We start from the raw sequence: 115,343 nt of genomic DNA, 5'->3' as shown, positions 1-115,343 counted from the left end.
CAAGGCTAAGGCGGGCAATGCGCATAGACCAATGAAAAAACCCGTTACCGTGACTTGATTAGCGGTTATTCCAAGCTTATCGGGTAACGCTGATAGGGTTTTAAGAGGCCAGCGAATAATCTTAATAGCGTATTGATCAAGCATTGGTAGCTCCTTGCGTCCAAGGCCAGTTCAATACCACACCGTTGGTTGGAATGTCGGTGTTGTCATGGCTAACCATAACTGCAGGGATGTTACTGTGCTTAATTTGATTAAAGACAAAGGTGCGGAAGGTTTCTCGCAAGGCCTTATCGAGTTTACTGAAGGGCTCATCAAGCAATAAGGCATGTGGTTCCGAAAGAAGCGTACGCATTAAGCTGATACGTGCACGTTGCCCACCTGAAATTTCTGAAGGCATTTTTTCTGCAAGTTCCGTTAATTCTATTTCTGCTAGTGTCGCATAAGCTCTGGCTCTGCGCGCAGGGTGTCTTATCTCTCTTGGTAAGCCAAAAGCGAGGTTTTCCCAGACGTTAAGGTGTGGAAACAATAAATCATCTTGAAAAAGAATACCGACACGACGCTCGTTTGGTTCTAACATCAGAATGCTGTTGCCGTGTAATGTCACTTCGCCAGATAACGAGAAGGCTGGGGTTAAGTGACCCGCAATTGCACTGAGCAGTGTGGACTTTCCACAGCCGCTAGGTCCCATGATGGTCAGAACTTCCCCGTTGTCAACGTTGAAGTTTAGGGCGTCGATTAACACTTGAGGTTCCGTTGATACCGACGTGTTACTTATAGTTAGGTTTACCACAGATAAACTCATCCGTGCTTGTACTCCGTTGCTTGTTTAAGCGTGGTTGAATACCACTATGGTGGCTAGCAATAAGGGCTAGCGAAAAGAAGATGAAAGGCAATAGCCCTTGCAAAATACCGTATATCGCGCTGACACGGCGATCTTGGCCGCTGGCAAGTGCAACGGCTTCCGTGGTGATGGTGGTAACTCGGCCTGCCCCTAGCATTTGAGTGGGCAGGTACTGGGTGAGACTTACGCTCAAACCAATTGCAATCGCAATCCAAATACTAGGTTGAAGCAGTACGCGTTTTACTTTCCACCATGCTTGCCAATGCGTTAAACCAAGGCTACGTGCAGATTGGTATAAGCGAGCATCAAAGCTACGCCATGGGCCATCAAGCGCTAAATACAGATAGGGAAAAACAAAGAGTATATGGCTCCAGCTCACCCACAGCCAATAATGCTGCCCCGAAATGAAGTGCGTAGTGACTTGCAAGCCAAAAAGTAGCGACAGTTGAGGGATCACCATAGGTATCGCGATAAGCCAGAAGGGAATCGCACGCTGATATTTGTCCCTATACTCTAAGCAGCCAATGGTCAGTATAAGGGCGAGAGTAGTGCTGAAAAGTGCCAAGGCGAAGCTGCTGGAGGCTAATTCCCACAGAGTCGGTAATTCTTGTTGCCAGAAGCGCTCACTCAAGCGAGTTGGCACTATGTCAGGAAAGCGCCAACGTTGTGCAAAGGACCAGATCACCAGCAAGGGTATAATACACATTGGCAGAATGACCAGTGGTAAGTAGCCATGCTCTCCCCAGAATTGACGTTTTTTAGCGCCTTGGATTTGCCAACTGCGCCAATAGTTGAGTGTTAACCATTCAAATAGACGCGCTGTTGCTAAGGTTAAAAAGGCTATTAGCAATAAGCACAGGGCGCCAGCAGCAGCCCGTGGCAATAAGCTGAGGTCAGCTTCATTAAACCATTGCCACACTAAGACTGAAAAGGTGGGTGGACGTGTTGGACCTATAATGAGCGCTACATCAACAACCGATAATCCAAATGCTAATACTGCATAAAAGGGTAGGCGCATTTTAGGCAGCCACTGCGGAAGAATAACTTTTAGCCACACATCAGCACGGTTATACCCTAGCCCTGAAGCCGATGCGTAGAGGCGATCGACATGCAGTTGTTTTAAGATCGACGTGCTCATTAAAATCAAAAAAGGCGTCTCTTTGATAGTTAGCGCCATAATAAGGCCAATACCGTAGGGATCTTGAATTAATGAAGCGGTATTGTGGGTAGAAAGCCCTAAGCCCTCCAGTACACGATATATCCAACCTGTAGGAGAGAAAAGAAACGCAAAGCCAATAGCAAACGCAACGTGCGGCATCGCCAGCATTGGTGACAACATGCGTTCGATTTTTTGCCAATGCGGCTTATGCCAGTTAGCTTGAAGGATGAAGAAGGTAAGTGCTAACGCAATAATGCTACTGGTTATCCCAGTGAAAAGAGACAGCAGCATTGATTGAAATACACCAGGCCAGGAAAGTACGTGATGAAACCCACTAAGATTAAAAGCCGTCAATGCTTCAATTTGATGTGTGGTCATTAAAGGAAGCCAAGAAAAGGCGGGGAGTAAAATACCTGCCATGCCCGGAAGTAGGGGCAAAATGCACACGAGAATGGCGCTTATAAACAATAGGTGGATCAACATCAGGTCTAACTGTCCATTACTTGTGGTGCTGCGCTTATGGAGAAAATACTTCCACCATAAGCGCGGTAGTGAGTGTGGTCTTATCGTTATAAATAATCAAAGAAAATCAATGGCCGTAACGTTTTTGCCATTCTTGCTCTAAGGCGATTTGCCAGCTTGGGTGTGGTTCTGAAATAGGTTTAAACAATGCGAAACCACGTTCACCAGCAGGTAATGCAGCTTCTTTGAGTACGGATGGATCGCCCCAAATACGGGTATCAGCTTTGCGCATTTGTGCTTCTGGGCTAAGTAAGAAGTTAATCGCTACTTTTGCGCCAGCTTTAGCCGATGAATTCCATGGGATAGCAAGGAAGTGGATATTAGAGAGCGCGCCTTGATCAAATGAATATGCTTGCGCAGTGTCAGGGAGTTTGCCATTTTCAATGGCGGCATTGGCTGCATTAGGGTTAAACGTAATCGCCATCAACAATTGACGATCGTCTAATAGTTGAATGGTTTGTGGGCTCCCTGATGGGAACTGTTTGCCTTGCTTCCAAGCGACAGGGTGAAGCTGATCTAAGTACGCCCATAAAGGGGCTGTAGTGTTTTGAAATACATCCGCTTGTTTAGTTGTATCTATTGGGGCTGATAAACGTTCTGGGTTATCAGTTAATGCAATCAATGCTGCTTTTAAGAAGCTAGAACCATGGAACTCTGGCGGTTGAGGGTAGCTAAATTGGCCAGGGTAGGCTTTCGCTAGGCTCAACAACTCAGGAAAATTCTTTGGTGGGTTATTTAATTGCTTGGTGTCATGAATATACACCAGTTGACCGACGCCCCAGGGTGCTTCTAGCCCTTCAGTCGGCTCGGTGAAATCTACATCTACGGGTAAGCGTTTATCGACGTACTCCCAGTTTGGCAGTGATGAAACAAAGGGGCCATATAGCAGTTCATTTTGTTTCATAGAGCGGAAGTTTTCGCCATTGATCCAGACTAAATCTACGCTTCCATTTTGATTTTTATCAGCCGTCTTTTCTGCTAATAAGCGTTGCGTAGTTTCTGCAATATCAGCAACTTTAACATGCTTTAGCGTAACGCTATAACGTGATTGAAGTTCGCGAGCAGCCCAACGAAGATATTCGTTGATCTCTTGGCTGCCGCCCCATGCATTAAAGTAGACCGTTTCACCTTTTGCCTGCTCAACAATTTGTAGCCAATCTTGGTTGCTTGGTGCCGAATGTGTTTCGGCGTAAGCCGTGCTCGCTCCTACAGCCATAGCTAGCGCGGCGAGTAATGTTGTTGCGCCTGAAGATAGGCGCTTGAATGATGATGAGCGATGCATTACATATCCTTATTTTCTTTAAGTGGCTCGGCTGCTTGGTTTGTGGATGCCGGTTTAGTCACCGTTTGGTCTACGACAGACTGTTTTTTACCTTGGCGCATCCATGCATGGTACTTTTCAACCCATGTTAACAGCATTTTGGGAGCGTTAGCTTGCTTCCACTGTCCAGCTGCGTATTTTGTGGCTTCGCTCATGGTTGGGTAGGGGTGGACTGTGCCTAATATCTTGTTTAATCCCAAGTTATGGCGCATTGCTAAAGTAAACTCGGCTAACATTTCGCCTGCGTTACTCCCGACGATAGTTGCACCTAAGATGGTATCTTTGCCTTTAGGGGTAATGACTTTGATAAAGCCGTAATCTTCCCCATCAGTAATAGCCCTATCTAAATCATCAATACCGTAAGTAATAACTTGGTATTGAAGACCTTGTGCTTTGGCTTCTTTTTCATTAATCCCCACACGAGCAAGCTCAGGCGATGTGTAGGTGGCAGCAGGCAGTACTGAGTAATCAGCTTTGAATTTTTTAAATTGCCCAAATAACCCATTCACAGCGGCATACCATGCCTGATGCGCAGCAGCGTGAGTTAGTTGAAAAGGCCCTGCAACGTCGCCAACAGCAAAAATATTGCGGTATTTGGTTTGCAGGTAGTCGTTCACTTCTACTGTGCCGCGCTCGTTGGTGGTGATGCCGAGTTCTTCTAAGCCAAAACCCTGTACGTTAGCAACACGTCCTAGTGCAAGCATGACATAGTCAAAGTCAGTGGTAACAGTTTGCCCTTGATGCTCAAGGTAAGCGCGCTGGATACGGGAACCGTCACTTTGTTCGATGGACTCGAAGCGTAGGGCTTTGTGGTTAAGTTTGACCTCAACACCGTCGCTTTGTAATTTGCTATGGACGAGCTCTGCGGCATCAGCATCTTCGCGGATAAGTAGTTGGTCAACCATTTCGACCAAGGTTACGTGACTACCAAGCCGTTGGAAGCTTTGTGCGAGTTCACAGCCAATCGGGCCGCCCCCCAGTACCAGAAGTCTCTTAGGTTGTTCTTTTAGCTGCCAAATAGTGTCAGAGGTCAGGTAGCTAACATCTTGAAGTCCGGGAATATTAGGAACTAGTGGGCGAGCACCTGTCGCAATCACTATGTTGCGGGTAGTCATACGCTCACCGTTTACTTCAACTTCCCATGGCGACAAAATACGCGCTTCACCAGAGACACAATTCACACCTAGCGACGAATATCGCTCAACAGAATCGTGAGGTTCAATTTTATCGATGACTGTATGAACGCGCGCCATGACCTGCTCAAAATTGACGCTTACACCACCAGTGGTAATACCGAATTCCTTCGCTCGGGTAATTTCCGACATGGCATGTGCCGCGCGGATAACAGCCTTAGAGGGCACACAGCCTGTATTTAAGCAATCACCACCCATCTTATGGCGCTCAATTAAGGTCACTTTTGCTTTTACTGCAGCTGCAATATAGGCGCTGACTAAGCCACCTGCACCCGCCCCAATGACGACCATGTTTTGATCGAATTTTTCAGGCGGTGTCCAGTCAGCATATACGCGGCGCTGCTCGATAAGGCCCATGACAAATTTTGCGACCAGTGGAAAAATCCCTAATAGCGCGAGAGAAATAAGCACGGGAGCTGAAATGATGCCACCGAGCGATTCGATTTCACCAAGTTGTGTACCTGCGTTGATATACACAGCAGTACCGGCCAGCATCCCGATTTGGCTGACTAAGTAAAAGAGTTTGGTTGATAGTGGCGTTAACCCCATTAATAGGTTCACCAGAAAGAATGGGAACACTGGGATTAATCTGAGTGTGAATAGATAAAAAGCACCGTCTTTTTTAATGCCAGCATTGATAGGCGCAAGACGATGGCCGAATTTCGCCTGTACCCAGTCGCGAAGAATATAGCGGCTAAATAGGAAAGCGAGTGTTGCACCAATAGTACTTGCGAACGAGACTAGGATTAGACTCCACCAAAAACCAAATAATGCCGCGCCAAGTAGCGTCATAATTGCAGCACCGGGTAAGGAGAGTGCTGTTACAACGATATAAATAGCAAAGTACACTAAACTCGCAAAGAAGGGACGTGCAGCTATCGTGTCTTGCAGCGCGACTTGTTGTGCCTTTGCTTGCTCTAAGGTGAAGTACTGACCCAAGTCGAACAGGAACCAACTTCCAATAAGCGCGGCAATGACGGTAATGAGCAGTAGTTTCTTTCTATCCATGAGATAACTCCTACGATTTACTCTGTGGTGGTTCTTGCTGCTGAGCCGATGAGGTGTCTGGTTCATCGGCAGTAGCGGTGCTTTTAAGTGCTGATGTTGTCGGCACAGAGCAAAACCCTTGTGCAGGTACATCAAGCGCGGTATTAAATTTGGCAGATAGGTTTTGGAAGGCGATCAGGGCAGTAAGTTCTACTAGGCTATCTTCGTTAAACCATTGCTGTAGATCAGATAGCATGTCTTCTGTGACTTTTTGCCCTGTAATGGTCATCGCTTCAACATAATGCAGCACTGCGATTTCTTCGTCAGTGAATAGGGCGCTGTTTTGTTGCCATTGAGAAAGGGCTTTGATCTTTTCAACAGAATCGCAACGCTCGGCTAGACGCATTCCGTTAGCATCGACGCAAAATTCACAATCGTTTAGTTGTGAAACGCGGACACAAACCAAAGATCGTGTAACCGGTGAAAGTGGTGAATGGCGGCGATCTAGGTAGCCAAAAAATCCAGCGACCAACCAAAAGAGTGGCGGGCGGCGTCCCCAAAGTAAAGACGGGTTGAGTTCTGCGCCGAAATTACGTTTTTGTAGCCAAAGTAATGGGCGGACAAAGATTGAATATTTGTTTTTTTTCGCGAGGCGCACTGCGTCGTTTCCTTATGAACACATGATATAGCACCAATGCTATACCAAGGTAATAAAGGAGACCCAACCAAGGGCGCAAATATTTCAATTAATTAGGAAAAAATTGAAAATCGTGATTAATTGCGCGTATTTTGAACGAACGGCTAATTAATGGCGACTTCAACAGCACGGCTACGTTCTTGCTGCACAACGCGGTTATCGGGGATTTCTGAAAAAGCGATATAGGCTGATGCCAGAATTGGTAGGCAAGCCAGTACCAGCGTTTTGCCGATATGGTAATTACGGTACCAATATTTACGTGCCCGGATTTTTAGTAATCCTCCCCAAATGACTAGAATGACATTAAAGCCACCGACTAGGGTAAATATGTCGATAAGCACATCAAGGGGAGCGAGTTGCTGAGAAACAAGTAGCATTACAAAGGCAGGGGGGAGTAGGCTAAGAATAACAAAGGCGCGGAGGAGTTTCGGCCATTTGCAAAATTTATCCTTAAATATGTGGTCTGCTTGCCCAGGAAAAGGCTTTGAACAGAGCATACTGGCCTCACTTTTTAGCAATCTCAAAGACCGCAAGTTAGTTATGGTCGCTATAGTGACGACATATTATTGACGTCGATTTAACTGCAACAGTTACCATAAGTAGTTGAAAACAAAAAATTGACGGTTTTCACACCGCCAGCAGCGGTTATTTTACTTATTTAGGGGGGGATTAAAAGTTAACTGATGCTTTTGTGAACAGTATTTGTGAGTAGAGTCAATCTTTGACGTAATCCTGACATTGGGTGGGCTAAAGCAACAAAAAACGAGGCATCAGCCTCGTTCTTATTGTAGCAAAAGTGTCGTTGTTCACCCGACTCCCTAGGGTAACAAACCTAACAATTCACCACGTCTGGTTTCACTGATTACAGACCAGTGTCTGCCGCTGATCGCGCCTTCTAAAGCCCAAAGCAACTCAATGTTGAGATTATTATCATGCGTATCGAGTAATGCTTTGTATGCGTCGATAGCGCCGACCTCAACAAGCTTCTCGACAGTATCAATACCCACTTTTTTTAGCATGCGCTCATTGGCTAATCGTAAATTTGGCAAATCTTTAATGCGAGATGGGCCAATTTTGCTTTTTGTTTCTTTGTCGTTCTTCGCACCTTCTAGTGAGCCTTGTGCGTATTCAATAATCATTTCTGGTGTATTCCACCAGATATCAGGAATAGCAAAATGTTTAGTTACTACGGGAAAACCGCGTTTCTCGTAAACATAAGGTGATAGATTGGCTTCTTTAAATACTTCAATGTTTTTTGCATTAGCGCGGAGGTGTAATTTGTTTTTTACCACCAGAGCAAACATTGTTTCGCCTGCAAAAATGCCAAAACCGCCAAACATTGATCGTGATTTAACACTGCCAAAACAATCGAATAATTTTAGGGTGTCTTTAAGTATTGGTTTATCCATGCGACTTCTCGGTGAAATAAATCTTGGGAGTCACCTAACATATAAGCGAGGAGTTTAGGTTAGCAAAGCACACTTAATGTATGTCAAAAGCATGTCAAACCCAAAAGCAGGTTTTGCGTTAAATCCATCGGTAACCCCGCTACCTTGAAAGTGTTAATGTTTATCGAATAACACTCTGTTAGGCCGGAAGCTTTGCGTCCCACTTTTTCAAATGGTTTGCCCTGTTCGTGACGTAATAAGCATATCGTAAATAGCAGAAAAGCGTTTACCCTGGGCTGGGTGAAATGTGATATTGCTTCAATTATTACTGTTCTGTGGAGAGAGAATATTCAGGAATGAAATGAATATCTTAGCAAATGAAAGATATTTATTTGAAATTCAAAAGTAATATTATTGTTACATATTAAATATTTATGTAAAAAAGGAAGATTTAACCGCATGTTAACGCAAAAAAAAGCCGACGGTTAGATACCGTCGGCTATTCAATTTTTATGCGTAAAGCGAATAATTAATTCAGTTTATGAACGGATTTACGCACTACTAATTCAGGCGACATTTCGAAAATGCGGTTTTCGTGTTTTTTGTCTTTCACACGCTCCATTAAGATTTCAATCGCAGTTTTGCCTAAACGGCGTTTAGGCTGGTGGATTGTTGTTAATGGAGGCGAGAAGAAAGGCGCGAGTTCGATATTATCGTAACCAATAATCGAGATATCTTCAGGAACACGAATTCCATGTTGAACAAAAGTACTGATCATCGCCATTGCCATAATGTCATTAAAACAGAATATAGCAGTCGGACGTTCTTTCATTGCGATGAACTGTTCTGCGGCTTTAACGGCCGTTTCACATTCGAAGTCACCTTCGATGACCCAATCTTCATTCACTGATAGATTTGCTTCGTCCATGGCCTTTTGGAAGCCTTTTAGACGCTCACGACAGGTTGACTTCTCATTGTGTCCAGATAGGCAACCGATTTTGGTATGGCCATTCTCAATAAAGTGTTTGATAGCAACATAGCCACCAATTGCTGCGTTATCTTGGATTTTATCCGTGTGTGGGCTTTCTGGACCCCAGTCCATCACTACCATAGGTAGATCGTTTTGACGCTCTAGCAAATCTAACAGACGTTGATCGAGGTCTGAACACATCACCATTAAGCCATCAACGCGCTTTTCTGCTAGCATGCGTAGGTAATCGCGCTGCTTAGAAAGGTTACCTTCTGTGTTACACAGAATGAGGGTATAGCCTTCTTTGTAGCAGTATTCTTCAACACCATGTACAACTTCGGCGAAGAAGGGGTTGGTTGATTTAGTCACCAACATACCAATAGTGCGCGTAGTGTTACATTTCAGGCTGCGAGCAACAGCACTTGGGGCGTAGTTAAGTTCATCAACAGCCGTTAACACTTTCTTTTGCGTTGCTTCTGCGACGAAGCGTGTTTTATTTATCACGTGAGAGACTGTTGTTGTTGAAACACCAGCCATACGTGCAACATCTTTAATCGTTGCCATATTTATTCTTCTAATAATTGGAATAAAGAGGATCTTTCTAAGCCAAGCACTGTGCTTACTCTTGCATATTGAGTGCTACGTGCTGCTTGAGACCTTGTATAAACGTTAAAAGCCGCTTCTCAGATGAGCGGCTTTTATGGATTCGGTAGCGTTACATTGTTAATCGCTTGCGTTCACATTTTACTGAGTGTAGCGCACAGTGCAACGTTTCTGTCTCTCAAGATGGCAATACTTGATAAACATCAACATAAACAATGTAAACTGAGTAAAATTTGATGCATCAGTATGCATTTATGTGTGCATTATAGAGATTACATAACCAGACGCTATAGAATTATCGGGTGTTGTAAGCTTGGATGCTCAGTGATGGTTACTGGCCAACCGTAAACACGTTCAATATTTTTAGGCTCAAGTGCCTGCCAAGCATCACCATCAGCTTGTATTTTTCCCTCGTTCACTATCACCAAACGGTCGGCATATTGTGCCGCAAGATTAAGATCATGCAAAACAATGATAACGGCAGCCCCTTCTTTTGCCATGCTTTGCGCAAGCTGCAATGTTTTATGTTGATGCGCTAAATCGAGTGCTGACGTTGGTTCATCGAGCATCAAAATTGCATTTTCCTTGGCTTCGCTAAGCTGGGTAAGTACGCGAGCAAAATGGACCCGTTGCTTCTCGCCACCAGATAGCGAGGGATATAGACGGTTTGATAGGGCCGTCACCTCTGTCTTTTCCATCATACTGGCCGCTGTTTTGCTGGCCTGTGCGCGAGTGAGATCCAGCGGTAAAGCGCCTAATTCAGCCACTTCTTGGGCAGTAAAAGCAAAACTTAAACTACTGTGCTGTGGTAAAACAGCTAAATACTTCGCCAATTCTTTCGCTGACCACTGAGCATGGGTTTTCCCCTGAATGCTAATGTCACCACCTGCATCTAATTCACCACAAAGCACTTTTAGTAACGTACTCTTCCCAGCGCCATTTGGACCAAGTAACGCCGTGACTTCACCATGTTTGATTTCTATATCAAAGTTATCAAGTAAGGTCTTGCCGCCTAGGCCTAAATGCAATCCTTTTGCTGCAATTGCGATCTTATCCTGGGATTGAAATCGAGAAGATGAAAAACCAGCCATCATGACAGGCGTCCTTTTTGTTTAACCAATAACATAATGAAGAATGGCGCACCTAAAATAGCGGTAATGATGCCGACAGGCAGTTCGGCAGGGGCGGCTATAACGCGGGCAATCATATCTGCAACTAATAAAATCAAAGCACCCAATAACGCCGATAGAGGTAGCAATGTTTTATGGTTAGGGCCTGAAAGCATGCGGCCTAAGTGTGGAATGATTAGGCCGACAAATCCAATAACACCAGTGAGGGATACGCAGACACCAACACCTGCAGCACAGAGCAAAATTAAGCTACGCTTGAGCGCCTGCACATTAACACCCATGTGTTTGGCCTCTGCTTCACCAAGTAAAAAGGCATTTAAGGCATTTGCTTGACGATCGAAGACCCACATTAGAATGCCTAAGGTTGTAAAGGCTAAGGCAATGCCTGGCCATGTTGCACCAGCTAATGAGCCCATGGTCCATAACGATAGGTCGCGTAATGCTTGATCATCTGCAAAGTAATTCATTAGGCCTAAAGCGGCGCCTGATAAGGCTCCGATAGCTACACCGGCTAGCAGCATGATGGTCACGGATGTGCCATTTTTGTCTGTGCCAAGTGTATAAACCAGCCAAGTACTTACTGCGCCCCCAAGAAATGCCATGATAGGCACAGTGCCTAACGTGAGCAGAATAGGGAATGAAGCGGCCCATGAGCCGAACAGTACAATAGCAAGTGCCGCGCCTAAGCTTGCACCACCAGACACCCCGATGATGCCAGGGTCTGCGAGCGGGTTACGAAATAAGCCCTGCATAACGGCGCCACATAACGCGAGAATAGCGCCTATTGCTATACACAATAGGGTTCTTGGAAGCCTAATCTGGTGAATAACGATCTGAATATGTGCGGGTAATTCATTTTGCCACGGCGTAAAAGCTTTTAAACTCTGGCTTAGCGTGATGGCCATAGGGCCAACAATTACTGACGTTGCCACCGCCAAGCAGAGCAAGCTCAACCCGACGGGGAAAACGATTTTTAAAGGAAGTCTTTGGATCTGCATAACGGACACGTAACGAATACTCGACGATTAAGGGTAGAAAACACGGTTCAAGCGTTCTGCTTCACTGAGGCTTTTTAGCCCTAAACCACCAATTAAAGCAGTGCCATCAATAACTACCACAGCTTTATTGATACCTGCTGGGGTAGCTGCAAGCAGTGGCAATTCTTTAAATAAACCATCGGCTTTACCTATTGAGTTATAAGTGCGGCTACTTAACATGATGAGGTCTGGTTGCATTTCAAGCATAGATTCAGCTGAAATGGGTTTATAAGATTCGACTTGTTCAGCGGCAGGGTTAATACCGCCCGCTAGGCGAATGACCGTATCTGCAGTGGTATTACGTCCACCAACGGTTGCAGGGCGGCCTTCATGGATCGAAAGAAATAAGACTTTGACGGGCTTTTTATTTGAAGTGCTGGCCTTGTGATTATTGTTTTCAATGTTCGCGACTTGTTGTTTCACTTCTTCTTTCAGCTGATTTGCTTCAGTTTGTTTTCCTGTTATCTCACCAATACTATCGATACGGTGCAGCAGATCATTCACTGTTTCACCTGAATTGAGAATATTGACCTCTACACCGGCTTGCTTCACTAGGTCGAGTGTGGTTTTAGGCCCCATTTCTTCTGAGCCTAATAATCGGGTAGGGGTGAGTGCGATTAAGCTTTCTGCTGACAATGCGCGATGATAGCCCAGCGCTGGCGTGTCTTTACTGACTAAACTGCGGCTGGTGGCATCGACAGCAACAATGCTTTGCTGTGCACCAATAGCATTTAAGAGTTCAGTAATGGCTGAGCCAGCACTGATGATACGCTCATTCGCCAAGCTTGATGTGGCTGTAAAAAGCAGTGTTGTAGCTAGGACTAAGCGTTTCATGATGCTTCCTCTTCCATTAATAATTGTGTCGCTTTGATTTCATGTTGTTGTAACAAGGCTAATAACTTGAGCATGTGCTCAACGGACGCGCCTTTATCTGCTCCAATAACAACGGGTTTTTTAGGGTTAGCGTTGACTTCTTTGAGCAAGCTAACGCTAAAGCTTTGCCAATCATTTGCTTCTTGACCTTGTAGAGCCCAGTAAGGCGCTTTCGCAAGTAGGTTGATCGTTATAGGGTCGGCATGGGTTTCTTGTAAAACCTCTGTGCTGGTTTGTGGCAATTCCACATCTAGCGACTGCAGTTTTACGCTGGCGGTCAGCAGTAAAAACACCATTACAATGAAGATGATATCGAGTAGCGGCGTTAAATCAGGCTTGAGTTCGTCAGTGTCCCACGATGAATTGGAGGCGCGGATCATGATTGCACCTTAGCGCTATTCATTACCGTTGTACTTTTTGCTACGGGTGAATCACATGAGGTTTGAAAGTTGATGCCTTCGATCCACAAGTTACAGTGATTGAGTGAGTGCTCGAGCTTAGACGTGATGCTGTCTGCCCAAACACCCAAAAGTTGTGACCCTGTAATAGCGGGGAGGGCGATGATCAAACCTGCGGCTGTGGTGCGCATGGCAAGGCCAAGCCCATCAGCGAGATCGTTAGGTGTGACAGAACCTGTAGATGCAGCAATACCTTTGAACATATCAATGAGGCCCAGTACTGTACCTAGCAAGCCAAGTAATGGGCTGATCACCCCGATCAGTGCCAGTAAACGCAGTCCTGAACGCAGCTGTTTACGCTTTTGCTGAAGCCAAATGCTGGCCGCATCTTCTCGCAATGCTTTATCAAAATGACGATGTGCAATCAACATAGCGACGCCTTTATACAGCAGAGGCCTTTTTTGCTTTAAATCAGTTGCGAGTTGATCAAGCTGTGGTTGGTTACTACGGTCTTGTTTCGCCAAGATCGTATTGATCTTTGAATGGCCCACGCCTGTGCAGAGTAAAACTTGAATCAAACGTTCCAGCAAAATCATTAAAGTGATAGCGGAACATAAAAAGAGAGGCCAAGCCATTAGGCCAAATTGTTCTTGAAAGCTTGTAATGGTGTTCATGTCTTAATCCAACTTGAAACGAACAGGAATTTGTACACGGTGCGCGATTGCTTGCCCATCGACGATGTGTGAAGAAAACTGCCAACGTTTGATGGCCTCTAAAGCGGCATCGTCGAGGATATTTGCACCTGAAGATTTCACTAATGTTTGTTTAACTTGTTTGCCTGAGCTATCGATCCACACCTCAACAAGGACCTGGCCTTGCAGACCGCGCCGTTTTGCAATTTTGGGGTAACTAACAGGGCTTGGTCGCGTGGCGAAGCTTGGTTTCGTGACTAATTGTGGTGCGTTATTCACCCCAGCTGCTGCCTGCGCTTTTACTTCAGGTTTTGATTGATCTTTCGCGGTGCTGACTACTTTTGTTTCAGGTTTAGCCGCTTTTTTTACTGGCTCTACCACTTCTTTTTTAACAGCAGGCGACTGTTTTTTAGTGGGAGCCTTTTTAGCGACTTTATCAACAGGCTTTTGAGTCACTTTTTCTTCGGTGACCTTGGGCTTTTTGACCAGTTTTTTTTGCTCTGTTTTCACAACTTTTTTAGGCTTTGCTTCAACGGGTTTAGCTGGCACCGGTGGCTGTGTGACCACGTTAGGTTGTGGCGCTTGTTGAGGAACAGAAACTAAATTGAGCGACACGCGCATAGAATCAGTACCCACAGGCATTGCCATCACCATGGTATTGGGAATAGCTGAAAAAATGAGGCTATGAAAAAGAACAGATGCCGTACCTGCAAGTAAATATCGTTTTGTATTCACGGTTTCATCTACCATGCTAAAGAATATTGCCTCGCCTAGACGTACAAATAACAGAATTATCAAAAGTCGTTTTTGGCAAGATTTGAAGTCATTATCCACGAAAGACGAATAATATCAATTATCATTTGCAATATTATTTAACTCTGAATATTATGCTTTCAGAAACAAGGCAGACCGTGAAGCAATTACTTGCTTATATAAATAAAAACAATGATATAGACGTAATTTAGTGCTGTTAGAAACGGCAATGAAGAAGACTAGTCAATTGAGCGGCTGCACCCGGAAAGTATCGTCAAAATGTGCTCATAAGCATCAATTTAGGTTTTGCTTTTAATCTCAACGAAAGTTAAGCCTCAGTATTTGATGATGGGCTAGCTGTCGCTAGCATTGTGTAGTTCAGTGATTGCTCTCGCTGATCGTTGCAAAAGAGGCTGGAAGCTTTCCAGCAAAAGCTATGAAACCAATAAATGAAAACGTCTCCCTTGAAGTTGCTGATCTGCTGACTCCTGAAGTAACAGGCATCTCAACACCAGATCCTTTGCGTTATGCTTTTCAGCAAAAGAAATCAGCGCATGCGGGAGGCCAATCTACAGTTGTAGATAAGAGTCAGCATCAAAGCGTGTCTCAACTTGTGTTGAGCCAAGTACCCGAGCAGTTAGGTAAACGTTGTTTATACGTACATATTCCTTTTTGCCGTGTGCGTTGTACTTATTGTAACTTTTTCCAATATGCGTCTAGCCAGCAGCTTATTGATGATTATTTCGCTGCATTAATGGTTGAGCTTAAAGTGAAAGCGGCAATGCCGTGGACGCAAGCTGCGCCATTCCATGCCGTATATATTGGCGGAGGCACACCAACAGATCTAACACCAGCTCACATTAAAACTTTGGGCGAGATGATTCGACGTCATTTTCCACTCACGACAGATTGTGAGTTAACGCTGGAAGGGCGTATCAATCGCTTTAGTGACGAGCTGTTCGATTCCGCATTAGAAGGTGGCTTCAACAGATTTTCATTTGGGGTACAAAGTTTTAATACTCAAGTACGCCGTAAAGCTAAACGGCTTGATGATCGTGAAGATGTCTTAGAGCGTATTCAGGCATTAAGTGCCTCAGATGCAGCGCCTATTGTGATTGACTTGCTTTATGGCTTGCCGTTCCAAGATGTTGATGTTTGGCAACAAGACCTAGCTGACTTTTTAGAGAGTGGTGCACATGGTGTCGATCTTTATCAGCTGATTGAAATGGGGGGAACCCCAATGAAAGGCATGATAGAGCAAGGCAAACTTCCTCACCCAGCTGATACCGCGACCAAAGCGACCATGTTTGAGCAAGGCAGTGCGTTTATGGATAAACACCATTTACGCCGTCTAAGTGTTAATCACTGGGCTCGTGATAATCGTGAACGTAGCGTGTATAACAGCTTGGCAAAAACCTCAGCGGAAGTATTGCCTCTAGGGGCTGGTGCAGGGGGTAATGTTGGCGGCTATGGCTTTATGCAGCACAGGACATTGGATGCATACATAGACGCAATTAAAAAGGGTGATACCCCTGTCGCCATGATGACGAAAACGCCTGCCAGTGCGGTGATTAACGCGGTTATCAAAGCGAGTTTTGATCGTGGTGTGCTTTCTAGAACCCAGCTACAAGCGGCTGCACAATTCGATGTGTTTGAAGTTTGTTTACCATTGTTTAACGCATGGCAATCAAATGGATTGGTCACCCTTGAAGACGACTACCTATCATTGACTCTGGCAGGGCAATTTTGGGCGGTAACTCTGGCACAAGGCATGATCCAGATTGTCCATCAAACGGCTCATCAGCAAGCCGCATAGCCTATGAAGACTTATTGGGTCCGTTCAGCGTTAGTTCTGAATCGATACAACAAGTTGTAATAATAAGCTGTAATGACAAGAGCTAAGCACGCTTTGCCCTTGGCCTATGAATCCAATAACGATATATAGAGAGAACGCTGTGTACGCATCTTCAACATTTGAAAACGTGAAATCTCAGGTAAGTGAAATTTTAAGCGCTGATCCAAAACTACATGCAGGTGCGATTGCTCAGCAATTGAACCTTACTGAAGGTGAAGTGGTTTTTGCCTTCCCTGATGAATTGGTTGTAAGCATCGCCGGTGAGCATGCTAAAGCCATTTTAGAAGATTTACCATCATGGGGACCAGTAACGAGCATTGTCCATTCCATGGGTTCCATTTTTGAAGTGAAAGCCCCTTTCCCTAAAGGTAAAGAAGCTCGTGGCTACTACAACTTAATGGGCAAAGAAGGCGAACTGCATGGTCACCTTCGTTTAGATCTTGTGACTAATATTGCTTTGGTCAGTAAAGAATTTATGGGCCAAGAAAGTTACTTTATTGGTTTTTTCGCTGAGCAAGGCGAGTGTGTCTTTAAAGTTTACCTAGGTCGAGATAAAAAACGTCAGCTGTTCCCAGAGCAAATAGAAAAATTTAAAGCCTTAAAACAACAATACGTATAACGAAAATGTGAAATAAGTTTTCAGCTTGGTGCTGTGAACTTATTTATCACGTAGTGAATCAAAACCAGCAGTACCTAGCACGATCGCGTAATACCAAAGCCAAATGAATGTTATGGCATTGATATTTAAGTCAGCCGCGATATCGATAAGCACAATAGGGCTGCTGGATCGATAATAATTATTAGGAGAAAAGGATGAATCAAGTAAAACAAGAGCGCTTACAGAATCGTTTAGGCCCAGAAATTAAAGAGTTTCGTGAGGCTTGCCAAACGTTACAGCTTGCAACGGTAGATGCAAACGGCAAACCAAATGTAAGCTATGCACCATTTGCATTATTGGAGGATGGTTATTATGTGCTTATTAGCCAAATCGCTCGCCATGCACGCAATCTACTTGAGAATCCACAAGTATCCTTAATGATGATTGAAGATGAAGCAACGTCAAAAACCTTGTATGCACGTAAGCGTTTAACATTTGAAGCGGATGTATCCGTGGTTGAGCGTCAGAGTGATTCTTGGCTAGCTGCTGTTGCGGGCTTGAAAGCACGGTTTGGCGACATTGTTGATGGTTTAAGTGGTCTTGAAGATTTTACCATGTTCCGTCTTGCACCAACTCAAGGTTTGTTTGTTAAAGGCTTTGGTCAAGCATTTCAGGTCTCAAGTGACGATTTGGTTGATTTTGTACATCTGACTGAAGGCCACCGCCGCATTAAAGATGGCAGTGAAGTGGAAACACCGACAGAAGAGTTGTAATACTTCAGTCCATCGCTTTAAAAGACAAAGTGTGAAAAGAAAAAGCCAGCATATGTAATGCTGGCTTTTTTAGTTATAGGGACTCTATGTTAGTTCAGTATCCAAGTGTTTATTGGGTGCTGCATCTTTAGGTTGGATGACTTCATTGTTAACAGAACTTGCACCGCCTGCTGGTGGATGATTGTTTATGGTGAGCATGTTGTTACTTGTGCGCTGGGGTGATAGGTGTTTGCCCTTATCTCGGCCTAGCATCAATAAGCAAGGTGTTAGAATGAGTGTCAAAACAGTTGCAAAGGCTAATCCACCGGCTATGGCTGTGGCTAACTGAGACCACCATTGGGTACTGGGTGCTCCAAACTCGATTTTGCGATTGATAAGATCAATATTCATTTCGAGCACCATGGGCATTAAGCCTAGAATAGTTGTGATTGTCGTCAGTAGAACTGGACGTAAGCGTTGAGCTCCTGTGTGCATGATAGCGGTAACTTTATCGTAGCCTTTTTTACGCAGCTGGTTATAAGTATCAATTAATACAATATTGTTGTTCACTACAATACCAGCCAATGCAATTACCCCGATGCCTGACATCACGATGCCAAATGGTCGCTGGAAGATCAGTAAGCCAAGGAATACTCCTGCAGTTGAAAACAGCACTGCACTCAAAATTAATAAGGCTTGGTAGAAGCTATTAAATTGGGTGACTAAGATTAACCCCATCACGGCCAGCGCGACTAAGAAAGCCGATTGTAAGAATTTAGATGAGTTATCTTGCTCTTCATTTTGCCCACGGAGTTCAACTTGTACGCTTTTTCCTAGCGGTAAGGCTGCTAATGCAGCTTCGACTTTGGGCAATTCTAGGCTCAAGTTGTAGCCTGTTGCCATGTCGGCTTTCACTTCAAGTACGCGCTTGCCGCCTATGTGATGGATGCTGTTTTGTTTTGGAGAGGGCTTAACTTCAGCAAAGTTAGTCATAGGGATTAAGCCGTACTGAGTTTTGACACGCAATTCATCGAAGCGACCAATATCACGTTCAGTTTTAGGGTAACGCACTAAGATATCTACTTCATCATCGGTATCATCAGGCAGGTACTCACCAATTTTTAAGCCGTTTGTTACGAACTGAACCGTATTACCTACTAGCGTTGCATCTGCTCCAAAGCGTGCCGCATCATCACGGTTGATCTTTATTTCCCAATCGATACCGGGTTTGTTGCCTGTATCCGAAATATTGGTAAATGCAGGCTGAGACTCTAACCATTGACGGACAGCAGTAACGGCTGGTGCCATTTCATCGCTATCACGAGCGGTAATTTCAATGATCAGATCATGCTCGTTAGGGGGACCCGCTTCAGGGAATTTAAACTCTAATTCGACACCTGCAAGATCTTTGGTTTTTTCACGTAGGTTGGTAATGATCTCGCTGATCGGTGGGCGATATTGCCAATCAAGTGGATTAAATTGAATACGACCAATCTCATCATCGCCACCTGTCTTGGTGTAAATACTATTGATGCCCTCCGTATTCATTACGCGGGCTTCAATGTTTTTCATCAGCGCATCTTTTTCATAGATCGACAGATCGCCATGAGATCGCGCTTTCAAAGTGAAATGAGGCGGATCGACTTCTGGAAAAAACACTGCGCCTAAGCCAGCCACGCTGTAGCTGTAGCCAATCACGCCCGCTAAAATAAAGGCTGATAGTAGTATTTTCAACGGATGCTTAATCGCAATGGCAAGGCTATTTAAATACAGCTTGGTGAGACCAACAGCTTGTGAAAAGTCCCCATTTTCCACGGCTATCTTACGTTTTTGGACTGTCGGGCTAGTGTATTGAGGCTTACCAATCACGCTACCGAGCACCGGCACAAAAATCAGTGCCATTACGAGCGAGGCCGTTAAGGTAGCGATGAGAGTGAGGGGGAGATAGCGCATGAATTCGCCAGTGGTATCTGGCCAGAACAGTAGCGGGCCAAATGCGGCCAATGTTGTTGCGGTTGAGGCCGTGATAGGCCATGCCATTCGTCTTGCTGCTTCTCGATAAGCTTGTTTACGTGGGATGTTTTCCTGCATACGCCTTTCAGCATACTCAGTGACCACGATAGCGCCATCAACCAGCATGCCAACAGCCATGATGAGCGAGAAAAGGACGATGATATTCACGGTTAACCCACTAATAGCTAGAACCAATAATCCGGTAAGAAATGAACCTGGAATTGAGATCCCAACAAGCAGGGCAGTACGTGAACCCAGTATGGCGATAATCACCACGACAACTAAGATAATTGCAGAAAGGATATTGTTTTGAAGATCATTCAGCATCATCTGAACATCTTTGGAGCCATCGAGTGTGTATTCGACCAATAAATTATCGGGCCACTCGGGTAATTTCTGCGCTTCAGCGATAACGGCTTTAACAATTTCTACCGTTTCTATAATGTTTTCACCTGCGCGTTTTTTTACATCTAATACTACGGCGGGTTGACCATTAAGCCGAGCAAAACTGCTAGCGTCACGAAAGGCACGACGAACAGTTGCTATATCACCAAAGGTAACAACTTTACTGCCATCGACTTTGATCGGCAGCTCTAGAATATCTTTGAGCGAATCAAAGACTGATGGAACTTTTACAGAAAATCGGCCATAACCGCTGTCGATAAAGCCAGCAGCAACCACACGGTTATTACGAGAGACTAAGTTAAAAACATCATTTTGATCCAAGCCATAGCTTTCCATGAGCAAAGGTTCAACGAGGATCTCAACCACATCTTCACGATCACCGGCGATCTCAACCTCCAGTATCTGGCGGTAGCTTTCCAGTTTGTCTTGCAGCTGGCGCGCTATTTGAATCGAGGTGCGTTCAGGCACTGTGCCGTACAACACCATAGAGAGAACGGGCTCTTCACCTGCCAGTGTTATTTCATTAACCGTCGGTTCATCACTGTCATCAGGTAGCTTTACTTTGGCGATGTCTACAGCTTCACGCACATCAGTGAGTGCGCTTTCCAAATTTGAACCCGCATTAAACTCCAATACGACCGATGCGTGGCCTTCGGAAGCTGTGGCGGTCATCTCCTTTACGCCTTCAATCGATTGCAGTTCTTTCTCTAGCGGGCGAACTAATAGACGCTCAGCATCTTCAGGGCTTATACCTTGGTGTGAAACAGAGACATAAATAATAGGAATAGTAATATCTGGATTTGACTCTTTAGGAATGGCGCGATACATCGCCGCCCCTGCAATCAAGATCAGTACCAACAGCGTAATAACAGTGCGTGAACGGCTAAGCGCCGCTTCAATTATCCCAAACATTATTCACCGCCCGTTTGCTTAGGGTTGACTGGTGTCTTAGTATCAGGCACGTCGTTGGAGGGTGAATTGTTTATAGAGGCGGTTTCTACAGGGATAACAGTGTCACCGTTACGTACAAAACCTTGCCCGACGGTGATGACATTGACTTGTTCACCTAAACCACCAAGCCACACGCCATCTGGTTCGACTTTAACAATCGCAATGGGTGCGAAGGCTACCTTATTATCTGCCACTAATGTTTTGATCCCTAAGTTGCCAATTTCATCCAATGCCAACATGGAAGGAGTGACTTTGATTGCTGATTGGCTATCAAGAATTAAATCTACCTCGGCACTAATACCTGCCGCGAGTGCTGAATCAGGGTTGGATACTTCTAATTCAATAGGGAATGTATTGGTGGTTTCTGATGCAATACTGGCTTTATAGCGTAGTTTTGCATCCAGTGTTAACCCTGTCGATAAGATGACTTGGGCCTTTTGGCCGTGATGAATACTTTGGATATGGCGCTCACTTACATCGGCAGTGATTACCAGAGGATCTAAGTCGACAACATTAGCGACAGGGTCGCCAACACCTAGATAATCACCTTGCTCTACATGAAGAATGTTCACTATGCCATCAAAAGGGGCGGTGATTGTGGTATTACTTAAAGCAAGCTCTAGATTTTTAACCGTAGCCTTGGCTTCGACTAGACTGGCTTGTGCTTTGGTCAGTGCGACTTCACCCTGTAATCCGCGTTCACGCAATGATTTTGCGGCATTGAACTCTTTACTTCGGACTGACAGTAAGGCGAGTGCACGCTGAAGCTGTAATTCACGGTCAGCCTTATTGAGTTGGACTATGGCTTGTCCTTTTTTGACAAACTGACCTTTGCGAATAAGGAGTTGTTCGACGTTCCCTGCCACTTCTGCACCTAACGTTGCCTTTCTGTCGGGAGCTGTTCGTCCATATAAAGCAATTGTACGTGTAATGGGCTGGGCCGTTACTGTGCTAACGGCTACTTTTGCTAGTGGAGCACTTTGCTGACTTGTGCCTTGTGATGCTGTGTGGGCGGGTGGTGTTTCTTGCGGCCCAAACATGCCACTGATTAACCACACACCTATTATGACTAAAATCACAATAGATATTATCCACGGATTACGTGCAAGGTATTGTTTTGTTGAAGCCATTCGTCACTATCCTTGTGAGCTAGAAAGGGTATCTACAGATTCATGGTAACAGTTAACACTAAATGTGTCTGTGCTTGAATTAAATCCTTGAGATATAGCTTATAAATTCTTGAAATCCACAAAAATAGTGTGATAATTATGGGATTCATTGCTGCTTACTTTGGACTAAAAGCATGACGACAGATACGAAAAGACAAGGCGTTTGGTTTGCTTATATTGCAACTTTTCTTACGCCATTTACTCTGATGATTTCAGGCATTGTTGCCATTATTTATTCTGCATATCAAATGAATAAAGGTACTGATGAAGTTACCTACAGCCACTACTACACCATCATCAAAACATTCTTCTTATTCTTTACTTTTTTTGTGGTGTTAGGTGTAACTGCTGCAACAACCAGTGGCATGGTTGCAGGTGCTGAGTATTGGGTACACAGCGATATTTTAGATATGATCCGCCATGCTATTCCTTACATTGGAGCTGGGATTTCTTTGGCTGCTATTTGTTTTTGGTTTATCAAAATCAGCAAAGGTATGCAGCGTTTAAAAGCGAATCAAGCGGTAGAGATTTAATTTATCTTACTTAATTGTGTCTTCTCACCTTAACGATTAGACAAGTAAAAGCCCACATCGAGTAAGGTCGATGTGGGCTTTTTTGTTTTTCAATAACAAGTAGCATTCGAATGAATAACCTATTACTGCATTTGTTTTAGTAGTTGATCTAAGTTACCGAATAATTCTTTGGTTTTAGGATCATGCTTGGTCATGGCGATGTAGGTTGCTTTGCGTAGATCTTCTTCCTTATCCATTAACGCTTCATCGCTCATTATCGTTTCTCGTTGTTTAGCTAAAACGGATTTGGCATGGCTAAATTCTTTTATCAGCTTAGCTTGCTGTTCTTGTGTAGTGCCTGCTGCTCGTAATTCATCTTGAATTTCTTTGGCTTTAGCCATAAAAGCATCGGGGTCGTAGCCCACTTGCTCTGCTTTGGCTTCGAATGCTTTTTCGAACTCTAATTGTTGCTGACGTAACTTAGGGTTTGCTTGCAGAGTTTCTTGCTTAATTGCAGCTAATTCTTGCTGGATAACCCCCACTTTATTCGCTATGCGTTGCTGTTCGGTGTAGGAATCTGTTGATACTGGGCTTGCAGTTGCTTGTAAGCTAATGGCTGAAGCGGCGATAAGTAGGGCAGTACAGATTGATTTTATGAAACGCGCAGTAAAGGTATGAGAGTCAGTCATTGTATTACCTATTATTGTTGTTTGAGTAAGTTTACAGCCTGAACACTTATATAGATGGTGAGTGAGATCTCATCTGTATAGTTCAATGTTCATAGCGAATAATGGCGTGTAGGTAAAATGACGGATTCTGATACAGGCTTTGTCAGTGTAATGTAAGTTTGGCTGACTGCTAACTGAACAATGCTAAAGAGTTGTTTTTGATTGATGAATTGGCAAGAGAGGAAAAGCGGAGCGTTAATTGTTTTAGCTATGGGTGATAGGTTGGCGAAAAAAGCTGGCAATCCGATTGCCAGCAAAGGAGATAGTGTCGCGACATAGCCTTGATAGTTAAAGTCAGTGATTACTACGATCAGTGATTTCACTATCAGCGATTGGTGAAATCGCTTTGTTAGTCGCGAGGACTTATTATTCGGGGTTATTCTTCGCCTTGCAGGAATGCCACATCAAGTTGGCAAAACGCAAGTAACAAGTTAACAGCAGCAGCATAGAAGCCGAATTTGTCACGTGTATTACATTCTTTAACGAATAGCGGTAACCAAGTCATTAAATGCTCATTAATGAAGCTTAGTTGAGTTTGCATTGCTTCTTCGTGTTTTTCTTCATCATCTTGCTGATTAGCCAGAATGATTAAGTTACCAAGAAAGTCTAATTCGATCGCAATGTGATCAGCAGGTTCATTAAACTCTTTACGCTGTGCAATATCGTATTTACCAAATAAGGCATTCATTTCTTGTGCTGGTTTATCATTGAGTAGACCTGATTCACCAATGTACATAGATGCATACGGTAAGGCGCCAGATTTAGGTGTACTAAGGAATAAGCCACAGAAATCAGCAGCAAGCTCTAGTTGTGCATCTTCACGGCCTTGTACGCGCGTAATGGCTTCACGGAAGGCCTCTACAGGTGCTTTAAGCTCATCTGTCATGCCAAGGCCAGACAAGAAGGTGTACATCTCGCCACCGTAATATTGCTCTAAATCTTCGTTCGTTAGTTCGCGTGCCAGTAGTGAAGACATCCACCAGTAAATTTCAGCACGTTGTTCGTTGAAGGCAATCAGTTCTTGCATGGTTACTCCAAGACGGTTTTAAACAAGCTCATAAGAGGAGGGCTTATTTAGGAAAACATATTCACATACAGTATTTGTTGTTAAGGCTTGTGGTAACGCCTTGTATGTGAATAGATTTTCGTTAGAAAAATAAAGGTAGCTCATTCAAGCTACCTTCATCAAGTCTGTGTGGCCCATAAAGAGCCACACGTCACCTGTATTATGCTTTCATAGCAGGGAATAGAGGATCGATATCTGTTACTTCTGTCGGGCCGTGGAAGCCAGTTACAGCAGGAACAACACCAGTGTACTTCTCGATGTTAACGATCGCTGAGTGCGCTGACGTTGCCTGTGCAAGTTTAGAAGAACCAATATCTTGCGTTAGTACGTTTGGATCACCGTATGTACAAATAGTACCTGGCTTACCACCTTCAAGCGGGCTGTACCATGCACCTTCTTCGATACGACAAACACCTTGAGAGTAATCGTCTGTAACAACGGCACCAGCAAGCACTTGGCCACGGTCGTTGAATACACGTACTACGTCACCAGATTTAATACCACGCGCTTCTGCATCTTTAGTATTGATGTAGATAGGCTCGCGATCCGCTACTGCGTAAGTCGCACGTAGTTCTGTTGAAGAACATAGCTGCGAGTGCAGACGGTGGTTCGGGTGACAGCTCTGTAAGTGCAGTGGGAATGCGTCAGAACGAGGACCGCCGTGGCTACGTTCTTTCTTTTCAAACCACATTGGGTGACCTTGACAGTCATCGTAACCCATATCTGCAATAGTCTTACAGTAGATTTCGATCAGACCAGAAGCAGTACCTAGAGGCTCTAGATCCGGTTCTTTACGGAATGATTCGTGACGTACCCACTCGTTACCAGCAGGGAAGTCGATGAAACCTTCACCTTCCCAGAATTTCTTGAAGTTAGGCATACGAACACCTAGGCCACGGCCTTGTAGACGTGCGCCATTGTAGATTTCTTCAATCCATTCCATTTGCGTTTTACCGCCAGTGAATGCTTCTTCACGGTCGTAACGACGACATAGTTCACGGAACATTTCGAAGTCATCTTTCGCTTCAAACATTGGTTCAACCACTTTAGGAAGTGCGATGATACCTGCGTTTGAGTGGTTACCGTATTGCTCGATGTCATCACGCTCATGGGTTGTGGTTGCTGGTAGTACGATATCAGCAAAACGACATGTTGCTGTCCACTGGTGGTCGATAGAGACAACAGTTTCCAGTTTACGCCACGCCTTGATCATCTTGTTACGATCTTGGTGGTGGTGGAACGGGTTGTTACCACAGAAGATAGCCATCTTCATTTCTGGGAACTTAATGTCGTGACCGTTCCATTGGATAGTTTTACCCGGGTTGTCGATACAGTCTACGAAACGTGCAACAGGGATGTACGTTGAGTAGCCGTTGTATGAACCGTTGTGGATTGGGTCAACGCCAGTTACGCCGCTAAAGCCAGACATTAGTGGGCCGTTAGACGTAATAGAACCTGCATCATTGTAGTGCCAGCCGAAACCGAAACCACCACCAGGTAGACCGATTTGACCAAGCATTGCAGCAACAACAACTAGCATCCACGCGTATTGCTCACCGTGTTGCATACGTTGTAGACACCAGCCACCGATGATTTGTGTACGGCCAGAAGCCATTTGACGTGCAAGAGCACGGATGTCATCAGCTTTAATGCCACAGATTTTTTCAGCCCACTCAGGTGTTTTCTCTACACCGTCAGTCTCACCCATTAGGTAAGGTGTGAACTTCTTGAAGCCTGTTGTGTAGTCAGCGATGAACTCTTTGTTGTATAGGTTTTCAGTATACAGAGTGTGCGCAACAGCAAGCATCAACGGAAGGTCAGTTTGTGGGTTAACAGGAACCTGCTCACCACCAACATACTTCATTGTTTCTGAGCGTACTGGGTCAACGTGAATAACTTTAATTTCTTTGTTTTTCACTTTCTCAGCAAGTTGCTGGTAGTACGCGTACGGGCTGTGATCTGGAACTAACCAACCTACTTGTAGGTTTTTAATTGGGTCAGAACCCCAGATAACGATAGTGTCTGAGTGCTCAAGCACTAGCGGCCAAGATGTTTGTTGCTCGTATACTTCCATTGCACCAGCAACGTAAGGAAGGATTACTTGCGCAGCACCTGTTGAGTAGTCACCCATTTTACCTAGGTAAGTACCGTGTAGGCTAACAGCACGGCTCATCATAGTACCTGCAGAGTGCAGTTTACCTACAGACTGCCAACCTGTGTGACCAGCGTACAGTGCGCTAGGGCCGAAGTTGTTCTGAACACGTTCCATTTCGTGGTAGAAGAAATCAAGCGCTTGAGACCATGGCACACGTACAAAGCGGTTGTCACCACGTTGCGTTGTATCAGACTTGTAGCCGTGTTTTAGCCAGTCGATACGTACCATTGGGTATTTAACACGTGCAGGGTTGTAAACCACTTCACGTACGCCATCGATCATGTGAGTAGGGTGGTTGTCCTTTTCGAAAGGAGTAGTACTTACCCAAACACCGTCAACAACTTTAGCGCGGAATGCACCCCAGTGTGAACCAGACAGTACGTCGCCTGTGAATTTAGCTTGTGATTCAGTTGCAGCCATTGCGTTGCGTGGTGCAAGTAGGCTTGTACCTACTACTGATGCCGCACTCGCTGCAACCATTCCCGAAAGGAAACGACGGCGTGAGATGCCTTTGTTTAGAATTTGAGTCGCCATAATTGGAGAATCCTTTAATTATTTTAAATTCTGTGGATGTGGCGGAAGGGATACCTTCCGCCTATCGGGAATTAGTGTGCGCCAGCGCCGCCAGTGTCTTTACCGTGGTTTTGAAGATACTTAAGTAGGGTACGTTCTTCAGTTTTGCTTAGACGGTAGTAAGCGCTCATTGCATTCAGGCCAGAGATCCAACCGTTAGCAGTGAAGTGAGCTGGGTCTGGAGCCGCGTGACATGCGTTACAAGTCGATGCGTACATACCTTCTGCGTAGTTCCAGATTGGCTGAATGTTGTCGATAAGATCAGCGCTTGTTACCCATGCTTGAACAGAAACGTGTTGCCATACGATGTCAGTCGCAGAGTCGGTCTTCTCTTCAATTACTTGCTCAGTTGCTTTAACGTCACCACGGATAGTTGCTTTGAATACACGTTTACCCATGTACTCAGTCATTACACGGCCTTTACCCGCTTTTTCTAACCAACCGTCGATCTGAACTTTAACCATATCGTCTTTACGTTCAAGAACCGTTACTTCAGAAGCAGGAAGTAGTTTACCTTCTGCTTTACCTGATGCATCAGCTGTTGCGTATAGATCTTTTTCACCAAGAGAATACAGTTTCTCAGCAGTTGCACCTTGGCTGTTGGCTGTTGCTTGTAGGGTTTCAAAATCTTTTTGGAAGCCGCCAGCCATGTTTGGTAATTCGTGTGCAATACCTTTGTGACATTCGATACAGTTCATGTTTTCAGCCGCAGCTTTCTTCATTTCCATCGCAGCTTTAGCAGATTGCTTGCTGTGATCCATATCGTCGTACGAGTGGCAGCTCTTACATGTTTTAGATTGTTGGCCGCTCATACGTGCCCAAACAGCTTGCGCCATTTCTAAGCGGTTTTCTTCAAACTTCTCAGGCGTATCGATTTTGCCTGTAACGAAGTGGTGGTATAGATCTTTTGCTGCTTCCAGTTTACGGAATACCTTACCAGGGAAATCTTTTGGCTGGTGACAATCAGTACATACTGCTTGAACACCTGAAGCATTTTTGAAGTGAACAGACTCTTTGTACTCTTCGTAGTTTTGCTCCATGGTGTGGCACGAAGTACAGAACTCGATAGTTGAAGTAACCTCGAAGCCTTTGTGTACCACGAAGGTGCCCGCAAGGGTGATACCGATACCGATCAAAACCAGTGCAAGAATAGAAAGCTTGCTGCTAGGTTTGATCAACTTTTGCCAAAGTTTTTTCATAGTGGATGATTCCATTAAAGAATGATGTCACTGTAAGTAGCAGTGACGTATAAATTTTTATGGTTTAATCTTAAAACCACGATGTGAATAAGGATAAGGGTAGGGATTAACAGTTAAGGCAGATTTATGACAAATTGTTAATAACCGACTGTTGTGCTACCGTATTAAAAACAGCCAAATAATTAGAAAAGAGATAGAAATGAGTCATCACGTACTTGTTGTAGAAGACGAGATTGTGACCCGAACGAAGCTTGTGGGTTACTTTGAAAATGAAGGTTACAAGGTGAGCCAAGCAGAGAGTGGCGCGCAAATGCGTGACATTATGGCTAGCGAAAAAATTGACCTTGTAATGCTTGATATTAACTTGCCGGGTGAAGACGGATTAATGTTAACGCGTGAGCTACGTAGTCGCTCAGAAGTCGGCATTATTCTAGTTACTGGCCGTACCGATAGCATTGATCGAATCGTTGGACTAGAGATGGGTGCTGACGATTATGTAACTAAGCCTTTTGAGTTACGTGAGCTGCTTGTTCGTGTTAAAAACCTGCTGTGGCGCATCTCTCTGGTCGAAAAGGCACGCGATGAAGCTGTTGTCGAATTGCAAGAAGACAGCATTATTCGTTTCGGTGAATGGCAATTTGATATCAATAAACGTGCATTAACCCATAACGGCGTTCCTGTTAAATTAACGAAAGCAGAATATGAATTATTAGTTGCTTTTTCATCTCATCCAAACGTTGTGTTAAGCCGAGATCGTATCTTGAATATGTTGAGTCACCGCGTAGAAGCACCGAATGATCGTACTATTGATGTACTGATTCGTCGCATGCGTTCTAAGATGGAAGCCGATCCGAAAAACCCACAAATCTTTGTGACAGTTCACGGAGAAGGTTACATGTTTGCAGGTGATTAACTGTTGTTTATTTCAGCATGCAAGCTATTGATTTGCTGTTGCTGAAAATGACATAAGTTTTCATATTTGAGCCGTTATACAGTGTATAACGGCTTTTTTGTGCGCGCTTATCAGCACTTTTATTGATAACGATCAATTTATATTACGTGTTATTAACGCGCTTGAAGTGTGATACAGATCTTATTTGTATGTTATTGATGCAAAAGCTGTTTATTTTTGCATCGCGATGAGAGCTTGATCTCATTTGGTTGTGATAGATTTTGATGAAAATGATAGCGATGATTTATCGCTCGTAGTCATTTAATGAGTAAGTGTGAAGGAAAAACGCTGAAAAAATAGCCGAACGATTCAGCGGGTAAATAAATTTTTAAATTTTTTTTAGGTTTGTTCGTATATAAAAGCAGCAAACACCTATCAGTATGCCTGATAGATGCTTGAGAAATACCATAATAGATAGCTTATTTAGTGCGTTTGAGGATCTGCTGAGTCAGAGTATGGATAGCAGGTAAGCTTAATTCACTCTCTTTAGCGAGTTCTCTTTGCTCTTTAAGGACACTCTGGAGTATCTCATGGCTGGTGAGTGGATTAGCAAGAACAACGCGAAATACTGTGGTGATTTTACGTTGCCATTGTTTTGGATGAATACGGGTCCGAGATACGAACGATTTACCTGATTCGCGCTGACGTTTTTGGATAAACTGGGTTAGATCATTCAGAGCTTCGAGTAATGTTTCGCGCTCATCATCAGTGGCTAGTAGTAAAGCTTGCTGCGTTGCTTCTGGGACATAGCGGTAGGTGAGTAAGCATAACTCGGGCTCGGTCACTAATTCGAAATCCGCTTGTTGCTTTATCAAATCAGCAAAGTATTGCGCCTTTTCGATGCTTCCATTGATTAGCAATTCATAGCCTGGTCGACTGATAATATTTAAGCTAGCAAATAACAGCATAGCCATGCCGCTACGTGACCCTTCCAGTGTATGGCTGCCTAAATCTTTTGAGCCTTTACGCAATATGTATTCCGCATGGTGCTCGATAGAGGTCATTGAGGCGGGGTTTTTGAAAATAACCATACCTGCACCCATAGGCACATAGAGTTGTTTGTGGGCATCTATGGTCACAGAGTCTGCACGTTCAATCCCTTTTAATAAATGTCGGTATTTATTCGACATCAGTGTTGCGCCACCCCATGCGGCATCAACGTGGAAATGACATTGATGCGCTTCAGCAATGGCGGCGAGCTCTTCAAGTGGATCAATATTGCCAGTTTCTGTTGTACCCGCTACACCAATAATCGCAATGGGTTTGATGCGCTTTGCCTCAAGCTCAGACAATGTCTGCTTTAGGTCATCAGTACAAATACGGTTGTTTTCATCGGTCTTAATTGGAATAACACAATCTCGACCTATGCCTAGTACATCAGCCGCTTTTTTTAGCGAGTAATGACCGCGTTCTGAAACTAAGATGGCTAAATCTTCATAGCCATAATGCTTCATTGCGCGAAATAGCCCTTCTTGTGCTACACCGCGAAATTCACCATCTGCTTTTAATACGTTATTGCGCGCAACCCAAAGGGCTGTGATGTTTGCAATCGTGCCCCCAGAGCAGAAAGAGCCCAATGAGTGATTAGCACTGTGCATCCATTGCGCATAAAAATCATCGGCCTGATCATAAATTAAGTTATGCATCATACCGAGAACTTGGCGCTCTAAGGGAGTAAAGGCTTTAGAGGTCTCAATTTTCACCAAGTTTTGGTTCAGACCAATCATGATTTTTGATAGTGGCATTAAGAAATAGGGCAATGCCGATGTCATATGGCCAATAAAGCTAGGCGCAGAGGTATGTACTGATTGCGCGACTAGCTTGTCTAATAAAAATTGGGTGTGATCGGAAACAAAACTCGGTGTTTCAGGAATATCAGCGCTTGAGAAATCCTTCTCTATTTCAGCTAAAGGTTTTTCTACTGCCGCTATATGATGACGTAGAAATTCATTGAGGTTTTGAGATATATCTAGCTCAATGGCACCTAGCGTCGAATCGGGTGCTTCAGGCACTGTAAAAATGCGATGCATCGACGCTAACGATGCGTCTGCTTGTCGGTTATCCACTACCATACGCTTTCTAACTAAAAAAATTTCCTTACTTATAACATATTAGCCACAATCTCCCACAAAACTTATTTTCCATTAATAGGCTGTTTGGGGGTAATTGTGGCAAATATGCTTGTTATTTGGTCAAAATTTATAATTTAAACCTACTGTTGCCAATAAACTGTCTTCGTCATAGAAGGTAATATTGGATTGTGATTGGTTATAGCCAATTAGAGAAATTGCAGACCAATTTTGCCATCCAAATGGTTGTCGATACTCGTAGGCTAAAAAGGCTCCCCAACGGTCATCTTTTTGCTCTTGGTTAAACACTGGATTTATAGTATCGAATGTCGCGTGATCATAACTTACAGTGAAGGCAAAACTGGATGAACGGAGCAATTGAATAATACTGGCTTCGCCACCATAGATAGTGTGCGCCATTGCTTCACCTTCACTGTTGATACGCGTGTAATTCAGTGCACCCCGTAGCATCATTCCTCGTCCAACAAACTGACTATAGGAGCCTTGTGCAAACAGTATATTGGCTTCTCGATTGAGCAAGGTTTGCTCTTGGGGAGTGAAGTTGGCAAACCCGCTTTTCTCATCGTCGTAACTTTGATGGCCTACCGCCAGTTCACCAGAAAAGTTTGAGCCCATAATCTTTTCTGCGGTTAGACGCAGTGCGCGGGTTTTAACTTTGGTTTCTTCACGTTCCTCATTCAGGATAAAGGGATCAGCCCATGTTTTTTGCTTCAATAATCCAGGTACAAAGCTGAAACTAAATATGCCTGTGTCTTCAAACTTTTGACGGTAGCCTAATTCAAGATGGAAACGGCCAAGTGCGATATCAGACCGACGAGTACCGAAGAATATTTGCTGGTCTGCTGACTGGAAGGTGTAATCCAGTGTACCGATTGGTGCAATCAGAAAACTATCTTGCGTCGTGGCTTTTTGGTTTGGTGAAGAGAGCGTTTTGTTATCAGTATTAAACTGAGAGGTTGAACGTGTATACCCAGTAACAACGGATATTTCACCGCCAAAACCGGGATCCCAGTCTTGATTAGGTCTTCCAGCATAACTTGATGCCGAGATCACTGCTAGGCAGAGAAGTGAATAGCCTTTCATTACCACATCCTTGTTATCACAATATGAGGGCTTCATGCCCAAATACGTTTGTATCCTCATTGCGCGTAAGAATACAAACGGTATATGACAATTATACGGGGTTGCGAGCTTGTTGGATCAGTTATTTACATTCGATATTTTCAATTTTGGTGATTTTTTCATTATAAGCATTTAATGGCTTTTCAATATCACCAGGGTGTGAAAGTAAATCGGCGAATGCACTGCGTAACTCATAATTTTTAGGGTGGGGCTTACTTTGACGATCATCAAACGCTTGCTTCGCAAACTTACCTAACTCGTCGTCTTGCTGGGAAATAGTTTTAACGTCTTGCTGTGAGAGTTTTAACCATGATTCGACTGATTGTGAGAAATCGAGACGAGACTGATCATTTTTCAAGAACCAATCAAAAGCTTGACGATTTAGTTCAAAGTGATGCTTGCGACCGTCTAAAAACCATTGTCCAACTTCTTTTAGGTTCTCGTCTTTTTTGACGGACAGCGCAACGAGGCTTTCGTACCATGATAGCGATGCATCAATATACTGATGGTATTTGTTGCTAACACAGGTGTCACTGGCAGCCATTGCACTGGTAGGTAGTAAGGCTAAAGAGAGTAGTAGAGCAGGTAACTTCATTGCCAATCCTTGAGAAAGTCATTGTTATTATTAACCAGACATAAGTGATAGGTGCATATGTTTGGCATTTATTGGATTGTAATAGCTTGATTGTCAGAAGGAAAAGGATTCTTTACCAAAATGATACAGGTTTGGCATAACAAGTGTGAATTTCTGCGAGCATTGACTAGCAAGTAGCTACGAAATACTTCCTGAGTTGGATACCAATTAAACTCAGTCTTTGATGCTTTTTATTGATCAACACTATTGAGACTCGCCTTTATTTAGTGAGTATTCGTGTTGCGTAGCAAATAAAAACAGAATCAAAAAGAGGCTCGATATGAGCCTCTTTAATTGATGTGTTTATGCTAACAGCTATCCGTTCTTCTTCATCGCGACAGAGATGCAGTAAGCTGCGCCTCCCCACGTGATCCCAAGGCCAAATAGCATCATGATAATTGCACCTGTAGTCATATTAAGCCTCCTTTTGAATGACGGGTTTAGATGTCACATTGATAACAACGGCGACGATAAACATTGCAGCAACTAGGCCCCAACCAAGCATTAATAGATCTGAGGTCGCGTAACCACCGTAACCATCGGTGAATGTATTCACTAGGTTGGTTGCTAGAATGATCGCAAGCATTGCTGGGCTTAGGAAGCGAAGACAAATCTCAAACCATTTGCCTATGCTGAACTCAGAGATTTTGTTCACATACTCACGTACATCCGAAATCTTAAATAGCCACGCGATAACAATTAGCTCAATCAAGCAACTTGTTAGTAGTGCAACGTTGTTAATAAAGTAGTCGACCAAATCAAGGAGTAATAGCCCGCCGTTGGTTGCAAACGCAAGGGATACCACAAAACCTGTACCGCACACTACCGATGCCGCTTTTTTACGGCTCCAATTTAGTTTGTCGATAATGGCTGATGTAACCGCTTCAATGATTGAAATATGTGAACTTAGGCCTGCAACAACTAATGCAAAGAAGAACAATGGCCCAAGAATATAAGGTGCTGGTAGTAAGTTTATTGCTGCTGGGATTGTCACAAAGGCTAAGCCAACACCAGCCGATACAACTTCCGTAAGGGGTTTGGCTTGCTCTTGTGCCATATAACCAAGAACCCCAAAGATCAGTACACCGGCTGTGATAGAGAAACCACAGTTAATTAATACTGTCATGAAAGCATTATTGTTGATGTCTGATTTTTCAGGTAAGTAGCTAGAGTAAGCAATCATAATTGCAAAGCCGACACTTAGGGTAAAGAAGATCTGGCCGTAAGCGGCAGACCATACTTTAGCATCAAGTATTTTGCTGAAATCTGGTTGGAACAGGTAGTTTAGTCCATCCATGGCACCGGGTAGGAATAATACGCGACCAATCAGACCCACAACCATTAGGAAAAGTAGCGGCATCATGATTTTAGACGCGCGCTCGATACCACCTTTTACGCCAGTAAATATAGCGGCAAATGTAATCCCCCAAGCTAGCACCATAGGAATTGCAATGTGCAGCTGTAGGCTACCTAAGTTACTTGGCGAGTTGTCACCAAGCTGTAGGTATTCGCTAAAGAAGAAGGCATTAGTGTCAGCTCCCCAGCTCTGTGTGAATGAGTAACCTAAGTAGGAAATTGCCCAGCCGATAATAGCGACGTAATAAACTGCAATGATTGCTGCGATAAATACTTGGAACCAACCAAGCCACTCTAATTTTCCACCTAGTCTGGCGAAAGCACGTGGAGCTGCACCACGGAGCTTATGGCCCAGACTAAATTCCATGATCATGAAAGGGATACCGGCAGAAAGCATGGCAAAAAGGTAAGGGATAAAAAATGCGCCACCGCCGTTTTCGTAAGCCATGTATGGGAAACGCCAGATGTTTCCTAAACCTATGGCAGAGCCTACCGCCGCAAGAATGAATCCAGCGCGTGAGCCCCATTGTTCTCGTTTCATAAACAACTCCTTTTGTACTGCTATTCTCTATTCGTTAAATAAAAGCTAGAGAAAAATGCTAAGAATTTCCATTTCGCGACACAGTTTTTGGTTTGTTAAACCGTGTTGATATATCGAGAGTAACGAGAGAAAAAATGTAAAGCAATAGAGTGTAAGTTTGTTAACACCCGTGTGTGTTGGTGTTAACTTTTGCTGTGAGGAGTGAGCGCGGTTAGGCTAACAAGGAGAATTATTTATATTGGTGTATATCACTGCATTTGGCTTCAGCTGTAGTGATATATTTTATTTTCACGATGAGGATTATTGGCTGTAAAACCACCAGAAACCAGTATGAGACTGTATTTTGCTACAAAAAGGGTGATATTTTCAGCCAACTGAAAAATTATTCACTTAAATCAGAATGAAAACTGTAGCCCAAGGTTAGTTTGGAACTGGCTAAATAGTTCTGAATCTATAGAAACGATGCAGGTTTCATTGCCTGATGGAAGCGTGCAGGCTACCGTGGTGTTGCTTTTTACAACATTGCCGAGCCATCTTCCCTCTAGCACGATCTTTGCATTTCTACTCAGTTCATATTCAGCGCCACCAAATAAACCACCAGAGAAAAAGACTTCTTTCTCAGTCCATGACGCATTAGCAAAAGTCCCCCCTAGGCTGGCACCGAAATAGCTTTCTAGTTGTTGGGTTGGCTGAAACCGTAGTGAACTCTGAAAATGGAGGTAGGTAAATTGAGTTTCTCCAGCGAGGTCTTTTGCATCGGTATTTTGGTGGCTAACAAAGATACCAACTCGACCTGGTTCGAGATCTGTCTCAATTGCAATGTTGTAGTTAGCGCTATTGTTGACTGACACCTTATTACCGGAATCGTTATTGATTGAGCCTGAATAGCTGTAGCCAATCGTAGGGGTAACGTAGATATTCTCGGCATGGGCGAAAGAAGGAATGGTTAAGCAAGATAATAAACCAAAAGAAATAAAACGAGAGACGAACCGCATTGATATGCCCTTAATTTAGTATGTGTTTGTAGCGATATTGTGACAGCTATCTGCACTTCTCGCATATAATTCACGCTTAAACTTGATCTGCGCCTAAACTGGGGTTACAAATATGTTAAAACATTGCGCAGTATAGGGGATTAGATATGGATACCGATTTAAAACTAGCACTTTTTGCAGTAGTTGCAGCATTAGGCATGATCATGACATTCTCTTTCATTTCGGTGACTGCTTAGCAAGGATAGCGTAAATAAAATGCCCCAAGTGACTCTGCTTAATAACGAGACATTGATGGTGTCTCGTTCCTTCTTTATTCAACAATTGATGATATATTGCTAACTTAGCCTCTGATAGCACTGTGTGTGTTTGGATATGACAAATCGCTTATCATTTAGTTTGAAACAATCTGATTTACAAGTTGTAAATCAAATCTCTGGTCAACTCGCGGGCATTGAATACAAAAAAATTGCTTTGGTTGTACAGGGCGGTGGACAGCGCGGTATTTTTACTGCTGGTGTATTTGACTCTTTCTTGGAGGCGGGTTTTGACCCTTTTGACCTCTATATTGGAACCTCAGCAGGTGCACTTAATCTTTCATCCTACATCAGTCGGCAACCACGTTTTGGTTACGATTTTATCGTTAACTACACGACTCAGGATGATTTCTTTAACTTGTATAAGTATCTGAGTCAGCAAAAACCGATGGATTTAGATTGGGCGCTTCAATGTGTCTCGCCGTCAGGCTCGTTACCTCTTGATATTCATAAAGCCAAAGCTGTGTTGTCTAATCGTGTCGCGTTAGCCTCTGCTACACGAAAAGATACGTTAGAAGATATCTATTTACCTATGTTTGATGAGGATTGGAAAGATGTATTAAGAGCATCTTGTGCGATTCCAGTCCTTTATAACCAGCCTGTCAACATTAACGATTTAGAGTGGGTAGACGGTGGTGTTAGTGCTGCTGTTCCAGTGCAAGAAGCATGGCGACGAGGTGCGGATTTAGTCATAGTGATACGCACCGAGCCTGTTGAAGAGCATGATGAATGGGATGATTTATTTGATGACTGGCGTGATAAAATTGAACAGTCTATTCCAGGTTACATCGAAAAAATTAACCGAAATCCCTCGATTGGTAAATTACGCGCAGCACATTCAGATTTGTCACAGCGATTCCAACAATGGAAGCAAAGGCTTGATGATGAAGACAGTGTTCAGCAAGATGCTGACTTCTCAGATGCCTTGAGCACTAATGCGCATTTACCCGATAAAGTGAAATTGTTTTTGCAAAACCATAAAGATAAACGGTTAACCAAAACCAATAATGGTAGCTGGAAATGGCTGGCTCATAACAATATGGAGCGTTTCTTAAAGCTTACAGGTAAAGGTAAAAATGCGGATGTGGTAGAGATGCTGACGCAGTATTACCAAAGTTATCGTGAGCAGTGTGATTTTTTGGCAAATGTGCCAGAAGGTCTGCAAGTGATCCAAATTGCACCAGAGAAAGGTTTGAAAAGTCGTGCGTTATTGAGCGATAAAGATGATCTTGAGGTCGATTACCGCGAAGGTAAAGTGGTTGGGCGCGAATTTGTTACCCATTTTGCTGGGTTGATTCAAAACTCAAATACAGCATAGTCATCCCGACGCACACTTGTATTTCGGATGAATTACACCCAAACAAAAAGGAGCACAATGTGCTCCTTTTTAATCTTGTTTTTAAAACAGCTTGCAGATTAAGCAAGTACTGTTTGTAGCCACGGCCAGCCTTGTTTTTTACGGCTTAGCGTGTTTTCCATCATTAGCATGCCATCTTTAGCGTGTGTATCTAAAGTCGCATTCCACTCACCTTTGTAAAGTAGGCGAGTTGTGCTTGTTGTGATGTCTGTAAGCATAAGAGCAGCCATTGCAAGACCTTCTTCGTCGCAACGACGTTGTAGATCAGCGTTTAGCTCTTCGATCATGGCATCAACTTGCTCTAGTGTTGCTAGTTCGATTTGGCCAACAACAACGTTACGCTCGTTGAATGGGTATGCTTTAAGATCTTTTTCTACGAGTTCTGCAGCAGAAAGACCTTGGATGTCAGTTTTAGCGATTAGAAGCTCTTTGATGAATAGGTCAAGATCTTCAACACCCGCTAGTGGTGCGAGTTCAGCTACTGCATCTTTATCTTTTTGAGTACAAGTTGGAGAAGCAAAGCCTACTGTGTCACTTAGAATTGCAGACATCATTAGTGTTGCAAGTTCACGAGTGATTTCAGTTTCTTCCATCTTGAATAGGTTGAACATGATGGTACAAGTACAACCAACAGGCCAGATCCATGCTTCAAGTGGGTTAACTGTCATCACGTCACCTAGGCGGTGGTGATCAACAATACCTACGATTTCAGCATCAGCGATATCGTCTGGTGCTTGTGCTAGGTCAGAGTAATCAACTAACCATACTTTTTCGCCAGCAACGCCAGTACACATTTCTGGTTGATCAACACCAGCAGTTTTTAGGATGTGCTGAGTTTCACGGTTTAATTCGCCTTGACGAACAGCTTTCGCTTCTAGGCCGCGAGCTTTAAGTAGTTCAGCACCAACAAGTGCAGAACAAATGCTATCACTGTCAGGGTTCTTGTGACCAACAACTTGAATCATGATGTTTCCTTTACTGCGTCTGTTACAGCGTCAGTGCTGTAAGACTGAATGGGGCATACTCGTATATTGAGTATTCGCGATGGCGTAATTTTAGAGATTTTCACAAAAATAACAATTGCGAGCAGCAAATTTCGTTTCAGTTGATTAAAAGCCCGTCTTTTTTTGCGTTAATTTAAGGGGTTAGCGCAGCGGCATACTGTTTATATGCGCTGTGTTAAAGTGTTTTCGCGTCTGTATTACGCTTGATATATGATGAGAACATTAAAGAGTAATACGACCATGTTATTTGAATAAAACCACTATAGGTTTTCATTTTCACGGAGGAACACGTGCAAACAACGTTTATCGATGGTGATCTTGTTTATCGCCCGCATTCATTTGAAGTACCACTCAACTACGATCATCCTTCGGATAAGACGATAACTGTCTTTGCGCGAGAGATTGTTGCGAAGCAACACCAAGGCAGTGATTTACCTTGGTTAGTTTATTTACAAGGTGGTCCCGGCTTTCCTTCACCACGCCCTGATAGTAATAGCGGTTGGCTAAAACGTGCTTTACAAGCGTACCGTGTGTTATTGCTTGACCAGCGTGGTACAGGGCAGAGTACTGTTATTTCTCATCAAACATTGGCTGGTCAATCAACCGATCAGCAGGTGGCGTATTTATCGCAGTTTAGAGCCGATAATATTGTACGAGACGCTGAGTTTATCCGTGAGTCACTGAATGTGAAGCAGTGGTCGATATTAGGACAAAGTTTTGGCGGTTTTTGTGCTCTGCATTATTTGTCATATTATCCACAGAGCCTTACTCGTGCTTTTATTACGGGCGGACTTGCTTCGTTAACACGCCATGCAGATGACGTGTATCGTGCTACCTACCAGCGTGTTCTAGACAAAAACGCGCAATTTTTTAACCGTTTTCCTTCTGCTCAGCAACGTTGTAATGAAATTGCTGATTACCTTGTTGATAATCAAGTGTTATTGCCTAATGGTCAGCGCTTTACAGTTGAACAATTTCAGTTAATCGGTATTAACTTGGGGAGAAGTGGTGCTGAACTTCCTATGTACTACTTGCTTGAAGAAGCTTTCGTTGAAGTCGACGGGAAGCGTGAGCTTAGCTATGCCTTCTTGAACAACATGCTGATGGAGCAGACATACCAAACTAACCCTATTTATGCGATTTTGCATGAATCAATTTATTGTCAGCACACGGCATCCAATTGGTCAGCCCACCGTGTTCGTGATGAATACCCTCAGTGCCATTATAAGAAAGGGCAAGATTTCTGCTTCACTGGCGAAATGGTTTACCCGTGGATGTTCGATCAGCTGGAATGTTTAAAACCATTGAAGATAGCAGCAGAGCAACTGGCTGAAAAAGCTGACTGGCCAACGCTCTACAGCATAGAGCAACTAAGTAAGAATACCGTTCCTGTTGCGGCAGCTGTGTATTTAGCAGATATGTATGTTGAATATGCGTACAGTAAAGAAACACTCTCGACATTAAAAAATGCTAAAGCATGGGAAACCAATGAGTACGAGCATAACGGTTTGAAAGCTGATGGTGAGCGTATCTTAGATCGCCTCATTCAACTTGCTGATGAACTTGATGATCATCAAGGCTAGTGGTTTCAGTCTGACCTTTTATTAAAAAGTGCTCGTTAAGAAAGATAATAACATGTATATATATTACATGTTATTATCTGTTCGAGTTAAACCATGGCTTCTTCAATCAATATAGATAAAGGTCCCCAGAATCATTCTGTCGTAGGTTTATTGCTGCATATCCCCATAGTGTTGAGCTTATGGCTGCTGGCGGCGCACAGTTTGAGATTTGGGCATATCATTGCTTTTGTTCTTTTACTCCTATCGCCATTGATCTTGTTGGTACGACAGCGCGTTGTACTTCGTGCTTGCCAAGTTTTTCTTTTTAGTGGCGCGTTATTTTGGATCTATACAACTTATGGCATGCTAGTAACAAGGCTTGCTATGGGCGATGATTGGCTTCGCTTATTGTTAATCATGAGCGGCGTTATCTTTTTTACTTTGATTGCGTCTTGTTTGTGCATGCACGCTAAAGTAGAGCGAGCCTATCGCTAGGATTATAATTAACCTCATAAATTAAAGGGTTGTAATTGTTATAGTATAACAATAGTCTACAGGTGAAGACGTGATGAGTTTGTCATTTCATTTGTGGGCTTTATAGGATGCACCAAGCTAGAGACGTGCCTGTGCTTCGGCATATTGACTTTGTTTGTAGCCATTTAGTGCTTTTATATGGCGCAATGGCGTATGTAATCTAGCCACTTGGCTGTATTCGTCCTCTAGTTACAGGGTGATCATTAGGACAAGTCTGTTTTCACTGGTTGATTTTAGCTATTATCAATCTAAGCGTTAGTCGAAATATCAATTTGACCTCTCTTATCTTCCTCTCTCGTATTGATGGAAAAGAGGACGGATTTTTCGATCCAGAGTATGTGCCTTTGGCCTTTTAGCCAAAGGAATAGATAATTGTATGACCCGTTTTTCTCGGGCCATAAAAGAAGAAGTATTTAGGAATAAGATGGTAAATGTAAGGGCGAGAGTGCCTTTTAAAGTTGGTCTTAAGAGCAATATTCCTGCTGATTTGCTTTCATTTAATGGCCTGGAGTCGGGTAAAGAGCATGTTGCGGTTATTTTCCGTGATGCGGACAAGCAAGAGGTTGCACCACTTGTCCGTATGCATTCTGAATGTTTAACGGGTGACGTTTTTCACTCATCACGTTGTGACTGCGGTGAACAGTTGGATGAAACCATCAATAAGATGGGCGATCAAGGCGGTGTGATTTTATACTTACGCCAAGAAGGCCGAGGTATTGGTCTTTACAATAAAATTGATGCTTATGAGCTGCAAAGCCAAGGTATGAATACTTACGAAGCAAATAATCATTTAGGCTTTGGTGATGATTTACGCGATTTTACTGAAGCGGCATTAATGCTTAAAGCATTAGGGTTAAGCACTATTCGTTTGGTGACCAATAACCCTAAAAAAATCCGTGAACTGGAAGAAAATGGTATTACCATTACTGAAGTTGTCGGAACAAAAGCGCACGTAAAAGAGGGTAATGAAAGTTACCTAAAAACCAAAGCAGCGCACGGTAAACATCGCTTTAACTTCGATTAAGGCTAGTTTGGTGGTATCAACAAGATAATACTAAAATATCCTCTGCTATTTAGCGGTAAAACGCCTCAATTTATTGAGGCGTTTTTGTTTCTGCTCGTCTTTGGTCTTCCTTTTTCCTTTCCATACCGGGTAGGTCTCTTCCCTCTATCTGTCTTTAGTTAGTCATAACGCAATAAGCAGTTGTACGCATAGTCTTTCAATATGCCATAGACGAATTTTGCTTATGCGTATTAATTAAACTCACTCATTATCATCAGCAGTAATTTTTATCGTCAGTAGTTTGAGTGAAAGCACTAAATTATAGATTACTTTTTCTAATCCAAATCATAATAAAGAATCGTGCTGAGTAACACGCTAATCACTTGCCAGATTTTCAGTTCGGATTTACTATCTGCGCATCTTAAAGCAGATATAGAAACTAAATAGCATCATAGAGGTAGATAATACGTTCACCTTATGAGTTATGGTTGGAGTAAAATTCTGCGATAGGGCAATTTTTCTCAATGAAAAACTCGTTTTTAGTATATTGTTCTGTTGTGAGGGATTTGGTTGTGACTCAGCAATCACCAAATATAAATATGGTACGTTTGTTATTTTTAGTAATCATTTTAGCTGCTGTAGGTCAGATGACGCAGACAATGTACGTGCCTGCAATTCCAGCTATGTCAGAGTTCTTTGCCGTTGAATCATCGTATTTGCAAGCGGTAATGGCTGCATATTTAATTCCGTACGGTTTATCTCAGTTCATCTACGGCCCGCTATCAGATCGTATTGGTCGTCGTCCAGTGATAATGATTGGTATGATGATCTTTCTTTTTGGTACGGTAATGGCCATTTGGGCGCCAAGCTACGAAATATTCTTGCTTGCTAGCTTTGTTCAGGGCATGGGTACGGGCTGTAGTGGTGCTATGTGCCGTACAGTGACACGTGACTGCTATAATGGTACCGATCTTCACCGTGCGAATAGCTTAGTGAGCATGGGGGTGATCTTTTCTCCATTACTTGCGCCTGTTTTAGGTGGTTTTTTATCAAGTCACTTTGACTGGACGGCAAGTTACTATTTCTTGCTAACATTCGGTGTTGTTGTAACTATTGCAATGATGTTTTACTTCACTGAGACGTTACCAAAAGAAAATCGTCGAAATGAAAAGGTGTGGGTTAGCTACCACCACGTATTAAGTAACCGTCAGTTCCAAGGCTATGTGCTATGCCTTATCGCAACGTTTGCGGGTATTGCTGTGTTTGAAGCTGCTGCTGGCGTGTTATTGGGTAGTGTACTTAAGCTTGAGCCAACCATGGTGAGCTTCTTGTTTGTCTTACCCTTACCAGGTTACTTAGGTGGCTCATGGATTTCAGCTAATTTAGTGAAAAAAATGGGTAACACCCGTGTACTTTACTTAGGTATGACGGCGATTGTACTGGGTGCGGTAACAATTTTGGTTCCAGGTTTGGCTGGCATGGTTACTGTTAGTTCTTTGATCGGTGGTGCGTTCTTGTACTTCATTGGCGCGGGCGTATTATTCCCTGCGGCAACTACGGCTGCGATTGAACCTTTCCCTCATCATGCAGGGACTGCTGGTGCCGTGCTTGGTGGTCTACAAAATTTAGGTGCTGGTTTGGCAACCTTGGCGGCATCTTTAATGCCAGCGGAAAACCAAATGAGCTTAGGTATTGTAATGTCTGTAATGGCAGTGGTGGTATTTATTAGTCTGAGCTGGGTACGCAAGAATCAACAGCACGATACACCAGTCTTGGTGGGCTAGTTGTCAGATTAGGTAAATAGTCAGACAGTAAACATAAAAAAGGCAGGTTAATAAACCTGCCTTTTTGCTATTCGAGTATTTCAAATGAAAAATTAGTCACGCTTCCACAGAATGTGACAGAATTTGTTCTCTGGATCACGGCTAACAAGAAGACGAGCAAATACATCGTCTAGTACATCGTTTTCTTCGTTAACTAAACCGATACGCACTTCAGCATATACTTCACCATCTACGTCGAAACCCACATGCTCTGGCCAGTCAGCGCCTGTTTCAACAAGTTCTGCTGCGCCACGATCTTCAAATTGAGCTGTAAACAGAATAACGTCTGCTGGTTCGAGGTTTTCTTGTGCCATTTCTAGGAAAATATCGTATGCCGCATCGATAACGTCATCGAAAGAAATCAGGTCTTGGTTTTCCATGGGTTTTTATAACTCTTACTATTCATCAATTGTTGCCAGTATATCTTGATACAGAGTCAATTTGCAGTGGTCATCGCTATACATGGCTCACTTTATCGTGCTGTCTTGTGGCAGCGTCATTTTTAATTGCTGTATATAGCGCTTAATCGTCATTGGTTTAGCGAATAGATAGCCTTGGCAGCACTCTATTTCTAGTAAACGAATACGTTTAGCTTGTTCTTTGGTTTCAACCCCTTCAGCGATCAATACACAATTAAACCGTTTAGCGAGTTCGCAAATGCTATCGAGTATCGAGTGCGCAATGGTTTCATTGCTTGACGCTGCAACAAAAGCACGATCTATTTTTAATATTTCAAAGCTGAGTTGCTGTAAGCGTGATAGACCTGAATAACCGCTACCAAAGTCATCCAGCGCCCATTTTACGCCTTCTTTACGAAGTTGCGTCATGCCACTTTGTAATTGAGCTAATTGATCATCAGTGAAGGTTTCACGCTCAGTAAATTCAAGTACAAGCCCGTTTTGTAGAGATGGCTGGTGGCGGATGATATTGACGAGTTTGCGCACATAATAGGGGTTAGCTATCATTGAGGCTGTGACATTCAATGATAAATAATGATTCTCTGATATCTGACTTAATACTGCTTTGTTACGCCCCGCTTCAGCAAGTAGCTTTAGGGTTATATCATTAATTAAACCTGTATTTTCGGCTATGGTTATAAACTCAGCAGGCGAAGTTAAGCCATTGGTTGGATGCTGCCAGCGTAAGAGTATTTCAGCACCTAACCATTGATGAGTCTTACTGCACACTATGGGCTGTAGATAGCCAGTAAACTCATTATTTTTGATCCCTTGTTGGATCTCTGACTCAAGTGTACGCCTTGTTTTCTTGTATGAATGCAGTAGTGCTAGCAGCAAGGCTGTTAGCAAAGAGACAATCATTAGCGCGAGCAGTAGCTGATCTTTGAATGCTTTTAGTAGCAGAGGTGCATCATAGCCAGTGACGATAGAAAAAGGGTAGTGTTTTGAGCTGATCTCCAAGTGATCAATCAGCTCACAATTTTTAATGTCAGTATCACCTGCAATTAATTTTCTGTCATAGATCATCTGAGCTTTCATATTGTTTCGGATACCAAAGTCACTGACCCAGAAATCAATATATTTAAGGTGCAGTGAAATTCTGACCCACATATCCTTGTATGGGATGAGGTAGAAAAGGGCTCTCATATTTCTGCGCTGATCATTGGCAATGTATGTCAGCCGACTGGTTTGACTGTGTAAATTCTTTGGTAGCTCGTCGGATATATCTAAATTAAATTGACGAGCACGATCCGAACATACGATCTTATTGTCTTTTATATAGCTGATTTCTTTAATTGAGACAGAGTCAAATATGATGTCTTCGAGTAGCTGTTTATTTTGAGTGCTACACAAATCGTTCATGGTATCGATAACCGCAAGTTTTTGCTCAACACCTGCGAATAGGTTGTCGACATGCTTTACTGCCCGCTGAGCAGCATCGCTCATATTTCGTTCTGTTTGGATAGCTACCCAAAAAATGTCGCTTAGCATAGCCAATACAAAAAACAGTACAGCAAATTGAATATTTTTTGAGTTGAACATACGCAGGCAGACACATAAGCAATTAAAGGGGATGCAATATAGAGTAAAGCGCAGTTATTGCACAGTTTTTTTGTCATTTATGCTGGATATCTTCATTGTTTTTGATTTGAGCTAACTTTGCAGTGAGCCAGCTTTGTAGCGAGCAGTAAACAAGGATTAAATAAGCATATTCTTATAAATGGATTATTTTTCATGCGCAAAATTTAGCACGTGTACTGACATGTCAAATTCTCTCGAAATCGTATATTATTTTGTTTATAAATAGCGAGTTGATAAAAGTTAATCAGGGTGCAATTGTGGCAAAAAGACTTCCAGTCTTAAGTAGAGAAAATGGTTTTCAACAAGAATATATGCCTATATTGCTCGATGCGGTCAAGCAATTCAGGTCTGGGTTGAATACGACGTTTCATAGTATCTATTTAAATGGCAGTGTTGCCAGGCGCGATGCTGTCTGGGGTAAGTCTGATGTTAACTTTACACTTGTTGTGAAAAAGAAGCTCCAAAGCAGTGAAGAGTCGGTGCTTAGTGCTATTACTTGGCGGTTGTCGCAGCATTACCCGCATGTGAGCAAAGTGACAACTAAAGTTGTAGTTCTTGATGACGTGCTTGGTCTAGCTGGGATCTTTGAGTGGGGTGTTTGGTTAAAGCATTGCTCTGTCTGTTTGAATGGTGATGATCTTGCCAGTCGATTCGGCCACTTTGAAATTAGTTGGGATATTGCTCGAACATTAAACGGGGATATCAAAACGCAACTTTCCGATTACCGCCAAAAAATCATGAAAACAAAAGTAACTGAAAATTATCTCGATTACTGTGAGCATATAGGTAAGAAGATGATTTGGAGTGCGTATTGTTTAGTGTTACATCGTAAGCAGCAATGGGAACTGGACATAAATAAAGCGGCAGATGTTTTTCTAGAGTTGTTTCCTGAGCACTTAATGGATATTGAAAGGTCATTCATTTTAGCGAGTCGTACTCAAGTACCAAAAAAAGCCGCGATATTTTTGATGGATCAATTCGGCGGATGGTTAGTTGAGGAGTTCGACAGAATCAATCGACGTATTGGCTAACTTATTTAATTAAGCCGATTAGGCTGTTACAACATTAATTATTATCTATTTTCATTGTCATACTGAGGCTTCATTGCATTCACATTCCACAGGGTTTGTATTAACCCGTCAAAGTCGCGACTCTCAAGGTCAAACAGAAATCATTCTTTGGGTTAAGACGGATGAGGGACCAGTACGCCTTGTGATACGTGGAGACAAACCAGTATGTTTCATTCCAGTTACTCAGCAAACACAAGCACAGCAGCTTTTACGTCAGGCTCAAATTAGAACCTGTTGGCGTGATGTAAAGTTATCGTCATTTGACCACCAGCCCATGGTTGCTTGTTATTGTGAAACACTGCGTGATAGTCACCAAATTCCGCCACTATTAGCAGCAAACAGCATTGCTTGTTATGAATCTGATGTTCGACTTGCTGATCGGTTTTTAATGGAACGCTTTATTCGGGGTGGAGTTGTATTTACAGGTAAGCCTATAACAAAAGGCGGTTATCTAGAATATCAGCAAGCTAAAGCCAAGGCTGGGGAGTATCAACCTGTGCTTTCCATGGTTTCACTGGATATTGAATGTTCTGAAAAAGGCATTCTTTACTCTGTGGGTTTGCATAGCGAGCGCGATAGCCGTGTAATTATGGTGGGTGACCCACAGCAGATAGAAAATGTTGATCAATATGATTGGATTCAGTGGGTCGATGATGAAAAAGCGTTATTACTTGCACTGGAAGTGTGGTTTCAGCAATTTGATCCCGATATTGTGATTGGCTGGAGTGTGATTGACTTTGATTTCCGTCTCTTGCTCAAACGAGCAGAGTGGCACAATCTATCGTTGCGTATTGGCCGAGGTAAGCAAACGCCACATTGGCGTCAGTCTAATAAAAACAGTCAACAAGGTTTTATTTCTATACCCGGGCGAGTTGTGCTAGACGGTATTGATACACTTAAAACAGCGACGTACAACTTTCGCTCTTGGTCACTTGAATCTGTATCACAAGAGTTACTCGGGGAAGGTAAGTCGATTCACAATGTGCATGATCGTATGGCTGAGATTAATCATATGTTTAAGCACGATAAGGTGTCACTTGCCCGATATAACTTGCAAGATTGTAAATTGGTCACGCGCATTTTTGATCATACACACTTACTTGATTTTGTTATTGAGCGATCAAGACTAACGGGTGTTGAGATGGATCGTGTTGGCGGCTCTGTGGCAGCATTTACCAACTTGTACTTACCTCAACTTCATCGTGCTGGGTATGTGGCCCCAAATTTAGAGAGTGAAAACTGGATTGCTAGCCCAGGCGGTTATGTCATGGATTCTAAACCTGGGTTATATAATTCCGTGTTGGTACTCGATTTTAAATCACTTTACCCCTCGATTATTCGTTCTTTTCGTATTGATCCTATGGGGCTGGTGGAAGGTTTATTACTTGAAGAAGGAAAAGCCGATAATCAAGCAATTGCCGGTTTTCGTGGTGGGCAATTCCATCGTGAAAAACACTTCTTACCACAAATGATTGAAGCCTTATGGACGGCACGGGATAAGGCTAAACGTGATGGTGAAAAAGCTTTTTCGCAAGCCATTAAAATTATCATGAACTCTTTTTATGGTGTACTCGGTTCATCTGGTTGTCGTTTCTTTGATCATCGCTTAGCGTCATCTATCACAATGCGCGGGCATGAGATAATGAAAACAACGCGTGAACTGATAGAAGCGAAAGGTTACGACGTTATTTATGGCGATACTGATTCGACTTTTGTTTCTTTGAAGAGCGCTCATAGTGTCACTGAAGCTGATAAAATAGGCCATGCGTTGGTGGAACATATCAATGCATGGTGGACTGAGCACTTGGCACAAGAGTACGGTTTGCAGTCTGCGTTAGAGATTGAATACGAAACCCATTATCAAAAGTTTCTGATGCCGACAATCAGAGGGCAAGAGACTGGCAGTAAAAAACGTTATGCAGGGTTAATCGATCGTAATGGTAAACAAGAAATTATATTTAAAGGCTTGGAAACGGTTAGAACAGATTGGACAGTGCTTGCTCAAGAATTCCAACAAACGCTTTACCATAAAGTTTTCCATAATGAAGATGTAGAAGAGTACATTCGTGATTATGTCGAACGAACTAATAGTGGTGAGTTCGATAGTAAGCTGATTTACAGAAAGCGGTTACGGCGTAAGCTTGAAGAATATCAGAAAAATGTGCCGCCTCATGTACGTGCAGCTCGGCAAGCTGATGCAATTAATGAAAAATTGGGGCGCCCACTGCAGTACCAGCATGGTGGCTGGATTGAATATGTTATCACGCTAAATGGCCCTGAGCCTAAAGAGGCAATGCTAACAGCGATTGATTATCAGCACTATATCGATAAGCAGCTAAAGCCTGTTGCTGATGGAATCTTACCTTTTATTGGCACGAGCTTTGAAGAGTTAATCGCTCCACAGATGGGGCTGTTTTAATTTTTTACTGCTGTTAAACAGTGAATTGACAAGGGTAAGTAGAAAGGCATCAATAAGCAGTAATAGTGGGTGGAGGTAATACCAATCTGACTAAGTGTTTATGTCTACAATGTATTGGACTGGACATAGGTTCAATCAAATTGGTATTAATCAGTTCCTATGCTTAATCAAAGTAAGCAATAGAAACAATGTCACTCTTATTGGCATGAATTGGGTCAAATTTGATCGCCCCACGATTTGGGGTGCAAATTTTTAATACATCACCACAATCGAAAATGGCAAGTACGGTTTCATCATTACGGAAAATCGTTGGAAGCGGTTTGCCAACCTCACACTGACATGTATCACCTTCATGTTTCCATTCAATTTTATGAATGCGCTTTTCTTGAGATGGCGCTGAAACATGATTGCCGATAGAAGTGAAAACTGATTCTGCTTGAGAGCGGGTTTCAGCTGATGGTACAAAAAAATCCATGGTTCCCTCCTGCGAGTAGCTACATAGCTATGCATCTATATTTTATAGTTCCTCATCCAACGCTATACCAAAATGTGAACATCATCAAGTAAATAGGCAAAATTAGCCTTAATTTTATTACGAATAGTATGAACTTATAGGCAGCCAAATGCGCAATTATTGACTATATTCAATAAAATAGCATAGAAATTAATGGGGGAGGTGATGGTGGAACAATTAGAGTTTTTCTCTATCCCAAGCCCGTGCGTTGGTATATGCCAAGTGAATGACGGTGGTTATTGTCGAGGTTGTATGCGCAGCAGGGATGAGCGCTTTAATTGGCAAACCATGAATGCCACTGAGCAAAGAAACACTTTACGTTTGTGCCGCCAGCGTTATATACGAATGATAAGGGCACAAAAAGTTCAGCAAGCCAAATTGGAGGAAACGGAGGAGAATCCGCAGCAAGGTTTGTTTTAAGGTGTTGTTGTTAGGTATAAAAAAAGCGCCATGAAGGCGCTTTAAAATTAACAATGAACACGCAAAATTAGATGCGTTTGAAGTCCATGTGCTCAACTTTTGGCTTGAACGCGTGACGTTGGATGTCTTGCGGCTTAACCTTAACTTCTTGACCTTCGATTACTAGAGTGATCTCTTCGTAAAACGCAGGCTTATCCATTTGGTTGATCACATCGCTGTGTAAAAGTTCGATAGCGATAGGCGCTGCTTCACCACCGTAAACGATAGCTGGGAACTTTTCTGCGTGACGTAGACGGCGGCTCGCACCTTTACCTAGATCAGTACGTACAACTGCTTCAAATTTCATTTTAAATACTCTTTAATAAAAATTCACTGAGCAATGCGACCTTGCTCAATGTCGTTAAAAACGAGCGAGAATTCTAACGTTGCCTTAATGATAACGCAAGGTAATTCCTACTTTATTAGCTTTGAGCACGAATATGGAGGGTTATTTTAATTCTACACGGGTGAGTTGGTTGATATTGAAGCAAAAAACTCAAATTGATCAGGCAAACATTATCTATATTGTCGGTAAATACGTTTTTATGATTTGAGATGGCTTAAAAGACTAAAAATGGTGCGGATTTAGAGCTGAACTCGGTATTAAAGGGCTTTAAATGACGTAAAGGTGAGTAAGGTGCAAAAAAGTGCTTTTATAAATGGTTGTTTATCATAAGAAAAACTCAAAAGTGGGATCTTGATCATATTGCTAATGATAGTAATTATCGTTTGTATTTGTAATAATTCTCAGCAACGAAATGCAAATTGATAATAATATTATTAAGCAGGATATATGAAATACAAGTTAACGCTCGTGGCGAGTTCAATTCTATTAGCTGTATCACCGATCCTTCATGCTGAAGAGGCAGTATCAGTATTCGATGAGGTTGTTGTATCGGGCACTCGTTCTGAAGAGAGCATCAAAAACGTACCAAATAGTATTGCCAAAGTGACAGATGAAAGTATGTCTGAAAACTTAGCAAGTGATATACGTGATGCTGTTAAATATGAACCGGGCGTAAGCGTTAACGGTGGCGGCCGCTTTGGTTTAAACGGCTTTAATATCCGCGGTATGGATGAAAGCCGTGTGAAGGTCATGGTTGATGGTGTCAAACAGCCTGTTTCTTATAATCCTGGCTCTGCTGAAATGCGCTTTAACCAGAATATGTATGAAGTCGATACATTGACCGCAATTGAAATTAATAAAGGCCCTTCTTCTACCTTGTACGGCAGTGATGCGCTAGGCGGTGCGGTAATGCTACGCACAAAGAATCCTGAAGATTTGTTAGAAGCGGGTGATGATACGCATGTAGGGTTCAAAACGGGCTACCAAAGCGCAGCTGAATCATTCAAGCAAACATTGACGTTAGCAAATCGTACTGGTGATCTTGAGACCCTGCTTATTTATACGCATGTTGATGGTAACGAGACAAAAGTACACAAAGATGGTGCGGACATTAACGGTCCAGATCGTGGCCAAGCAGACCCATATAGTTACCGTCAAGATAATGTATTAGCGAAAGCATTCTATCAAGTGAATGACACCAACCGCGTTGGTGTTACGGGAGAGTATTTCACTCGTCAAGCTGAGGGTCGTCTTCTGAGTAAAGAAGGCTATGAAATGATGCCGGGCTATAAATACACCAATAACTATGGTGTTGACGATGATTACCGTATTCGACTTGGCCTAGAACACGAGTGGCTGGCAGATAACGTGGCATTCGATACGTTGAAGTGGCAAGCAAATTGGCAAAAAATTAAAAGTGATCACGATACTCAAGATCATACAGATGCGAAGGGGTTGCGTAACCGAAACCGTAATGGTGTGAATAATAGCTACCAACTTGATGCTCAGTTTGATAAAGAGTTAGCGTTTGCATCTAGTCGTCATCAACTTATCTATGGTCTAACAGGGTCTAAAGAGAACTTCGTTCTTAACTATACAGATACCAACTTAGACACTGGTGTTCCGAACGAGAAAGGTGCAGAAATTCCAGAAGCTGATTCAACGCAATGGGGGATCTTCTTACAAGATCAGGCCTTCATGTTTGACGATGCTTTTGTTGTAACAGCTGGTGTGCGTTATGACTCGTTTGAATCTAAGCCTATTGATACCACTAAATACCCTGATCATAAGAGTAGTGCGTTTACTGGTAAGCTAGGTGCTGTGTACCACTTTAACCAAAATGTGAGTACTTTCGCTCAGTTTAGCCAAGGCTTTAAAGCTCCAACGCTGCAAGATCTGTATTACTTCTATGGCATGGGGGCGGTGTATCTTCCAAATCCAAATCTTAAGCCAGAAGAAAGTCAGTCTTACGAGTTAGGCCTACGAGCAAATAATCAGCTAGGTGATTTAGAGTTAGTTGGTTTCTACAACGACTACAAAAACTTTATTGCTGAAGACTATGTAGGTAAAAACGTTGATAACAAAGATGTGTATACCAAGAAAAACATCGGTAAAGCGAAAATCTATGGCGCTGAGTTCAAAGGTAACTTATACCTAGATGAAGCACTTGGCGCACCTATGGGGACATACTCTCGTCTATCTCTAGCGTACGCTAAGGGTGAAAATAAAGAGACTGGTGAAGCCATTGAAACAGTGGCACCACTAACGGCTGTTCTTGGATTGGGCTATGATGCACCAAGTGAGAAATGGGGCAGTGTAATGAGTATTACTGCTGTAGCGTCTAAGAAAGGTGATGATTGGGAAAAACCATCAAACGGTGCTGAAGCTAACATCGAAGCACCAAGCTACACTGTGGTTGACCTAACGGCTTACTACCGTCCAACACAGGATCTGACGTTACGCGCAGGTTTGTTTAACGCGTTTGATGAGAAATACTGGTTATACCAAGATCTGAATGGCATTACTGAATCAAGTAAAGGTATTGATCGCCGTACGCAACCAGGCCGTAACTGGGGTGTGAACCTGGATTACGCTTTCTAAGTAAGTTTGAGTTATTTATAGTGATAAAATTAAACCGCACAAGAGTGCGGTTTTTTTATGGGCTATTTCTATTCGGTAATGTTAGGACGTATTGGTTAGCGTCGTGGGTTAATCTTTATTATATTGGTCTACATCAAATAGCTTATCGCGGATTGCCCAAAAACGGCCGCTCTTACGAGCGATAATGATCTCTGGTGGGCGCAGTCTGTGTTCATTACTCGCAACTTTTGTTGGTGCTGTGTCAGTAAAAGGACGGTGCCTATCGACTAAATGTGGGTTAATGAATTTCTTCAAAAAAGTTTCTTTTTGGCCTTTATTTGAAAGTGTCCAAATTTCACTGATCTCAGATCCTTCATCGCCAATGTAAATAACTTTAAGCTGGGGTTTGCCGAACTTATTTTTTCCTGCCTCTAAGCGTAAATCATGGCATTTCATGATCATGGCATCTTTGAGTTTTAATGCATCACGCAGTTTTTTATCGGGATCAACCATAACCGCATCACAAAGGTTGCAACGTCGTGCAGCAATGTCATTATCTGCACCACATTCTTCACAGTATTTGGCACGGAAGCGGTAACCACATTCTTCGCGTTCGCCCGTTTCGTCATCTTCAAAATACCCCTGGCAGCGACGGCCATAATGCTCAATCAAGAAACCTGCTGGGTCGAGCTTGCCCCAGAAGCTATTTTTAAAGCCGCAGGCAGGGCAGGGAACCATGATGACTTCGCTATCACTGTTTGGTTTGGGGTCACCGACATCAGGTTGGAACAAATCGTAGCAATTACCTGCGTATTCTAAAACAAGGCATTCCTTTTTCCCCTCAAATAAACGAAGGCCTCGTCCGACAATTTGTTGATATAGGCTGATTGATTCGGTTGGCCGCAAAATAGCGATTAAGTCGACGTGTGGCGCATCAAATCCCGTAGTCAATACAGATACATTCACCAAGTATTTTATTTCTTGCTGCTTAAAAGCCGTGATAATACGGTCACGTTCTTCGATGGGAGTATCACCCACAACCAGTGCCGCGTTTTCATTGGCCAGATAGCCCATGATCTCTTTGGCGTGGTTAACGGTTGATGCGAAGATCATGACACCGCGACGATCTTTGGCGTAGTCAATAACTTGCTCTATGATCATCGGAGTTGCACGTGCTGATTTCTCAATAACGCTATCGAGGTCGGCTTCTTTGTAATGGCCATTAGCGGAAGGTGTTAGGCTAGAAAAATCATAACCCATGACTGCCATATCCATCATTTTAGGTTCGGTTAAGAAACCTTCATCGAGTAAGTACCGAATAGGCAACTCAAAGATACAGTCACGGAAGAAGCGATCTTGCTCGGTACGGACTTGACCACGGGTGTGGTATTTGTAAATCCAGCCCATGCCGAGTCGATAAGGTGTCGCTGTTAAACCAAGGATCTTAATTCCAGGATTAATGTTTTGAAGATGGCTAATGGCTTTTCGGTATGCGCTGTTTTCATCTTCAGGCACACGATGACATTCATCGATGACGAGTAAAGAAAATTCATTTTTAAAGGCATCTAAACTGTTTGCCATTGACTGAACGGAGGCGAAGACAACTTGTTGGTCGGTTTCTTTTCGTCCTAGCCCAGCAGAGAAGATAGAAGCTTTTAGCCCATAGCTTTCATATTTCGCATGGTTTTGCTCTACCAGCTCTTTAACGTGCGTTAGTACAAGTACCCGTCCACGAGCGATACGTGCAAGTTCAGCTACTACAAGGCTTTTACCCGCACCAGTGGGCAAAGTAAGCACTGCGGGTGTTGAGTGTTTACGAAAGTAATGAATGGTCGCTTTAACACTGTCTTGTTGGTAGGGACGAAGGGTGTACATGTGGAATGGCTGCCAGTAGGAAGAAACGCAGCGAGTGTAGCATAGGTTCACTGTATAGATGAACAGTGAACCTGATATGATTTACGATGCAATATGCAAAGATACTTCTTCTTGCTTGATTGACTTTGTCATCATGCAAAATTGACGACGCGGGATAAATCCTTGCTTTTCATAGAAGGTACGTGCACCAGCGTTGCCGATATTTACTTCTAACGATAGGGCTTTTACACCAGTTTGTGAAAGGTGTTGCTCTATTTGAGGAAGTAACTGTGTACCAATTCCTTGCTGACGCCATTCTGGCTTCAAATAAAACTGATCGATTAAGCCAACTCGTCCGCCATGCTCTAGGCTAAAGCTGTAACTAATAATGATATGACCGACCAGCATTTTTTCACCAGCTTCGTCGGCTTCAATAAACCAAGCTTGACCGAGTTCAGGTGTGGTAATTAGCTGCTGTATAGCTTGTTGAGTTTGCTCTACTTTTTGAGGTAAAGCTTCATAATCAAACAGTTCTTCTACTAAATTCAGTAGCTTATCAATAGATGACGTGTTTGGCGCAACAAGAGAGATGTTCATAGTCTGACCTTCATTGTTAGGCGTTCTGCTTGTAGTTATACGCGATTTATTAGTTTAAAGGTTACTCTTTTATGACCAACAAATGTCAGGAATGTTCTATTTTTTGATGTGTATATCAAAGCTAAGAACATTCTTGCTTATATCAAACTTAGCGTATATCGAGTGAGTTCACACTGAAACAGATGCCAATATCGATAATTTTTTAATGCAAGTTATAGTCCAGCTTTCTATAATGGCAGCCCATTTTTGTAATACGCGGAGCCACCAATGAGGCTGGATAAATTTCTTGGTACGACATTAGGCATCACTCGTCGAGAAGCCGGTAAGCTACTTAGAGATAAAATGATTGAAGTGAACGGCAGTGTCGTGAAAAGTGCTTCAATGCAAATTACCGACGATTGCGATGTAGAGTTTAATGGTCGCTCATTGGCATTAACTGGTCCTCAGTACTACATGCTAAATAAACCAGAAGGTTTTGTGTGTTCACATGTTGATGATCACAACCCAACTGTGTTCGTACTGTTAGATATTGTAAGCCCTGAGAAACTGCATGTTGCTGGTCGCTTAGACGGTGATACCACAGGTCTTGTATTGTTGACTGATGATGGCCAATGGTCGCATCGTATTACGTCCCCGCGCCGTGTGTGTGAAAAAACATACTATGTTGAAGTGGCTGATCCGCTGGATGAGTCTGCCATTGAACTATTTGCAAACGGTGTAGAATTACGTGGTGAAAAAGATCTAACACGTCCAGCTAAGCTGGAGATTGTTGGTGAACGTGAAGCATTCATTACTATCACGGAAGGTAAGTATCACCAAGTTAAACGTATGTTTGCGGCGATTGGTAATAAAGTAGAAGCTCTGCACCGAGATCGCATTGGTGCTGTTGAGTTAGATGAAGATCTTGAACCTGGCGAATACCGTAAGCTAACACCAGAAGAAGTGGCTTCATTTAATAAATAAATGTTTCGCTAGTTTGGTGTGATACTTGCGCTTTTATTTAAGCCCTTACTCATTTTGATGGGTAGGGGCTTTTTTTTACTCAGCACGCAATAAGAAACGTATCCTTTCTTATAAAGAAAGAGTAATCCTGAAAATCTGTCGTACAATAGGGGGTTCGCTGATATTTCTGCATTAAAAGAGACTGTATGACCAAAGAAGAAACTCAAAAGCTTAGCTTTATGCTGATACTTATCTTAGGGGCAATTTCTGCTCTAACGCCATTGGCGATAGATATGTATCTTCCTGCCATGCCAACTATTGCCCGCGATTTGGTTGTATCACCTAGCCTTGTGCAAAGTACATTAACGGCATATACCGCAGGCTTTGCTATTGGTCAGTTATTGCATGGTCCTTTAGCCGATAGCTATGGTCGGAAGCCGATCATTATTATTGGTACTATTTTATTTGGTATTGCTGCGGTTTTTAGCGCCTTAAGTCAGAATATTGTTGAGTTAACATGGATTCGCGCCGCGCAAGGTTTTGCGGGCGCATCTGCTGCTGTGATTGTACAAGCGCTTGTTCGCGATATGTTCGAGCGTGAAGAGTTTGCTCGCACTATGTCTTTTATTACCTTGGTGATGACAGTCGCGCCTCTAGCTGCCCCTATGATTGGGGGGCATATTGCCGTTTGGTTTGGCTGGCGTGCTATTTTCTGGGTGTTGGCTATTTTCGCTGTCATTGTATTGCTTGCCGTGGTTTCTAAAATTCCAGAAACGTTACCAAAGGAAAAACGATTACCGTTTAATATCGGGTCAACATTACGTAATTATGCTCGATTACTAACAAATAAAACGGCTGTCGGGCTTATTTTTTGTAGTGGTTTTTCGTTTGCAGGCATGTTCACGTTCTTAACGGTTGGTTCGTTTGTCTATATCGACCTATATCATGTAAGTACTCAAAACTTTGGCTATTTATTTGGCCTCAACGTTGTTTGCTTGATCTTAATGACCAGCATAAACGGGCGAATGGTTAAGCAAAAAGGCTCACACTGGATGCTGCGCTTTGGCTTGATTGTTCAGTTAGTAGCAGGTTTTGGCTTAATTATTGGGCAGTTGTTTGGTTTGGGCTTGTGGGGTGTTGTTGTGCCTGTCATGCTTTTTGTTGGTACTATCTCTATTATTGGTAGTAACACCATGGCTTGCCTGCTTTCTAAATACCCCCACATGGCGGGTACGGCTTCCTCTTTAGCAGGTACAATGCGCTTTGGTACAGGTACACTTGTTGGTGGCGCAGTCGCATTAATGCCAGATGCAACAGTGTGGCCGATGGCATTGAGCATGGCGGCTTGTGCAGTATTATCTGCAGGTTTTTACATCTTTTTATCTCGTGATGCGTAAGTGAAGAAAATGACGCTGTTTTATCAAGAATTATACAAGTTAGTGACAGAGGGCTTAGCTGAATTGCAAGCCTCTCAAGATGCAGGTAAAACACCTGTAAACCCTGTTAGCGAAGCGCACTACATCAGTGCTTGGGTAACAAAAGCCATTAAACAGCACCGCTATGAGCACTGTATGGCAAAAACCTTGATGCAATGGCAGCAACAAGCACGCAGTATGGGTCAGCATGCACAGCTACGTTTGTTGTTTGAAAATCTTGCAGAGACTTATGCGGGAATCATGGATGATCAGCACGTTGCGCATACCATCACAGACGCTAATTTTCAGGCTTTTTGTCAGCAACTTGAGCAACAAGATTGGCAAGTCACGACTGAGTATGAAATTAACCGTAAGGTGAAGCACCACACAGATGGACAAGCATCATTAGTGGTGTGTTGTAAGAAGTTAGATGAAGCTTTTGATGTGGTTGAAGGACAAAATAAGAAAGGCTTAGTCAAACCGCTATCTATTTTTATTCGCGGTAATACACAAGCCTTGATTGATGCAGCTTTTGCCAATGGTTTGTTACTCTATAAAGTGACTGACTATAAATCCATAGTGAAGTACCACGGTGAGTACATTATCCACCCAGACAACAATGGTAACCACTTACCAGAGCTACCAACACGTCAGCAATAACGGGTGATAATAGTGTATTAAGAAAGCGGGTTTGTTGACCCGCTTTTTTGTTGCTTGTTATTTACTATTGACTAGCGGTGAACCTGCATACTGTGCATGTTACTGCGTTATTGTTTTACCGTCTTTAGCCTTTGCTTTACAGGCTTTAACCAGCGCGAAGGTCATTCCCCTAAATATAAAAAGGTGTGCTGGCATCATGGCAAACCAGTAGAGTAACCCCATAAAACCTGCAGGGTGCCACCAAGCACGAATATCGATCGTGCGATGATCACCATGATCTTCAATGGTAAACTCAAGTCGCCCTAATCCAGGCGCTTTCATGCCAAAGAGTAGGGATAGAAAGTGGTTCTTGCGGATTTGAATAACTTTCCAAGAATCAATGTAATCACCTAAGTTAAGCTTGCCCTCTATCCGAGCGGTTCGCTTCAATGCATCGCCCCCTACAAGTGCATCTAGCCATTCTCTAATTCGCCATAGGCCATTAGCATAGAAGTAACCTTGTTCCCCACCTAACTGTTTAACGGCTTGCCACAGGTCCTCTGAACTAGCATCCGTTTCTAATGTATAGCCGGCATGTTTGGGGTAATAGCCAAAGCCCTTATTCCAGCGAGCAAGGGCATCGGGATCAAAGCCCCAGATCTCACTACGCACGACTTCTTCTTCATGAGCTAATGCTTCTTCAACAGCTTCATCGTAAGTTAATAAATATTGTGGAATTAAGGCTTGTATTGCTTCACCGTGAGCCGTTAGATCATGCTGTAAGCCACCGATTAAGGCTTTAGCGATATCGGTAGGAACAGAGGTAATAACGCGGAGCCATTGCGCGGCTAATTGTGGGGATAAAAATGGCAGTGGCACTATGTGAATATTCTTGCCCATGAGCTTGCCAAGTTGTTTCATTTGCTGTGAATAGGTAAGAGGTTCAGGACCTGAAACATCCAGTATCTGATGACGGCTAGGCATGAAATGGAGTAATTCAGTTAAGTAATACAGTAAATTTCTTAGTGCTATCGGCGAGTTGCGCGAACGTACCCATTTCGGAGTTAGCATGATGGGTAAGTGATAAACAAAATCACGCATGACCTCAAACGCAGCAGAACCCGGACCAATAATAATCCCAGAGCGGAGTTCGGTGATGATTTTGCCGGACTCTCGTAAAATCTCCCCTGTCGCTTTACGTGCAGCAAGATGCTTGGATTGCCCCTTATCGGGCTGTAAGGCGCCAAGATAGATAACGCGCTGTACTTGGCTTTGTTTCAATGCTTGGCTGAAGTGACGCGCCACATCGAGTTCATATTCGATAAAGTCGTGGCCATGTGCCATGCCGTGAACTAAAAAAAACACAGCATCTACATTATCTAGTATGGGGCTGAGGTCGGTTTTAAGGCTTAGATCAAGTTCGATAAGTTCGATGTTTTGAATATTACCCCAACCGCGTTTTTGCATGAGTGGTAAGCTTCGCCCTGTAGCTTTTACCTGATAGCCGCTATTGGCTAATTCGGGTACAAGGTGACTCCCGATGTAACCCGAAGCACCTACAACAAGAACGGTTTTTATCATTACATCATGCTCCATGCTTGGGCTAAAAAAGCCAAAAATAAGGTCTTGATTGAATGCTATCCATAGACATTCAAATTTATTAACCACTTGATGAATTATATATTATGAAAGGTTTCAAAAGTGGTTGTTATTACAACTGTAGTGGATAAAATTCGCCCTGTCTTTCCTTAAGGGTTCCTCCTTAATTTATCAACAATTCATACTGTGTGTGAGGCGGCTAATGCGTCATCTGGTTATTCAGCAGCTACGTGGTGACTTTCTTCGCCGCTTGCTGCTTATTGCTCTACCAATTGCGTTACAAACTATGTTGTTTTCAAGCCGTAGTTTGGTCGATATTTTAATGTTAGGCCAACTAGGTGAGCTAGAAGTTGCTGCTATTGGTATCGCGGGTAAAGCACTTTTTGTTGCGACTATCATGTTATTTGGTGTCACAACAGGTGGCGCATTATTAACAGCGCAGTACTGGGGAGCGGGCAATCACTCTGGTGTACAGAAAAGTACAGCACTTACTGTTGTTATGACAACAATCACAGCCAGCATCAGTGGTGGACTTTTCTTATTTGCACCTGAATTTGTCGTTGGCTTAGCGACAGACTCACCCGAGGTGATTCACTTAGGCGCTGAATATTTGGCAATCACCTCTGGTAGTTTATTTGCCGTTGCTTGGGGCAGCAGCATGGCGGTTGGCTTACGTGCAATGCACCAGCCTGGAGTGAGTACCTTTTTCAGTGCCATCGGTATTGGTTTGAATATGCTTTTAAACTGGGTGCTGATTTTTGGTCACTGGGGCTTCCCTGCGATGGGCATTGCAGGCGCTGCATGGGCGACCTTGATCAGTGGCTTGGTCGAAGTCGGCCTGCTGTTTACGTATTTGTATGGTAAGAAACATTTGTTGGCTTTTGATCTTTCATTATTGAAAGAGGCGTGCCAATGGCCGTTAGTTAAACGCTTCCTGACGTTGTCATTACCAACAACCTTTAACCATCTCGCTTGGTCTATGGGGATTTTTGTTTATCACGCTATTATTGGTCAAGTGAGTGTACAGGGCCTCGCGGCTTTGTCGGTGATAACACCGATCGAGTCATTTGCCCTCGCGATGTTGATTGGTGTATCCAATGCTGCCGCTGTGATGATCGGGAATCAGCTAGGTGCGAACAAAATGGACGAGGCATACCAACAGGCGTGGGCGGTGTCTATCTTCAACGTCGCGTGTGGTGTCGTGATCGCGGTTGTCATGCTATTGACTAAGAATACGGTATTAGACCTATTTTCAGCACTGTCACCGGATACACGAGCACTGACAGAGAACTTTTTCTCAATTTTAGCCGTAATGGTTATTATACGAAGCATACCTATGACCATGATTGTTGGTGTGTTACGTGCTGGTGGTGATATTCGTTTCTGTTTTTATCAAGATATTGCCGCACAATGGTTAATAGGAATACCTGTGACAGCCATGATGGCATTGGTGTTTAAATTACCATTAGAGTGGATTTATGCGGCACTAGTAATTGAAGAGTTGGTGAAGTGGGTTGGTTGTATTTTCCGCGTGCGATCTAAAGCTTGGATGAATAACCTCGTTGCTTAAACGGTGCTAAGACCATCAGGGCTGAGGCAAAAAATGCCAATATGCCCTAATATGTTAGTGGGCTGTAAGGCTGATGGTTTTTTTGTAGGCGGTTTGTAAAACCTTTCCTTTTAATCGCGACCAAACCCTCAAAGTGCTTCCTCGATGTCTAGGTTTACGGTAAATTCACTGTCTACATATATTGACAATATTTTGTTGAAGTGGGTAATGCATCTCGACTTTCATTGGGTGTTTTACTGGCGTTTAAATTTCGAGGACATAGATGTTACGGCTTGCAGGACTCTGTAAAGGGTACAAAGATGGCAACGAGTATCACTCCGTCCTTCAAGGGGCTGAGTTATCTTTAAAGCAGGGTGACCAACTGGCTTTAATGGGGGAGAGCGGTTCAGGTAAAAGTACTTTACTGAACCTAATTGCTGGCCTCGATTCTGTTGATAGTGGTGAAGTATGGCTTGGTGATACGGCATTACATGCTATTTCAGAGCGCGAACGTACTGCCTTTCGTCGTAATAATATCGGTCTTGTCTTTCAGCAATTTAATTTACTGCCAACCTTGTCCACTGAAGATAACATCCGCTTCTGCCGACAATTGAAAGGGCTTGATGATGATCAGGCTCTTTGGCGTCAAATCGTATCTGCACTCGATCTCCGTCCTTTACTTGATCGTTACCCTGAAGAAATGTCGGGTGGCCAACAGCAGCGTGCCGCTATTGCGCGTGCCTTGTATATGGAACCGGATATTTTATTAGCCGATGAACCGACCGGCAGTTTAGATGAGCGTAATGCCAGTGCCGTTATTCGGTTATTAACTAACTTAGCGAGTAAACTTGATTGCACGCTATTACTGGTCACACATAGTGAGCAAGTGGCCTCACATATGCAGGGCTGCATTCGTCTACAAGGAGGGCAACTGCATGTCCAATCCAGTCGCTAAGGCGCTCTGGGGGCACTACCGTCGCCATCCGTTCCAAATTTTACTTGTCTGGCTAGGACTCACACTTGGTATTGCATTGCTCATTGGTGTGATGGCAATTAACCAGCAAGCCCGTGAAAGTTACCGCCAAGGTGAGCAACTTTTCGATAACCCTTTTCCTTTTCGTATTCGTTCATTGCAATCGGGAATGAAAGTTCCACAAGGGTTATATATTGATTTACGTCGTGCAGGCTTTAAAGAGTGTGTACCGATCGATGAATATCGTATTACGACCAATCAGCAACGTGACTTTGAATTGCTAGGGGTTGATCCAATTGCGATGTATTCAACCCTGAAGCAAACAGGTCCAGCGCAATCACAGCTATTTGATCTTATTAGCCCACCGTACCCTATTTTAATTGGTGATCAATTAGCCCGCTATATCGGTGTTGAAGACGGTGCGATGATCACGCTTGATAATGGTGATGAGATTGGGCCATTAATGCTGGTTGAAGATGAGCGTATTGGTGGTCCGCGAATGATTGCCGATATGGCGTTACTGCGTCAGCTTAACAAGAGCTCAGGTTTTACCGCTGTAATTTGCCGTGACCTTTCTGCTCAACGCCAAGACGATTTAGAACATGCTCTGCCATCAGGCGTTACGTTGGAAAAAAATCAAAGTGCGACACTTGAGCCTCTGACCAACGCGTTCCACATGAATTTATTAGCGATGGGGATGCTGTCCTTTGTTGTTGGTTTATTTATTTTCTATCAAGCAATGTCTTTGTCTTTATCGCAACGCCAGCCTTTAGTGGGTGTGTTAAGGCAAATGGGGGTTTCCGGTTTTCAACTTGCCCGCGCACTCATTGTTGAAATTATGCTATGGGTTGTCTTAGGCCTATTGGGGGGTAATGCGCTGGGCCTATTATTGGCGCAACAATTGTTGCCTTCTGTCGCTGCTACCTTAAGTGATTTGTACGGTGCCAATGTTTCCCTTGCCGTTGAGTGGCATTGGCAGTGGGGATTAGCCAGTTTAGCGATTGCTGTTTTCGGATCCGTACTTGCTTGTGGTTGGCCCGCTTTGCGCCTCATTAATACTCAGCCATCACGCCTTGCGACCCACATGTCGCTGATCCGTATCAGCGGCCGTGAGTTTGGTCTGCAGGCGGTGATTTCCTGTTTCTTTATTGGTGCTGCTTTTGCTGTTTATCAACTGCCGCACGGTCAGACGGCTGGTTTTGTTTTAATTGCATTCATTCTTATTGCTAGCGGACTGATGATGCCATTTATTCTATGGCAGCTCTTCCGCCTTAGTGCCAAAGTGGTAAAAGCAGCAAGATTACGTTGGTTCTTCTCTGATGCTGCTGCGAGCCTGAGTTACCGTGGGGTTGCGGCTATGGCTTTCATGTTGGCACTTGCAGCCAATATTGGCATGGAAACTATGGTTGGTAGCTTTCGTTATACCACCGAAAATTGGTTAGGACAGCGCTTAGCTGCTGATATTTATGTTCGACCACCACCTAATGTGGCTTCACGGCTTGAGACTTGGCTTGAAGAACAACCTGAAGTCGACCAAGTTTGGCGCCGTTGGCGTAAAGAACTCGATACCCATAAAGGCATTGTTGAGCTGCGTAGCATGGGGGCATCACAAGGTGAAAAACAAGCGCTTACCGTTAAAGTAGCCGTGCCTGAATATTGGGCAACGACGCATAAAGAACGCGCTGTTATGGTCAGTGAATCCATGGCGTTACGTGAAAATTGGAAGCCTGGGCAAATTGTTGATTTACCCGCACCACTTGGTAAAAACTGGCTAATCAGTGCGGTCTACTATGATTACGGCAACCCTTATGGTCAATTAATGTTGTCGCAGTCTTATTGGCAAAAGATGTGGAGTAAAAAAGGCGCGGTTAGTTTTGCGATTCATCTTGCTGAAGGGGTAGATCCTGAACCTCTTATGGTGCGGATGGGTGAGCGATTTAGACTGCAACCAGAAAGAATACGCAATAATGCCGAACTAATGAACCAAGCCATGCGGGTATTTGATCGCACTTTTGTGGTGACTTCAACGTTAGGCAAGCTCACGCTCTTTATCTCTGTATGTGGTTTATTTGTTGCGACTGTCGCAGGTGAAGTTTCACGTCAGCGCCAGTTTGCGCTATTACGGTGCATGGGAATGACTGGGCGCGAATTAGCGCTGCTTGGCGGTGGCCAGTTATTTATCATTGGATTAATGACAGCGTTAATTGCTTTACCTATGGGGCTAGTATTAGCTCAACTCCTCATTGATGTCATATTGAAGTACTCATTTGGGTGGACGATGGAATTGTATTTCTTCCCAACACAGTATTTGTTCTCACTTGGTATGGCATTGGTGGTATTGCTTGCAGCCGGTGCTTGGCCTGTATGGCGTTTAGTGAAGCGTTCAGCTATTACATCATTACGAGAGTCTTTCTAATGCCCTTTAAATCTCTCTTATGGATCCTGAGTTTCAGTCTGCTGCTGGTGGGTTGCGATAAGCCAGAAGTAAAGCCCCCAACGGTTGGGGTGCTGACTCAGACGCCAACGGATAACTTTGAACAAGTGACACCGAATAACCGACTGCATTTTCCCAAAGATCACGGTGAACACCCGCGGTTTAAAACGGAGTGGTGGTATTTAACTGCAAATTTAACGGCTGAAAATGGTGAACAGTACGGTGTGCAGTGGACACAGTTTCGTGTTGCCACAGGTAGTCATGATCAAAAAGGGTGGGGAACCCCACAGGTTTATATGGCGCATCTTGTTGTCAGTGGTCGCCATGGCGTGAAGTACGCAGAACGTTTTGCGCGCGGTGGTATTGGCCAAGCAGGGGTACAAGCATCACCGTACCGTATTTGGCTAGACAATTGGACGTGGCAATCAACAGGAGATACCCCTTTCCCTGGAGTGCTGACTTTTGAAGATGGCGCGATGGCTGGCGAGTTGTCTGTTGTCAATAAAGGTGAGCTTGTCCTGCATGGTGACAAAGGATATAGCAAGAAACACCCTGCAGAAGATCGAGCATCGTATTATTTCAGCGCCCCTTTTTTACAACTTCAAGGCACGTTGGTCGTCGATGGCGAGACACTCAAAGTAAGTGGTGAAGGCTGGTATGATCGCGAATGGAGCAGCAGTATGCTGTCAGCCGAGCAGCAGGGCTGGGACTGGTTTTCTATCCATTTGGATGATGGCAGTGCCTTAATGGCGGCACAAATTCGAGCGAAAGATAAAAAAGCGTATTCATTTGGCTCACGTAGCTGGCCAGATGGGCGAGTAATCCCTTTAAATAGTGAAGAAATCTATTTGACCCCAATAAGCTATTCGACAATAGATGGTAAAGTTTTACCGCTTAAATGGCGGATAGATATTCCATCACAAGAGATAAAGTTATCTGTTGGGGTCGAACGAAAACAACAATGGCTACCATTTAGTTTCCCATATTGGGAAGGGGCTATCTCTGTGAAGGGAAGCCATAATGGTCGCGGTTTTATGGAACTAACAGGGTATTAGCACACAAGCGTGTCTTACTCGAATGTTGAAGTCAGACACATGTGCCTATAAGGACAGTAGGATAGTAACGTGGCAACAATTCAATTTGATGAGCAATCTTTATCACAGCGCTTAATGAACTATCGCCGTGAGCTTCACCGTTATCCAGAAGCTGCATGGTGCGAATTTTTTACGACCAGCCGCATTGCAGCGCATCTTGCACATCTTAAGTATCAGCTTGCCTACTCAGATGAAATCATTCATAACGATGCCATTATGGGGCGTGATCAGGAGCAAATTCAAAAGGCTCAAGAGCGCGCGCTACGCTGGGGAGCAGATAACCACAGCCTTGAATTAATGAATGGTGTGACGGGCATTGGCGCAATCTTAGATACGGGGAAGCCTGGTCCAGTTATCGCCTTTCGTTTTGACATTGATGCTGTCGAAGTTATGGAGAGCCATGATGACTCTCACCGGCCGCATTTTTTAGGCTTTTCATCGTTATCGGATGGGGTTGCTCATGCATGTGGGCACGATGCACATGTCGCGATTGGGCTTGGGTTGGCCGAAGTATTGGCGGAAAATAAAGAGCACTTAACCGGTAAATTTAAATTACTTTTCCAACCAGCGGAAGAAGGTTGTCGTGCAGGGAAAGCAATTGCTGAGAGTGGTTGGTTGGATGATGTAGATTACTTGTTTGCAGCGCATATAGGCATGAATGTACCCAGTGGTACATTGGTATGTAATCCTCAACACTTTTTATGTAGCTCGAAGTTTGATTTACATTTTACTGGCAAACCAGCCCATGCAGGGATTGAACCCAATGTAGGACGTAATGCGTTAGCAGCTGCCTGTACGGCTGTGAATCAAATGCTGGCAATACCACGCCATCGTGATGGCATGACACGGGTTAACGTAGGGCAGCTGATGTCTGGTGAGGGGCGCAATGTTATTCCTGAAAAAGCCGTCTTGAAGGGAGAAACTCGCGGTGAGAACCGTGAATTAAATTCCTATATGTATCAGCAGGTAGAGCAGATCGCTCATGCATCGGCAATGATGCATGGCGTAAATGTCGAGATCAAAGCACAAGGTGAAGCGATAGGCTTGAAAAATGACAGCGCGCTGGTGGATTTACTTTATCAGGTTGGCAACGAAAGTGGTTTTTCTACCGTAATGAAGAAAAAAGACTTTGGCGCCAGTGAAGATGCAGGCTATCTAGTCGATCGTGTTCAGCAGTGTGGTGGTCAAGCTGTTTATTGTCTTGTGGGCTCAGATCTCACTGCTGGTCACCATAATGGTGATTTTGATATTGATGAAACGCGTATGCTGCCTGCCGTAAAATTGTATGTGAACCTCATACATTTATTATTGAATAAGGGTTAAAGGTGAGGTCTGCTCAGTATAAATTGAGGCTGAGCAGACTAATTTTTAGGCTGTTACATTAAATTGCATCGTTTTTTTGAAGTAAAGTATCATTTGTGTTTTATAAAATTGATGCTTATTAATAATATTCACTGTTGAATATAAAAAATATGCGCCAAAAACATGACAAATGAATAAAATTTATTGAGATTACCGCAATGTTTTTTCTTAAGGGCTTTTTTACTGGTTTTTTAAAGGTGGCTAAATAGAATTGCTTTAACAATTTACAACAAGATGTATTAAACATGCACAAAGTGATTACTTCAGAAGTGCCCAATACTGTTCGAATTGAATCATTGCTTAATCAGAGCTTGTTCGCCGAGCTAACCTTTTTGCTACAGCCTATTGTTATACCTACCAGTGGTGAAGTTGTTGCGTTTGAAGCTTTATCTAAAGTCATTTCTCAATCTGGTGATCAACTTAATAACGAAGATTTCTTTGAACAAGCAGGCACAGAGCTATTAAAAAGCTTAGTGATTGCACAAATAAATGCTTTAAAGCAAACCGTTTATACAAAACGGCGTGTCCTTATTTCTTATAATTTACCCCTGTCTTGCATGGAAGATGATTGCTTTGTTGAAAAACTACTTTCTACTTGCACGCAAAAAATTGCACTTGAATTTACAGACTTGAACGTTAATTTAAAATCAAAAAAAATCATAGATAATTTAGCTAAAATGCAAACTAAGGGCCATCAATTATGGTTAGACGACTACCTTCACCATTCAAAGGTTGCTAACTTAACACTAGGATATATAGGATGGGATATTATAAAGCTCGACAAGTCATACCTTTACTTTAATACACAAGAGGAGTCGTTGTTAAACTCACTAACATCAGTATTACTGAGTTATGTAAAAAAAGGTGTCATATTTGAAGGAGTAGAAACTGAGTTACAACGACGGCTAATCTGTAGAGAGAAAACATTTGCTCAAGGATATTATTTCTCTTACCCAAGATGCATCAATGAAGTGATACAAAAAATGAAAATTACGCCTTGGAAAGCATTACATAATGAAAGAAGCCAGCAAACCGAGCATACAGGTGAAGCATCACTCCCTGTGTGATAACTCAACACTCAATAATTTTTACTCCATCGACTATAAATTAATTAGAATTAACAATGCGGTTGGCTTCGTATCGATGAAAGGGGTAATTAATGAAATTCATGGCAAAGGACTAATATACATCCCTTGTCATACAAGTGTCGCCTGTTCTGTAAAACCGCTAAATAATAAGCGAGCAGAATTGGATGTAGTGTCATTTAAGAAGGAGCACTTTTTACAGATCATACAAGGCTTGAAGCCTTTTCTTGTTTATGAGCAATTCTCTAATGTGTCACAAATGTATTTTCAATACAGTGATGAATTTGATGCAGAGTTTGACAGTTTAATTGCTGTTAACCACTTACTTGATGCTCATAAATCGACAGTGATGACGTCGCTATCACAGTCAATCATCTATAAGTTGATGTCAATTTACGCACCACACTTACTAACGCAAACATTAAGTGATAAACGTGTGGTAGATTTTGTCGTTGATAAAGTTTGCCAAGATCTATCGCGTAAGTGGAAGCTTGCAGATCTTGCAGGCTTACTTAATATGTCTAATTCGAAGTTACAGCGGAAATTAAAAGAAGAAGATGTAGACTTTTCTAAACTTCTTAATGATGTGAAGTTAAAGAAAGCCAGAGATTATCTGACATACTCAGATTTGAGTATAACCCAAGTAGCAAATAAGTCGGGTTTCGATAATTTAGCTTATTTTTCAAATCTTTTTAAAAAACACTATCAGCTTACACCATCACAGTTTAGGCGATCTGTTAAAGCATAATCAGTATATAGGTAAGGGATAACTTTTTGTTATGTTATTAAGGGAGCTATAGGTCAGTTGAATACTGAATCATATTGCTTTCTATTGTAGATTGCATGAAGGTTTTGTTTATATTTACTGTCAACTAACGCGAAAATATATTTATGATATTTTACACGTCAAAAGTGATTCATTTTTTGAAAATAGCTATGAATTTCTATGCGTGCCTATTCGAATGATGTTGCTTAAAAAAAATTTGTCGTTTAATGCATTCCGAAGAAAGAGCCTTTACGCGCTAAAGCGAACGATAAGTTGGCCGAACTTGCATAACTGAACTGATAAGGCGTAATTTAAGCTATTACGCCTATAGTTCGCTGTAAAGGGGACGTTAATCGCTAAAGTTGTGCATTAGCGTCTCTTTATTTTCCTTGATACAACTTCTACACCTGTTCTGTACCTGCCTGCAACTGCATTTAGAGCTAGCTCTAAGGCATTTTCAGCAATCAGCTCAAATTGCTGAGGAAGCGATTGAATTTTATTGGGTAAAAAATCCAATAAGCGGTTATCACCAAACGTCGCCAGTTGTGTTTTGGTGAGTAATTCAGGCTGTGTCAGTAAGCCGTCTAAGATTCCTTCAAATAGGGTGTAAGACGTTGCCAAGATAGCATCAGGCATCATGTCTTGATCTATCCAGTCCTTAACGATTCTAAAGCCTTCCTCTTGGCTAAAGTGATCGCCATAAGCTGTTAGTACCTTGAGCTCGTTGGCATTTGCTCGAAGCGCAGAAAAGAACCCTTGCTCACGCTCAACAGAAACGCCAAGGTCTTTAACCGCACCTATGATACCAATGCTGCTTAATGGGTTGCGCAGCAAGGATTGAGTTAATTCGTATGCACCTTCAAGATCTTCGCTGATCACACTGGCAAACACTTCGTCATCAAGGGCACGGTCAATAGCAATGACAGGTACGCCGCCATGTTGGATTTTTTTATAAAAATCGTTATCAGGCGATAGGGCACTTGCCACAATTAAAGCATCTATGCGTCGACTGAGCAGGGTATCCGCAACTTTCATCTCAGTATCCGCGTCATCGTCAGAGCATGAAATAATGAGCTGATAGCCAGCCTTACGAGCATCACGTTCGAGTAGTTTCGCTAATTTGGCATAACTACTGTTTTCAAGATCTGGAATGATCAAGCCAAAGGAGCGACTACTGCCTGCGCGTAAAGATGTGGCGGCATGATCTGGCCTAAAATTATGTTCATTCACTACCGCCATGACTTTTAGCTGAGTTTTTTCGCTAATACGGTATTTGTTAGCTTTCCCATTTATGACATAACTTGCAGTAGTTCGAGAAACCCCCGCCAGTTTTGCAATTTCATCTAGTGTCATTTTTTATCTCTAACAGGAATAATTGTGCGGTTGATCAAAATTTGGTAACTGATCCCCCTACTAGTGTTTGCAATCATAGCTGAATCCATTCAGCATGTCAGCTGAAAGGTTTCAGCAGAAGCGGAGAGTTCTCTCATATTGTGCTGAAACTTTTAATTTACCATTTTGCTGAATCGTTTCAGCTTGTGTGTCAACGACGATACGTTACTTCCAATCGAGGGTGAAATTGGAGCATGCAAGGTTTGAGAGACGCTTCGCTATTATCAGTATTACAACGTGTAGTGACTGGCTTTCACTAAGTGCAGTACCAAAACGTAAGAGGATGAACACATGTTATCGCTTTCGACAAACGATATTCAGCTAGAGCAATCAGCCGACAATAAAGAACAAGCAATTAAGGCATTGGCGAGTGCCTTAGAACAAAGTGGACTTGTTGCGACAGGGTACGTGAATGGCATGCTAGCGCGTGAAGCTCAAAACTCTACCTTTTTAGGTAATGGTATTGCGATTCCACACGGTACGACAGACACACGAGGATTGGTTAATCAAACGGGTGTCAAAATTCATCATTTCCCGCAAGGTGTGAATTGGGGAGATGGAAAGACTGTTTATCTTGCCATTGGTATTGCCGCTAAATCTGATGAACATCTAGGGATCTTAAAACAACTGACTAAGGTTCTTTCCGCCGAGGGAGTTGAACTCAAACTAAAAGAGAGTAAGAGCGCCGAAGCGATTATTGCCATTTTGAATGGTGAGGCTCAAATCGATGCTGACTTTGATACTCAGTTAGTGCAGCTTGATTTTCCTGCGACGGATTTATTGCAATTGACCGCTGTCGCAGCGGGATTGATTAAAAACAAACAAGCGCTAGGTACAGATGGTGTTGCAAGCATGGTTGCTGCAGATCCAACGTATTTAGGCCAGGGTTTATGGTTAGCTAAAACAGATGTCGCCGTAACGCGTACGACCTTGTCTTTTGTTAAACCGTCACAGCCGTTTGAATACGATGGTCAGCCGGTTAATGCATTGCTGGCGGTTGCGGCTTGTAACAGTGCTCACGTACAAAATCTAAAACATTTAACAAGCCTGCTTTATAACCAGCAAGTGAATAAGTTACTCACGGCAGATAGCGATAAGGTTGTTTCACTGATAACGGAAGAAACGTTAGAGGGGTCAGAAGCGATATTTCAGATCCGCAACCCTCATGGTTTACATGCACGCCCTGGCGCTATGTTGGTAAGCACAGCAAAAGGGTTTGAATCGAATATTCTTGTTGCCAATCTCGATGGCGAAGGTAAGTCGGTGAATGCGAAAAGTTTAATGAAAGTGATAGCGTTAGGCGTCAAACATGGCCATAAATTACATTTTGTTGCACAAGGCGCAGATGCAGATGCTGCACTTGCTGCCATTGGAGAGGCTATCGCAAATGGTTTAGGGGAGGGCAAGTAATGTCTGTCACTAATCTTAAAGTTGTCACTGTTACTTTAAACCCTGCACTCGATTTAACGGGATCACTTGCGAGTTTAAATGCAGGTAGTGTGAACTTGATTAAGCAAGGGTCATTACACCCTGCTGGCAAAGGGGTGAATGTAGCAAAAGTGCTGGCGGAACTTGGCGCAGATGTCACGGTGACAGGCCTATTAGGTGCAGACAATCAAGAACCGTTTTGCCAGTTGTTTGAATCACTGGGTCTGAACGATGCTTTTGTTCGTGTAGCGGGTGCGACGCGCATCAACGTGAAAGTTGTTGAAGAGTCTGGACAAGTTACCGATCTTAATTTTCCTGGCGTGAATGTAACTGAAGCTGATATCGCTCGTTTCGAGCAAACACTGGTGACATTGGCACAAACCCATGATGTGTTTGTCCTGGCTGGTAGCTTGCCGCAGGGTGTCTCACCAGAGAAATGCGCCCAGTGGATCAGTATGTTGCAAGAGCAAGGTAAGCAAGTGCTGTTTGATAGCTCAAAAGCAGCATTAACGGCAGGGCTTGAAGCAACCCCTTGGCTGATTAAACCTAATGATGACGAACTTGCCGATTGGGCCGGTAAGCCGTTAACAACACTGACATCACTGACGGAAGTCGCAGAGCAATTATCGCAGCAAGGGATCAGAAATGTGGTTGTGTCACGCGGCGAACAGGGTGTTATGTGGCTAGATAAAAATGGCTGGCTAAGTGCTCGACCACCCAAAATGGATGTAGTGAGCACAGTAGGTGCGGGCGACACGCTTGTTGCTGGTATGTGTTGGGGTCATTTAAATCAGTGGAATAAAGAACAAACATTAACGTTTGCGACGGCTTTATCGGCGTTAGCTGTTGCACAAGTGGGTGTGGGCGTTAATAACCTAGAGCAAGTAGAGCAATGTATGGAACAAGTACAGCTCGCGTAGGGCGTTAGTTAGCTTTACACCAACAAATATTTATCCAGTAACGTAAATGTAATTACGTAAAAAGTAAAAGAATCAGAGGGTTTTGATAATGAAAGTAGCCATAGTGACAGCTTGCCCGAGCGGTATTGCAAATAGCGTCATCGCTGCAGGTTTGCTTGAAAAAGCAGCAGCAGAATTAAAGTGGACGGCCAATATTGAGTGTCAGTCGAGTGTTGTTAGTGGTGATACATTAACGGCTGACCAAATAGATGCAGCAGACTATGTCATTGTTGCCAGTAGCCGCGCCATTGACCTGAGCCGTTTTAAATCGAAAAAAGTATATCAGTCTGATATTGCGGCTTGTTTAGCATCGCCAAAAACATACTTAGAAAATGCGATTAACCAAGCTGAAACCTTGACTGTTATTCCACAAGTTGGAAAAAGCCGAAGCGCATCAAACACAGCAAAGAAAATTGTGGCAATCACCGCTTGTCCAACTGGTGTTGCGCATACCTTTATGGCGGCTGAAGCGCTTGAAGAAGAAGGTCAGCGCCTTGGCCACCACATTAAGGTTGAAACCCGTGGATCTGTTGGTGCGAAGAATCAACTGACTGAAGACGAAATTGCCGATGCCGATCTAGTAATTATTGCTGCTGATATCGAAATCGACATGGCGCGTTTTTCGGGTAAAAAAGTTTATAAAACCAGCACTGGACTTGCACTGAAGAAAACAAAGCAAGAGTTTGAAAATGCCTTTGCGAAAGGAGCGACCTATCAACACGATGCTAGCTCATCAAGTAATGCTAGCGCTTCAACTGAAAAAACAGGTGCATACAAACACTTGATGACGGGCGTCTCTCATATGTTACCGCTTGTTGTAGCTGGTGGCTTGTCGATTGCCTTGTCATTTGTATTCGGCATTGAAGCATTTAAAGAGGAAGGCACATTAGCCGCAGCTTTAATGACCATAGGTGGTGGTTCTGCATTTGCTTTGATGGTACCTGTCCTGGCGGGCTTTATTGCATTTTCTATTGCTGATCGCCCTGGTCTTGCTCCTGGTTTAATTGGTGGTATGTTAGCAAGCTCAACAGGGGCGGGCTTCCTTGGTGGTATCGTTGCGGGTTTCTTAGCGGGCTATAGCGCTAAGATGGTTGCCGATAATGTTAAGCTGCCACAGTCGATGGAAGCGCTTAAACCTATTTTGATTATTCCGCTTGCCGCGAGTTTAATCACAGGTCTGATCATGATTTATGTTGTTGGTGGCCCTGTGTCTGCTGCGATGACAGGCTTAACGGATTTCCTCAATAACATGGGTTCTGCAAACGCTGTACTATTGGGTATTATCCTTGGCTGTATGATGTGTTTCGACCTTGGTGGTCCTGTAAACAAAGCGGCTTATACTTTTGGTGTTGGCTTACTTGCATCACAAACTTATGCGCCAATGGCTGCAGTCATGGCTGCGGGCATGGTACCAGCATTAGGTATGGGTTTAGCCACTTTCCTTGCAAAACGTAAATTCAGTAATAGCGAGTCAGAAGCGGGTAAAGCATCGTTTGTGTTGGGCTTATGCTTTATTTCTGAAGGTGCGATTCCATTTGCGGCACGCGATCCAATGCGTGTAATCCCAAGTTGTATGGCGGGTGGTGCATTAACTGGTGCATTGTCTATGCTATTTGGTGCGAAACTGATGGCACCACATGGCGGCTTATTTGTGTTATTCATTCCAAATGCAATCACACCAGTCTTTATGTACTTGGTTGCGATTGCTGCTGGTACCTTAGTTACAGGCGTAACTTACGCATTCTTGAAACGTGCTGATGAAGCACAAACGGCAACAGCGTAACCGAGAAGAGACGCTGTGACTGGTCGAGCTTAAACAAAAGAAGCCCCGATATTGCTACGATATCGGGGCTATTTTTTGCCACCGCTGCCTACTTTATATAGTTCTGTATTCATCGAACACTATTCATTCTTTCCCCAAGCGCAACAGAGTTGCAAAGCACATCAAGAATAGGCGTAATCAATACAGCGAATGTTCGTAGGCTCTCCTTGCGTATTCAAAAAGCATTACTGCAAAAGCGCATTAGTTATTATTATCCCAAAGGTTTACTACTTTATTATTGTAATTCTTAAAGGTTTTTACTCTTCTGCTGCCATCAACAGCTCTTCACCATCTGTAATGAGTAGGTAAGACTTTCCAATTTCAAGTTGGCATATATCGATACTTTCAGGGCCAAAATACAAATCACCACTGCAGTTTTCGACTGTAATATAAGGGGTAACAACACCTTGTTTGGCTTCATTGATTGACACTGATGAAGTGGTAATAATTTGTGCATCTTTTTGACTAAACACACGGACCCGATATTCACCTGCAACATCTGAACGCGAACGTTTTAATGTACTTAGCTTAAAAAGTTTACTTTTCGCATCATCCAACCAAGCAACAACCCATAAATCTGCATTTTCACGAATGAGCATATTCTCTATTTCGGCTTGAATGCTCTTAGTGTTAGTGTCTTGGATACCCAATTGAATAGTTACGTTGTCACTCACATTCCAACGGTACATGTATGGCGTGACGTCTTTATCCATATTCTCCGTAGCTTTATTAGTGCTGGCAAAAAGATCACCTTCACTCAAAGTATTACGGATGTGGTAGTCAACAGCCTCATTCGTCGAATTGATAAAGTGCAAATCGGCTTGACGTGTGCGTGCTATTCCATCAACAGCGTTACTGACTGCGTCAATACCACTGTCTCCATCCCCTGAACCACCACAACCTAATAGCACAATAGGTAATGCTGTTAATAGCGCTGTTCTAAACATGTTAGAACCTCTTTTGTAATTATTTTATGAATCTAATGTAAGCATATTGCAAGATTGGACGGCTATTTGACGAATTCTGATGGAAAAATTGAACTTGTATTTAACTAATTGAAATAAAATTAAAAATAGAACTCTCATTCGTGAGAATGCTAAAAAGATGATACATATGAGAAATAAGTTTGATAAAGAAGTGGCAAAATTGACCACTTCTTTAGCTATTGAGGAGAAAGACGTGCTAGTTAATTCTCATCGAGAAATATCAGCACATACGGCGTTTTAAACCGCTTAACTCAAGTAATCGAGTCGAAATTTCTTCCACTGAGAGTGAGCTGGTATTCAGATAGGGGATAGCTTCACGGCGAAACATAGATTCCACTTTCCCAAGCTCGGTTTCACATTGACGCTGGCTAGCGTACTCACTGTCAGCCATACGCTCATGGCGAATCGTCTGTAATCGTTCTGGATCGATTGTTAAACCAAAGGTTTTATACCTATATGGTTCAATAGCTTGTGGAAGTTTAAGTCGTTTCATGTCCTCGGCAATGAAAGGGTAGTTGACAGCCCTAATACCAAATTGCATGGCAAGATATAAACTTGTAGGTGTTTTTCCGCAGCGAGAGACACCTAACAGGATAATATCTGCCTGATCAAGATTATTCAGTGAGATACCATCGTCATGAGCAAGGGTATATTCGATAGCCGCGATACGATCCATGTAACTAGCAGCGTCTTTATTGATGCTATGTGAGCGTTGTAATTTGGGCGCTGGCTCAAGGTTTAGGTCTTGGCGTAGTGGTTCAACAAGTACATTCAATACATCATAAAGTAATGCGTTGCTTTGCTCTAAAATTGACTTTACTTCAGGAACAACCACAGAATAAAAGACAATAGGTTGTACGCCAGAGTTTTTACCTGCTTGTTCTATAAGGTTTTTTACGTATTCTGCGCGTTCCGTCGTTTCAACAAATGGCAATGTCATTTGCTTTGTTTCTAGCGGAAATTGACCTAAAACAGCGTGTCCAAGGGTCTCAGATGTGATTGCAGTACCGTCAGAAACGTAAAATACGTCACGAAATTGAGTTTTGCGCTGCATAAAAAGTTGAATCCTTAAAATTATTTTGTAATCGTGTGGGCATCAGAGTTATTACAATAACCTAAAAAGGAATATCTACCATATCAACACCGCACCGTGTGTATTTTTTTGTGACTTAATGCAAACGTTTGCTTTGGTGGGTATACCCTGAATTACTGCTGTATCCAATTACAAGGAGACTTCCCCGTGCAACAGAATGTTGTTTGGTATGACGCTTTATCAATGAATGACGTTGACAAAGTAGGTGGAAAGAACGCATCACTCGGCGAGATGGTTGCTAATTTAGCAAACGCTGGTGTGAAGGTACCCAATGGTTATGCAACAACATCGTTTGCTTTTAATACTTTCTTAGAAGCTGATGGGTTGAATGATCGTATCTATCAGTTACTTGATAAGTTGGATGTTGAAGATGTAAACGCGCTGAAAGCGGCTGGTGAGACAATTCGTGGCTGGGTTCACGATGCGCCATTCCCTGCTGATTTAGAGGAAGATATTCGTCGGTGCTACGCTGAACTTGGCGAAGGTGACGAGATGCTATCTGTAGCGGTGCGCTCATCTGCAACAGCAGAAGATTTACCGGATGCTTCATTTGCAGGTCAACAAGAAACCTTCCTAAACGTACGTGGTATTGATTCTGTCATTGAAGCGGTTAAGCATGTATTTGCGTCTTTGTTTAACGACCGTGCAATTTCATACCGTGTACACCAAGGCTTTGAACATCAAGGTGTTGCACTCTCTGCAGGTATTCAGCGCATGGTACGTTCAGACAAAGCATCGTCAGGTGTTATGTTCACACTGGATACTGAATCTGGCTTCGACCAAGTTGTATTTATTACCTCTTCTTGGGGCCTGGGTGAAATGGTTGTTCAGGGTGCTGTTAACCCTGATGAGTTTTACGTTCATAAGCCAACCTTAGCGGCTGGAAATCCTGCTGTTGTGCGTCGTACCATTGGGTCAAAAATGATCAAAATGGTGTATGCCGAGGGTGAAGAGCTTGGTACGCAGGTTGACATTATCGATACGTCAGCAGAAGAACGTACTAAGTTCTCCTTGACGGATGCAGAAATTGAAGAGCTAGCAAAACAAGCATTGATCATCGAAAAACACTACGGTCGTCCGATGGACATCGAGTGGGCGAAAGATGGTGTGACTGGCGAACTATTGATTGTTCAGGCTCGTCCTGAAACAGTGCGATCTCGTGATGATCAAAATGTGATGGAGCGTTTTCACTTAAATGCTCAAGGACAAGCCATTATTGAAGGTCGCGCAATCGGCCAGCGTATTGGTACGGGTGTTGTTCGTGTCGTTACTAGCCTAGATCAAATGGATCAGGTTCAAGATGGTGACGTGTTAGTCGCTGACATGACAGACCCAGATTGGGAACCTGTGATGAAAAAAGCGTCGGCTATCGTCACAAACCGTGGTGGCCGTACTTGTCATGCTGCAATCATTGCACGTGAGTTAGGTATTCCTGCTGTGGTTGGCTGTGGTAAAGCCACCGAACAATTGCACGATGGTCAGCATGTAACGGTTTCTTGTGCGCAAGGTGAAACCGGCTTCATTTATGAAGGTGAGTTAGATTTCGAAGTTCGTCGCTCTGAAGTTGATTCATTACCTGACCTTCCTTTGAAAGTTATGATGAACGTGGGTAACCCGGACCGTGCTTTTGATTTCGCTTGTATTCCAAACGAAGGGGTTGGGCTTGCTCGTTTAGAGTTCATCATTAATAAAATGATCGGTATTCACCCGAAAGCTTTATTGAATTACGATCAGCAGTCTGATGAATTAAAAGCCGATATTGATCGCCGTATTGCGGGTTATGAAAGCCCTGTTGAGTTTTACATTCAAAAACTGACAGAAGGTATTTCAACTCTAGCTTCTGCATTCTGGCCAAAACGCGTTATTGTTCGTATGTCTGACTTCAAGTCAAACGAATATCGTAACTTGGTGGGTGGCGTTAACTTCGAACCTACAGAAGAAAACCCAATGCTTGGCTTCCGAGGTGCTTCGCGTTATGTCTCTGAACAATTCCAAGACTGTTTTGCTTTAGAGTGTGAAGCAATCAAGCGTGTTCGTAATAAGATGGGTCTGAAAAACGTTGAAATTATGATCCCATTCGTCCGCACAGTGAGCGAAGCCGCTTCGGTAATTGACCTACTGGCGAAGTTTGATCTACGCCGTGGTGAAGAAGGCCTTAAAGTCATCATGATGTGTGAGCTACCTTCTAACGCTATCTTGGCGGAAGATTTCTTGAAGTACTTTGATGGCTTCTCGATTGGCTCAAATGACATGACACAGCTTACGCTTGGTCTTGATCGAGATTCTGGTGAAATCGCCCACATGTTTGATGAGCGTAATGATGCTGTGAAAGCCATGCTTTCTATGGCGATCAAAGCAGCAAACAAGGCGGGCAAATACGTAGGTATTTGCGGGCAAGGGCCATCAGACCATGAGGACTTAGCGAACTGGTTAATGGAGCAGGGGATTGATTCTGTTTCGTTAAACCCTGATACCGTTGTTGAAACATGGCTACATCTAGGTAAGCAAGATGCTTAATTAGTTGAGAGTTATTAGAAAATAAACCCGCAGTGATGCGGGTTTTTTTATATCGATATTAACTCCATCAATTATCTTTTTTCCTCGTACAGATTTACATGCAGAAAGTTGATCTTAATTACGACTTGGCATATAAAGAGGTAACCGATGACTTACTTCATGATTATATTAATTTTTTCAAACCTTTAATAACATGGAGAAAAGAAGGTGGTTAAGGCAAAATCAGAAGGAAAACGTTGGATCGATGTGGTGCTATTTCGCCATGTTTACAGTGATGCCGATTTTGATATTACTTCACGCGATCTGGTTGTTAGAGGTGATAGCTATAAGTTAAGTAAGATAAAACAGCTGCAAATACGTAAGTTAAGTGTAAAAGATAATCTCGTTCGGTTAGCGTCAATTGTATTTGCCTTGTCCGCTGCAACGTGGGCTTTTGTACCTCAATTTGGCTTTTTGGCACTCATAGCTTCGTCGTTTATCGCACTGCTATCATTTAAGAAATACGAATTGCGTGCGGAGTTTCGAGGGTGTGATGAAACTGGTGACCAATGGGTATCACTTGTACGTTGCTGCACCAAAAATGAGTACAGTACGTTGAAAGAAATCTATTCGAGCGTTCAGCCAAAGCTATAACTAAAAGCCGCTCTGAATAGCCAGAGCGGCAAATAGGCAAGAGGTTTAGTTATTATACCAACTTCATTTATTATCAAATCATTCTGCTGGTTAAATGCATTAATTACAGCGCTATAGATTTTGTTGTCAGCAAACTAGCTCGTTGCAACCTATGTCTAATTTTAAGCGTTTGTTCCGCTCGGTGGTTACAACACCATTACCTCTTGCCAAAGCCAAGCTATTTAGTTACCTGAATGCAGCTGAGACTCATGAGGGGGAGCAATGTTTAGTTATTTGTTAGGCATGCATACGGGTCATTGTTAGCATCATCATTCCAGTGGTATTCGGTAATGGCTTCGATCCTTTTTGCTTCATCATAACCAAATGTTTCTGCAATATAAGCCAGAGAAGCATCGATCCCTGCTGACACGCCAGATGAGGTTAAGAACCTTGCGTCATTTACCCAGCGTGCTTTAGCTTGCCATAAAACCTGAGGGTTAAGCGAGGTAACCCACTGGTAAGCCAACTTGTTAGTTGTTGCTGAAACGCCATCAAGAACCCCTGCTTTTGCCAGTAGGGCTGAGCCAGTACAGACAGAAAATACTTTTTCTGATACAGCCGTTTGAGATTTGATCCAATTAATAACCTTCGGATTATTGACTTCCGTTCTTGTACCTAGGCCACCGACTGTCATAAACAACTGACATGGAATGGTATTCTCAATTTGGCTATTACAATAAAGCATGGTTCCTTGTGAGCTTTTAGCCATTTCTTTTTCTGAAACAATGAGAATTTTTGTATTCGGGGCATGCCCTAACATTTCAATTGGCCCATGTAGATCGAGTGTTTCATAGTCATCAAATACTAATGCGACTATCAGGTGGGTTTTATGTGTCATGGTTCGCCCAAATTTAATCATAAAGAGTTAAGTATGAGGATGTGCTGGGCTTGGTGCATTGTTTGATGTCAACTTACTTGAAGTTGCTGATGGTTTTCGTTAACTAAAATGAAAAAACCGCTCTGAATATTCAGAGCGGTAAAAAGGCAAGAGGTTTAGCGATTATTATAGTGTAATGTCTTACTTGGCTGGATACGTTTTGTAACGCACACCCATCATTTGCTCCATACAATGTACAACTTGGCAGCTATAACCAAATTCGTTATCGTACCAAATGTACAGAACGCAGCGATTGTCTTGCGCTATGGTTGCAACCCCATCCACAACCCCTGCGACACGTGAACCAACAATATCGCTTGATACAACTTCTGTTGAATCTGTGAAGTCAATTTGACCAGAAAGCGGCGAGTTAAGTGCCATTTCACGAAGGTACTGGTTCATTTGCTCTGCGGTGACATTCTCGTTAAGGTTCAGGTTAGCAACAGCCATTGAAACGTTAGGAGTCGGAACACGAATTGAGTTTCCTGATAGCTTACCTGCAAGTTCAGGTAGCGCTTTAGCAACGGCTTTAGCTGCACCTGTAGAAGTCAGTACCATATTCAGAGATGCAGAACGACCGCGTCTATCACCTGAATGGAAATTATCGATCAGGTTTTGATCATTGGTGTATGAGTGTACGGTTTCAATGTGGCCAGATACCACGCCATATTTATCGTTTACAGCTTTCAGCACAGGTGTGATTGCATTTGTTGTACAGCTCGCTGCTGAAATAATGGTGTCTTCAGGCAGAATAACGGATTCATTTACACCAAATACGATATTTTTGATGTCACCTTTGCCCGGTGCAGTGAGTAGTACTTTACTTGTACCAGGGCACGCGAGGTGATTACCTAAGCCTTCGCTGTCTCGCCAAATACCCGTGTTATCAACGACAAGTGCGTTGTTGATGCCATATTGGGTGTAATCAACATCAGCAGGGCTATTCGCATAAATCACTTGAATGAAGTTACCATTCACTATGATGGCTTTACGCTCTTCATCAATGGTGATGCTGCCATTGAACGGGCCATGTACTGAATCACGACGAAGTAAGCTCGCACGTTTTTCTAAATCACCTTGCTTACCGCCACGAACAACGATTGCTTTTAGGCGAAGAGGGTAACCTGCACCACTTTTTTCAATAAGCAGTCGAGCTAAAAGGCGCCCAATACGACCAAAGCCGTAGAGTACAACATCACGAGATTCCAGTGATTGGGTGCTGCTTAGTGATTCCGCTAATGCGGTTTGAAGGAAGTCTTTTAAACCGTTTTCATCATCTTGATTCTTCCAATAATCGTAAGCAAGTTGACCGACATCGATTCGACAAGGTGATAAATCTAACTCAGTCATTTGCTGAATCAGTGGAAGCGTTTGAGCTGGGGACAAAGCTTCACCAGTGTACTTACGTGCCACACGGTGTGCTTTGATAATATCGACAGTTGAAGCGTTAACCAATTGACGACCAAACAGTAAGATTTCGACACCTTTCTGTCGGTACAGTTGACCAAGAAGTGGTGAGATGGATTCTGAATTCGTTTGGCTAGTTTGCCAATCAAGAAGGTATTTTTCCGGACTCATCTTTACTAGGACCTTTCACGTTTTTTGGGGGAATGAAGCAGGTGGGAACCTGCAAGAAGCTATGTTGTTTTTATGACTGAAAGTGTAACGTTTGCGTCGTTTTTAACCTAGTAAAATTAAGCGTTTATAATTGTGATCCGAGGCTGTTTTATCCCGTGATCAGACTCGCAAATTATTTTTGTGTAACGTCTTTTTTGTGCTGTAAAAACAGACTTAATTCTCGTTATTTATTTAATAAAAAATACTATTTTTCATAGGCTTGAATTTTGTGAGGGGAATTTAAAATGGCGAATTCAACAGTGTTAACTGACAAAATTGTCCATATGAGGGGTTAGTACGTGTTTGGCAAGCAAGAGGCTGGGTTTCATAAGAAAGGAAAAATAAGGAAGTAAGGCTACCTAAAGAGTGAATAGCCTTAATTACATTTTTATCGTTAAGGTAATAACGTTACGCGGGATATATCGCGCCGAGTGCAACGGCATTACTTGCACCTGTTACATCGGGCAGGTTACCGGGAAGTTGATGCATGGTCCTGTAGGCTAACCACGCAAAAGCCATTGCTTCCATGTTGTCACTATCAACGCCACGTTCTGTTGTACTCAGGATCTGCCACTGCGGCAACGCTGATTGAAGCCGAGCGATCAAGAGTGGGTTATGTACACCACCACCACACACTAATAATTCATTAGGAAGTGTTGGGTGAGTATAAGTACGTACATCATTAGCGATAGTTTGGGCAGTAAATTCAACCAACGTAGCTTGTACATCCTGTGGTGAGATAAGGAGCTGCTCCTCCGCGGTTAAATCATTGAGATGCTTTTGCAACCAAGGAAGGTTAAAGAGTTCACGCCCAGTACTTTTTGGGGCTGATAACGTAAGGAATGGCTCAGTGAGTAGACGGGCTAAAAGTTTAGCGTTGATAGTTCCGGTTAATGCCCATTGTGCATCTTTGTCATACGCTTGATCATGATGTTGTGCTATCCATGCGTCCATCAGCATATTCCCAGGGCCAGTGTCGTAACCAACAACGTGCTGATCTGGCCGCAATACCGTAATATTTGAAATACCACCGATGTTTAAAATAACACGCGATATTTTTGAGTTGCTAAATAACTGTTGATGAAAAGCGGGCACTAACGGGGCGCCTTGCCCACCAAAGGCCATATCTTTACGTCTAAAGTCTGCGATGGTGCAAATGCCTGTTTTTGCAGAAATGATATTGGCATCACCGAGTTGCATCGTAAAAGCGTATTCACATTCAGGAGCATGAAATACAGTTTGCCCATGACTACCAATAGCCTTGACTGTATCTGATGGTATTTTTGCTTTAGCTAGAAGTGCGATAACGGCATCGGCAAACAAGTGGCCTAATCGATGATCGAGTTCGCCTATCGTTTGAAGGTTCGTTGGCTGACCAAGACAAACTTCAAGCAATGAACGTTTCAAGTTTTCACCCATAGGAAAACTGATTGATTCAACTAAACGTGTATGTGTTGAGTCTATTTCCACGAGAACGGCATCAACGCCATCCATACTGGTGCCAGACATGAGGCCTATGTATTTTTCAGTCATTGCTTGATACCTGCTAGAGACGTAGAAAACGTCAGTATATTTTACACATTGTAGAGTATTGTCTCGTAACTATATTTCAACTTGTTGAAAATGAAGATTAAAAAAAGGTGGTATCTCTCTTGCTTACTCTAGTGTGCAACTTCTTAATAACACTTGAGGGATTATCATGAAAAAGTTAACTATTGCAGCTTTAGTTACATCTTCACTATTGGCAGCTAATGCAAGTGCAAGCATTGTTATGGTCACGGATCCTGGGACATCATCTAAAGGTAATTCAGCACAAATTATTGCAGCACCAAATGCAGTTACAAACTCAACTGTATCTAATTTAGGTCAGCAAGGGTTTAATGAGCAGCAACTTGTCTCTTTAGGATCGGACCTTTTAGTTGATGGCGGAAGTATTGTTTCAGGTACTAATGTTGCTAGTCATATGATTTTCTTGAATAATCCTAATGGTAATAATAGTCTGAATTCACATGAGAATGTTGTGTGGGAATTTAGCAGTAATATTTTAGGTGTTATGTCAGATTCTGGCGGTACTTTAGAAGCTGCAAGCTCTGCTTTACTAGGTGCTACTGGTACGACTTACCCTAGCGCATTTGGTGCTCGTGGATTTGAGGGGCCGGATAATTATATTATTGATGGTAACAAACTCACGGTTTCTATGTATGTGACACAACCGGGTGACTGGATTCGTGTTATTACCGATGTGCCAGAGCCTGCATCAATGGCGCTATTTGGCTTAGGTTTAATGGGGTTAGGTTTCTCTCGCCGTCGTAAAAACCAAGCATAATCAAACAATAGCCTCTTAAATACTCTTTACTCTGTTTGATTTATAGAAGCCGTTGCACTTGTGCAGCGGTTTTAGTTTATCGTTCGAATTGGGGGTGATGCAGCTCACGAATTCTGTTATAATGCGCGCCATTATCACTAAGTCATGGCAAGAACGCTCTCAGAAGTAATGAGAAATATCTTTGTTCTGCGTACTTAGGTGAACATACAAATTGAAGCTGCCACCATAATGGCAGCTTTTTTAATGCTTGATACATCAATCAATTTGGAACAGTACATTGATTTCTACAGCTAACATTACGATGCAGTTTGGCGATAAGCCATTGTTTGAAAACATTTCAGTTAAATTCGGTGGCGGTAACCGTTACGGCCTTATCGGTGCGAATGGCTGTGGTAAGTCAACGTTCATGAAAATCCTTGGCGGTGAATTAGAGCAATCAGCCGGTACTGTTTCATTAGACCCAAACGAGCGTATGGCGAAGTTAGGTCAGGATCAGTTTGCTTTTGAAGAGTACTCAGTTGTTGATACCGTTATCATGGGTCACAAAGAGCTTTGGAAAGTAAAAGAAGAACGTGACCGTATTTATGCATTGCCAGAAATGACAGACGAAGATGGTATGCGTGTTGGTGATCTTGAGACTGAGTTCGCTGAAATGGATGGCTACTCGGCAGAAGCTCGCGCGGGTGAGCTCCTATTAGGTCTTGGTATCCCTGAATCACAGCATTTTGGTTTAATGAGCGAAGTTGCTCCTGGCCTTAAAGTTCGTGTACTTCTTGCTCAAGTTTTATTCGCTGATCCTGAAGTTATGCTTCTTGACGAACCAACGAACAACTTGGACATCCACACTATTAGCTGGCTTGAAGAGATCCTATTAGCGCGTAACTGCACTATGATCATCATCTCGCACGACCGCCACTTCCTAAACAGTGTTTGTACACACATGGCTGACTTGGACTATGGTGAACTTCGCCTATTCCCAGGTAATTATGATGAATACATGATGGCTGCTGAGCAGGCTCGTGAACAGCTGCATGCCGACAACGCGAAGAAGAAAGCACAGATTGCTGAACTACAAACGTTCGTAAGCCGTTTCTCTGCTAACGCATCTAAAGCGAAACAAGCAACTTCTCGTCAGAAGCAACTTGATAAAATTCAATTGAGCGAAGTGAAGGCATCAAGTCGCCAATCTCCGTTCATTCGTTTTGATCAGGAAAAACCACTTTTCCGTAATGCATTAGAAGTTGAAGGTCTAAAACAAGGCTACGGCGAGAACATTTTGATCAATGGTGTAAACCTAATGGTTGAAGTGGGTGAGCGTATCGCTATCATCGGTGAGAATGGTATCGGTAAATCAACATTCCTAAACACCCTAGCGGGTGCAATGGAACCAATGGAAGGTATGGTTAAGTGGTCTGAAAACCACAACATTGGCTTCTATGCTCAGGATCATAGCACTGATTTCGAACAAGATATGACATTGCTTGATTGGATGGGTCAGTGGAAAAACGAAGGTGATGACGAGCAAGTTGTTCGTGGTATCCTTGGTCGTATGCTGTTCTCGCAAAACGACATTAAGAAATCAGTTAAAGTGATCTCAGGTGGTGAGCAAGGCCGTATGTTGTTTGGTAAGCTAATCATGCAAAAGCCAAACATTCTACTAATGGATGAACCAACAAACCACATGGATATGGAGTCAATTGAAGCACTTAACTTAGCGCTTGAAAACTTCAAAGGTACCTTGATGTTTGTATCTCATGACCGTCAATTTGTATCATCAATTGCAACGCGTATTATTGAAATCACTAAAGACGGTGTTGAAGACTTCCACGGTTCTTACGATGAATACTTACGTAAGCAAGGCCTAACGGGCTAACTATTGTTTGTGGAATAAAAGCCGCCGCTAAGGCGGCTTTTTTCTATCAGGCTTAAAGCTATTAGATGAGTAATACCAATCTAACTAAGTAACTGATCGTTCTTGCTGGTTAAAATCAATGATAACTGCGTTATAGATTTTGTAGATAGAACAACTAGCTATCTGCAATCTACGCCTTGTTTCAGTGCTTTTTCCTGCGCAATCACCTGACCATTTACTTACCCATATTGGTATAACATCGTTAACTGGGTTTTGATAAACCATATCTATTCAACTTTTTAGGAGAATCAGATGAAAATTTGGGTGGATGCAGATGCGTGTCCAAATGTAATTAAAGAAATTTTATTTCGAGTGGCTAACCGTGTCGGTGTACCTGTTACGCTGGTGGCAAATCACTATGTCCGTGTACCGCCATCACCACACATCCGTTCTTTACAAGTGGAAAGTGGCTTTGATGTTGCGGATGATTTTATTGTGCAGCAGGTTGAAGCGGGTGATCTTGTTATTACCGCAGATATTCCTTTAGCTGATGAGATCATTACTAAAGATGGGCATGCACTCAATCCACGTGGTGAGCTATATACCAAAGAAACGATTAAGCAGCGCCTACAAATGCGCGACTTTATGGATACGATGCGTAGTTCAGGTGTCCAGACTGGTGGGCCGCCACCGCTTAGTCAATCAGATCGCCAGAATTTTGCGAATAAGCTAGATACCTTTATCGTTAAAAACTTTAAAAAATAGTGCGAATGTCAAAGTAATAACGAGCTTAACTTCAGCTCGTTATTACTAGTAGGCTTTGAATGTCTTGCCGTACGCTTCTATTTATCATCCTCTTTTGTTCCATTCGTTTTTTCCTTTTCCTTGTTGCTACTTTCTGTTGATGCTTGCTTTGCTTTTTCTTGTTCTTCTAAGAGCTTTTTAGGCGTGGATTTCTTCTTCTTTTCAATTCGGTACTCAGTCGCGAAATACCATTCTGATTTTTTGCTGGTCAGCATGGTTTCTAGTGCTTTTGAGTCGACTTCTGAAAATTGTCCCATGGCGGTTGCTGGTAAATCGGTTTTACCAACTTTTTCATCGCTTGCAAGATCCACCATGACAGTTGCAGCTTCTGCTAATGCAGCAGCATATTCATCACGGCTGTTAAAGTTGTAGTCGTCAGCATTCATTTTTTCTCGTAAGGTGAGAGACCATTGCAAAGCGAGGTAAGGTACGCGTTGATAAGGTGCTTTAGTATTCGGATCTTTTTTCTTTTGGGGTAAGTCGTAACTAATGCCCTGCAAGAAATAGGCGAGGGATAAGTACTTATCTTCTTTTAGCTGTTTCGACCCAATGTAATCAGGTAGATCGGATGGGGAGATCTTTTTGCCTTTATGGTTATATAACCAGACCTCGTTGTCGTTATTCATTTCTGGCCAGAAATCATCACCTGAACCCAGTAAATTAAACGTGACTTTGAGTTTTATCGGTACGCTGGTTCCGCCATTAGGCATATCCCAAAAACTGGAAAGTATATGATGTTGGGTGGTGAGGTAAAGCAGCCCTTCTTCGGGGCCAACAATGACGCTGGCTAAGTCACTCGTTTGCGAACCCAGCTTTTTAGAGCAAGTATAACTTTCGAGATCTGTCGGTGAGGAGTTTTCATCCCACTTCTTCAGTTTGCCACCGCCATTCAATTTACACAGCGCGCCAAAAATATTCTTTTCATTTTTTTTGTAATGGTAAAGCAGGGCATATTCTTTGTCATAGCTCATTACAGCTTGAGTTGGTAATAGCTGGTCGAGTGTGACGGTGATGATGTCGCCATCAACGAGTTGACTATAAGAAATTTTTTCTGCGTGTGTTGAAAACGACAATAAAGACAAAAATAGAGTCAGTACACATAAAGGAAAGCGTACTGCTTGTTTTAAAAATAGGCATAACTGATCGTGCTGATCTGAAAGCCAGCGAGGTAAAAATACGTGTTTAATATACACGGTATGATCAGCAGCCATAATTGAGACCTTTATTGCGTGAACTGCTGTCAGTTTAGCAAAACTCTAAAGAGCAGGAGAGAAAAGGGGAGAGAGTCTAAATAACGAGGCGGTGTTATAGGTTAACACCGCCGAATGAAGTAAGGTTAATTGCTACTCGTTTAACAGGCTTTGACGGTAAACTTACCTACTGCAACGCTAACAACTTTTACTGTGCTTCCTGCCGGTAGGTTTTGTGCATGTGAAGCTGGATCGATCAACAACTGCCACTGGATACCCGAGTGCTTGACATACACTGGTGCATCTTGCGCACTTAGTGTCGCATCCAAGGTAAAAGTTAGCCCCATAAAGTCACTGTGAACATTATTCGTTTCAACTTTATTTTGCTGTAAGCGCTTTAATGGCTTCCACAGTAAAACCGTGATAAGACCTGCACTAATCCCCGTAGCGCTAACAAGACTTAAGAATGTCTCTGGCAGTATGCCTGCCCATGCCAAACCACCAACAAGCACAGCGGCAACACCGACGGCTAATAGTACTATGGTTGATAAGCCTAATATCAGTGTTTCGATAGAGAGTAAGATCAAGCCAATAATGATAGTTAACTGCGCAGGGCTAATACCAAAAACATCCATACGAATTACCTCAAATTACTTAGTTTGATTCAGCTTATTAATGATTGTCATTGCCTCTGCAACCATAGTTGAAGCATTTGACTGGTTGTCTGGAAGCAAAACAATGGAAGACTCTTTGGCAATCGCTAGTTTTGCATCAATCGCTTTGCCCGCAAGTTCTAATTGGATTGCTTTCTGTCCTTCTTCAGTCGATGCAGTACGACCAACCACTTCAATCGCTTCAGCCTGTGCCTGCGCAACGGCTAAAATTGCTTGCGCTTCACCTTCTGCTTTTAATACCTGTTCTGAACGCTCAGCTTCTGCTGCTAATACGCGAGCTTGTTTTTCACCTTCCGCGATATTGATATCAGATTGGCGTTGACCTTCAGATTCTAAGATAACCGCGCGTTTTTCACGCTCAGCCTTCATCTGGCGTTCCATTGCATCGAGTACAGAGCGCGGTGGCTCAATGTCTTTGATCTCGTAGCGCAGTACCTGTACACCCCAAGGTTCAGAGGCTTCGTTGATAGAAGATACAATCGCAGTATTGAGGTTTTCGCGTTCTTCAAAGGTTTTATCTAATTCTAGTTTACCCACTTCACTACGCATGGTTGTTTGCGCTAATTGAGTTACTGAAAATACATAGTCATCAACACCGTAGCAGGCTTTTGCTGGATCAAGCACCTTCAGGTAGAGGACACCATCTACAACTAAGGAGATATTGTCTTTCGTGATAGCAGACTGTTGAGGAACATCGTAAGCCTGTTCTTTCAAAGAGCGCGTATAAGCAATGCGATCAATAAAAGGAACAATAAAGTTTAAACCTGCTTCCATCGTCTTGTTGTACTTACCAAAACGCTCAACAATAAAGGCTGAATTTTGCGGTACAAATTTAACCGAAGAACGGATGAAAATGATGATAAAGATGGCGAGAAATATCCAGCCATTAAATAAGTTAGGTAATAGTTCGATAATGTCCATATTGACTCTTCTAATAATAAATTGAATTGCGTTTTATTACTTTACCGAAAAGATGGACATGAGGTCTAGTTAAGTAGGCGATTTTGTTAAGAAACGCGAGCAAAATAGTGTAAGAAGATCTTGGCAAATTGCAGTGATGAATAAAAGCGAAAGTGCCAAGATATAGTAAGGGATTATCGAAAAAGAAAAGCCAGCTCATTGAGCTGGCTTAGTGTTTAGTGCAGAGCTGTTAGCTGTTAGCTTTAGCTTTGCTATCTTTAGGGTGCCATGCACCATCTAGCTCTTCGAGTTCAGGGAACTTAGAGCGATCAAATACTGGTGTTTTACCTGCTTTGATTTGCACTTCGTAATCTTTAATGACTTTGAATGCCAGCTTAGATAGCAACAGTAGAGCGATGATATTGATCAGCGCCATCATACCCATTGAAGCATCGGCTAGGTTCCACACAACAGGTAACGATGTGACTGAGCCAAACATAACCATAGCAAGAACAAGCAAACGGAAAGCTAATAGACCTTTATTCGTGTTACCGTTCAAGAACATGATGTTTGTTTCAGCGTAGCTGTAGTTAGCAATGATAGATGTGAAACAGAACAGTAGAATTGCTGCAGCCATGAAGTAAGCTGTCCAGCTACCTAGTTCATTAGTAAGAGCTTGCTGTAGCAAACCAATACCAGATGCAGCATCAGGTTGGTCCATAACACCTGATAGCATGATCATTGCTGCTGAAGCAGTACAGATAACAATAGTATCTGCGAATACACCAAGCATTTGAACAAAGCCCTGTGATGCAGGGTGGTTCGGGTTTGGAGTTGCAGATGCAGCTACGTTCGCTGCAGAACCCATACCAGCTTCATTTGAAAATAGACCACGAGCAATACCGCTTTGCATTGCTTGTGCAATAGTATAAGCGACACCACCTGCTGCAGCTTCTTGCCAGCCGAATGCACTCTTAACAATTAATGCTATTGCTGCTGGTAGTTCAGAGATATTCATCACCACAACCACCATTGCAATGGCAAGGTAGCTGATAGCCATTACAGGGACAATACGAGCAGATGCTTGAGCAATTTTGCGCAGGCCACCCATAATAAAGAACGCTGAAGCCGCAACAATAATAACACCCATAATTGTTTCATCGAAACCAAATGAGTGATTCAGAGCATCTGTAATTGTATTCGCCTGAACAGCATTAAAGACTAAGCCAAATGCAATAATTAGGAATACAGAAAACAGTGAACCCATCCAGCGTTGACCTAGGCCTTTTTCCATGTAGTACGCTGGACCACCGCGGTACTGACCATCAACATCTTTTACTTTGTATACTTGAGCAAGGGTTGATTCGACAAAAGCTGTAGACATACCAAATAGGGCAATCAACCACATCCAAAAGATAGCGCCAGGGCCACCAGCTGCAAGCGCAACTGCAACACCAGCCATATTACCAGTACCTACACGTGCAGCCATTGAGGTGCAGAATACCTGATAAGAACTTAAACCGTTCTCAATATCTTTACCGCTTTTTAGTACATCAATTGCGTGTCTAAATTGGCGGATTTGAATAAAACCTAAACGCAGAGTGAAGTAAATTCCCACACCTACAAGAAGGTATATAAGAACTTGGCCCCAAAGAAGTCCATTAATAGTACCTATGATAGACATCAGTACATTATTTAGAGCATCTAACCAAGATTCGTTAGCAACATTCATTTTGTTTTCCTGTAACAAGGGCTCGAACGTAAAAATCATCGAGCGAACTGGAACATCCATTTAGTGACACTTAGTCACAACGGTTTCAGCTATATATTGTTCTTGTTTCGAGTGTTTTATGCGGATTAAATTGCCCGAAATTTAACATTTTCGAAACATGAAACCGTAAGGCAGCCTTAAAGAAGGCGCTGCAAGGTAGCATGAAATACAGGAAAAACTACACGACAGAGATCACATTTTATTATGTATTGACTGTAATTTGGGGGTTGGTTGGAGTGCTATATGTTTAAAGTCATTTGAATTCAATGATTTAATTACAGTGTGTGCGTTCTGTTTATTTTGCGTTAAAACGCTGTCCAATTGAACAATGAACAGTGTTTTATCATATAGTGAGATTTATAAAGGAAGTAATTTTTTAACATGATATGCAGAAGGGTTCATCTTTATGCAAGGAAATGGAAACAAAAGTCGCGAGTTATATAAAGATGAAACAGATTTAGTGAACAGCGTGTCGCTGTTGTGTCGTGGCTTCTGTATCTTGCTGTGTTTGTTCCTGATGCTCGATGACGAATTGATAACCACAGATGCAAGTGTAGGTGCCAGCTTCACTAATTAAGAACTCATCACTTTGGTGACAACGAATACAGGTATAAATATTTTCCATGAGGCGCTCTTGCTTGGTTGGTTTGACGAATTATACATACCATTGCCTTAACCATGATAAATCGTTGTTTGAATTATGAAGTCTACCTAAATTATGGCGCGTCAAGTGAAATGAAGGTTGTTTCTGTACTGTGTTTGTGTTTTGGCAGAACGGTATAAGTATTTGTGCTGGTAATGAGAATGGCGTTGATTGGCTGACTTCATCTATTGGTTACTCTCTGCATGAAGCTTGTTGCTAGCTTTTTTAAAGACGCATCAATCTTTTTAAATAGCTAAGGCGCACTGTTTGATAACAAAAACACTGCCGAAAATTAAATATTTACACTTTGTTCCGATCAATCAGCTATGATTAAGGATGTATACGGTGGAACACGTTATACTAAAGACGTTTGAAACAAGAGAAATTGATTCACTTATGTGAAAAGTGGGAGTATATTGCATTTGTTGCTACTTGAGAGATATACCACCTTCTCAAATATATTATAATTCAATGATCAATACGGATCATTCGGTTAGTTGTTAGAGTAACAAAAGCCTCTTATCTAGGGGTTTGAGCCATATATTATTAAGACAGTTAATACTTTCCTATATTTAATAGCTATTTATAGAACGTGATTACTAAAGGGAGCTCCTAATGCCATGATTGGAGTATCCCTCATATGAGTTAAGAGGTAATACATGGATAATTTTGCTGCTGCAGAAAAAGCATTAAGTGCAATGCTGAAAAGCGTAGATGCAGACGGTAACAAAAAAGTCGAACGTACAGACTATCGTCAAACATTAATTGATTTTGCAGATGAAGTACCAGGTCGTCAAAAAGCGGTAATTAAGCGTATCCCTCTCGATAAAATTAATAACCTAATTGCAGTATTGCATGAGTTTCGTGATGAAGCTAAAAGTACGCGTATGGTTGAAATTTTAGCAATGATGGAAAAAGACGGTGTACATCCTGAAGATTTAATTGAGAAAGAATAAGCAGTTCTCTTCTCGTAAAGCTACAAATATTCTGCCCATTGGTAATATATCGCTACTTCGAATACTTGACTGATATTGTAGGTTAAACGAATCGCGAAGTAGAATCATACCGATGACTTAATATAGATGTCTCGTTCAAATGTTTTTAAGAAGGTGCTTATTAATAAGTGCCTTTTTCCCGTACCTGTAATTTAGGTGTAATCCTCTGAACTATTTGCCCGTCTTGTTGCCTATAAAGCTAGGTATCTTAGTTAAACATATTGCACACAAAGCCTGTGTAGCATCAACAAGTGTAGAGTACGAACTTGGAAAATTTAGTTGAAGTATCCCGACTATCAAAAGCCTTTAATAATCATAAAGCCATAGCCGATATTAGCTTTACGCTTTCTAGTGGGCAGGTCTTAGGCTTGCTCGGTCACAATGGTGCTGGCAAGTCGACATTAATTAATACACTGCTAGGGACGCTGCATTACGATGGCGATGTATCATTATTAGGATTAGCACCAGAAAAACATAGATCTAAGGTTATGGAGAAGGTTGCGTATATTTCTGATGTGAACTCTTTGCCTTGCTGGATGACAATTAAGCAAATTATTAATTACATGAAAGGCGTACACCCACAATTTGATGCAGACAAAGCGAAATCTTATTTATCGAATACTGAACTTAAATTGAGAATGAAAATTGCTCAGCTTTCTAAAGGCATGAAGGTTCAGCTTCACTTGGCGTTAGTGATGGCGACTGATGTGCAAGTATTGATATTAGATGAGCCAACATTAGGTTTGGATTTAATTTATCGTGAAACATTCTACCGCGATATAACATTATGGGTTCAACAAAGTCATCGTTCTGTGATTATTGCTAGTCATGAGGTCAGTGAGATTGAGCATTTATTAACGGATGTGTTAGTGCTTAAATCAGGAAAGGTAGTACTGCAAGGTTCATTAGATTCAATTTATGCCCAATACACGAGTATTTGTATTCCACAAGAAAACCGTGAGAAGGCAGAGCAATACAGCCCTATTTATATAAAAGAAGAAAAAGAACACACTTTGATGCTCTTCAATGATGTATCAAGTGAAGCCTTATTAGAACTTGGACAGGTACTTAAAACTCGCTTGTCAGATCTTTTCCTTGCCAAACAGTTAGGGTTTACCGCATGAACCGCCTTTTATGCTTAATAAAAAAAGAATGGATTGAGTATCCATTTATCTATCGTTTTCCTGCTGTGATTGCGTGCATAGTATTACTTGCGCTAGGCATGTTTATGTCTGGTGGTGATGTATCAATTACATGGCAAGTAAACGGTAGCAGCGTCATCCCCGATGTTGGCGATTTTTTGGGTTTTGCCGGTGTATTGGGGAACTTCAATGTATGGGTTGCGAGTATCGTCGCAGTTATACTTGTTTTAGTTTACACCCCGAAAGCATTACGTAAAGAACGGGAAGAAGGCAGTTTGACGTTTTGGCGATCGATGCCTATATCAGATTGGGAAGCCGTTGGGGTGAAGCTACTGTTCACTCTGGTTGTCTTGCCTGTGTTAGCGTCAACCGTTCTTGCTTTTTCTGATTTTATTGTGTGGATTTTATCCCTGTTTTGGACAACACAGACATTAGATGCGCCATCGTCGGTTACTCTGTGGGCTCTTTTATTACATTGGTTAGCGTTTATTGGGCGTATGACTGCAGTAAGTATCGCGTTGGTCCCATTTGTGAGTGTCATCTTTCTTTTGTCACAAGTGACGCGCGCACCTTTAGCTGTTCTATTGGTGGGGGTATTACTGTTGAACATAGCGACGTCATTAGTGTTTGGCACGACATCGTTAGGGGATTCAGTTAAAGGACTGTATCACTTACCCATTACAATTTTGTTTAGCGATAATCCGATTGGTGCTTTGCTTTCTGTTAGTCTTTTATCTTGGCTTGCTTTTGCGCTTGTTAGTGCTGCTTGTTTGTTCCTAACGGTTAAAATGCGACAAACAGATGACTTTCTTAGCCGATTTGGTTTCAATTAAGATCGTCTAAATAGTTTCTTGTACAAAAGTAAAAGGAGAGCAGAAGCTCTCCTTTTTATTACAAACCATATCCTGATGAACTAGGTGTGGTATTCATGCATCAATAGGCATTTTGTAAGCAGTTAGGACTTGAGATATCCGTCACACAGACTGGAATATGGTTTGTCACTTTTAATTATGCTGCTGCTACAGAAGAAATGTACTCAGCTTCGTTTTTGTACTTACGCACGTTACGAGAAAGCGTACCTTTTGGCACATCGAAACGTTTCTCTGCTTCATAGCTTGATAAGCCGTCGAAGATAACTGCTTCCACAGCGACGCGTTGGTTTTGAGATTTAAAAATGCGCTGTGCGATGAATTGAAATTGATTACGGTTCATAGAAATACTCACAAATTATTCTTGGTGGTCATGAAAGATGTCTTTCATGCATGCCTTGTTATTGAATAATTCTATAATACCTACACGAACCCTAACGGTAGCTTAATAGCTAGTGTCAAAATGCCGCTACTAACAGTAACAATATGTTTGTAAATGTTACGCAGGGCAATTTGACACTTTAAGGCAGTATTAGTGTTTGATTAACTGTAACCCAGCAGGTAATGCATCACCAAATACACGTTTAGTTTCCTCTTCTGTTAAGACTTTTACTTCAGTAACCATTTGCACCCAACTAGCCGGTGCCTTACTTGCTTTAAGTTTATCAATTACTTCAGCTCGTGCCGTATCATCAATATCGAGCGTTCGGTCACCCGTCATTCGACACATCATTACAGCAGCAAACCCAATGTTAGGGTCAGTTCGCCAATCAAGCTCCATGAGCTCTGGCAGACAATAGGCTATATGTTGTGCTGTTAATAGGTTATGGGCGCTACCGTAGAAGGGACTACGTGTGCCAATACGGCCAATAGCCCACCAGTGCGCTTGAGAAAACTGATTTTTTTGTAAGCGGCCAAATAACCACTCGATAAGTTGAAGCTTGTTTTCGAACGGAAGGTGCTCAAGGGATGCGGCTAAGCGCACCATGTCTTGATAGCTACGTTCTTGTAGCTCTTTATTGAGTTTGCTGTTACGTGTTGCGCTTGGATTAATGTATTTTGCGATGTCTTTATATATGACTAGCTGTTGTTCCTGAGTTAACCCACCTGCAACGCGTCGCCAGAATGTCCACCAATCACTCCAAGTCTGTACATTAGAGTCAAACTGCACACCTTGTTGGTATAACTGCCACACTTGCTCCATACGCCATTCATCGGAAGGGTAGCCAAAACCAGGGCGTAGCGTAAAACCTGCCAATTTTAGCCAAGTTCTTTCATGAAGGTCTGAGCGACGGCGGCGTTTTTTACTATCAAGCAGTGCGGATGCAAGCTCACGTAAGCAAGGTGTTTCCCATGAATCACGCTTACCTAGCATTTTCTCGAGATCTTTTTGCAGTGTTTTTAGTGTTTTGTTATCGGTTACTTTTGCGCTTCCGCCATAGACTAACTTGATGGCTGCGATCGCATCGTCTATGCGGGCTGGTAAGATAGATTCAGCTTGTGTCGCTTCTTTGTCTCTGTTGCGATGTAATTTAGCCAAATCTTTCCGAACAGTAAATTCTACCTTCCAGCGCTTAGATTTGTCTGTTGCAGATACGCATTCAACTTGCAGTGTACCCACTTCGGTCAGCTGACAGGCAAGGGTGACAACTTCACGTTCTTTTTGATTGGCGGCAAGTAAAGAGCGATCTGTTTCACTGTCGAGGGTAGCAATAAAAGGCGGTAAGCTGATAAAGCTATCATTATCTATGTCAACAATCTGACCGACTTCAGCGTGAGTATCATCGGTTGATGATACTAAATTAAAGCGCACTGGTTCGCCAAGGGTTAGCGCAAAGTAACGATCTTCAAGATGAATATCGTTCCCTTCATCTGTGCCTTTGGGTAATAGGCATAAACCTTGTTTTGCGGATTTCTTATCTTCAATGGTTAAGAAGTAAGAACGAGCTGAGCCACCTCCAATTTTCAATTGGGCACCATGACGGGCTTTTGCGTAAGCGACTGCACCATAGGCTACTGATAAATCAGGATGTGGATTAACTAGTTGAGTGACACTGTCACCCTTCCATTTCTTAAAGATATCAAGTGCTCGGTTGCTCAAAAGTGGACTATTGAATACGCCACCATTAAGTAACACGGCGGTTGGAATTGGTGGTGTATTGCTTAGTACCGTTTCTCCATTTTGGTTTAGCGCATCACGACAAACTTCATCATGTAGTTCAATGAATTGTGCAAGGTGCTTACTAATGGCAGGATCAGCGGCGTAGGGTAGGCCAAACTCAACCACGGCTGCTTGGCGTTGGTTAGGTTGATCTGAAAATTCAGTAAGCGGAAAAAAACCATCTAGTGCGATGGTATGTACTTCCTCTTTGGTGAGTTCGACACTTTTAGCGCCGCCAATCAAACGAGAGCCGCTGCCAAGTAGTGTGACTTTGGCTGTGTCAGGTGCATTGCCTGATAGTAATTGCTCTTTAACTTTGCGCGTTTGCTGAATAAGCTTTGATAAGCCAGCTGCCGTTAGTTTTTTATTGCCGCCATGAAGGCGAAGTTCTGCTTGATGGGCGAGAGCAAGGTCAAGGTTATCGCCACCTAACATTAGGTGATCGCCGACACCGATGCGATCAAGTTGGAGTTGCCCCTGATCTGAACTTACTTTTATTAAACTTAGATCGGTTGTACCACCGCCTACATCACATACCATAAGTAGTGGTATGTCTTGGAGTAAAGTGTCTGCATTGTCTTTGTTTTGCGCATACCAGTCGTAGCAAACAGCTTGAGGTTCTTCAAGCAGTAAAACTTTCGGTAGTCCAGCCAGTTTTGCAGCTTCTAGTGTTAATGCACGAGCGGCTTCATCAAATGATGCGGGAACTGTGATAACGACTTCTTGGTGTTCAAGTCTGTCATCTTGGTTGTGGTAGTTCCATGCTTGACGAACATGGTTTAGATAACTCGCACTGGCAACCACTGGTGATACTTTCTCAACACCTTGGCTCGATGACCAAGGTAGAATCGCTTCATTACGATCAACATTGGGGTGTGATAACCAGCTTTTCGCACTAACAACTTGTCGGCCTTCAACTTTAGCACCGAGTTCACGTGCATACTCGCCAACAATAACCAGTGGAATATCACCGTCCACTAAGGCTGGCTGCCACGGCAAGATTAACTCAGATTCATTAATTTCGCTGGCGGCAGGGTGGTACCGAAAAGAGGGGAGTAGGGGTTTACGCGCAACTTCACCCGGGGCGATGAGCTGATCGATATCAAAAATATGTGTAGGGCTGTTTTCAAGGTTATCTGTAATTTCGGTATACGCAACAACGGTATGAGTTGTACCTAAATCAATACCGACAAGAAAGCGAGGGGAAGCCATTTATCACTCCAGATAGTTATACCAATGGTGAATGCTGATTGATAGCGAAGCGGTAGCCGCAATTTATGAATTGTTTGAGTTGTTCGTACAGTACTTGCGGAGTTACCAGTTCATTAAGATGACGATGTTTGATACTAAAACAAACGGCGCATCAAGGATGCGCCGTTTGGGTGTTAACTTTGATTACTTTTCGCGTACATCGAATTCAACTTGCCACTTCTGACCGCCATCGGTAGGGATAGCTTCTAGGCAGAGTGTGCCTAACTCAGTAACGCGTGAAGCAAGACGAACCGGAACAACTTCACCTGCTGTACGGCCTTCAGAAACAGGCAGTGTTACTTGAATCGTTGGTAACTCTTCCATTTCTTCTGGCTGCCACCAATCTAGGTGTGTACCAGCTGCATCGTCGCGGCGAACGGTGGAACCAAAGAATTGGAATTGTACAGGTTGGCCGATGACGAGACCGAACTCTTGGCTAGGTACGTCAGCGTGAGAGCCTTCTTCCATACCAAATGGTGCCACACACAGTGCTTCTAGTGGTGGTTCCATACCTGGAATAGCAGGCATTGCACTTTCGATACCTACATAATAACTGCTTGCGATACCGCCACGGATACGAACGCCTTTACCTTTGCGCACTGAGCCGTAGTAAGACGCACCACTTGCAACGGCAAGGTCGAGGTCTAAGCCTTCAAGTAATTTAGCTTCTTCTGAACCTGCTGTTGTTAACCAGCTATTGATAATAGCCAACAGGCGATCAGAGATAAGCTGAGATTTCAGTACACCACCATTAAACAAAATAGCGGTAGGGCGGATGAAACCTTCGTGAATTTGTTCGAACTTCTCAAACAGTTCATCAACAGCGGAAGCTTGACGGCTTAAGAAGCTTGCAACATGGCGGCTAACAGCTGCATCTTGTGCGTACGGTAAGCCCATTTGCGTTAGTGCGCCACGTGCTGTTTGTACAGGGTGTTCTTCAATACCAGTGCGAGGGAAGAAACCTTCAACCAGTGTTTGTTGTACTTCTTCTTGCGTTAGCTCAGTTTGAAGTGTACCGCCAAGCAGTTTAGAACCACGGCTTGGTACAACAATAGGGACAGCTTGTAGTTCAGCGTCACTTAGCAGAGCTTCTTTAGCATCACGGCAGGCGTGAGTAATTGCTTGGATCTGCCAAGGTTGTAGTTGCTTACCTTCTTGCGCTAGTTTCATTTTCAAGCGGTAGGCAAGGGCTAAATCCATGTTGTCACCACCCAGAAGGATGTGATCACCAACAGCGACACGATTTAGCGTTAGGTTACCTTCTTCTTCAGTTACAGCAACCAAAGAAAGGTCGGTAGTACCACCGCCGATATCGACAACCAGTACGATGTCACCAACAGAAACTTGGTCACGCCACGTGTCATCGTTATTCTTGATCCAGCTGTAAACTGCTGCTTGTGGCTCTTCAAGTAGCGTTAGGTGTTTGAAACCAACATGACGTGCAGCTTCTGCTGTTAGGTCACGCGCTGCAGGGTCAAAAGATGCAGGAACAGTGATAGTGACATCTTGATCGCACAGTGGTGTTTCAGGATTATTGTGGTTCCACGCATCAACAAGATGCTCTAGGTAGCAGCGAGTCGCTTCTAGTGGTGATGCCTTTACGACTTCTTCTGGGCTATTTAGCGGAAGAAAAGCGTCACGACGGTTCACACCACCGTGGCATAACCAGCTTTTAGCACTCGCGATTAAACGAATAGGGGTTTTGCTGCCTAGGTTACGTGCCATTGCACCCACAATTGCTTTTGGCTGCGTGTTCCAAGGTAACGCTGTATCACCTTGTGCAAGCTCGGATTCATGTGCTTGATACATGAATGATGGCAATTGGTCTTTTTCTTCAACGTGACCTGGTGTGGTCAGTTGAGAAATTGGCATAACTTTAACGCTGGCTTCTTCATCTTGAAGGTCTACATACGACAATACGCAGTGAGTCGTACCTAAGTCGATACCAACGCTATAACGGTGTTCTTGTGTCTCTTGCATTACAGTTCTACCTCAGCGGCGGCAATAATCTGAGCATCATGTCCTTCTGCCATTTTTGGCAGTTTGATATCAGTTACTTTCCAACCACGATGGATCAGTGTTCCAGTAAATGGTGCTTCGCCCACAACATTACCTGTTAGGCGAACTTCAGAGGCATTAAAGCCTGCTGGTAGCGTTACGCGTGTTTCTTCTTCTTCAGAACGAACAGGCGCAAAGCTAAAGTATTCGTTCAGCACTTTTTGGCCGCCTTCGTGAATAACACGTGCAGCTGCACCGATATCTGCGTCAGCAAAACCTTTGAGGTCTTCTTGCATGAAATCGATAAAACGCGCTTCTTGTTGTAGCAAAGATAGTAGTTGAAGGGCAGCGTCAGGTGTTGATGTTTTCAGCTTAGGTTCAACTTCAACAATTTTTTCGACGATTTTTTCTACTTCGACGATTTTCTCGACAGGTTTTTCAACAATCTTCTCTACTTCAACGATTTTTTCGACAGGTTTTTCAACCTCGACGATTTTTTCTACTTCGACTTGTTTCTCAACAATTTTTTCAACTTCAACAGGTTTGCCTTTTTTAGCGATGTAAAGCACTAGCAGTACTAACACTAAACCACCTAACCAAGCGTGTCCCATATCGATAGTTGTCGGCATCGCCGATAGATCAACAGTCATTTTAGAAAAATCAAAAGCCATATTCGTCTACTCTTTGCAGTGAAAAATCGATTCACTATGAACAATTTAGCCAGAATACTACCATAACAAAGCCCCATTACACCTAGCCTGGCAGCATTTTTTAGCCTAATTGCAAGAAGAATCGGAGTCTTAGTTTATTTTACAACCAATCAATACGCTGACATTGCGTTGTCATAGTGTTCTGATGATTATGATAGGACATTTTTTCCTATTTATTACGGTATTAGCAGGAATGTCGTGTTGAGGTGTGACATTCATTTCGATTAAGGGTAATTCAACAATCCCCTGATCTCAGCGATGTGTTGTTTGACCCATGTTTTGTTAATGGCCCCCCAGTCTCTAATCACATATTGTCCACTGTGGTTTCGTTCACCTTGGGTTTGTTCAAATTCACAAACAATGTCGAGTTCAGCGAGGTTTTTGATGGTGTCTTGGGCGGTTCGACGTGGCATGCCGCTAAATTCAATGATAGCTGGCACACTTGATGTACCCGTTTCGATCAGGTGGGCAACATAAAGTCGACGGTAAAAACTTGATTTGGTTTTGCTAATGTTCATGTTAGCAGGAAGTCCATGTGATTAATCCTTGATTTTTCAAGCATATCATAAAATATAACAGAGATGATTTAGCTAAAAGCGTTGTCAGCTTTTTTTACACATCTTGTTTGTCATTACGTATCCTTGCTATTAACTGACTGAATTTAAAAAATAATAAAAGTTGGCAACACTTATGCATTAATCAGTGAGTCCTAGTTCAATACTTTTCTTATTAGAGGTAGGCGATCGAGGTAGCACGGGCTTAGGGGGATAAGCGCTAGTGCGTTAGTATCGAGATCGTAATACCTTACTAGCCACCAATTATGGTGGCTTTTCTTTGTCTGAACACTTCATTTAATAGATCAAGCGGTTAAAACATCGTCGGTAAATGATGTCTATTCGATGCTTGCTTGCTATAGCCAGCTTCAAATCATAAAATATTAGGTCAATTACCTGAATGATCGCATTCTAGGATCATGATAATAAGGGACATATTGTATAATATGAGCAATTTTACCCCGCCGCGCTTCACAAAAGCGTTGCTACATCCGCGCTACTGGCCAACATTAATTTTGATTGGTGTGATGTATCTGATCAGCTGGCTTCCTTATTTCATTCAATTCCGTATGGGGCAAGGCATCGGACGTTTAGCGATGAAGCTAATGAAGAAACGTCGTTCAACGATGAAGCGTAATTTAGAGTTATGTTTTCCTGAGATGTCGGATGATGCTCGTGAGGCATTAATTAAGAAAAACATCGATAGTACGGGGCTTGCCTTATTTGAAACGGGTATGGCGTGGTTTTGGCCTGATTTGCGAGTTACACGGCATGTTGAATGTGAAGGTGTAGATATTCTTCATAAACTTGAGAGCGAAGGAAAAGGCGTGTTGTTGATTGCTGTACATTCGTTAAACCTTGAGTTAGGTGCGCGTGCTATGGGCCTTCATGCTTCTGGTACAGGTGTATACCGTCCAAATGATAACCCATGTTTTGATTATTTTCAGTATCACGGCCGAGTGCGTTCTAACCGTAGTTTAATCGATCGTAAAGACGTAAAAGGTATGCTGAAATCCCTGCGTGATGGTGAGCGCCTTTGGTATGCACCTGATCATGATTACGGTCTTCGTCGCTCCGCATTTGCGCCGCTTTTTGCTGTAGAAAAAGCGTGTACAACGACGGGGACGAGCTTGTTAGCAGACGCGTCTGGTTGCGCGATTGTTCCTTTTGCCATGGTACGTCATGGGGAGACAGGTAAGTACACAGTAAAAGTGATGGAACCGTTGACAGAGTTTCCACACAATGATCCGGAAGCGGCTGCAATTTATATCAATAAATCCATTGAGCGTCAGATCATGGAAGCCCCTGATCAATATATGTGGTTGCACCGTCGTTTCAAAACACGCCCAGAAGGCGAGCCATCGCTTTACGATTAAGATTGTAAAGTTAACATGTATATTTATTGATAGATGTTAACTGAGATTGTATATATCAAAAACAAAAATGCCAACCGAACGGTTGGCATTTTTATATTTGAATAAAGGGTTTTACTTTATTTCTGCTCTGTGGGCTCTGGCACTAACAGGTAAAGTAGTGCAGCACAAAATGTAGAAGCCATAAGATCGCTTGGCCAGTGCATACCCAGCCAAATTCGACTTATCGCCACACCTAACCCCCAACTCAGCAGTAAAGCAACAGGGATGTAGCCTTTATTACGTAGCAAGAAACCTCCCCAAAATACGATACAGACAGCCACAAAAATAGTATGGCCTGAAGGCAATGAATAATTAGTTTCACCTTCCCAATGGCGAATACGCCATTCACTGACGTTATCTTTTGCTTCTTCTATAACATCTTCTTTTTGTTCGGATGTTAATTGATAAAACGCAGGTGCAGAGTCGACTAATTCAAGTGCAGCAAGTTCATGCGTGTAGGGACGAGGAACTTCCGTAATATGCTTCATAAATGATTTAGCGGCAAAGCTAAGTACTAGAATTAAAGCAAATTGCGCCCATAGAATAAGGCAAGCCTTCTTATCCTTTTTATAGATAAGTGGCAGTAAGCATAAAAGAGCGACAGCAATAATAAACCACGGGTTACCCGCTGAGTTTGAAAGCAAAGTGAAAATAAACCCTGTACTGTCACTTGCTGGGGCGACTAAAGACGGCGAGGGAAATAATGCTAATAGCGCTACGAGTAATAGCGCGAATAAACCAAGCACCTTATAGCTAGGTATTTTTCGTTGTAATTGGGTGCGTAACATGACGATCGCTTTAGTTGTGCAAAAAAAGAGGGCAACTATAGCAAACCTCGGGTTAACGAGTGTAAAAAAAGCGTCATTTTATTTGTGAGCTTATATTGCACTTAACTGTGTTGCGTTAGGTATTCAATGATATATTTCCATACTATTGCCAACATAAATTGGATAGGGAAAACGAATGAAAATTGGTGTGATTGGGTTGGGTGATATCGCAGAGAAAGCCCATTTACCTGTATTAGCTCAGCTACCCAATGTCGAGCTGGTATTTTGTACGCGTAACCCAGAAAGGTTGGCTCAATTGGCGGCAAAGTACCGCATAACGACAACATGTACTGATTATCGTCAGCTTGTCTCATTGGGCGTTGATGCCGTAATGATCCATAGCGCGACGTTTTCACATTTTGATATCGCGCATTACTTTTTATCGCAAGGATTACCTGTTTTTGTTGATAAACCCTTGTCAGATAATTACGCACACTGCGAAACATTACATGAACTAGCGGAAGCAAAATCATTACCGTTGTTCATGGGGTTTAACCGCCGGTATATCCCGCTATTTAACCGCTGTATGCCTAACTATCAACAGGGAGGGGATAATCAGCAACCCTTGTTATCTCTTCGTTGGGAGAAACATCGTCATAATTTAACGGGTGATATTCGTACTTTTGTGTTTGATGACTACATCCATCCACTCGACAGTATAAATATTAGTGCAGCCGTTAATGCTAATGACATTCAGGTTATGCATCAGCGTGATGGCGAGCAATTAGCAAGGATCGATGTGCAATGGCAGCATCAGCAAACCATCTATCATGCTTCTATGCACCGCCTTCATGGTTGTACTCAAGAAATTGTAACGGCTAATTATCGCAATCAAACTTTTCAATTTGATTCTTTTGTTTCGGGCAAGCATTGGTCTCAAGGTGTCGAATCCCGATTACAGAGTCCTGACTGGACACCTATGCTAGCAACCAAAGGCTTTCATGCGATGCATGAGCATTGGATATCTGTGATTGATAGCGGTAAGCAAGATAGCCAATTGACAGCACGTAATCTTCACTCTCATTTCTTGTGTGAACAAATTTATCAGCGATTGAAGTAATAGTGCTCAATACAGGTAGAAGCGACAAAATCATAAACCCCACTTAAATCTAGGTGGGGTTTATTGCATCTCGGTTATGACTAAAAGATTAACAATCCTTAATCTTCTGAAAAGGCTCGCTTTACCGCGACTCCAGTAAAGTATTTCGCAATAGATAGCGTTATTTTATGGAGTGGAAATATGAACATACTAGGTTACTTTCAAAAACTCGGTAAGGCATTAATGCTGCCTATTGCCGTGTTACCTGTTGCTGGGTTGCTATTGCGGTTTGGTCAACCAGATTTACTTGATGTCGCGTTCATGGCTCAAGCTGGTCAGTCTATTTTCGATAACATCGCCTTACTTTTTGCTATGGGAGTTGCTGCGGGTTTATCAAAAGATGGATCTGCGGCAGCGGCTATCGCAGCCGTTGTTGGCCATACAGTGATGTTGGCTGCGTTGGGTACTATGAATGCAGATATCGACCCCGGTGTTGCAGGTGGGATCATTGCCGGTATTACCGCGGGACACCTATACAACCGCTTTTACAATATTCAATTACCAGACTTCTTGGGTTTCTTTGCGGGCAAGCGTTTCGTACCAATAATCACCGGGCTCGTTTCGTTAGGGCTGGCGATTTCATTTAGTCTTATATGGCCTCCGATTCAAAGTGCAATTAATATGCTAGGCGAGTGGATGCTAGGCAGTGGTGTTGCGGGTACCTTTACCTATGGCTTTGCTAACCGTCTTCTTATTCCTTTCGGGCTACATCACATATTGAACACCATGGTGTGGTTTGTCTTTGGTGAATATAACGGTGTCACTGGCGAAATATCACGTTTTTGGGCTGAAGACCCTCAGGCTGGTTTAATGCTGGCGGGTTTCTTCCCTATCATGATGTTTGGTTTACCTGCAGCGGCTGTTGCTTTTTATTATTGTGCCAAGCCTGAAAATAAAGCACGTGTTGGCGGTATGTTAGCAAGTGTGGCTTTCACTGCATTCTTAACAGGGATCACCGAGCCCCTAGAATTTTTGTTCATGTTCTTAGCGCCAGTGTTATACGTCGTGCATGCGGTTTTCATGGGGCTAAGTTTAGTGATTGCTTCTTTATTAGATGTTCATTTAGTCTTTAGCTTCTCTGCAGGCTTGATTGATTACGTATTGAACTTTAACGCACCTGCGGCACTGAACGCGTGGAAGTTGCTTCCACTTGGTTTAGCTTTTGCTGTGTTGTATTTCGTGACATTCACATTCGCCATTAAAACCTTCGATTTAAAGACACCAGGCCGTGAGGACGAAGCGGATGAGAAAGCAATGCCTGATACTGAGGTTCAGTCAGGTGAGTTAGCCAATGCCTATTTGATGGCTTTAGGTGGGAAAGGCAATCTTACTGATATCGACGCTTGTATTACACGCTTGCGCTTAACGGTTGTTGATCGTAGCAAGATTGATGATGCCAAGGTAAAAGCATTGGGTGCAAAAGGGATAGTGAATGTTGGAGAAAAGAACGTACAAGTTGTTCTTGGGCCGCAAGCTGAAATCATAGCAACAGAGATGAAACAGCTGTAACCAAATAAAAAATAAGTGGTTTCCCCCCTAAACCACACGCGGTTTACATTTCTGTAAGCCGCTTTTTAGTATCATGATTTTATTGAGTGTGAATGTGAGTAAATGGATGTTGAGGCAACTGGCATGAAAATATTGATCATTGAAGATGACACTACGACAAGAGAGTTTGTGGCAAAAGGTTTGCGAGAACAGCAGTTTGTTGTTGATGAAGCCTACGATGGTCATCAAGGTTTAGTGATGGCAACGAGTTGTAATTACCAACTTATTATTCTTGATCGTATGTTACCTGCGTTGGATGGCATGAAAGTACTTGCTGCATTACGAGCAACAGAAAATACAACCCCAGTGCTTATTTTAAGTGCCATGGATTCGGTAGAAGATCGGGTCGCGGGTTTAAATGCGGGCAGTGATGATTATTTAATTAAGCCTTTCGCTCTGGCGGAATTGTTAGCTCGCGTACATTTACTGCTGCGGCGAACCTCGGTGAGTAAAAAAGAAGTCACAAGCTATGAATACGCTGATCTTAAATTGGATCTTAAGTCACATCGAGTATGGCGCGGTGGTGCACTTATTCTATTACAGCAAAAAGAGTTTCTCTTACTGCAATATTTAATGGAGCATGCTGAGCAAGTTGTATCTCGTATGCATTTGTTCGAAGCGGTATGGAGCTATCATTTCGATCCTAAAACCAATGTGATTGACGTACATATAGCGAATCTACGAAAGAAGCTAGAAGTTGAAAGTGGGGAAAGCCTTATTCATACCATTAGAGGGGCAGGGTATGTTCTCCGACAATCGTGAACAACTATCACGATCTTCTACATTCAAGTTATTGTTATATTTTTTAGCGTGTATAGGGATGATTTACACGGTTTTTGTTCATCAGGTGTATTTAAGCTCAGATACTTTTCATCGCAAACAACTTGATCGCGAATTATCTCAAGAAACTGAAATTTTCACGGCATTAGCAGGCATAGGCAATATCGATGCTATTCGCACTCTTATTGCAGAAAAGCAAAGTATTGCCAGTCCCTTTACTTACCATATCCAACCGATTAGTACGCAAACGGCGAGTTTAAGCTACCCAGCTGCATTAACGGGTGATCAACCATACTTTGAATTATCTGATTTGAAATCAGGCAGTAGTTTATTGCTCGATGATGACACGATATTAAGGATCGAAATTAACCGTGATTTGCTACAGAAATATCGTGAAGATCTCGCACCTATGATGATTTCTGGCGTTGCTTTACCTGTGATAGTTATGATTGCAGGTGCAGTTTGGTTCGCGGTCAATATTATTCAGAAGTTACAGCGAGTTAACTTCGCCATGAACCGTGTGCTGTGCGGGGAGAAAAACGTTAAGTTGGCGGTGAGCCGTAATGATGATGAGTTTGACATTCTGTCTATTCATTTGAATTTTATGATAGAGCAAATTGAAAAAAAAGAAGCCTCGCTAAAAGCCTTAACAGTGGGGGTCGCGCATGATTTGCGTACGCCAATGGCAAGGATGAAATTGCGAATAGAAAGCCTCTTAGCACTAACTTCTAACAATCAGCAGCAACAGGAATTAGAAGCTTGTCACGATGATCTTGAGTTATTACTTGGCATGTTTAATGGCTTGTTAGAGATTGCGAACCTTAATAGCGGCAAGCAGCTTATTAGCAAGCAGCGAGTTGATTTAACCACTGTTGCTCAAGACGCCGTGGATTTTTTACAACCACTAGCAGAAGAAAAGCAGCAACAGCTCATTCTTCGTCAAGATGCGGCACATCAACTTGATGGTGAGCCGAGTTTACTTTTTCGAGCCGTTATCAATTTGATAGAAAATGCTATCAAATATACGCCTGAAGAAGGGAGAATAGTGGTTGTCATTGACGCATTTGGGATTGTGGTGATTGATAACGGTGAGGGCATCTCTGATCTAGATAAGCTGCAAGTTTGCGAGCCTATGTATCGCGCAGACAAGAGCAGAAGTCAATCAGGCTCTGGACTAGGGCTAAGTTTAGTGGATGCTGTGATGAAGCGTCATGGTGGTGAGTTGGTATTGAGAGATAACAGTCCGGGACTAAGAGCGAGGCTCTATTTTAATTGAGGCTATGAGCCACTAATCTCGTGCGTGAATTATACGAATTTGAATGGATAAAAAGCCGATGGATATTATATCTATCGGCTTTTTGCTTTATACAGATTTGTTGCTTTAAACGTTACGCAGCAATTGCATTGAAGTGTTCTTTGCGGCCATTGAATCGGTTTACAAGATCGTCAATGTCGTCTTGGCAATAAGGCTTGAGGCCACTCATTACCATACGCTTACGGCCAGTACCAACTACTTCGCCATCTTCCTTGAAGCAGAAATTCAACGTTACGCTACCACGCTTGCCTTCAACATCAATGCATGACTCTGTTAACTCTACGCTAGGGTTGGTTAGATCTAAGCGTGTAAAGTCTAGCTCCATGCTTTCATAGATAACCAAAGGGCGAACAGGGTTAATCATGATTTGCTTTGACTCCATCAAAGGAACCATGATGTGCGGAAAGTTCATGCCTGAAAATTGCACGTAGCTTTTTGTTACTTGTTCAATCAGTGCATCGTTGTGAGTAGTGTCGCCGCTACGTGTAATGTGAAGGTACTCTTTGCCATTACCGTCAACCATAGATTGATCAGCTTCTGATTTTGAATCTATGCTAAGTGCAACACCATCGTTAATCATACCAGCAAATTCAAAGCGCATTTTTTGGCTAAGACCTGCTTTAGCAAGTACTACAGAGAACAGAAGATCACCAGGCACACAAAAGCGCTTGTTGTCTTCATCATGAATTGGGTTGAAATCACCGGCTACACGTTTAGCGAAGTGACTTGCTTGCTGGCGTGAGAAAGAAAACTCACCATTTTGCTCTGAAAAGTACGAATTTAAAAACATGTTTAACTTATGAATACCTTCGTTCATCTAACTGCTGACTATTGTACATGAGTTTTTTCTTAGTAATGGTCTAGCCACTTAAGACGTGTACTAGCGTTATGTTTGTGTCTAGAAATTCAGGCATTGATTTGAATAAAGATTCAAAGTGGTTTGCTGTTGTACCTGCTGAAGCCCACATTAACCCTTATTTTTATGAGTCAATCTTGCATGAAAGTATGAGGTTTTAGGCTTGGTATTAGTTTTTATATTGCGTAGCGTTAGGATGGCTAATTAAAGTGATTAGTTTCTTTTGGGGAAAAGGAATACCCGTCTTAAAGATGAGCGATATTATTGGCATTATTGTCAGTAGCTGTTTCCTTATGGGTATAATAAGCTTAAATGTGTCAAAATAAGCACAAGGTGGGCATTCGTAATGGTGATATTTTGAACTCAATGAGTGCAATTGTTCATTAATAGCCCAGAACTATAAGTAAATCTAATTTATAAACTATAGTTAGATTTATTAAGTGCAACGGGTGGAATAATTATGTATTATATCACCATAACGAAAACAAATACTTAATTACATTGGCTAGGTTATGTACTGCCCTAACAATAAAATCTAGGCAGGCGACAATAACCTTCTTCTAGACGTGTAGAAGCCAAAGGAAAAATAAAGTAGCAAGGAAGCTACAAATAAAAAAGCGCTCAACAAGTAGCTAAAACTACTTGTTGAGCGCAAATATATGCTTTTGAGTATAATTGTTCATTATAGAGCCAGAGTATCCCCCCAGCTCTTAAGTCTTAAAGCGAAACCAAGTTTGATTTGGTTTATACGCATTAATTAGATTCTTCCTGTCAGCGGAATTACTCTCACCTTATCACCAATTTCAGCATTAGGTTGCTCTGGTAAAATTTCGATCAAACAGTTCGCTTCGCTCATCGAACGTAAGATCCCAGAACCTTGCTGACCTGTTGATTGCACTGTGAGTCGACCATTGGCATCAAGCTGGTAAATGCCACGCGTGTATTCAGTGCGCCCTGGGCGAGAGCGGAGCTTCTCTGTTGCAATCGCGGTATAACAAGTTGCTTGCCAATCACAGCCTTGCATTTTACGTAATGCTGGCTCAACAAATTGTAAAAACGCAACCATAACAGCGACAGGGTTACCCGGTAAGCCAAAGAATGGTGTGTCTTGAATTTGGCCAAACGCCAGTGGGCGACCTGGACGCATATTGATACGCCAGAAATTTATTTGACCTAATGCATCGAGGACGGTTTTGATGTAATCAGCATCGCCGACAGAGACACCACCAGACGATAAAATCATGTCTGCTTGTTCGCTGGCTGCGGTTAATGTTTTTTGTAGCGACGCTTCGTTATCTTCGATAATACCGAAATCAATAACTTCACAACCAACCTTTGATAGCATTGCTCGTAAGGTGAAGCGATTAGAATCGTAAATACAGTTTTCTTTTTGCTCTTCACCGGGTTGTTGTACTTCATCGCCGGTTGAGAAGATCGCAACTTTAAGTGGCTGAGTAATCGTCACAGTATCTAGGCCCAAAGAAGCAATCATGCCAAGCTCTGGTGCTGTAATTGTGCTACCTGCTGCAATTGCAACTTGGCCTAAAGCTAGATCTTCACCCGCTTGGCGAACATTTTGTCCTTTCTTAATTCCAAATTGAGCGATATCAAAACGTACGATGTTATCTGTTTGTTCAGCTTGCTCGCGCATTATCACAGTATCAGCACCCAGTGGAACAGGGGCGCCTGTCATGATACGTACTGCTTGACCTGCTTCGAGTGGTTTGTCATAGCTGTGACCGGCCATCACCTGACCAACGACAGTGAAAGCGGCTTGCTCGCTGTCTTCGCCACGGATAGCGTAGCCATCCATCGCTGAATTGGTGTGCTGAGGTACATTGACTGGCGACAACACATCTTGTGCGACAATTTGACCAAGTGCTTTTTCTAGTGACACCGTTTCAGTGCGAGCTATGGTTGTAATTTGGTCTAGAATTTTCGCGCGGCCTTCATCAACAGACAACATGTCGCTATTGGTTAAGTCGCTGCAATCTAGGCTAGGTTTTTCTAACTTACCCTGAGCAAAGTCGACAACAAAATCAGTGATCTGATCTAAATTGTTGATGTCCATTTGCGGAAGATGCGTGTTGGCTGGAATGTTCGCGGCAACAGCGATGATATTGCTATCGTCTGGGTGTAACCATGGCTTACCGACTTCTTCACGGTGCAGTTCGATTTTAGGGAAATCGAGTTTTTTAAACCCTTCAACCAAGATCAAATCTAGCGCTGTTTGATCTAATTGTGCGATAAGGTGAGGGAGGTTCGCTTCTTCTTCCGGTGTTTCCGTTACTAATGCACGACGGTAGCGAGAAGAAATTAACATTTGTGAGGCACCCGCTTTACGTAAGCGGTAGCTATCTTTGCCTTCTTGATCGATATCGAAGTTATGGTGAGCATGCTTGATAACAGCAATACGAATGCCACGCTCAACCAGTTTTGGCAGCATAGCTTCTAACAAGGTTGTTTTGCCTGTTCCGCTAAATGCGGCAAAGCCCAGTAGGGGTAAAGATGCGCTAATTTGACTCATGTTGTTTTCCAAATTGTTGGAGTTCTTCTGGCGTATTCAGGTTGACGAACGCATTGGGTTGGTCACTAAAATCGACGGTAATCATATTGCATTGGCGATACAGTAAAATGATTTTACGGTCGCCATTGGCTAAAAATGCTTCCAGTTTAGGCAGGATACGACGGTGAAGTAGGGTAACGACTGGTTGAATGTGTTCACCATCGTGGGCGACAGCAATATCGGTAGTCTCATCACAAGCTTGGGACATGCGCTCTACGAGATCGGACGGTAGCTGAGGGCAATCACAAGGTACAAAGCCTATCCAATCATTATCAAGGGTATGAAGTGCAGCATGCATGCCGCCTAATGGGCCTGGGTAGTCTTTTATTTGATCGCCAAATACAGTGCCAAATGCTTGGTATTTATTATGATTGCGGTTGGCGTTAATGGTGATGTGTGATGTTTGTGCTGCGAGAATGTCGATGACATGCTCAATCATTGTTCGGTTATTAAGAGAGACTAACCCTTTATCGTTACCTCCCATGCGGCTGGCTTGTCCGCCAGCCAAAATTACCCAGCTTGTCTGTTCAGGCAAAGGCATAGTTGTTTTTGTCCTCATTGACGAGTTGTAAGTCGGCTCGTTCTACTAATTTATTGTGTGAAATTGTCCAGTGTCGCCGGCATAGCTTAGTCAGTGCATTCTGCTGATGACTTGTTATAACAAGGCTAGCGCCGCGCTCTAATAAATCTTCAGCCAGAAGAACTTGGCGTTCAATGGATTCAGCATCAAGGCTTGCACTTGATTCATCCATTAGTAACACGCTTGGTTTTAAGACCCAGGCTCTTGCCATGGCGACACGCTGGCGTTCACCACCAGATAATACAGAAATGTGTTCATTAGCCAATGTTTCAAGCCCAACTAATCGTAATGCATTGATGACTTCACTACGTCGAGAATGGCGATCACTGAGCTGGTATTTTAAACCGTAGCATACGTTATCAAAAACAGTGCCATCAAACATGTAGGGGGTTTGATGCATATAAATGACGCCACCACACCGTTGGCTTTTGAATAGACGAGACGCCCATGATTGGTTCTGTAAATTGACATGACCCGTGGTGGGTTTTTGCAAGCCAGACAGAATTTTTAATAGGGTCGTCTTGCCCACGCCGTTATCACCGCTTAAATAAATGGCTTCTTGTGGGCCAATGTTAAGCTGAGGGACGTGAAAAAGCAGGCGATCTTTATAACGCATTGAGAGATCGTGTGCTTGAATCGAAATTTGAGACATTACCTGCTCCTCGACTTAATTTGTGCGCAGGTGGGCTTTGCCACGAGCAACAGATAAAAAGAAGTTTAGCCCGAGAGCTAACAGGAGTAACACAATCCCTAGCGCGACACCTTGCGCAAATGCGCCTTTAGAACTTTCAAGCGCAATGGCTGTTGGAATGTTTCGAGTAGCATTAAGAATATTGCCACCTACCATCATAGAACAACCCACTTCTGTGATTATACGGCTAAATGCAGCAATTATCGCTGCTAAAAGTGGGAATCGACTTTCCCACATTAAACTTAAAAATGCACGGGGCAGACTGGCACCTAAGGTGAGGGCTGTTTCCCATGCGCGCTTGTCACTGTTTTGAAAAGCAGCGTGCATCATTGAGATTAAAATGGGGAAGCAAATAAAAATTTGACCCAAGATCATCGCTTGCTGTGTAAACAGTAACTTCCAATCGCCCAAAGGTCCTGCGCGTGACAGTAACATGTATAACAGTAGGCCGATAACAACCGTCGGAATAGACTGGAATGTATTAACTAGAGACAAAATGACCCAGCGCCCTGGAAATTTCCCGTACGCTAGAGCAAAACCAATAAGCAAAGATGGCAATAGCACAATCGCTATTGCCAGCAAAGAAACTGAAAAAGAAACACCAACAATGCTCCACAGGGCAGTGTCGCCACTGAGGAGCAGTTGTACAGCTTCTTGGGTTGTTAACCAAAGATCCATTATTGAGTGATAGCATCAGCAACGAATAGTTGCTCTCCATGACGTTGATAATTGTTGATCATTGCTTGTGCTTTCGGGTTCACTAGCCAATCACTGAATGCCTTCGCACCTTGGTAGTTAATGTCTGGGTAACGGCTTGGGTTCACCAGAATAACTTGGTAAGGGTTGAATAGGCGCTTATCACCTTGCACCATAATTGATAGGTCCAGTTTGTTTTGGTAA

The 115,343-nt window shown here is 42.9% G+C and carries 99 protein-coding genes and 1 riboswitch (2 of these 100 running past the window's edge); of the genes, 41 read left to right on the top strand and 58 right to left on the bottom strand.

Annotated elements, in window-relative coordinates:
* The 15 genes from OCU77_RS10180 to OCU77_RS10110 all read right to left on the bottom strand — a co-directional run.
* Positions 1-144: the 5' portion of a CDP-alcohol phosphatidyltransferase family protein gene (locus tag OCU77_RS10180; RefSeq protein WP_107302481.1), read on the bottom strand. 462 nt of this gene lie to the left of the window's left edge; the window shows 144 of its 606 coding nt (coding positions 1-144); it begins with the start codon at positions 142-144; its stop codon lies off the left edge, out of view.
* Positions 137-802 (bottom strand): ATP-binding cassette domain-containing protein, encoded by a 666-nt coding sequence (locus tag OCU77_RS10175; RefSeq protein ID WP_048898511.1) that lies wholly within the window; start codon positions 800-802, stop codon positions 137-139. Before OCU77_RS10175 ends, OCU77_RS10180 begins: the two co-directional genes overlap by 8 nt.
* A complete protein-coding gene (locus tag OCU77_RS10170; RefSeq protein ID WP_048898606.1) occupies positions 768-2,480 on the bottom strand; it encodes an ABC transporter permease in 1,713 nt (570 codons plus the stop codon). Before OCU77_RS10170 ends, OCU77_RS10175 begins: the two co-directional genes overlap by 35 nt.
* Before the next feature lie 109 nt (positions 2,481-2,589).
* Positions 2,590-3,738: an ABC transporter substrate-binding protein gene (locus OCU77_RS10165; protein ID WP_371701319.1), complete on the bottom strand. Its 1,149-nt coding sequence runs from the start codon at positions 3,736-3,738 to the stop codon at positions 2,590-2,592.
* 65 nt (positions 3,739-3,803) lie between these two features.
* Positions 3,804-6,044, bottom strand: coding sequence for a dihydrolipoyl dehydrogenase (gene lpdA / locus OCU77_RS10160; RefSeq protein WP_048898513.1), 2,241 nt, complete (start codon positions 6,042-6,044; stop codon positions 3,804-3,806).
* A gap of 10 nt (positions 6,045-6,054) precedes the next feature.
* Positions 6,055-6,681, bottom strand: a complete 627-nt coding sequence (locus OCU77_RS10155; protein WP_048898514.1) for a carboxymuconolactone decarboxylase family protein — start codon at positions 6,679-6,681, stop codon at positions 6,055-6,057.
* 143 nt (positions 6,682-6,824) lie between these two features.
* Positions 6,825-7,217, bottom strand: coding sequence for a hypothetical protein (locus OCU77_RS10150; protein ID WP_239685939.1), 393 nt, complete (start codon positions 7,215-7,217; stop codon positions 6,825-6,827).
* Between the two features lie 321 nt (positions 7,218-7,538).
* Positions 7,539-8,129, bottom strand: coding sequence for a TfoX/Sxy family DNA transformation protein (locus OCU77_RS10145; protein ID WP_048898515.1), 591 nt, complete (start codon positions 8,127-8,129; stop codon positions 7,539-7,541).
* A 126-nt stretch (positions 8,130-8,255) separates the two neighbouring features.
* Positions 8,256-8,360, bottom strand: a riboswitch (cyclic di-GMP riboswitch).
* A 277-nt stretch (positions 8,361-8,637) separates the two neighbouring features.
* Positions 8,638-9,642, bottom strand: a complete 1,005-nt coding sequence (gene purR, locus OCU77_RS10140) for an HTH-type transcriptional repressor PurR (protein ID WP_107302480.1) — start codon at positions 9,640-9,642, stop codon at positions 8,638-8,640.
* Positions 9,643-9,968: 326 nt separating this feature from the next.
* On the bottom strand, positions 9,969-10,772 hold the full coding sequence (locus OCU77_RS10135) for a heme ABC transporter ATP-binding protein (RefSeq protein ID WP_048898608.1): 804 nt from the start codon (positions 10,770-10,772) through the stop codon (positions 9,969-9,971).
* Complete coding sequence (locus OCU77_RS10130) at positions 10,772-11,809, bottom strand: FecCD family ABC transporter permease (protein WP_084711769.1); 1,038 nt, start codon at positions 11,807-11,809, stop codon at positions 10,772-10,774. The genes OCU77_RS10135 and OCU77_RS10130 overlap by 1 nt, the downstream gene beginning before the upstream one ends.
* A gap of 27 nt (positions 11,810-11,836) precedes the next feature.
* The gene (locus OCU77_RS10125) at positions 11,837-12,682 is read right to left on the bottom strand and encodes a heme/hemin ABC transporter substrate-binding protein (RefSeq protein WP_048898517.1); all 846 of its coding nucleotides are present in this window, start codon (positions 12,680-12,682) and stop codon (positions 11,837-11,839) included.
* Positions 12,679-13,101 carry an ExbD/TolR family protein gene (locus tag OCU77_RS10120; protein ID WP_048898518.1) on the bottom strand — a complete coding sequence of 141 codons (423 nt, stop codon included), beginning with the start codon at positions 13,099-13,101 and terminating at the stop codon, positions 12,679-12,681. The genes OCU77_RS10125 and OCU77_RS10120 overlap by 4 nt, the downstream gene beginning before the upstream one ends.
* Positions 13,098-13,793, bottom strand: coding sequence for a MotA/TolQ/ExbB proton channel family protein (locus tag OCU77_RS10115; RefSeq protein ID WP_107302478.1), 696 nt, complete (start codon positions 13,791-13,793; stop codon positions 13,098-13,100). The genes OCU77_RS10120 and OCU77_RS10115 overlap by 4 nt, the downstream gene beginning before the upstream one ends.
* A gap of 3 nt (positions 13,794-13,796) precedes the next feature.
* Positions 13,797-14,546 carry an energy transducer TonB gene (locus OCU77_RS10110; RefSeq protein ID WP_048898609.1) on the bottom strand — a complete coding sequence of 250 codons (750 nt, stop codon included), beginning with the start codon at positions 14,544-14,546 and terminating at the stop codon, positions 13,797-13,799.
* A 454-nt stretch (positions 14,547-15,000) separates the two neighbouring features.
* Here OCU77_RS10110 and hutW point away from each other — a divergent pair, with 454 nt between their 5' ends.
* The 3 genes from hutW (at position 15,001) to hutZ (ending at position 17,790) form a co-directional block, all read left to right on the top strand.
* Positions 15,001-16,380, top strand: a complete 1,380-nt coding sequence (gene hutW, locus OCU77_RS10105; protein WP_048898519.1) for a heme anaerobic degradation radical SAM methyltransferase ChuW/HutW — start codon at positions 15,001-15,003, stop codon at positions 16,378-16,380.
* Positions 16,381-16,519: 139 nt separating this feature from the next.
* Complete coding sequence (hutX, locus tag OCU77_RS10100) at positions 16,520-17,038, top strand: heme utilization cystosolic carrier protein HutX (RefSeq protein ID WP_048898520.1); 519 nt, start codon at positions 16,520-16,522, stop codon at positions 17,036-17,038.
* A 194-nt stretch (positions 17,039-17,232) separates the two neighbouring features.
* Positions 17,233-17,790: a heme utilization protein HutZ gene (gene hutZ / locus OCU77_RS10095; RefSeq protein ID WP_048898521.1), complete on the top strand. Its 558-nt coding sequence runs from the start codon at positions 17,233-17,235 to the stop codon at positions 17,788-17,790.
* A gap of 84 nt (positions 17,791-17,874) precedes the next feature.
* On the opposite strand, the gene OCU77_RS10090 is transcribed toward hutZ, so the two are convergent.
* Positions 17,875-21,099 carry an efflux RND transporter permease subunit gene (locus OCU77_RS10090; RefSeq protein WP_084711770.1) on the bottom strand — a complete coding sequence of 1,075 codons (3,225 nt, stop codon included), beginning with the start codon at positions 21,097-21,099 and terminating at the stop codon, positions 17,875-17,877.
* Positions 21,099-22,268, bottom strand: a complete 1,170-nt coding sequence (locus OCU77_RS10085) for an efflux RND transporter periplasmic adaptor subunit (protein WP_084711771.1) — start codon at positions 22,266-22,268, stop codon at positions 21,099-21,101. The genes OCU77_RS10090 and OCU77_RS10085 overlap by 1 nt, the downstream gene beginning before the upstream one ends.
* Positions 22,269-22,441: 173 nt before the next feature.
* Between OCU77_RS10085 and OCU77_RS10080 the strand changes: the two genes are divergently transcribed.
* Complete coding sequence (locus tag OCU77_RS10080) at positions 22,442-22,840, top strand: hypothetical protein (protein ID WP_048898522.1); 399 nt, start codon at positions 22,442-22,444, stop codon at positions 22,838-22,840.
* Between the two features lie 122 nt (positions 22,841-22,962).
* On the opposite strand, the gene OCU77_RS10075 is transcribed toward OCU77_RS10080, so the two are convergent.
* The 4 genes from OCU77_RS10075 to torC all read right to left on the bottom strand — a co-directional run bounded on the left by OCU77_RS10075 (position 22,963) and on the right by torC (position 28,540).
* A complete protein-coding gene (locus OCU77_RS10075; protein WP_048898523.1) occupies positions 22,963-23,508 on the bottom strand; it encodes a hypothetical protein in 546 nt (181 codons plus the stop codon).
* A 415-nt stretch (positions 23,509-23,923) separates the two neighbouring features.
* A complete protein-coding gene (gene torD / locus OCU77_RS10070; RefSeq protein WP_048898524.1) occupies positions 23,924-24,574 on the bottom strand; it encodes a molecular chaperone TorD in 651 nt (216 codons plus the stop codon).
* Positions 24,575-24,773: 199 nt separating this feature from the next.
* Positions 24,774-27,302, bottom strand: a complete 2,529-nt coding sequence (gene torA / locus OCU77_RS10065; protein WP_107302477.1) for a trimethylamine-N-oxide reductase TorA — start codon at positions 27,300-27,302, stop codon at positions 24,774-24,776.
* Between the two features lie 71 nt (positions 27,303-27,373).
* Positions 27,374-28,540 carry a pentaheme c-type cytochrome TorC gene (gene torC, locus OCU77_RS10060; RefSeq protein ID WP_048898525.1) on the bottom strand — a complete coding sequence of 389 codons (1,167 nt, stop codon included), beginning with the start codon at positions 28,538-28,540 and terminating at the stop codon, positions 27,374-27,376.
* 199 nt (positions 28,541-28,739) lie between these two features.
* Here torC and torR point away from each other — a divergent pair, with 199 nt between their 5' ends.
* The gene (torR, locus tag OCU77_RS10055) at positions 28,740-29,453 is read left to right on the top strand and encodes a two-component system response regulator TorR (RefSeq protein ID WP_048898526.1); all 714 of its coding nucleotides are present in this window, start codon (positions 28,740-28,742) and stop codon (positions 29,451-29,453) included.
* Between the two features lie 458 nt (positions 29,454-29,911).
* On the opposite strand, the gene panP is transcribed toward torR, so the two are convergent.
* The 6 genes from panP to OCU77_RS10025 all read right to left on the bottom strand — a co-directional run bounded on the left by panP (position 29,912) and on the right by OCU77_RS10025 (position 36,230).
* Positions 29,912-31,564 carry a pyridoxal-dependent aspartate 1-decarboxylase PanP gene (gene panP, locus OCU77_RS10050; RefSeq protein WP_048898527.1) on the bottom strand — a complete coding sequence of 551 codons (1,653 nt, stop codon included), beginning with the start codon at positions 31,562-31,564 and terminating at the stop codon, positions 29,912-29,914.
* 120 nt (positions 31,565-31,684) lie between these two features.
* The gene (locus OCU77_RS10045; RefSeq protein WP_048898528.1) at positions 31,685-32,665 is read right to left on the bottom strand and encodes a DUF2860 domain-containing protein; all 981 of its coding nucleotides are present in this window, start codon (positions 32,663-32,665) and stop codon (positions 31,685-31,687) included.
* 121 nt (positions 32,666-32,786) lie between these two features.
* Positions 32,787-33,299 (bottom strand): hypothetical protein, encoded by a 513-nt coding sequence (locus OCU77_RS10040; protein WP_048898529.1) that lies wholly within the window; start codon positions 33,297-33,299, stop codon positions 32,787-32,789.
* Between the two features lie 354 nt (positions 33,300-33,653).
* Positions 33,654-33,752: a MetS family NSS transporter small subunit gene (locus tag OCU77_RS10035; RefSeq protein ID WP_107302476.1), complete on the bottom strand. Its 99-nt coding sequence runs from the start codon at positions 33,750-33,752 to the stop codon at positions 33,654-33,656.
* A gap of 1 nt (position 33,753) precedes the next feature.
* The gene (locus tag OCU77_RS10030; RefSeq protein WP_048898530.1) at positions 33,754-35,235 is read right to left on the bottom strand and encodes a sodium-dependent transporter; all 1,482 of its coding nucleotides are present in this window, start codon (positions 35,233-35,235) and stop codon (positions 33,754-33,756) included.
* Positions 35,236-35,630: 395 nt separating this feature from the next.
* Complete coding sequence (locus tag OCU77_RS10025) at positions 35,631-36,230, bottom strand: hypothetical protein (RefSeq protein WP_053111800.1); 600 nt, start codon at positions 36,228-36,230, stop codon at positions 35,631-35,633.
* Positions 36,231-36,376: 146 nt separating this feature from the next.
* Between OCU77_RS10025 and cydH the strand changes: the two genes are divergently transcribed.
* On the top strand, positions 36,377-36,466 hold the full coding sequence (gene cydH, locus OCU77_RS10020) for a cytochrome bd-I oxidase subunit CydH (RefSeq protein WP_107302475.1): 90 nt from the start codon (positions 36,377-36,379) through the stop codon (positions 36,464-36,466).
* Between the two features lie 136 nt (positions 36,467-36,602).
* Complete coding sequence (locus OCU77_RS10015; RefSeq protein ID WP_048898531.1) at positions 36,603-37,862, top strand: patatin-like phospholipase family protein; 1,260 nt, start codon at positions 36,603-36,605, stop codon at positions 37,860-37,862.
* 98 nt (positions 37,863-37,960) lie between these two features.
* On the opposite strand, the gene OCU77_RS10010 is transcribed toward OCU77_RS10015, so the two are convergent.
* Positions 37,961-38,866, bottom strand: coding sequence for a manganese-dependent inorganic pyrophosphatase (locus OCU77_RS10010; RefSeq protein WP_048898532.1), 906 nt, complete (start codon positions 38,864-38,866; stop codon positions 37,961-37,963).
* A 329-nt stretch (positions 38,867-39,195) separates the two neighbouring features.
* Here OCU77_RS10010 and OCU77_RS10005 point away from each other — a divergent pair, with 329 nt between their 5' ends.
* From OCU77_RS10005 to emrD, 4 genes are all read left to right on the top strand, one after another.
* Entirely contained in the window at positions 39,196-40,488 is a 1,293-nt protein-coding gene (locus tag OCU77_RS10005) for an alpha/beta fold hydrolase (protein WP_048898533.1), read from the top strand.
* Positions 40,489-40,581: 93 nt separating this feature from the next.
* Positions 40,582-40,962 (top strand): hypothetical protein, encoded by a 381-nt coding sequence (locus OCU77_RS10000; protein WP_107302474.1) that lies wholly within the window; start codon positions 40,582-40,584, stop codon positions 40,960-40,962.
* Positions 40,963-41,425: 463 nt separating this feature from the next.
* Positions 41,426-42,025 (top strand): GTP cyclohydrolase II, encoded by a 600-nt coding sequence (locus tag OCU77_RS09995; RefSeq protein WP_048898534.1) that lies wholly within the window; start codon positions 41,426-41,428, stop codon positions 42,023-42,025.
* A 578-nt stretch (positions 42,026-42,603) separates the two neighbouring features.
* Entirely contained in the window at positions 42,604-43,788 is a 1,185-nt protein-coding gene (gene emrD, locus OCU77_RS09990) for a multidrug efflux MFS transporter EmrD (protein WP_193391656.1), read from the top strand.
* A 92-nt stretch (positions 43,789-43,880) separates the two neighbouring features.
* On the opposite strand, the gene OCU77_RS09985 is transcribed toward emrD, so the two are convergent.
* Positions 43,881-44,207: an HI1450 family dsDNA-mimic protein gene (locus OCU77_RS09985; RefSeq protein WP_048898535.1), complete on the bottom strand. Its 327-nt coding sequence runs from the start codon at positions 44,205-44,207 to the stop codon at positions 43,881-43,883.
* Between the two features lie 87 nt (positions 44,208-44,294).
* A complete protein-coding gene (locus OCU77_RS09980) occupies positions 44,295-45,827 on the bottom strand; it encodes an EAL domain-containing protein (RefSeq protein WP_107302473.1) in 1,533 nt (510 codons plus the stop codon).
* A gap of 296 nt (positions 45,828-46,123) precedes the next feature.
* Between OCU77_RS09980 and OCU77_RS09975 the strand changes: the two genes are divergently transcribed.
* Both OCU77_RS09975 and OCU77_RS09970 read left to right on the top strand, forming a co-directional pair.
* Positions 46,124-46,897 (top strand): hypothetical protein, encoded by a 774-nt coding sequence (locus OCU77_RS09975; protein ID WP_048898538.1) that lies wholly within the window; start codon positions 46,124-46,126, stop codon positions 46,895-46,897.
* 73 nt (positions 46,898-46,970) lie between these two features.
* On the top strand, positions 46,971-49,355 hold the full coding sequence (locus OCU77_RS09970; RefSeq protein WP_048898539.1) for a DNA polymerase II: 2,385 nt from the start codon (positions 46,971-46,973) through the stop codon (positions 49,353-49,355).
* Between the two features lie 163 nt (positions 49,356-49,518).
* Here OCU77_RS09970 and OCU77_RS09965 read toward each other — a convergent pair whose 3' ends face one another.
* On the bottom strand, positions 49,519-49,830 hold the full coding sequence (locus OCU77_RS09965; protein ID WP_048898540.1) for a hypothetical protein: 312 nt from the start codon (positions 49,828-49,830) through the stop codon (positions 49,519-49,521).
* Positions 49,831-50,034: 204 nt separating this feature from the next.
* On the opposite strand from OCU77_RS09965, the gene OCU77_RS09960 reads away from it, so the two are divergent.
* Complete coding sequence (locus OCU77_RS09960; RefSeq protein WP_084711776.1) at positions 50,035-50,289, top strand: DUF1289 domain-containing protein; 255 nt, start codon at positions 50,035-50,037, stop codon at positions 50,287-50,289.
* Between the two features lie 67 nt (positions 50,290-50,356).
* Here OCU77_RS09960 and rplY read toward each other — a convergent pair whose 3' ends face one another.
* Positions 50,357-50,635: a 50S ribosomal protein L25 gene (rplY, locus tag OCU77_RS09955; protein ID WP_048898541.1), complete on the bottom strand. Its 279-nt coding sequence runs from the start codon at positions 50,633-50,635 to the stop codon at positions 50,357-50,359.
* A gap of 486 nt (positions 50,636-51,121) precedes the next feature.
* Here rplY and OCU77_RS09950 point away from each other — a divergent pair, with 486 nt between their 5' ends.
* Complete coding sequence (locus OCU77_RS09950) at positions 51,122-53,275, top strand: TonB-dependent hemoglobin/transferrin/lactoferrin family receptor (RefSeq protein WP_048898542.1); 2,154 nt, start codon at positions 51,122-51,124, stop codon at positions 53,273-53,275.
* Positions 53,276-53,383: 108 nt separating this feature from the next.
* On the opposite strand, the gene OCU77_RS09945 is transcribed toward OCU77_RS09950, so the two are convergent.
* Positions 53,384-55,129 (bottom strand): DEAD/DEAH box helicase, encoded by a 1,746-nt coding sequence (locus tag OCU77_RS09945; protein ID WP_048898543.1) that lies wholly within the window; start codon positions 55,127-55,129, stop codon positions 53,384-53,386.
* A gap of 81 nt (positions 55,130-55,210) precedes the next feature.
* The gene (locus tag OCU77_RS09940; protein ID WP_048898544.1) at positions 55,211-55,705 is read right to left on the bottom strand and encodes a GNAT family N-acetyltransferase; all 495 of its coding nucleotides are present in this window, start codon (positions 55,703-55,705) and stop codon (positions 55,211-55,213) included.
* A gap of 267 nt (positions 55,706-55,972) precedes the next feature.
* Between OCU77_RS09940 and rsuA the strand changes: the two genes are divergently transcribed.
* The 3 genes from rsuA (at position 55,973) to OCU77_RS09925 (ending at position 58,722) form a co-directional block, all read left to right on the top strand.
* A complete protein-coding gene (gene rsuA, locus OCU77_RS09935) occupies positions 55,973-56,668 on the top strand; it encodes a 16S rRNA pseudouridine(516) synthase RsuA (RefSeq protein ID WP_107302472.1) in 696 nt (231 codons plus the stop codon).
* Between the two features lie 185 nt (positions 56,669-56,853).
* Positions 56,854-58,044, top strand: coding sequence for a Bcr/CflA family multidrug efflux MFS transporter (locus OCU77_RS09930; protein WP_048898545.1), 1,191 nt, complete (start codon positions 56,854-56,856; stop codon positions 58,042-58,044).
* A gap of 9 nt (positions 58,045-58,053) precedes the next feature.
* The gene (locus OCU77_RS09925; RefSeq protein WP_048898546.1) at positions 58,054-58,722 is read left to right on the top strand and encodes a DUF2913 family protein; all 669 of its coding nucleotides are present in this window, start codon (positions 58,054-58,056) and stop codon (positions 58,720-58,722) included.
* A gap of 99 nt (positions 58,723-58,821) precedes the next feature.
* Here OCU77_RS09925 and OCU77_RS09920 read toward each other — a convergent pair whose 3' ends face one another.
* On the bottom strand, positions 58,822-60,282 hold the full coding sequence (locus OCU77_RS09920; protein WP_107302471.1) for a DUF2867 domain-containing protein: 1,461 nt from the start codon (positions 60,280-60,282) through the stop codon (positions 58,822-58,824).
* A gap of 220 nt (positions 60,283-60,502) precedes the next feature.
* Here OCU77_RS09920 and OCU77_RS09915 point away from each other — a divergent pair, with 220 nt between their 5' ends.
* From OCU77_RS09915 to OCU77_RS09885, 7 genes are all read left to right on the top strand, one after another.
* On the top strand, positions 60,503-61,870 hold the full coding sequence (locus tag OCU77_RS09915; RefSeq protein WP_048898547.1) for an MATE family efflux transporter: 1,368 nt from the start codon (positions 60,503-60,505) through the stop codon (positions 61,868-61,870).
* Positions 61,871-62,132: 262 nt separating this feature from the next.
* Positions 62,133-62,804 carry an ABC transporter ATP-binding protein gene (locus OCU77_RS09910; protein WP_048898548.1) on the top strand — a complete coding sequence of 224 codons (672 nt, stop codon included), beginning with the start codon at positions 62,133-62,135 and terminating at the stop codon, positions 62,802-62,804.
* Positions 62,785-65,238 carry an ABC transporter permease gene (locus tag OCU77_RS09905; RefSeq protein ID WP_107302470.1) on the top strand — a complete coding sequence of 818 codons (2,454 nt, stop codon included), beginning with the start codon at positions 62,785-62,787 and terminating at the stop codon, positions 65,236-65,238. Before OCU77_RS09910 ends, OCU77_RS09905 begins: the two co-directional genes overlap by 20 nt.
* On the top strand, positions 65,238-66,311 hold the full coding sequence (locus OCU77_RS09900; RefSeq protein ID WP_048898549.1) for a lipocalin-like domain-containing protein: 1,074 nt from the start codon (positions 65,238-65,240) through the stop codon (positions 66,309-66,311). Before OCU77_RS09905 ends, OCU77_RS09900 begins: the two co-directional genes overlap by 1 nt.
* A 69-nt stretch (positions 66,312-66,380) precedes the next feature.
* Complete coding sequence (locus OCU77_RS09895; RefSeq protein WP_239685941.1) at positions 66,381-67,673, top strand: amidohydrolase; 1,293 nt, start codon at positions 66,381-66,383, stop codon at positions 67,671-67,673.
* 284 nt (positions 67,674-67,957) lie between these two features.
* Positions 67,958-68,779, top strand: a complete 822-nt coding sequence (locus tag OCU77_RS09890) for an EAL domain-containing protein (RefSeq protein WP_048898550.1) — start codon at positions 67,958-67,960, stop codon at positions 68,777-68,779.
* Entirely contained in the window at positions 68,727-69,545 is an 819-nt protein-coding gene (locus tag OCU77_RS09885; RefSeq protein WP_084711773.1) for a helix-turn-helix transcriptional regulator, read from the top strand. The genes OCU77_RS09890 and OCU77_RS09885 overlap by 53 nt, the downstream gene beginning before the upstream one ends.
* Positions 69,546-69,932: 387 nt before the next feature.
* On the opposite strand, the gene cra is transcribed toward OCU77_RS09885, so the two are convergent.
* Positions 69,933-70,916, bottom strand: coding sequence for a catabolite repressor/activator (gene cra, locus OCU77_RS09880; protein ID WP_107302469.1), 984 nt, complete (start codon positions 70,914-70,916; stop codon positions 69,933-69,935).
* Positions 70,917-71,246: 330 nt separating this feature from the next.
* On the opposite strand from cra, the gene fruB reads away from it, so the two are divergent.
* From fruB to fruA, 3 genes are all read left to right on the top strand, one after another.
* Positions 71,247-72,365, top strand: coding sequence for a fused PTS fructose transporter subunit IIA/HPr protein (gene fruB / locus OCU77_RS09875; RefSeq protein WP_048898552.1), 1,119 nt, complete (start codon positions 71,247-71,249; stop codon positions 72,363-72,365).
* The gene (gene pfkB / locus OCU77_RS09870) at positions 72,365-73,303 is read left to right on the top strand and encodes a 1-phosphofructokinase (RefSeq protein ID WP_048898553.1); all 939 of its coding nucleotides are present in this window, start codon (positions 72,365-72,367) and stop codon (positions 73,301-73,303) included. The genes fruB and pfkB overlap by 1 nt, the downstream gene beginning before the upstream one ends.
* An 88-nt stretch (positions 73,304-73,391) precedes the next feature.
* A complete protein-coding gene (gene fruA / locus OCU77_RS09865; protein WP_048898554.1) occupies positions 73,392-75,125 on the top strand; it encodes a PTS fructose transporter subunit IIBC in 1,734 nt (577 codons plus the stop codon).
* 296 nt (positions 75,126-75,421) lie between these two features.
* On the opposite strand, the gene OCU77_RS09860 is transcribed toward fruA, so the two are convergent.
* Together OCU77_RS09860 and ppsR are read right to left on the bottom strand one after the other, a co-directional pair.
* Complete coding sequence (locus tag OCU77_RS09860) at positions 75,422-76,111, bottom strand: hypothetical protein (RefSeq protein WP_048898555.1); 690 nt, start codon at positions 76,109-76,111, stop codon at positions 75,422-75,424.
* A 259-nt stretch (positions 76,112-76,370) separates the two neighbouring features.
* A complete protein-coding gene (gene ppsR, locus OCU77_RS09855) occupies positions 76,371-77,204 on the bottom strand; it encodes a posphoenolpyruvate synthetase regulatory kinase/phosphorylase PpsR (RefSeq protein ID WP_048898556.1) in 834 nt (277 codons plus the stop codon).
* 222 nt (positions 77,205-77,426) lie between these two features.
* Here ppsR and ppsA point away from each other — a divergent pair, with 222 nt between their 5' ends.
* The gene (gene ppsA / locus OCU77_RS09850) at positions 77,427-79,760 is read left to right on the top strand and encodes a phosphoenolpyruvate synthase (protein WP_390624768.1); all 2,334 of its coding nucleotides are present in this window, start codon (positions 77,427-77,429) and stop codon (positions 79,758-79,760) included.
* A 207-nt stretch (positions 79,761-79,967) separates the two neighbouring features.
* On the top strand, positions 79,968-80,393 hold the full coding sequence (locus OCU77_RS09845) for a hypothetical protein (protein ID WP_048898558.1): 426 nt from the start codon (positions 79,968-79,970) through the stop codon (positions 80,391-80,393).
* A 265-nt stretch (positions 80,394-80,658) separates the two neighbouring features.
* On the opposite strand, the gene OCU77_RS09840 is transcribed toward OCU77_RS09845, so the two are convergent.
* The 3 genes from OCU77_RS09840 to OCU77_RS09830 all read right to left on the bottom strand — a co-directional run bounded on the left by OCU77_RS09840 (position 80,659) and on the right by OCU77_RS09830 (position 84,459).
* Positions 80,659-81,270: a DJ-1/PfpI family protein gene (locus OCU77_RS09840; protein WP_053111802.1), complete on the bottom strand. Its 612-nt coding sequence runs from the start codon at positions 81,268-81,270 to the stop codon at positions 80,659-80,661.
* A 180-nt stretch (positions 81,271-81,450) separates the two neighbouring features.
* Positions 81,451-82,887, bottom strand: a complete 1,437-nt coding sequence (locus tag OCU77_RS09835) for a glyceraldehyde-3-phosphate dehydrogenase (RefSeq protein WP_048898560.1) — start codon at positions 82,885-82,887, stop codon at positions 81,451-81,453.
* Positions 82,888-83,334: 447 nt separating this feature from the next.
* Complete coding sequence (locus OCU77_RS09830; protein ID WP_048898561.1) at positions 83,335-84,459, bottom strand: anhydro-N-acetylmuramic acid kinase; 1,125 nt, start codon at positions 84,457-84,459, stop codon at positions 83,335-83,337.
* A 166-nt stretch (positions 84,460-84,625) separates the two neighbouring features.
* On the opposite strand from OCU77_RS09830, the gene OCU77_RS09825 reads away from it, so the two are divergent.
* The 3 genes from OCU77_RS09825 to OCU77_RS09815 all read left to right on the top strand — a co-directional run bounded on the left by OCU77_RS09825 (position 84,626) and on the right by OCU77_RS09815 (position 87,869).
* Positions 84,626-85,252, top strand: coding sequence for a PEP-CTERM sorting domain-containing protein (locus tag OCU77_RS09825; RefSeq protein WP_048898562.1), 627 nt, complete (start codon positions 84,626-84,628; stop codon positions 85,250-85,252).
* A gap of 277 nt (positions 85,253-85,529) precedes the next feature.
* Positions 85,530-87,125 (top strand): ABC-F family ATPase, encoded by a 1,596-nt coding sequence (locus OCU77_RS09820; RefSeq protein ID WP_048898563.1) that lies wholly within the window; start codon positions 85,530-85,532, stop codon positions 87,123-87,125.
* Positions 87,126-87,416: 291 nt separating this feature from the next.
* Positions 87,417-87,869 carry a YaiI/YqxD family protein gene (locus OCU77_RS09815; protein WP_048898564.1) on the top strand — a complete coding sequence of 151 codons (453 nt, stop codon included), beginning with the start codon at positions 87,417-87,419 and terminating at the stop codon, positions 87,867-87,869.
* Between the two features lie 77 nt (positions 87,870-87,946).
* Here the strand turns inward: OCU77_RS09815 and OCU77_RS09810 are convergent, their stop codons facing one another.
* The 5 genes from OCU77_RS09810 to OCU77_RS09790 form a co-directional block, all read right to left on the bottom strand.
* Positions 87,947-89,119 (bottom strand): ParB/Srx family N-terminal domain-containing protein, encoded by a 1,173-nt coding sequence (locus OCU77_RS09810; protein ID WP_107302468.1) that lies wholly within the window; start codon positions 89,117-89,119, stop codon positions 87,947-87,949.
* Between the two features lie 140 nt (positions 89,120-89,259).
* Positions 89,260-89,733, bottom strand: coding sequence for an NfeD family protein (locus OCU77_RS09805; protein ID WP_048898565.1), 474 nt, complete (start codon positions 89,731-89,733; stop codon positions 89,260-89,262).
* A gap of 15 nt (positions 89,734-89,748) precedes the next feature.
* Positions 89,749-90,693, bottom strand: a complete 945-nt coding sequence (locus OCU77_RS09800) for an SPFH domain-containing protein (RefSeq protein WP_048898566.1) — start codon at positions 90,691-90,693, stop codon at positions 89,749-89,751.
* Positions 90,694-90,922: 229 nt separating this feature from the next.
* Entirely contained in the window at positions 90,923-92,404 is a 1,482-nt protein-coding gene (locus tag OCU77_RS09795) for an alanine/glycine:cation symporter family protein (protein ID WP_048898617.1), read from the bottom strand.
* Between the two features lie 496 nt (positions 92,405-92,900).
* A complete protein-coding gene (locus OCU77_RS09790) occupies positions 92,901-93,068 on the bottom strand; it encodes a hypothetical protein (RefSeq protein ID WP_160314707.1) in 168 nt (55 codons plus the stop codon).
* A 677-nt stretch (positions 93,069-93,745) separates the two neighbouring features.
* On the opposite strand from OCU77_RS09790, the gene OCU77_RS09785 reads away from it, so the two are divergent.
* From OCU77_RS09785 to OCU77_RS09775, 3 genes are all read left to right on the top strand, one after another.
* A complete protein-coding gene (locus tag OCU77_RS09785; RefSeq protein WP_048898567.1) occupies positions 93,746-94,042 on the top strand; it encodes a hypothetical protein in 297 nt (98 codons plus the stop codon).
* 305 nt (positions 94,043-94,347) lie between these two features.
* The gene (locus OCU77_RS09780; RefSeq protein WP_048898568.1) at positions 94,348-95,205 is read left to right on the top strand and encodes an ABC transporter ATP-binding protein; all 858 of its coding nucleotides are present in this window, start codon (positions 94,348-94,350) and stop codon (positions 95,203-95,205) included.
* Entirely contained in the window at positions 95,202-96,056 is an 855-nt protein-coding gene (locus tag OCU77_RS09775) for a hypothetical protein (protein WP_048898569.1), read from the top strand. Before OCU77_RS09780 ends, OCU77_RS09775 begins: the two co-directional genes overlap by 4 nt.
* A gap of 175 nt (positions 96,057-96,231) precedes the next feature.
* Here the strand turns inward: OCU77_RS09775 and OCU77_RS09770 are convergent, their stop codons facing one another.
* The 5 genes from OCU77_RS09770 to OCU77_RS09750 form a co-directional block, all read right to left on the bottom strand.
* Positions 96,232-96,435, bottom strand: a complete 204-nt coding sequence (locus OCU77_RS09770) for a helix-turn-helix domain-containing protein (RefSeq protein WP_048898570.1) — start codon at positions 96,433-96,435, stop codon at positions 96,232-96,234.
* 189 nt (positions 96,436-96,624) lie between these two features.
* Positions 96,625-99,465, bottom strand: a complete 2,841-nt coding sequence (locus OCU77_RS09765; protein WP_048898571.1) for an Hsp70 family protein — start codon at positions 99,463-99,465, stop codon at positions 96,625-96,627.
* Between the two features lie 183 nt (positions 99,466-99,648).
* Positions 99,649-101,484, bottom strand: coding sequence for an Hsp70 family protein (locus OCU77_RS09760; RefSeq protein WP_048898572.1), 1,836 nt, complete (start codon positions 101,482-101,484; stop codon positions 99,649-99,651).
* Complete coding sequence (locus tag OCU77_RS09755) at positions 101,484-102,152, bottom strand: DUF2760 domain-containing protein (protein WP_211320071.1); 669 nt, start codon at positions 102,150-102,152, stop codon at positions 101,484-101,486. The genes OCU77_RS09760 and OCU77_RS09755 overlap by 1 nt, the downstream gene beginning before the upstream one ends.
* A 284-nt stretch (positions 102,153-102,436) precedes the next feature.
* Positions 102,437-102,730 (bottom strand): winged helix-turn-helix domain-containing protein, encoded by a 294-nt coding sequence (locus OCU77_RS09750; protein WP_048898574.1) that lies wholly within the window; start codon positions 102,728-102,730, stop codon positions 102,437-102,439.
* 482 nt (positions 102,731-103,212) lie between these two features.
* On the opposite strand from OCU77_RS09750, the gene lpxL reads away from it, so the two are divergent.
* The gene (lpxL, locus tag OCU77_RS09745) at positions 103,213-104,142 is read left to right on the top strand and encodes an LpxL/LpxP family Kdo(2)-lipid IV(A) lauroyl/palmitoleoyl acyltransferase (protein WP_048898575.1); all 930 of its coding nucleotides are present in this window, start codon (positions 103,213-103,215) and stop codon (positions 104,140-104,142) included.
* Between the two features lie 116 nt (positions 104,143-104,258).
* On the opposite strand, the gene OCU77_RS09740 is transcribed toward lpxL, so the two are convergent.
* Positions 104,259-104,969 carry a phosphatase PAP2 family protein gene (locus OCU77_RS09740; protein ID WP_048898576.1) on the bottom strand — a complete coding sequence of 237 codons (711 nt, stop codon included), beginning with the start codon at positions 104,967-104,969 and terminating at the stop codon, positions 104,259-104,261.
* Between the two features lie 175 nt (positions 104,970-105,144).
* Here OCU77_RS09740 and OCU77_RS09735 point away from each other — a divergent pair, with 175 nt between their 5' ends.
* From OCU77_RS09735 to OCU77_RS09720, 4 genes are all read left to right on the top strand, one after another.
* On the top strand, positions 105,145-106,068 hold the full coding sequence (locus OCU77_RS09735; protein ID WP_048898577.1) for a Gfo/Idh/MocA family protein: 924 nt from the start codon (positions 105,145-105,147) through the stop codon (positions 106,066-106,068).
* A 180-nt stretch (positions 106,069-106,248) separates the two neighbouring features.
* The gene (nagE, locus tag OCU77_RS09730) at positions 106,249-107,616 is read left to right on the top strand and encodes an N-acetylglucosamine-specific PTS transporter subunit IIBC (protein ID WP_048898578.1); all 1,368 of its coding nucleotides are present in this window, start codon (positions 106,249-106,251) and stop codon (positions 107,614-107,616) included.
* Positions 107,617-107,739: 123 nt separating this feature from the next.
* Positions 107,740-108,417, top strand: a complete 678-nt coding sequence (locus OCU77_RS09725; RefSeq protein ID WP_048898618.1) for a response regulator transcription factor — start codon at positions 107,740-107,742, stop codon at positions 108,415-108,417.
* 58 nt (positions 108,418-108,475) lie between these two features.
* Positions 108,476-109,711 (top strand): sensor histidine kinase, encoded by a 1,236-nt coding sequence (locus OCU77_RS09720; RefSeq protein WP_244915152.1) that lies wholly within the window; start codon positions 108,476-108,478, stop codon positions 109,709-109,711.
* 112 nt (positions 109,712-109,823) lie between these two features.
* On the opposite strand, the gene OCU77_RS09715 is transcribed toward OCU77_RS09720, so the two are convergent.
* The 6 genes from OCU77_RS09715 to OCU77_RS09690 all read right to left on the bottom strand — a co-directional run.
* A complete protein-coding gene (locus OCU77_RS09715) occupies positions 109,824-110,540 on the bottom strand; it encodes a DUF3581 domain-containing protein (RefSeq protein ID WP_107302531.1) in 717 nt (238 codons plus the stop codon).
* A gap of 823 nt (positions 110,541-111,363) precedes the next feature.
* Complete coding sequence (locus OCU77_RS09710) at positions 111,364-113,133, bottom strand: bifunctional molybdopterin-guanine dinucleotide biosynthesis adaptor protein MobB/molybdopterin molybdotransferase MoeA (RefSeq protein ID WP_048898579.1); 1,770 nt, start codon at positions 113,131-113,133, stop codon at positions 111,364-111,366.
* Positions 113,120-113,713 carry a molybdenum cofactor guanylyltransferase MobA gene (mobA, locus tag OCU77_RS09705; RefSeq protein ID WP_048898580.1) on the bottom strand — a complete coding sequence of 198 codons (594 nt, stop codon included), beginning with the start codon at positions 113,711-113,713 and terminating at the stop codon, positions 113,120-113,122. The genes OCU77_RS09710 and mobA overlap by 14 nt, the downstream gene beginning before the upstream one ends.
* Positions 113,700-114,404, bottom strand: a complete 705-nt coding sequence (locus tag OCU77_RS09700) for an energy-coupling factor ABC transporter ATP-binding protein (protein WP_048898581.1) — start codon at positions 114,402-114,404, stop codon at positions 113,700-113,702. Before OCU77_RS09700 ends, mobA begins: the two co-directional genes overlap by 14 nt.
* A 15-nt stretch (positions 114,405-114,419) precedes the next feature.
* Complete coding sequence (locus OCU77_RS09695; RefSeq protein ID WP_048898582.1) at positions 114,420-115,121, bottom strand: ABC transporter permease; 702 nt, start codon at positions 115,119-115,121, stop codon at positions 114,420-114,422.
* Positions 115,121-115,343, bottom strand: partial view of a substrate-binding domain-containing protein gene (locus OCU77_RS09690; protein WP_193391654.1) — the 3' portion only. The gene runs 590 nt beyond the window's last position; only the last 223 of its 813 coding nucleotides appear in the window; its start codon lies off the right edge, out of view; it ends in the stop codon at positions 115,121-115,123. Before OCU77_RS09690 ends, OCU77_RS09695 begins: the two co-directional genes overlap by 1 nt.

It is taken from the genome of Photobacterium swingsii, assembly GCF_024346715.1.
GTDB lineage: Bacteria > Pseudomonadota > Gammaproteobacteria > Enterobacterales > Vibrionaceae > Photobacterium > Photobacterium swingsii.
Note: the sequence above shows the minus strand (reverse complement) of the source record. Positions and strands in the feature narration are given on the sequence as shown.

Excerpts from the sequence above, each read along its gene's own strand:
- OCU77_RS10175 (WP_048898511.1), bottom strand. The coding sequence starts at position 802 with ATGAGTTTATCTGTGGTAAACCTAACTATAAGTAACACGTCGGTATCA.
- OCU77_RS10165 (WP_371701319.1), bottom strand. The coding sequence starts at position 3,738 with ATGGCTGTAGGAGCGAGCACGGCTTACGCCGAAACACATTCGGCACCA.
- lpdA (WP_048898513.1), bottom strand. The coding sequence starts at position 6,044 with ATGGATAGAAAGAAACTACTGCTCATTACCGTCATTGCCGCGCTTATT.
- OCU77_RS10150 (WP_239685939.1), bottom strand. The coding sequence starts at position 7,217 with ATGCTCTGTTCAAAGCCTTTTCCTGGGCAAGCAGACCACATATTTAAG.
- OCU77_RS10145 (WP_048898515.1), bottom strand. The coding sequence starts at position 8,129 with ATGGATAAACCAATACTTAAAGACACCCTAAAATTATTCGATTGTTTT.
- purR (WP_107302480.1), bottom strand. The coding sequence starts at position 9,642 with ATGGCAACGATTAAAGATGTTGCACGTATGGCTGGTGTTTCAACAACA.
- OCU77_RS10135 (WP_048898608.1), bottom strand. The coding sequence starts at position 10,772 with ATGGCTGGTTTTTCATCTTCTCGATTTCAATCCCAGGATAAGATCGCA.
- OCU77_RS10130 (WP_084711769.1), bottom strand. The coding sequence starts at position 11,809 with ATGCAGATCCAAAGACTTCCTTTAAAAATCGTTTTCCCCGTCGGGTTG.
- OCU77_RS10125 (WP_048898517.1), bottom strand. The coding sequence starts at position 12,682 with ATGAAACGCTTAGTCCTAGCTACAACACTGCTTTTTACAGCCACATCA.
- OCU77_RS10120 (WP_048898518.1), bottom strand. The coding sequence starts at position 13,101 with ATGATCCGCGCCTCCAATTCATCGTGGGACACTGACGAACTCAAGCCT.
- OCU77_RS10115 (WP_107302478.1), bottom strand. The coding sequence starts at position 13,793 with ATGAACACCATTACAAGCTTTCAAGAACAATTTGGCCTAATGGCTTGG.
- hutW (WP_048898519.1), top strand. The coding sequence starts at position 15,001 with ATGAAACCAATAAATGAAAACGTCTCCCTTGAAGTTGCTGATCTGCTG.
- hutZ (WP_048898521.1), top strand. The coding sequence starts at position 17,233 with ATGAATCAAGTAAAACAAGAGCGCTTACAGAATCGTTTAGGCCCAGAA.
- OCU77_RS10090 (WP_084711770.1), bottom strand. The coding sequence starts at position 21,099 with ATGTTTGGGATAATTGAAGCGGCGCTTAGCCGTTCACGCACTGTTATT.
- OCU77_RS10085 (WP_084711771.1), bottom strand. The coding sequence starts at position 22,268 with ATGGCTTCAACAAAACAATACCTTGCACGTAATCCGTGGATAATATCT.
- OCU77_RS10080 (WP_048898522.1), top strand. The coding sequence starts at position 22,442 with ATGACGACAGATACGAAAAGACAAGGCGTTTGGTTTGCTTATATTGCA.
- OCU77_RS10075 (WP_048898523.1), bottom strand. The coding sequence starts at position 23,508 with ATGACTGACTCTCATACCTTTACTGCGCGTTTCATAAAATCAATCTGT.
- torD (WP_048898524.1), bottom strand. The coding sequence starts at position 24,574 with ATGCAAGAACTGATTGCCTTCAACGAACAACGTGCTGAAATTTACTGG.
- torA (WP_107302477.1), bottom strand. The coding sequence starts at position 27,302 with ATGGCGACTCAAATTCTAAACAAAGGCATCTCACGCCGTCGTTTCCTT.
- torC (WP_048898525.1), bottom strand. The coding sequence starts at position 28,540 with ATGAAAAAACTTTGGCAAAAGTTGATCAAACCTAGCAGCAAGCTTTCT.
- torR (WP_048898526.1), top strand. The coding sequence starts at position 28,740 with ATGAGTCATCACGTACTTGTTGTAGAAGACGAGATTGTGACCCGAACG.
- panP (WP_048898527.1), bottom strand. The coding sequence starts at position 31,564 with ATGGTAGTGGATAACCGACAAGCAGACGCATCGTTAGCGTCGATGCAT.
- OCU77_RS10045 (WP_048898528.1), bottom strand. The coding sequence starts at position 32,665 with ATGAAAGGCTATTCACTTCTCTGCCTAGCAGTGATCTCGGCATCAAGT.
- OCU77_RS10040 (WP_048898529.1), bottom strand. The coding sequence starts at position 33,299 with ATGAAGTTACCTGCTCTACTACTCTCTTTAGCCTTACTACCTACCAGT.
- OCU77_RS10035 (WP_107302476.1), bottom strand. The coding sequence starts at position 33,752 with ATGACTACAGGTGCAATTATCATGATGCTATTTGGCCTTGGGATCACG.
- OCU77_RS10030 (WP_048898530.1), bottom strand. The coding sequence starts at position 35,235 with ATGAAACGAGAACAATGGGGCTCACGCGCTGGATTCATTCTTGCGGCG.
- OCU77_RS10025 (WP_053111800.1), bottom strand. The coding sequence starts at position 36,230 with ATGCGGTTCGTCTCTCGTTTTATTTCTTTTGGTTTATTATCTTGCTTA.
- cydH (WP_107302475.1), top strand. The coding sequence starts at position 36,377 with ATGGATACCGATTTAAAACTAGCACTTTTTGCAGTAGTTGCAGCATTA.
- OCU77_RS10015 (WP_048898531.1), top strand. The coding sequence starts at position 36,603 with ATGACAAATCGCTTATCATTTAGTTTGAAACAATCTGATTTACAAGTT.
- OCU77_RS10010 (WP_048898532.1), bottom strand. The coding sequence starts at position 38,866 with ATGATTCAAGTTGTTGGTCACAAGAACCCTGACAGTGATAGCATTTGT.
- OCU77_RS10000 (WP_107302474.1), top strand. The coding sequence starts at position 40,582 with ATGGCTTCTTCAATCAATATAGATAAAGGTCCCCAGAATCATTCTGTC.
- OCU77_RS09995 (WP_048898534.1), top strand. The coding sequence starts at position 41,426 with ATGGTAAATGTAAGGGCGAGAGTGCCTTTTAAAGTTGGTCTTAAGAGC.
- emrD (WP_193391656.1), top strand. The coding sequence starts at position 42,604 with ATGGTACGTTTGTTATTTTTAGTAATCATTTTAGCTGCTGTAGGTCAG.
- OCU77_RS09985 (WP_048898535.1), bottom strand. The coding sequence starts at position 44,207 with ATGGAAAACCAAGACCTGATTTCTTTCGATGACGTTATCGATGCGGCA.
- OCU77_RS09980 (WP_107302473.1), bottom strand. The coding sequence starts at position 45,827 with ATGTTCAACTCAAAAAATATTCAATTTGCTGTACTGTTTTTTGTATTG.
- OCU77_RS09965 (WP_048898540.1), bottom strand. The coding sequence starts at position 49,830 with ATGGATTTTTTTGTACCATCAGCTGAAACCCGCTCTCAAGCAGAATCA.
- OCU77_RS09960 (WP_084711776.1), top strand. The coding sequence starts at position 50,035 with ATGGTGGAACAATTAGAGTTTTTCTCTATCCCAAGCCCGTGCGTTGGT.
- rplY (WP_048898541.1), bottom strand. The coding sequence starts at position 50,635 with ATGAAATTTGAAGCAGTTGTACGTACTGATCTAGGTAAAGGTGCGAGC.
- OCU77_RS09950 (WP_048898542.1), top strand. The coding sequence starts at position 51,122 with ATGAAATACAAGTTAACGCTCGTGGCGAGTTCAATTCTATTAGCTGTA.
- OCU77_RS09945 (WP_048898543.1), bottom strand. The coding sequence starts at position 55,129 with ATGTACACCCTTCGTCCCTACCAACAAGACAGTGTTAAAGCGACCATT.
- OCU77_RS09940 (WP_048898544.1), bottom strand. The coding sequence starts at position 55,705 with ATGAACATCTCTCTTGTTGCGCCAAACACGTCATCTATTGATAAGCTA.
- rsuA (WP_107302472.1), top strand. The coding sequence starts at position 55,973 with ATGAGGCTGGATAAATTTCTTGGTACGACATTAGGCATCACTCGTCGA.
- OCU77_RS09930 (WP_048898545.1), top strand. The coding sequence starts at position 56,854 with ATGACCAAAGAAGAAACTCAAAAGCTTAGCTTTATGCTGATACTTATC.
- OCU77_RS09925 (WP_048898546.1), top strand. The coding sequence starts at position 58,054 with ATGACGCTGTTTTATCAAGAATTATACAAGTTAGTGACAGAGGGCTTA.
- OCU77_RS09920 (WP_107302471.1), bottom strand. The coding sequence starts at position 60,282 with ATGATAAAAACCGTTCTTGTTGTAGGTGCTTCGGGTTACATCGGGAGT.
- OCU77_RS09915 (WP_048898547.1), top strand. The coding sequence starts at position 60,503 with ATGCGTCATCTGGTTATTCAGCAGCTACGTGGTGACTTTCTTCGCCGC.
- OCU77_RS09910 (WP_048898548.1), top strand. The coding sequence starts at position 62,133 with ATGTTACGGCTTGCAGGACTCTGTAAAGGGTACAAAGATGGCAACGAG.
- OCU77_RS09905 (WP_107302470.1), top strand. The coding sequence starts at position 62,785 with ATGTCCAATCCAGTCGCTAAGGCGCTCTGGGGGCACTACCGTCGCCAT.
- OCU77_RS09900 (WP_048898549.1), top strand. The coding sequence starts at position 65,238 with ATGCCCTTTAAATCTCTCTTATGGATCCTGAGTTTCAGTCTGCTGCTG.
- OCU77_RS09890 (WP_048898550.1), top strand. The coding sequence starts at position 67,958 with ATGCACAAAGTGATTACTTCAGAAGTGCCCAATACTGTTCGAATTGAA.
- OCU77_RS09885 (WP_084711773.1), top strand. The coding sequence starts at position 68,727 with ATGAAAGAAGCCAGCAAACCGAGCATACAGGTGAAGCATCACTCCCTG.
- cra (WP_107302469.1), bottom strand. The coding sequence starts at position 70,916 with ATGACACTAGATGAAATTGCAAAACTGGCGGGGGTTTCTCGAACTACT.
- fruB (WP_048898552.1), top strand. The coding sequence starts at position 71,247 with ATGTTATCGCTTTCGACAAACGATATTCAGCTAGAGCAATCAGCCGAC.
- pfkB (WP_048898553.1), top strand. The coding sequence starts at position 72,365 with ATGTCTGTCACTAATCTTAAAGTTGTCACTGTTACTTTAAACCCTGCA.
- fruA (WP_048898554.1), top strand. The coding sequence starts at position 73,392 with ATGAAAGTAGCCATAGTGACAGCTTGCCCGAGCGGTATTGCAAATAGC.
- OCU77_RS09860 (WP_048898555.1), bottom strand. The coding sequence starts at position 76,111 with ATGTTTAGAACAGCGCTATTAACAGCATTACCTATTGTGCTATTAGGT.
- ppsR (WP_048898556.1), bottom strand. The coding sequence starts at position 77,204 with ATGCAGCGCAAAACTCAATTTCGTGACGTATTTTACGTTTCTGACGGT.
- ppsA (WP_390624768.1), top strand. The coding sequence starts at position 77,427 with ATGAATGACGTTGACAAAGTAGGTGGAAAGAACGCATCACTCGGCGAG.
- OCU77_RS09840 (WP_053111802.1), bottom strand. The coding sequence starts at position 81,270 with ATGACACATAAAACCCACCTGATAGTCGCATTAGTATTTGATGACTAT.
- OCU77_RS09835 (WP_048898560.1), bottom strand. The coding sequence starts at position 82,887 with ATGAGTCCGGAAAAATACCTTCTTGATTGGCAAACTAGCCAAACGAAT.
- OCU77_RS09830 (WP_048898561.1), bottom strand. The coding sequence starts at position 84,459 with ATGACTGAAAAATACATAGGCCTCATGTCTGGCACCAGTATGGATGGC.
- OCU77_RS09825 (WP_048898562.1), top strand. The coding sequence starts at position 84,626 with ATGAAAAAGTTAACTATTGCAGCTTTAGTTACATCTTCACTATTGGCA.
- OCU77_RS09815 (WP_048898564.1), top strand. The coding sequence starts at position 87,417 with ATGAAAATTTGGGTGGATGCAGATGCGTGTCCAAATGTAATTAAAGAA.
- OCU77_RS09810 (WP_107302468.1), bottom strand. The coding sequence starts at position 89,119 with ATGGCTGCTGATCATACCGTGTATATTAAACACGTATTTTTACCTCGC.
- OCU77_RS09805 (WP_048898565.1), bottom strand. The coding sequence starts at position 89,733 with ATGGATGTTTTTGGTATTAGCCCTGCGCAGTTAACTATCATTATTGGC.
- OCU77_RS09800 (WP_048898566.1), bottom strand. The coding sequence starts at position 90,693 with ATGGACATTATCGAACTATTACCTAACTTATTTAATGGCTGGATATTT.
- OCU77_RS09795 (WP_048898617.1), bottom strand. The coding sequence starts at position 92,404 with ATGAATGTTGCTAACGAATCTTGGTTAGATGCTCTAAATAATGTACTG.
- OCU77_RS09790 (WP_160314707.1), bottom strand. The coding sequence starts at position 93,068 with ATGGAAAATATTTATACCTGTATTCGTTGTCACCAAAGTGATGAGTTC.
- OCU77_RS09785 (WP_048898567.1), top strand. The coding sequence starts at position 93,746 with ATGGATAATTTTGCTGCTGCAGAAAAAGCATTAAGTGCAATGCTGAAA.
- OCU77_RS09775 (WP_048898569.1), top strand. The coding sequence starts at position 95,202 with ATGAACCGCCTTTTATGCTTAATAAAAAAAGAATGGATTGAGTATCCA.
- OCU77_RS09770 (WP_048898570.1), bottom strand. The coding sequence starts at position 96,435 with ATGAACCGTAATCAATTTCAATTCATCGCACAGCGCATTTTTAAATCT.
- OCU77_RS09765 (WP_048898571.1), bottom strand. The coding sequence starts at position 99,465 with ATGGCTTCCCCTCGCTTTCTTGTCGGTATTGATTTAGGTACAACTCAT.
- OCU77_RS09760 (WP_048898572.1), bottom strand. The coding sequence starts at position 101,484 with ATGCAAGAGACACAAGAACACCGTTATAGCGTTGGTATCGACTTAGGT.
- OCU77_RS09755 (WP_211320071.1), bottom strand. The coding sequence starts at position 102,152 with ATGACTGTTGATCTATCGGCGATGCCGACAACTATCGATATGGGACAC.
- OCU77_RS09750 (WP_048898574.1), bottom strand. The coding sequence starts at position 102,730 with ATGAACATTAGCAAAACCAAATCAAGTTTTTACCGTCGACTTTATGTT.
- lpxL (WP_048898575.1), top strand. The coding sequence starts at position 103,213 with ATGAGCAATTTTACCCCGCCGCGCTTCACAAAAGCGTTGCTACATCCG.
- OCU77_RS09740 (WP_048898576.1), bottom strand. The coding sequence starts at position 104,969 with ATGTTACGCACCCAATTACAACGAAAAATACCTAGCTATAAGGTGCTT.
- OCU77_RS09735 (WP_048898577.1), top strand. The coding sequence starts at position 105,145 with ATGAAAATTGGTGTGATTGGGTTGGGTGATATCGCAGAGAAAGCCCAT.
- nagE (WP_048898578.1), top strand. The coding sequence starts at position 106,249 with ATGAACATACTAGGTTACTTTCAAAAACTCGGTAAGGCATTAATGCTG.
- OCU77_RS09725 (WP_048898618.1), top strand. The coding sequence starts at position 107,740 with ATGAAAATATTGATCATTGAAGATGACACTACGACAAGAGAGTTTGTG.
- OCU77_RS09720 (WP_244915152.1), top strand. The coding sequence starts at position 108,476 with ATGATTTACACGGTTTTTGTTCATCAGGTGTATTTAAGCTCAGATACT.
- OCU77_RS09715 (WP_107302531.1), bottom strand. The coding sequence starts at position 110,540 with ATGTTTTTAAATTCGTACTTTTCAGAGCAAAATGGTGAGTTTTCTTTC.
- OCU77_RS09710 (WP_048898579.1), bottom strand. The coding sequence starts at position 113,133 with ATGAGTCAAATTAGCGCATCTTTACCCCTACTGGGCTTTGCCGCATTT.
- mobA (WP_048898580.1), bottom strand. The coding sequence starts at position 113,713 with ATGCCTTTGCCTGAACAGACAAGCTGGGTAATTTTGGCTGGCGGACAA.
- OCU77_RS09700 (WP_048898581.1), bottom strand. The coding sequence starts at position 114,404 with ATGTCTCAAATTTCGATTCAAGCACACGATCTCTCAATGCGTTATAAA.
- OCU77_RS09695 (WP_048898582.1), bottom strand. The coding sequence starts at position 115,121 with ATGGATCTTTGGTTAACAACCCAAGAAGCTGTACAACTGCTCCTCAGT.